The 88,619-nt window shown below is 55.1% G+C and carries 96 protein-coding genes and 3 pseudogenes; 24 read left to right on the forward strand and 75 right to left on the reverse strand.

Translation table 11 applies throughout. From position 1 onward, the window contains the following. The first annotated feature begins 204 nt into the window (after window positions 1–204). The gene (locus PMPD1_RS22135) at window positions 205–918 is read left to right on the forward strand and encodes a replication initiation protein (protein WP_173636317.1); all 714 of its coding nucleotides are present in this window, start codon (window positions 205–207) and stop codon (window positions 916–918) included. Window positions 919–994: 76 nt separating this feature from the next. Here the strand turns inward: PMPD1_RS22135 and PMPD1_RS22140 are convergent, their stop codons facing one another. Together PMPD1_RS22140 and PMPD1_RS22145 are read right to left on the reverse strand one after the other, a co-directional pair. Next, window positions 995–1,777, reverse strand: a complete 783-nt coding sequence (locus tag PMPD1_RS22140) for a site-specific integrase (protein WP_173636318.1) — start codon at window positions 1,775–1,777, stop codon at window positions 995–997. A gap of 22 nt (window positions 1,778–1,799) precedes the next feature. Continuing rightward, window positions 1,800–2,393, reverse strand: coding sequence for a hypothetical protein (locus tag PMPD1_RS22145; protein ID WP_173636319.1), 594 nt, complete (start codon window positions 2,391–2,393; stop codon window positions 1,800–1,802). Between the two features lie 588 nt (window positions 2,394–2,981). Here PMPD1_RS22145 and PMPD1_RS22150 point away from each other — a divergent pair. From PMPD1_RS22150 to PMPD1_RS22175, 6 genes and pseudogenes are all read left to right on the forward strand, one after another. Beyond that, window positions 2,982–3,563 carry a hypothetical protein gene (locus tag PMPD1_RS22150; RefSeq protein WP_173636320.1) on the forward strand — a complete coding sequence of 194 codons (582 nt, stop codon included), beginning with the start codon at window positions 2,982–2,984 and terminating at the stop codon, window positions 3,561–3,563. A gap of 201 nt (window positions 3,564–3,764) precedes the next feature. Continuing rightward, window positions 3,765–4,678: pseudogene (locus PMPD1_RS22155) on the forward strand (IS3 family transposase); the annotation flags it as partial. A 272-nt stretch (window positions 4,679–4,950) separates the two neighbouring features. Next, complete coding sequence (locus PMPD1_RS22160; RefSeq protein WP_173636321.1) at window positions 4,951–6,027, forward strand: IS110 family RNA-guided transposase; 1,077 nt, start codon at window positions 4,951–4,953, stop codon at window positions 6,025–6,027. Window positions 6,028–6,043: 16 nt separating this feature from the next. After that, window positions 6,044–6,352: pseudogene (locus PMPD1_RS22165) on the forward strand (integrase core domain-containing protein); the annotation flags it as partial. A 39-nt stretch (window positions 6,353–6,391) separates the two neighbouring features. Next, complete coding sequence (locus PMPD1_RS22170) at window positions 6,392–7,384, forward strand: Abi family protein (protein WP_354292952.1); 993 nt, start codon at window positions 6,392–6,394, stop codon at window positions 7,382–7,384. A 229-nt stretch (window positions 7,385–7,613) separates the two neighbouring features. Continuing rightward, window positions 7,614–8,945, forward strand: coding sequence for a hypothetical protein (locus PMPD1_RS22175; RefSeq protein ID WP_354292951.1), 1,332 nt, complete (start codon window positions 7,614–7,616; stop codon window positions 8,943–8,945). Window positions 8,946–9,191: 246 nt separating this feature from the next. Here PMPD1_RS22175 and PMPD1_RS22180 read toward each other — a convergent pair whose 3' ends face one another. Beyond that, complete coding sequence (locus PMPD1_RS22180) at window positions 9,192–9,593, reverse strand: VOC family protein (RefSeq protein ID WP_173636322.1); 402 nt, start codon at window positions 9,591–9,593, stop codon at window positions 9,192–9,194. Between the two features lie 604 nt (window positions 9,594–10,197). Between PMPD1_RS22180 and PMPD1_RS22185 the strand changes: the two genes are divergently transcribed. From PMPD1_RS22185 to PMPD1_RS22240, 12 genes are all read left to right on the forward strand, one after another. Then, the gene (locus PMPD1_RS22185; RefSeq protein WP_173636323.1) at window positions 10,198–10,953 is read left to right on the forward strand and encodes a hypothetical protein; all 756 of its coding nucleotides are present in this window, start codon (window positions 10,198–10,200) and stop codon (window positions 10,951–10,953) included. Window positions 10,954–10,962: 9 nt separating this feature from the next. Then, window positions 10,963–11,790 carry a hypothetical protein gene (locus tag PMPD1_RS22190; RefSeq protein ID WP_173636324.1) on the forward strand — a complete coding sequence of 276 codons (828 nt, stop codon included), beginning with the start codon at window positions 10,963–10,965 and terminating at the stop codon, window positions 11,788–11,790. A 21-nt stretch (window positions 11,791–11,811) separates the two neighbouring features. After that, window positions 11,812–12,927 (forward strand): hypothetical protein, encoded by a 1,116-nt coding sequence (locus tag PMPD1_RS22195; protein ID WP_173636325.1) that lies wholly within the window; start codon window positions 11,812–11,814, stop codon window positions 12,925–12,927. Continuing rightward, window positions 12,920–13,567, forward strand: a complete 648-nt coding sequence (locus PMPD1_RS22200) for a hypothetical protein (RefSeq protein WP_173636326.1) — start codon at window positions 12,920–12,922, stop codon at window positions 13,565–13,567. The genes PMPD1_RS22195 and PMPD1_RS22200 overlap by 8 nt, the downstream gene beginning before the upstream one ends. Further along, on the forward strand, window positions 13,564–14,115 hold the full coding sequence (locus PMPD1_RS22205; RefSeq protein ID WP_173636327.1) for a histidine phosphatase family protein: 552 nt from the start codon (window positions 13,564–13,566) through the stop codon (window positions 14,113–14,115). The genes PMPD1_RS22200 and PMPD1_RS22205 overlap by 4 nt, the downstream gene beginning before the upstream one ends. Continuing rightward, entirely contained in the window at window positions 14,082–14,834 is a 753-nt protein-coding gene (locus PMPD1_RS22210; protein ID WP_173636328.1) for a hypothetical protein, read from the forward strand. The genes PMPD1_RS22205 and PMPD1_RS22210 overlap by 34 nt, the downstream gene beginning before the upstream one ends. Window positions 14,835–14,841: 7 nt before the next feature. Further along, complete coding sequence (locus PMPD1_RS22215) at window positions 14,842–15,102, forward strand: hypothetical protein (protein ID WP_173636329.1); 261 nt, start codon at window positions 14,842–14,844, stop codon at window positions 15,100–15,102. A gap of 22 nt (window positions 15,103–15,124) precedes the next feature. Beyond that, window positions 15,125–15,838: a nucleoside/nucleotide kinase family protein gene (locus PMPD1_RS22220; protein ID WP_173636330.1), complete on the forward strand. Its 714-nt coding sequence runs from the start codon at window positions 15,125–15,127 to the stop codon at window positions 15,836–15,838. 397 nt (window positions 15,839–16,235) lie between these two features. Further along, window positions 16,236–17,156, forward strand: coding sequence for a hypothetical protein (locus PMPD1_RS22225; protein WP_173636331.1), 921 nt, complete (start codon window positions 16,236–16,238; stop codon window positions 17,154–17,156). A 467-nt stretch (window positions 17,157–17,623) separates the two neighbouring features. Next, window positions 17,624–17,806 (forward strand): helix-turn-helix domain-containing protein, encoded by a 183-nt coding sequence (locus PMPD1_RS22230; protein ID WP_173636332.1) that lies wholly within the window; start codon window positions 17,624–17,626, stop codon window positions 17,804–17,806. A gap of 76 nt (window positions 17,807–17,882) precedes the next feature. Next, on the forward strand, window positions 17,883–18,137 hold the full coding sequence (locus PMPD1_RS22235) for a hypothetical protein (RefSeq protein WP_173636333.1): 255 nt from the start codon (window positions 17,883–17,885) through the stop codon (window positions 18,135–18,137). Between the two features lie 700 nt (window positions 18,138–18,837). Continuing rightward, window positions 18,838–19,050, forward strand: a complete 213-nt coding sequence (locus PMPD1_RS22240) for a hypothetical protein (protein ID WP_173636334.1) — start codon at window positions 18,838–18,840, stop codon at window positions 19,048–19,050. A 154-nt stretch (window positions 19,051–19,204) separates the two neighbouring features. Here the strand turns inward: PMPD1_RS22240 and PMPD1_RS22245 are convergent, their stop codons facing one another. From PMPD1_RS22245 to PMPD1_RS22420, 36 genes are all read right to left on the reverse strand, one after another. After that, window positions 19,205–19,654 (reverse strand): hypothetical protein, encoded by a 450-nt coding sequence (locus tag PMPD1_RS22245; RefSeq protein WP_173636335.1) that lies wholly within the window; start codon window positions 19,652–19,654, stop codon window positions 19,205–19,207. A gap of 1 nt (window position 19,655) precedes the next feature. Continuing rightward, on the reverse strand, window positions 19,656–20,678 hold the full coding sequence (locus PMPD1_RS22250; protein ID WP_173636336.1) for a lysozyme family protein: 1,023 nt from the start codon (window positions 20,676–20,678) through the stop codon (window positions 19,656–19,658). Window positions 20,679–20,867: 189 nt separating this feature from the next. Next, window positions 20,868–22,187: a DUF1173 family protein gene (locus PMPD1_RS22255; RefSeq protein ID WP_173636337.1), complete on the reverse strand. Its 1,320-nt coding sequence runs from the start codon at window positions 22,185–22,187 to the stop codon at window positions 20,868–20,870. A 1,097-nt stretch (window positions 22,188–23,284) separates the two neighbouring features. After that, window positions 23,285–24,151, reverse strand: a complete 867-nt coding sequence (gene repA / locus PMPD1_RS22260; protein WP_173636338.1) for an incFII family plasmid replication initiator RepA — start codon at window positions 24,149–24,151, stop codon at window positions 23,285–23,287. Continuing rightward, the gene (tap, locus tag PMPD1_RS22265; RefSeq protein WP_072034413.1) at window positions 24,144–24,215 is read right to left on the reverse strand and encodes a RepA leader peptide Tap; all 72 of its coding nucleotides are present in this window, start codon (window positions 24,213–24,215) and stop codon (window positions 24,144–24,146) included. Before tap ends, repA (PMPD1_RS22260) begins: the two co-directional genes overlap by 8 nt. A 228-nt stretch (window positions 24,216–24,443) precedes the next feature. Next, entirely contained in the window at window positions 24,444–24,698 is a 255-nt protein-coding gene (repA, locus tag PMPD1_RS22270; protein WP_173636339.1) for a replication regulatory protein RepA, read from the reverse strand. Window positions 24,699–24,925: 227 nt separating this feature from the next. Next, window positions 24,926–25,297: a hypothetical protein gene (locus tag PMPD1_RS22275; protein ID WP_173636340.1), complete on the reverse strand. Its 372-nt coding sequence runs from the start codon at window positions 25,295–25,297 to the stop codon at window positions 24,926–24,928. Between the two features lie 268 nt (window positions 25,298–25,565). Next, the gene (locus PMPD1_RS22280) at window positions 25,566–26,372 is read right to left on the reverse strand and encodes a DsbA family protein (RefSeq protein WP_173636341.1); all 807 of its coding nucleotides are present in this window, start codon (window positions 26,370–26,372) and stop codon (window positions 25,566–25,568) included. 71 nt (window positions 26,373–26,443) lie between these two features. Beyond that, complete coding sequence (traI, locus tag PMPD1_RS22285) at window positions 26,444–32,110, reverse strand: conjugative transfer relaxase/helicase TraI (protein ID WP_173636342.1); 5,667 nt, start codon at window positions 32,108–32,110, stop codon at window positions 26,444–26,446. Continuing rightward, on the reverse strand, window positions 32,107–34,674 hold the full coding sequence (gene traD, locus PMPD1_RS22290) for a type IV conjugative transfer system coupling protein TraD (RefSeq protein ID WP_173636343.1): 2,568 nt from the start codon (window positions 34,672–34,674) through the stop codon (window positions 32,107–32,109). Before traD ends, traI begins: the two co-directional genes overlap by 4 nt. Window positions 34,675–34,902: 228 nt before the next feature. Beyond that, window positions 34,903–35,634, reverse strand: a complete 732-nt coding sequence (gene traT, locus PMPD1_RS22295) for a complement resistance protein TraT (RefSeq protein WP_173636344.1) — start codon at window positions 35,632–35,634, stop codon at window positions 34,903–34,905. A gap of 130 nt (window positions 35,635–35,764) precedes the next feature. Further along, window positions 35,765–36,340 carry a hypothetical protein gene (locus PMPD1_RS22300; RefSeq protein ID WP_173636345.1) on the reverse strand — a complete coding sequence of 192 codons (576 nt, stop codon included), beginning with the start codon at window positions 36,338–36,340 and terminating at the stop codon, window positions 35,765–35,767. Window positions 36,341–36,364: 24 nt separating this feature from the next. Next, a complete protein-coding gene (gene traG, locus PMPD1_RS22305) occupies window positions 36,365–39,340 on the reverse strand; it encodes a conjugal transfer mating-pair stabilization protein TraG (RefSeq protein ID WP_173636346.1) in 2,976 nt (991 codons plus the stop codon). Then, on the reverse strand, window positions 39,333–40,700 hold the full coding sequence (gene traH / locus PMPD1_RS22310; RefSeq protein ID WP_173636347.1) for a conjugal transfer pilus assembly protein TraH: 1,368 nt from the start codon (window positions 40,698–40,700) through the stop codon (window positions 39,333–39,335). The genes traG and traH overlap by 8 nt, the downstream gene beginning before the upstream one ends. After that, window positions 40,697–41,266, reverse strand: coding sequence for a hypothetical protein (locus tag PMPD1_RS22315; protein ID WP_173636348.1), 570 nt, complete (start codon window positions 41,264–41,266; stop codon window positions 40,697–40,699). The genes traH and PMPD1_RS22315 overlap by 4 nt, the downstream gene beginning before the upstream one ends. Then, window positions 41,263–41,544: a hypothetical protein gene (locus tag PMPD1_RS22320; RefSeq protein ID WP_173636349.1), complete on the reverse strand. Its 282-nt coding sequence runs from the start codon at window positions 41,542–41,544 to the stop codon at window positions 41,263–41,265. The genes PMPD1_RS22315 and PMPD1_RS22320 overlap by 4 nt, the downstream gene beginning before the upstream one ends. A 16-nt stretch (window positions 41,545–41,560) precedes the next feature. Further along, the gene (gene trbB / locus PMPD1_RS22325) at window positions 41,561–42,190 is read right to left on the reverse strand and encodes an F-type conjugal transfer protein TrbB (protein WP_173636350.1); all 630 of its coding nucleotides are present in this window, start codon (window positions 42,188–42,190) and stop codon (window positions 41,561–41,563) included. Continuing rightward, window positions 42,187–42,396 (reverse strand): hypothetical protein, encoded by a 210-nt coding sequence (locus PMPD1_RS22330; protein WP_173636351.1) that lies wholly within the window; start codon window positions 42,394–42,396, stop codon window positions 42,187–42,189. Before PMPD1_RS22330 ends, trbB begins: the two co-directional genes overlap by 4 nt. An 11-nt stretch (window positions 42,397–42,407) precedes the next feature. Next, a complete protein-coding gene (locus PMPD1_RS22335; protein ID WP_173636352.1) occupies window positions 42,408–42,863 on the reverse strand; it encodes a hypothetical protein in 456 nt (151 codons plus the stop codon). A gap of 10 nt (window positions 42,864–42,873) precedes the next feature. Further along, on the reverse strand, window positions 42,874–43,668 hold the full coding sequence (gene traF / locus PMPD1_RS22340; protein WP_173636353.1) for a type-F conjugative transfer system pilin assembly protein TraF: 795 nt from the start codon (window positions 43,666–43,668) through the stop codon (window positions 42,874–42,876). Next, a complete protein-coding gene (traN, locus tag PMPD1_RS22345) occupies window positions 43,668–45,512 on the reverse strand; it encodes a type-F conjugative transfer system mating-pair stabilization protein TraN (RefSeq protein WP_173636354.1) in 1,845 nt (614 codons plus the stop codon). The genes traF and traN overlap by 1 nt, the downstream gene beginning before the upstream one ends. Further along, entirely contained in the window at window positions 45,509–46,138 is a 630-nt protein-coding gene (gene trbC, locus PMPD1_RS22350; RefSeq protein WP_173636355.1) for a type-F conjugative transfer system pilin assembly protein TrbC, read from the reverse strand. The genes traN and trbC overlap by 4 nt, the downstream gene beginning before the upstream one ends. A gap of 9 nt (window positions 46,139–46,147) precedes the next feature. After that, complete coding sequence (gene traU / locus PMPD1_RS22355; RefSeq protein ID WP_173636356.1) at window positions 46,148–47,140, reverse strand: conjugal transfer pilus assembly protein TraU; 993 nt, start codon at window positions 47,138–47,140, stop codon at window positions 46,148–46,150. Beyond that, window positions 47,137–47,481 (reverse strand): hypothetical protein, encoded by a 345-nt coding sequence (locus PMPD1_RS22360; RefSeq protein WP_173636357.1) that lies wholly within the window; start codon window positions 47,479–47,481, stop codon window positions 47,137–47,139. Before PMPD1_RS22360 ends, traU begins: the two co-directional genes overlap by 4 nt. Window positions 47,482–47,665: 184 nt before the next feature. After that, window positions 47,666–47,956, reverse strand: coding sequence for a hypothetical protein (locus PMPD1_RS22365; protein WP_173636358.1), 291 nt, complete (start codon window positions 47,954–47,956; stop codon window positions 47,666–47,668). After that, a complete protein-coding gene (traW, locus tag PMPD1_RS22370; protein ID WP_173636359.1) occupies window positions 47,953–48,573 on the reverse strand; it encodes a type-F conjugative transfer system protein TraW in 621 nt (206 codons plus the stop codon). Before traW ends, PMPD1_RS22365 begins: the two co-directional genes overlap by 4 nt. Then, entirely contained in the window at window positions 48,570–48,995 is a 426-nt protein-coding gene (gene trbI / locus PMPD1_RS22375; RefSeq protein WP_173636360.1) for a type-F conjugative transfer system protein TrbI, read from the reverse strand. Before trbI ends, traW begins: the two co-directional genes overlap by 4 nt. A 15-nt stretch (window positions 48,996–49,010) precedes the next feature. Continuing rightward, a complete protein-coding gene (gene traC / locus PMPD1_RS22380) occupies window positions 49,011–51,656 on the reverse strand; it encodes a type IV secretion system protein TraC (protein ID WP_173636361.1) in 2,646 nt (881 codons plus the stop codon). Between the two features lie 87 nt (window positions 51,657–51,743). Further along, window positions 51,744–52,298, reverse strand: a complete 555-nt coding sequence (gene traV / locus PMPD1_RS22385; protein ID WP_173636362.1) for a type IV conjugative transfer system lipoprotein TraV — start codon at window positions 52,296–52,298, stop codon at window positions 51,744–51,746. 212 nt (window positions 52,299–52,510) lie between these two features. After that, window positions 52,511–52,990, reverse strand: coding sequence for a hypothetical protein (locus PMPD1_RS22390; protein WP_173636363.1), 480 nt, complete (start codon window positions 52,988–52,990; stop codon window positions 52,511–52,513). A gap of 436 nt (window positions 52,991–53,426) precedes the next feature. Beyond that, on the reverse strand, window positions 53,427–53,939 hold the full coding sequence (gene rfaH / locus PMPD1_RS22395; RefSeq protein ID WP_173636364.1) for a transcription/translation regulatory transformer protein RfaH: 513 nt from the start codon (window positions 53,937–53,939) through the stop codon (window positions 53,427–53,429). Window positions 53,940–53,951: 12 nt separating this feature from the next. Then, the gene (gene traB, locus PMPD1_RS22400; protein WP_173636365.1) at window positions 53,952–55,343 is read right to left on the reverse strand and encodes an F-type conjugal transfer pilus assembly protein TraB; all 1,392 of its coding nucleotides are present in this window, start codon (window positions 55,341–55,343) and stop codon (window positions 53,952–53,954) included. Continuing rightward, a complete protein-coding gene (gene traK, locus PMPD1_RS22405; protein ID WP_173636366.1) occupies window positions 55,336–56,079 on the reverse strand; it encodes an F-type conjugal transfer protein TraK in 744 nt (247 codons plus the stop codon). Before traK ends, traB begins: the two co-directional genes overlap by 8 nt. Window positions 56,080–56,082: 3 nt before the next feature. Next, complete coding sequence (locus PMPD1_RS22410; protein WP_173636367.1) at window positions 56,083–56,682, reverse strand: TraE/TraK family type IV conjugative transfer system protein; 600 nt, start codon at window positions 56,680–56,682, stop codon at window positions 56,083–56,085. 52 nt (window positions 56,683–56,734) lie between these two features. Further along, complete coding sequence (gene traL, locus PMPD1_RS22415; protein WP_173636368.1) at window positions 56,735–57,037, reverse strand: type IV conjugative transfer system protein TraL; 303 nt, start codon at window positions 57,035–57,037, stop codon at window positions 56,735–56,737. 7 nt (window positions 57,038–57,044) lie between these two features. After that, the gene (locus PMPD1_RS22420) at window positions 57,045–57,437 is read right to left on the reverse strand and encodes a type IV conjugative transfer system pilin TraA (RefSeq protein ID WP_173636369.1); all 393 of its coding nucleotides are present in this window, start codon (window positions 57,435–57,437) and stop codon (window positions 57,045–57,047) included. Between the two features lie 209 nt (window positions 57,438–57,646). Here PMPD1_RS22420 and PMPD1_RS22425 point away from each other — a divergent pair, with 209 nt between their 5' ends. Next, window positions 57,647–58,252 (forward strand): hypothetical protein, encoded by a 606-nt coding sequence (locus PMPD1_RS22425; RefSeq protein WP_173636370.1) that lies wholly within the window; start codon window positions 57,647–57,649, stop codon window positions 58,250–58,252. Between the two features lie 685 nt (window positions 58,253–58,937). Here the strand turns inward: PMPD1_RS22425 and PMPD1_RS22430 are convergent. Beyond that, a complete protein-coding gene (locus PMPD1_RS22430) occupies window positions 58,938–59,336 on the reverse strand; it encodes a relaxosome protein TraM (RefSeq protein ID WP_173636371.1) in 399 nt (132 codons plus the stop codon). An 805-nt stretch (window positions 59,337–60,141) separates the two neighbouring features. Between PMPD1_RS22430 and PMPD1_RS22435 the strand changes: the two genes are divergently transcribed. Beyond that, entirely contained in the window at window positions 60,142–60,654 is a 513-nt protein-coding gene (locus PMPD1_RS22435; RefSeq protein ID WP_173636372.1) for a lytic transglycosylase domain-containing protein, read from the forward strand. 74 nt (window positions 60,655–60,728) lie between these two features. Here the strand turns inward: PMPD1_RS22435 and PMPD1_RS22440 are convergent, their stop codons facing one another. The 29 genes and pseudogenes from PMPD1_RS22440 to PMPD1_RS22580 all read right to left on the reverse strand — a co-directional run bounded on the left by PMPD1_RS22440 (window position 60,729) and on the right by PMPD1_RS22580 (window position 79,489). Beyond that, window positions 60,729–61,553: a DUF932 domain-containing protein gene (locus PMPD1_RS22440; RefSeq protein ID WP_173636373.1), complete on the reverse strand. Its 825-nt coding sequence runs from the start codon at window positions 61,551–61,553 to the stop codon at window positions 60,729–60,731. A gap of 39 nt (window positions 61,554–61,592) precedes the next feature. Then, a complete protein-coding gene (locus tag PMPD1_RS22445) occupies window positions 61,593–61,931 on the reverse strand; it encodes a hypothetical protein (protein ID WP_173636374.1) in 339 nt (112 codons plus the stop codon). Window positions 61,932–62,614: 683 nt separating this feature from the next. Then, a complete protein-coding gene (locus PMPD1_RS22450) occupies window positions 62,615–62,929 on the reverse strand; it encodes a HigA family addiction module antitoxin (RefSeq protein WP_173636375.1) in 315 nt (104 codons plus the stop codon). Then, a complete protein-coding gene (locus tag PMPD1_RS22455; RefSeq protein WP_173636376.1) occupies window positions 62,929–63,210 on the reverse strand; it encodes a type II toxin-antitoxin system RelE/ParE family toxin in 282 nt (93 codons plus the stop codon). The genes PMPD1_RS22450 and PMPD1_RS22455 overlap by 1 nt, the downstream gene beginning before the upstream one ends. A gap of 148 nt (window positions 63,211–63,358) precedes the next feature. Next, a complete protein-coding gene (locus tag PMPD1_RS22460) occupies window positions 63,359–63,754 on the reverse strand; it encodes a hypothetical protein (protein ID WP_173636377.1) in 396 nt (131 codons plus the stop codon). Window positions 63,755–64,434: 680 nt separating this feature from the next. Further along, window positions 64,435–64,800, reverse strand: coding sequence for a type II toxin-antitoxin system PemK/MazF family toxin (locus PMPD1_RS22465; protein WP_173636378.1), 366 nt, complete (start codon window positions 64,798–64,800; stop codon window positions 64,435–64,437). Continuing rightward, window positions 64,800–65,072 carry an AbrB/MazE/SpoVT family DNA-binding domain-containing protein gene (locus tag PMPD1_RS22470; protein ID WP_173636379.1) on the reverse strand — a complete coding sequence of 91 codons (273 nt, stop codon included), beginning with the start codon at window positions 65,070–65,072 and terminating at the stop codon, window positions 64,800–64,802. The genes PMPD1_RS22465 and PMPD1_RS22470 overlap by 1 nt, the downstream gene beginning before the upstream one ends. A 74-nt stretch (window positions 65,073–65,146) precedes the next feature. Next, entirely contained in the window at window positions 65,147–65,476 is a 330-nt protein-coding gene (locus tag PMPD1_RS22475) for a hypothetical protein (protein ID WP_173636380.1), read from the reverse strand. A gap of 52 nt (window positions 65,477–65,528) precedes the next feature. Beyond that, entirely contained in the window at window positions 65,529–66,083 is a 555-nt protein-coding gene (locus PMPD1_RS22830; RefSeq protein ID WP_354292949.1) for a hypothetical protein, read from the reverse strand. 52 nt (window positions 66,084–66,135) lie between these two features. Then, entirely contained in the window at window positions 66,136–66,396 is a 261-nt protein-coding gene (locus tag PMPD1_RS22485; protein ID WP_173636381.1) for a hypothetical protein, read from the reverse strand. Window positions 66,397–66,483: 87 nt separating this feature from the next. Further along, entirely contained in the window at window positions 66,484–66,819 is a 336-nt protein-coding gene (locus PMPD1_RS22490) for a hypothetical protein (protein ID WP_173636408.1), read from the reverse strand. A gap of 725 nt (window positions 66,820–67,544) precedes the next feature. After that, window positions 67,545–67,931 carry a hypothetical protein gene (locus PMPD1_RS22495; RefSeq protein ID WP_173636382.1) on the reverse strand — a complete coding sequence of 129 codons (387 nt, stop codon included), beginning with the start codon at window positions 67,929–67,931 and terminating at the stop codon, window positions 67,545–67,547. A gap of 60 nt (window positions 67,932–67,991) precedes the next feature. Further along, window positions 67,992–68,093: pseudogene (locus tag PMPD1_RS22835) on the reverse strand (helix-turn-helix domain-containing protein); the annotation flags it as partial. 40 nt (window positions 68,094–68,133) lie between these two features. Further along, entirely contained in the window at window positions 68,134–68,865 is a 732-nt protein-coding gene (locus tag PMPD1_RS22500; protein ID WP_173636383.1) for a plasmid SOS inhibition protein A, read from the reverse strand. Beyond that, window positions 68,862–69,299: a conjugation system SOS inhibitor PsiB gene (gene psiB, locus PMPD1_RS22505; RefSeq protein ID WP_173636384.1), complete on the reverse strand. Its 438-nt coding sequence runs from the start codon at window positions 69,297–69,299 to the stop codon at window positions 68,862–68,864. Before psiB ends, PMPD1_RS22500 begins: the two co-directional genes overlap by 4 nt. Window positions 69,300–69,334: 35 nt before the next feature. Further along, window positions 69,335–69,616: a hypothetical protein gene (locus tag PMPD1_RS22510; protein ID WP_173636385.1), complete on the reverse strand. Its 282-nt coding sequence runs from the start codon at window positions 69,614–69,616 to the stop codon at window positions 69,335–69,337. 65 nt (window positions 69,617–69,681) lie between these two features. Then, window positions 69,682–69,915 (reverse strand): DUF905 family protein, encoded by a 234-nt coding sequence (locus PMPD1_RS22515; RefSeq protein ID WP_173636386.1) that lies wholly within the window; start codon window positions 69,913–69,915, stop codon window positions 69,682–69,684. Between the two features lie 49 nt (window positions 69,916–69,964). Beyond that, the gene (locus tag PMPD1_RS22520; protein WP_173636387.1) at window positions 69,965–70,498 is read right to left on the reverse strand and encodes a single-stranded DNA-binding protein; all 534 of its coding nucleotides are present in this window, start codon (window positions 70,496–70,498) and stop codon (window positions 69,965–69,967) included. Between the two features lie 784 nt (window positions 70,499–71,282). Further along, complete coding sequence (locus PMPD1_RS22525) at window positions 71,283–71,846, reverse strand: methyltransferase (RefSeq protein WP_173636388.1); 564 nt, start codon at window positions 71,844–71,846, stop codon at window positions 71,283–71,285. Window positions 71,847–71,893: 47 nt separating this feature from the next. Continuing rightward, window positions 71,894–73,279, reverse strand: a complete 1,386-nt coding sequence (locus PMPD1_RS22530) for a DUF3560 domain-containing protein (RefSeq protein WP_173636389.1) — start codon at window positions 73,277–73,279, stop codon at window positions 71,894–71,896. 668 nt (window positions 73,280–73,947) lie between these two features. After that, window positions 73,948–74,436: a cytoplasmic protein gene (locus PMPD1_RS22535; RefSeq protein ID WP_173636390.1), complete on the reverse strand. Its 489-nt coding sequence runs from the start codon at window positions 74,434–74,436 to the stop codon at window positions 73,948–73,950. Between the two features lie 244 nt (window positions 74,437–74,680). Continuing rightward, on the reverse strand, window positions 74,681–75,103 hold the full coding sequence (locus PMPD1_RS22540; protein WP_173636391.1) for an antirestriction protein: 423 nt from the start codon (window positions 75,101–75,103) through the stop codon (window positions 74,681–74,683). A gap of 402 nt (window positions 75,104–75,505) precedes the next feature. Next, window positions 75,506–76,333, reverse strand: coding sequence for a YubG family protein (locus PMPD1_RS22550; RefSeq protein ID WP_173636393.1), 828 nt, complete (start codon window positions 76,331–76,333; stop codon window positions 75,506–75,508). 52 nt (window positions 76,334–76,385) lie between these two features. Beyond that, window positions 76,386–76,676 (reverse strand): DUF1380 family protein, encoded by a 291-nt coding sequence (locus tag PMPD1_RS22555; protein ID WP_173636394.1) that lies wholly within the window; start codon window positions 76,674–76,676, stop codon window positions 76,386–76,388. A gap of 53 nt (window positions 76,677–76,729) precedes the next feature. After that, a complete protein-coding gene (locus PMPD1_RS22560) occupies window positions 76,730–76,951 on the reverse strand; it encodes a YubE family protein (protein ID WP_173636395.1) in 222 nt (73 codons plus the stop codon). Next, entirely contained in the window at window positions 76,951–77,631 is a 681-nt protein-coding gene (locus PMPD1_RS22565) for a DNA methylase (protein WP_173636396.1), read from the reverse strand. The genes PMPD1_RS22560 and PMPD1_RS22565 overlap by 1 nt, the downstream gene beginning before the upstream one ends. 308 nt (window positions 77,632–77,939) lie before the next feature. After that, on the reverse strand, window positions 77,940–78,281 hold the full coding sequence (locus tag PMPD1_RS22570) for a hypothetical protein (RefSeq protein ID WP_173636397.1): 342 nt from the start codon (window positions 78,279–78,281) through the stop codon (window positions 77,940–77,942). After that, a complete protein-coding gene (locus PMPD1_RS22575; protein ID WP_173636398.1) occupies window positions 78,278–78,529 on the reverse strand; it encodes a hypothetical protein in 252 nt (83 codons plus the stop codon). Before PMPD1_RS22575 ends, PMPD1_RS22570 begins: the two co-directional genes overlap by 4 nt. A gap of 36 nt (window positions 78,530–78,565) precedes the next feature. Next, window positions 78,566–79,489: a DUF1281 domain-containing protein gene (locus PMPD1_RS22580; RefSeq protein WP_173636399.1), complete on the reverse strand. Its 924-nt coding sequence runs from the start codon at window positions 79,487–79,489 to the stop codon at window positions 78,566–78,568. 401 nt (window positions 79,490–79,890) lie between these two features. On the opposite strand from PMPD1_RS22580, the gene PMPD1_RS22585 reads away from it, so the two are divergent. Next, window positions 79,891–80,562 (forward strand): SOS response-associated peptidase family protein, encoded by a 672-nt coding sequence (locus PMPD1_RS22585; RefSeq protein WP_173636400.1) that lies wholly within the window; start codon window positions 79,891–79,893, stop codon window positions 80,560–80,562. Between the two features lie 19 nt (window positions 80,563–80,581). On the opposite strand, the gene PMPD1_RS22590 is transcribed toward PMPD1_RS22585, so the two are convergent. Both PMPD1_RS22590 and PMPD1_RS22595 read right to left on the reverse strand, forming a co-directional pair. After that, entirely contained in the window at window positions 80,582–81,022 is a 441-nt protein-coding gene (locus PMPD1_RS22590; RefSeq protein ID WP_173636401.1) for a hypothetical protein, read from the reverse strand. 20 nt (window positions 81,023–81,042) lie between these two features. Then, complete coding sequence (locus PMPD1_RS22595; RefSeq protein WP_173636402.1) at window positions 81,043–81,888, reverse strand: hypothetical protein; 846 nt, start codon at window positions 81,886–81,888, stop codon at window positions 81,043–81,045. A gap of 893 nt (window positions 81,889–82,781) precedes the next feature. Here PMPD1_RS22595 and umuD point away from each other — a divergent pair. Together umuD and umuC are read left to right on the forward strand one after the other, a co-directional pair. Beyond that, window positions 82,782–83,201: a translesion error-prone DNA polymerase V autoproteolytic subunit gene (umuD, locus tag PMPD1_RS22600; RefSeq protein WP_173636409.1), complete on the forward strand. Its 420-nt coding sequence runs from the start codon at window positions 82,782–82,784 to the stop codon at window positions 83,199–83,201. Window positions 83,202–83,209: 8 nt separating this feature from the next. Then, a complete protein-coding gene (gene umuC, locus PMPD1_RS22605) occupies window positions 83,210–84,484 on the forward strand; it encodes a translesion error-prone DNA polymerase V subunit UmuC (protein ID WP_173636410.1) in 1,275 nt (424 codons plus the stop codon). Window positions 84,485–84,516: 32 nt separating this feature from the next. Here the strand turns inward: umuC and PMPD1_RS22610 are convergent, their stop codons facing one another. From PMPD1_RS22610 to PMPD1_RS22625, 4 genes are all read right to left on the reverse strand, one after another. Next, the gene (locus tag PMPD1_RS22610) at window positions 84,517–85,245 is read right to left on the reverse strand and encodes a hypothetical protein (protein WP_173636403.1); all 729 of its coding nucleotides are present in this window, start codon (window positions 85,243–85,245) and stop codon (window positions 84,517–84,519) included. Between the two features lie 78 nt (window positions 85,246–85,323). Then, the gene (locus PMPD1_RS22615; protein WP_354292950.1) at window positions 85,324–85,569 is read right to left on the reverse strand and encodes a hypothetical protein; all 246 of its coding nucleotides are present in this window, start codon (window positions 85,567–85,569) and stop codon (window positions 85,324–85,326) included. Window positions 85,570–86,030: 461 nt separating this feature from the next. Further along, entirely contained in the window at window positions 86,031–86,999 is a 969-nt protein-coding gene (locus tag PMPD1_RS22620) for a ParB family protein (RefSeq protein ID WP_435529747.1), read from the reverse strand. Then, entirely contained in the window at window positions 86,996–88,195 is a 1,200-nt protein-coding gene (locus PMPD1_RS22625; protein ID WP_173636405.1) for an AAA family ATPase, read from the reverse strand. Before PMPD1_RS22625 ends, PMPD1_RS22620 begins: the two co-directional genes overlap by 4 nt. Window positions 88,196–88,619: the final 424 nt, after the last annotated feature.

Raw genomic sequence — 88,619 nt, forward strand, 5'->3', positions numbered from 1 at the left:
AAACATGGGAAACGCCCCAAGTTACAATGGGAATTGCGTAAAGTACTCATGGGAAATCGCTAAAGTAGGTATGGGAAATACCTAAAGTTAATCGATCAAATTATTCACACCGTTTTACTTTGCTGAGATGATGCTTGACGAAGAAACTGAGTGTGTCAGTATGGGGTAATTAAAAAACACCCACACATCGAATATAACAATTAAATGACTGAAATAACTGACAAAAAAACACAAAACCAGTTAAAGATATCTCAGTCTAACGAGCTTACTGAGGCTGCCTATTATCTTCCGCTTCAGGCAAAAAGAGTTTTGTGGTTGTGCCTGATGCAAACATACAGACAGACTGAGCACACAGGGTTATTCACAATTAAAGTTGCTGATTACCAGCGTTATTTCAAAGTATCACAGGCAACGGCCAGTACAGATGTTCGTAAAGGAATTGAGGAACTGGGGAGCAGGCAGGTTACCTTTTTCCCATCAGAAGGTGAGTACGAGGAAATACGCAGACCCTGGTTGGCTGAAGCAGGGCTAAAACGTGGCCGTGGTCAGTGGAACCTGGAAATAAACACGAAAGTTATGCCTTATCTCACCGGCTTAACCAGCCAGTTTACGACTTACACGCTGCTCGATTGTGGTCGCATCAATTCAGTACGGGTTATTCGGTTGTATGAAAGTTTGTGCCAGTACCGTTCAACAGGAATTTGGGTAACGACTGCATCCTGGCTTGCGGAACGTTATGAATTACCTGACTCTCAAAAAGTAAATTTTGCGGAAATGAAACGCACATTTCTGCTACCGGCGATTGAAAAAATTAATTCGCAAACTCCGCTTAAAGTCTCCATGAAAGAAGATGGCGGGAAACTGATATTTTCTATCTTGTCTGTTCCTTTATCCCTACCGGCGTTGTCTGAACTTTAGCCTTTTCCCATATTTTCCCTGAAACAGTTTATCTCATAGTTCTGTCGTAAATCTGGATTAGCCAGTTTATTGATCCTTATGAGGTTTTTTTTAACATTGCTACGGCATCTGCCCCCGGCATCGAGAACTGGACGCGGTGACGGGCGGCGACGTCCAGCGCGAACACCTTCGTGTACACCTCCGTTGAACTCACCGATTTATGCCCCATCAGGGACTGGAGCACCTTCAGCGGAATGCCGGCGTACAGCATGTGCATGGCGTAGCTGTGGCGGAAGGTGTGCAGCGTGACCGGCACCGAGAACGTCACGCCGTCAGCGGCGGCGGCGGACACCGCTTCGTTCAGCCAGGTCCGGACGGTGCGGTCGGTAATTTCCCAGATGCGCGCCTTTTCCGTTCTGCCGGTTCGCCTGTTACGGCGCTCCAGCGGGATTTTCAGCGTGGCCACCGTCATCTCCAGCTGCGCCACGTACAGCGGATCGGACAGCGGCACCAGGCGGTGAAACGTGCTGCCCGCCGGGGCCCGGCCCGCGGTTCTGCCGGCCTTTTCCGCCCGCTGTTTCAGGGTGGCCAGCTGCACGAAGGGGTAGGGGGGCGCCAGCGAAAAATCCCCGCGGGTCAGCGCGAGGGCTTCATTAATCCGCGCGCCGGTGTTCCACAGGGTGGCGAACAGCGTCTTGCGCTGCAGGTCGGGCACGTAGTGGAGCAGGGCGCTGATTTCCGGCGCCAGCAGGTATTTCGGCAGGTCGTCATGCATCACAGCCATCTGACGCAGCGCCAGCGCGGCCGGATAATCGATGGCGACCGGTAACGACAGGGCCGGGGCGGACGGTCCTGCATGCGGGAGGGGATAGAGGCTCATTCCGGCTTCCTTAAGTGGTATTTCACGGGGCCGCGCCGGGCAGCATGTCCTGCCCGAGGCTGCAGAGATATTCCGCGTGCAGGATCGTGCGATCCAGTTCTCCGGCGGCTTCGCTGAACTTTTCCCTGAAGCGCCGGAGGTTGATGTGCGTGATCTCCGGAAGGGAGGGCCCGTTCTCACGGGTCAGGTCGTAGCGGAAGGCCGTTGACCTGCTGTCAGCCCTGACGAACTGCTTCACCAGGGCCCCGGTCAGGCTGAAATTTTTAGCCGGAAAGGTTTCGTCAGCGTCCCGCACAATCTTTCTGGCCTGCTCCCAGAGCCGGTTGAGATCATGACCGTCGGTGCCGTACTGCTCCGGTTCAGCGACCAGCTGCCGGCAGAGACGGATAAGGTATTTCATGGCCAGCTCAAGGTGGTGGCGGTACAGAAACAGGACGGGGTACACAAGGGTATCCTGGTCCCTGGATGTATTCTCAATATGCGCGGTCAGGATGTCTGCAGCAAGCCGGTACCCCTCAGCATAGGCCAGGGCAGTACCGGGCTGGTAATTCAGGCAGGCGTTATTGTGCGAGTCGCTGTCCCCGGTGAACAGATCAACGTCGGGCTTCTTTTTCATGGCGTCTTCTCCTGATGATTTCGCCGTCCGGCATCCGGCCGCGAAAAGTAACCGTGCCGGACATTCCCGTCCTGACGCGCCTTTTTAACAGGCAGCCAGTAATCACGCCCCGGAACCATCTTCCCCTCTGCCGGGCTTGCTGAACGTCCCTGTATTTCCGTGATGTAAAAATAACCCTGATGATAATTATCAGGCTTATAAGAACGTAATGAAATTACCGTTTCCCACGCGGACCCGGATCCGGATTCCTTGCTTTTTCACGGTTTCCGGAAGTGTGGCACGGACGGGGGCGAAGCGCAACGGGCGCGGCCGCGGAGCGTTTTCGCGGAAAAGCCCCTTATGTGGTGCCACAGACCCCGCTAAGACACAGGATATGGTGGTGCGGACAAAAAAACGCCGCCGGAGCGGGCCGATCCGCTTCTACCTTTTTCCGGATCTCAGCAGAAATGACAAACCGGCGTGCACAATCAAATATGAAATAATGATGCACATACAACATAATGCATCATAATATCATTGAGTAATGCAAAACCTAGAGTATGATACTGAAACAAAGAAAAGCTTATTAATAACGAAATGGAAGTAAACATGATACATCAAGAACAAGAGCCTGATATTAACAAGACTGCCACACTTACAGTGCGGAACATCCCTCTTGATGTGGATGCAATGATCACGATGCAGGCCAGCGTCGCGGGAAAATCTAAAAGCGATTTTCTGAAGGAATTTCTGACGCAGGAATTTCAGGATCTGATCAAGAATTTCAGTAGGACCAGTCCGCTGGTCTCCCTGATGGACCAGGAACTGGGTAAGCAGGTGGGCGTCAGGGTGGCCGATCACTGGTTTGAGAACGACATGATCACCGGCAATAATCTGAAGTACAAAGCGATACTCAAGCTGACCAACCACGGTGACCTGCAGCAGATTATGATGAAGAACATGCCTTACCTGCAGCTGCGCGCCGGGCAGGTGCTGCACGCGAATTTTTCCTATATCCCGCGTGGTCTGTCGCTGACTTTCTCTTTATTTAACGAGATAGCCAGCCGCGACCCGGCCACCATTAACCAGGTATATAGTGAGATTTTTTACCCGGTGGGAGCAGAGAAATTCTGCCAGGATATCAACGCTATCCGTGCGGAGATGAAGCTTGAACCAGTAGGCGGGCTCTGAAACGAGAAAAGCCATCCCGAAGGATGGCTTTTCCGAACTGCTATTGTCGCGTGAGACCTCCGGAGAGGCGACTCCGCCTTGATGTGGTCATTACGCCACAGACTGACGCTGACGTCAATTATTTTACCCCTTTGTCGGCAAGAGAACGTAAAGTATGAGCCTCGATGTAGTGGCACAGTAAATTTGGCCACCTGATTAAAGGTGATATTCTCACCTCAACATAAAACAGGTGACTTAATGAACAAGAAAACTAAGCGTACGTTCACCCCTGAGTTTCGGCTGGAATGTGCACAGCTGATTGTTGATAAGGGCTACTCATATCGACAGGCCAGTGAAGCGATGAATGTTGGCTCTACCACACTTGAGAGCTGGGTACGCCAGCTCAGGCGGGAGCGTCAGGGCATTACCCCCTCTGCAACTCCCATTACTGCGGAGCAGCAACGTATTCGCGAGCTGGAAAAACAGGTTCGTCGTCTGGAGGAACAGAATACGATATTAAAAAAGGCTACCGCACTCTTGATGTCCGACTCACTGAACGGTTCACGATAGCCGCCAGCCTGAGTGGTAGCCACACGGTTGTGAGCCTTTGCTCCGCGCTGGAAATACACCGTAGCAGTTACCGGTACTGGCGAAAACGACGCGATACTGTCAATCCGGCACGAGTCAGGCTGTACAGCGAAATACGCCGGGCGTGGAACCAGAGCCGGGGCTCAGCAGGCGCACGCACTCTGGCTGAAATGCTGACCCGGAACGGCGTTCCGATGAGTCGTTACCGTGCCGGGCGTCTGATGAAATATCTGAACCTGAGCAGTTGCCAGCCCGGAAAACATCAGTACAAAAATGCCCGTCAGGAGCATATCTGCCTGCCGAATCTGCTTGAGCGTCAGTTCGCTGTACCGGAGCCAGATCGGGTATGGTGCGGGGATATCACCTATATATGGGCAGGAAATCGCTGGTGTTATCTGGCGGTCGTCATGGATCTTTTTGCGCGCAGAATTATTGGCTGGAGTCTGTCAGCGAATGCCGATACAGCATTGGTAAGCAGTGCCCTGCGGATGGCCTGTGAGATGCGTGGCCAACCTCGGGAGGTCATGTTCCATAGCGACAATAATAATGTCGGTGTCAGTTTTTATCATCACTCGGTTTGTCGTTTCACCCGATTGGTGTGATTACTGATGCAGTGAAGACCTTCCCGCATCCTGACTCACACAGCGATCGACCTTTTTGTGTCCTGCCCTGGACTCGTCGGTTGCCGGAAGCGCCTTCATGCGAGGCATCTCCTCACCGGTACGCGTGACTCAAGAAGGGCCTGACGGCTGTCTCGTTACTGTCCTGTCCGGGTTATCTGTCTGGAGATTCAACTTTGTTTCCTTACAGGAGTCGCACCATGGCTGATAACGTTACCGAAACCTCCGTTGTGGGTGGCGTGGATACACATAAAGATCTGCACGTTGCCGCTGTCGTTGATCAAAATAATAAAGTCCTGGGTACCCAGTATTTCTCCGCCACACGGCAAGGGTATCGCCAAATGCTGGTATGGATGGCTTCGTTTGGAGCATTAAAGCGAATTGGCGTTGAGTGCACAGGCACTTATGGTTCCGGGTTGCTTCGCTATTTTCAGAATGCCGGGTTAGAAGTTCTTGAGGTGACAGCGCCAGATCGAATGGAGCGGCGCAAGCGGGGAAAAAGTGACACGATTGATGCTGAATGTGCCGCTCATGCTGCATTCTCAGGAATAAGAACCGTCACGCCCAAAACGCGCGATGGCATGATTGAGTCTCTTCGGGTGTTAAAAACCTGCCGCAAAACAGCGATATCAGCCCGAAGAGTCGCTCTCCAGATCATCCATTCCAACATTATCTCTGCGCCAGATGAGTTACGTGAACAACTAAGAAATATGACACGTATGAAGCTCATCAGGACTCTGGGAGCATGGAGGCCTGATGTCACTGAATGCCGCAATGTTACAAACGTTTATCGAATTGCATTAAAGTCCCTTGCCCGACGCTATCTTGAGCTGCACGACGAAATTGCTGATCTGGACGTCATGATTGCGGCGATTGTCGATAAGCTGGCACCTGAACTGATTAAACGTAATGCTATTGGATACGAAAGCGCTTCGCAGTTGCTGATCACGGCCGGAGACAATCCCCAACGGCTAAGATCAGAATCAGGTTTTGCTGCGCTGTGTGGCGTCAGTCCTGTTCCTGTCTCTTCTGGAAAAACAAACCGTTATCGGCTTAACCGGGGTGGAGATCGTGCTGCAAATAGCGCACTTCACATCATAGCCATCGGACGCTTACGAACTGACGCAAAAACAAAGGAATATGTCGCCAGGCGCGTAGCCGAAGGACATACAAAAATGGAAGCGATACGCTGTCTGAAGCGATATATCTCTCGCGAAGTTTACACGTTACTGCGCAATCAAAACAGGCAGGTCAACAGTATCCCGATAACAACTTGACTCTTAGAAGGGCGTCCAGGGAAGCCAGTATACCGGGCTTAAATATCAACAAGTTCTCTGGCGTTACAGGATAAAGCAAAGCGTCAGTCGGCGGGGAAACTGCTGGGATAACAGCCCCATGGAACGCTTCTTCCGTAGTTTGAAAACAGAATGGGTGCCGACGAATGGTTACGCAGGGAAGGATGAGGCCCGGCGACAAATCGGCAGTTATATCCTGAATTACTACAATAGCGTCAGACCTCATCATTACAACGGGGGGCTGACGCCGGAAGAATCAGAGAACAGATACCGTTCTTACTGTAAAACCGTGGCCAGTATTACTTGACCACTACACGAAACTTACATATCAGCCGAGCGGCTGGACATCTATGAAAAGCATCTCAAGGTAGAACCTGGACAGATCATGGCCGCCTACTACTGGAATAAAGCGCTTGCTGGCGCCATGCTGCCCGCGCTCCAGTGTCTGGAAGTCACCCTTCGTAACGCCATAGATAAGGCTGTCCAGTCCGGGCCCGTTCCGGGGGCGACCGGGTTGTGGCTGACAGATCACAACTGGATTTTCAGTCTGCCGCGCTATATGGGTAAAAAAGCCTATCCCAAACTGCGGAGGCGGTACAAGATGGCAAAAAAGCCCGCCGACCGGCAGGATGCGCAGGGAGTCATGCTGGACCAGTACGGGCACCGGATCATTGCATGTAAGGTTCGTGAAGAAACACTGGTAGACCAGGCCCGCGATCTCATCGTGGCCGAGGGCAAGACCATCACCCCGGCGCGGGTGATTTCTGGACTCAGCTTCGGCTTCTGGACAACGCTGCTCAGCACCAAATATGAGGACGTGAACAGCAAATCTCTGCTGTGGCCGAACCTTGAAGCTATCGTTTTCCCGCATGCCCCGCCTGGCTGTGGAATGCCTGACATCAGGGAAGCTTTTCACCGCGTCCGGGCTTTGCGTAATCGCCTTTCGCATCACGAAGCCCTGTGGAAATTCCATTATGACGATCCGGCAACGGGACTGCCGGATTACGGAAACCCGGTCTATGGCGCTCAGGCCAGCTGCAGTCTTCTGCGAAAGCACTATGATGACATCATTGAGATGATTGGCTGGATGAGTCCCGACCGGAAAGCTAATTTCCTGAGTCATTCGGCGAATCTTCGGTTCTATGCCCTGTGCTCGGTGGACGGACTGAACAGCTACATCGCCCCGGAAAAAATTAAGGCACAGATTAAGGTTTCACGTGGAGGTAAAGGTATCAGCAGGTTAATCAGGGTGCTCGAAAAAAATGAGTTCATCCGGATAGTGAAGGAGGGTCAGACGGTACTCACCATCGGCACTGACAACTCCACCCAGATTCAATAACCCCCCTTTTAATATCTAAAGTATTCTGCCGACCCGGAGTGCTTCCGGGTTTTCCTTTTCCGGAATCAGTACTGGACCGTGCTTGCCCGGCCCTGTGTTTAGCACGCCGATCTGTCCGGCGGCGGCACTATGATAGCGCAGGGTGATATTGAATGAAGGGGAAATCAGTGATATTTAGGAAGTTTTTCGCGATACACTGAAGATCATTACCCGCAGCGGAAAGACCACAATGACAACAACAATACCGGATGAATTTATCGCGGCATTTAACCGCGTATGGCTGTTGCCGGCGGGTATGGATCACAACGCAATATTAAACTCACATGAGTTCCTGCATCTTCGTAATACGTCGGATAAACATTGCCATGCCCAAATTGAGGGGAATTTCTTTGATCCATTTCTGCTTCGGGGACTCCACAAACTAGGAGTTCCCTGCTTTTTCACTGCCGGTTCTCCGTTAGCCGCCGCCGACATGTCAGAGACGGCCGCACAATGCTACGGGGCACTGATGAAGCGTCACGAGCAACACATTTATCTCTGCCCGCTCGATTGCGCTGGCTGTATACCGCAGATTGAGACGGCCAACTGGAGTATCAGGCGCTTCAGTAAAAATGAGCTGGATGAACTGCTGAATTCTCTGCCGCTGCAAAGAGTGCCCGGGAATGTTTCCGCAGACACTGCAAGATTATCGCAGTTTTTGTGGTTAGTGGTCCGGCATGTAGAAGAAATGCGGGCAGATTTTGCTGAACGCTACTGGCCCTGGAATGCCAACAGGGATCATCCGGGAGCGGTGTCCCCCTATAAATTCATACATCCGGAAGCCGTGGAAAGCGCCATTTTTTCATTGATGCTGGCCCCCTGGGAAGAGTGGCAGCACAACGAGGAATATTACTGGCGCCCCTTCAATATCCCCTGGGTGCATACGCTATCAGACGATATTTTTCGGCAGCAACTACCTATCCCATCAGCCGCAACACTCAGCTGGGTTCTTTGTTCATATCATGATGAAAACGTTGGCTGGGACGAGTATGAAGCCCCGCACGAGTATGCTTATAGCGTGACCTGTGACCAGTTGATGCCTTTTTTTGACCCTCAATTCTGCAATCAACTAGAAGCAGCTGTCACCAGCGGCCTCATCAATGTGGCCGCACGGCATCAATTCGTAAAAGCGTTCATGTCAGATGGTGTGGATGAGTTTCTGGCACATGTTGTCGTGATTGACGCCTGTATTGGTGAAACATCCGCTGATAAAGCTATGGAAAAGCATCTCAGAAGGCTCCAGTCTACTGGACGGTTAAAATACCGGCTTGCCGGGCTGCTCAATGATGCATCCGTCAAGGAGAGTATGAATGTCATATACAACGCGCGCAGTGATTATGTACATGGTAACGCGCTGGAGGAAATCCCCGGAGAACATATTCTGCAAGCTCGTAGCCTGGCCCAAAAAACGCTGAATGCCATAGTGACAGAAGCAGGTCGATCACCAGGTTTAGTGCGGGAAGCATTTCTTGACGATATCCTTCGAAGAGGATGGAACCTCATTGAAAGCGGATGTTCGTAGCTGTGCCCGATTATGATATCGGACGAAACAGGCTGGCCAATAGAGAATTGACGACTTTTCCTATGAGTAATCGGGGCAGGTAAAATCAGCCTGCTCAGTGTGCTGATGAGTCACTTCAGAGCATGCATTCCGGCTGGCAGAAATGTGTTACAGATTGGGATTTGGCATCTTCCCAATGCCACCAATCTCAGGTAATTCTTACGTTACCTCCCGGCTACGCTCAGCAGGCGCGTCCGGGAGGTCATGTCAGCTTTGCTTGTTCTGATAAAGGTCCCAGCGGTTACCATAAAGATCTTCAAACACCACTACTATGCCATACTCCTCTTCACGAGGCGCTTCAGAGAATTTAACGCCTTTTGATTTCATAAGGTTATAGTCACGCCAGAAGTCGTCCGTCTGTAGAAAAAGAAAAACTCTGCCGCCACACTGGTTACCGATAAACCCTTCCTGCCTTTCGTTCGAAGCGCGTGCAAGAAGAAGATTACAATCGCTTTCCGGGTTAGGTGTAACCACGACCCAGCGCTTACCGGGCTGTGGCGTATCTTCTACCAGCGTAAAACCCAGCTTCTCCGTATAGTATTCAATCGCGCGATCATAATCGTCGACTACTACAGCTAAGTAACCCAGACATTTTCTTTGCGTGCGCATTTCACTCTCCCGTTTATTGAACTCAACATTACACTACAGTTTTTGATTTTTCCCAACCGCTCAGAGTTTCTCTCCCGAAGTGATAGTATTTTTTTATTTTGATTTTAATCACAGCATTTAAAACATAATCGCACTGACTGAAATCGGTATAAATACATTCATAAAACAGAATAATATTTTGATAAAAGCGGCTTTTTCGGGCTCAAATTACATAGCAGGCTAATTATTTAACACCTAATGAATTTAATTAAAATAATTAATGTCATAAAAAGAATGATTAACTCATAAAAAGCACTAAAACCTTAAAAATTTCTCAATAATGGATTTTATACATAATCACAATAATTTATAAACAAAAAATTAACAATATATATCTATATATATCAATATCTTATATTTTAACTTTAAGCAAATTCTTACAATATACACATTAAGAAACATTTATCTGACTAGAAACACTTTAAACATAGTTATATAAAAAACCTCCGTAGATAGCGTAAAAGTTAAGTGGTACTTATCATAAGGTGACGCCTGCGTATCCGTAACGATGCGCATATGGCAACGCAAAATACAGAGTTAAATTCAGTATGAATAAGGATGAACTATGCAAGTTGCTGCCGAGTTACGCCCCGCTATGCAGGAAGTCAGAAAACGGTTCAATACTCTTAACAGCTACCAGAATGATGAGGACCTTTTTTTTAAAGAGTCATCAGAATTTCTGAAATTTGTACGTGATGAACAACTACTGCCTTTACTGATCCATGAAATACTTGAAGATCCAAATTATCTTTCCGAGGTTGCTTCAAATTCATATAAACATGTCAATCACTTTTCCAAAGTTGTTCTTATCAATGATGTCAATCCGGACCACTGCCGACTGACGTTGCATATCTGGAAACCACCATTTACTGAAGCAGAAATCAGTCAGGAATTGATCCATGATCACCGTTTCAGCTTTTCTTCTTATGTATTGTGTGGCGAGCAGGTGCATGAAATATTCAGCGAGTCTTCACAAAAATCGATAGCTAAAGTCCGCTTTCAAAAGTACAAATACCTTCCCTCTGCCACAGGTAATATTCACGACTGCTTCTTTGAAGAAGACGTATATCTCGACCAGATAGCTGAAAAGAAAGTCAGCCCGGGAAACGTCTATACGATGCATAATGAGGCCATTCACCGTATCGTTTTTCCGGAAGGTGATGAACCTATAATATCGTTCCTTGTGCGCGGCCCCCGAAAAAGGAATTATACCCACACTTACAACACGTTTTATCCACGTGAGGGAACTGTTTCAAACGTTCCAATGTATACTCCGAATGAACTTCATGAATTGCTTTCTTATACCCTGAATAAAATCTGAGGATTTACTATGAGTCTTGTCGTTGACACTGAAGGTTCGGTTCATGAAAAACATGGCGAATATAATATATTCCGCCAACTGGCAGTAAAAGTATTTGCAGACCATATTAATGATGAAAGTTATTACAAATGGCTTGATGAAGTGCCTCTGGAATTAAAAAGCCGCTTTCCTTCCATAGAATTTAAAGAACGTGACTGGGTAAGGGCTAATCCGCCTCTCAATACAGCCGTTTATTACGACACCCCCGGCTATGACATCCTGCCTACCGGTGCCCTGCTTAGAACCTCCTGCAGCCGGCTTACGCACGCCTTCTGCGCTTTCAAGATGCCGGAAGATTCAACCGGTAACCGGCTGGACCGCCGACACGTATTTGAAGGCGAGGAAAAGGCCACCATTCAGAACGATCCCAGCGGCCCGGCGTCAGTAGGTATCGTTAAAAAACTAATCACCCGGCATGATGTTGACCAGCCCGGTACTTTCCTTGAAATGGCTACGGGGATTTCACCTGACCTGCTCAGTCCGGCGTTGGTACTGAAGGGCCACCGTACGACATTCTATGTACTTATCGACGGCTATGACGTACTGCGGTGCTCGATTGACCGCTCATCGGTGCTCGATTTCCGCGCCAGCCAGGACGTCGAAGATCCGACTAACTGGAAGAGTTTTCGCGAAGTGGAACTGTCGCTTTACCCCCGTATTTCCGATGAAATCAAAGACGATCCACGCGTTGTTCAGGTTATTGAAGCTCTTCGTGATTCCCTGATAAACCGCTTCGATACGCACGTTATTTATGACATCAAGTATCAGCGTGGCATGAAGCTGTTAGGTAAATACTGAAAATCATTCGTGGGGTATTCTGTGCTTCCAGCAATATTTATTACCGCCATTTTGGCTGTCATGAACGGGGCAAAATATCAGTCCCTGAGTAACTATTTACACCTTGTGTACGGTTACCCCACGCATGAAGTCGCTTTTCTTTTTTCACTGTCTAATTTATGCGGCCTGGCTTTTGGCCTTGTTATGCTCTCTATACCATCGGTGCGAGAAATTCTTTCCAAACTGCACGTAACGGTTTTAATTTTTCAGGCAGCGGCCTTTGCGCTGAACTATTTCTATCGCGACATTTATCCCGCAATGCTCTTTCAGCGAGTTCTTGAAGGGTGCGTCTTTGCCTATATTATGAATTTTTATCCTGTAGCGCTTACGCGATATACCCGCCCTGACAGAACTGAACTGGTAATGTGCATGTGGGGACTTGTTTATGCCCTGGGATTTGCATTCTCAAACGGGATCGCTGCGTTTAATATTCCAGATTCCCTCGCATTTAATATACCTTCACTCATGCTTTTTGCATGCCTGCTTATTTTGAACAAAAAAATAATGTTGCCGGTCAATATTAACGACGCGGGGGGTAGGGATGTGAAAAGACCTCAGGTAATTGTTCTGGGGAAAATTGGGTTGGTTGCCGTACCGTTTTTTCTCTTTACTTTTGTGTATAACAACTTTCTTTTTACGTATTCTCTGGCGAATCCTAACAGCAATCCCCTTTACTGGATGATGCTGGTTAACGGCGCGGGAATTATTCTGTCCAACACATTGGTTTCTTCCGGCAGGATAAGCGCCACCCTTTATCTGGCATTCCTCATCGCTGTACTCTGGCTGCAGACGCAGTTTTCATCTACCGTAAGCCTGCCTGTGGCTGCAGGAATTATCCTCGTGCTGGGCCTCATCGAAGGGGTGGTGTTTGGTTTCTTTATCCGGCACTTTGCTGCCGGCGACTTTGATCTTGTCAAGGCGGGTTACCTGGTCTCAGGGAGCTTGGGCGCAACCCTTGGACCGCTTCTGCCGCTGCATTTCGGTACCACATCTTTTCCGGTTTCCGCTCTGTTCCTGACGTCAGTCGTCTGCCTTCTGACTCTTAACGGGTATAAAAAACGCAGCTCGTCCCTGAATACGGAAGAAGAACATGTCTGACAGGGCCCTCATGTTCTTCAAACCGGAGTTCACACCAGAAGATCGCGCCCGCTATTTCAGGGTGATCCGGCGCTACCTCGATGCGTACGGCCTGTCCATTGAGGCCGACAGTGAGGTACACGCTCGCGATAAAAAAGAAGCTATTTTTGACCGCGTTTATGCCCGGCTGCTGAATAATGCGCGACAGCCTCAGTCAGGAAAGGTGATCGGTGGATTTTCTTATCTGAAAACGGTCGCTGACGCAGACGAAGAGCAGCTCTTTCGGGAGTGGATCTCCCCCCTCAATCCTGCGTTGCGAACCGGTGAAGATAATTATTACCTGCACATGGGAGATCTCAGGGTGATTAATCCCTTCTGCCCCTATCAGCGGCGTCTTTTTATTGAAACCCAGGGCTCTGTGCATCTGTTCATCATCCGCAGAAGCGGAGCGATGTCATGGGCGGAAATTAAGCCCCTTTTACAGGGCGCACCCGTTCAGACGGGCGGACAGGGCAGAGGGATTCGCTCACACCTCAGTCAGTGCAGCTGGTATACCCCCACCACAAATGGACTACATCTCTCAGCATCCGATCAGGATGCTCTCAGGGAAACCGAGGCGGTGAAGGAATTTTTCATACACAGCAGGCAGAACAGACCATGAAGAAAGAGCTCATTCTTATCCGGCACGGGCACTCTGAGTGGCAGGCCGGTACCACCCGAGACAGAAACAGTCACCTGACCGGAAAAGGGATAATAGAGGCGGGAAGACTCTATAATACGCTGGCGGCTTACGCGAACGTGGCTGATTTTCATCTCATCAGCAGCCCCCTTCACAGGGCTGTCGAAACCAGTCGTCTTGCCCTGTCCCGGGCCCAGTTCTCGTCGGTTTACTTTGACAAAAACTTCAGGGAAGCATCTTTCCACGTTCGCGGCGGCCTGAGCCTTCCTGAGGATTTTTACCCTGAGGCGGACGGGAAGGTCAGCAGTGAATATCAGGATTTTAAGGCCGGGATCAAATCAGCGCTGGCTGACGTGCTTGCTGCGCACGACCGCGTCATGATATTCACCCACGGCGGCGTCATTAAAACCATCCTGCGGCTTCACTGCGGTTCAGACGCTTTCTGCACGCAGATTGATAACTGTTCGGTGACACACTTTGTCAAAAAGGACAACGCATGGCTCCTGCAGAGGGTAAATCACCGATGCTGAGTAACGAAACGTTTTACCTGACCACGGTGGTAGTCCTCTGTGCGCTGTGTCAGTCCGTCGTGGGCGTTGGCCTCATTATGATAGGCCTCCCGACCCTGATCCTGAGCGGATATCCTTTTGATCATGCACTTTCTATCTGCCTGCCTGGCTCGCTTATCATCAACGTCTTCCAGGTTCTGGCCGAGCGCAGCAACTACCGGCGCGCCGATATTGTTTCGTATGCCAGCATTTCTGTCATCTATACGGCTTTTCTTTTCTATCTGAACCTGGTCATCGGCCTCAGCTTCAGCAAGCTGACCGCCGGGATCATACTGCTTTTCACCGGCATCGTGGGTTTTATGCCGGCTGTAAGAGAACGGTTTCTGAAAACGCTGAACATCAAACCTGCCGTTACGAATACCGCTATAGGCGTTATCCATTCCATATCCAGCCTTGGGGGCTCGCTGCTGTCACTGACCGGCACCGCCAGGTATGCCGAAAGCGCTGAAGCCAGGCGTTTTATCGCCGGCGGGTATTTATCTCTGGGGATAATTCAGCTTGCCTTCTATTCCACCCACGGCGTCAGCATCACTCCCGTTATGTATTCACTGGTCGCGGTGCCAGCCTATTTTATTTCACGTACGCTGGTCACGCCTTACGTTAACCATCAGAAGTTAAAAGCATTCATTTTCATCCTGATTCTTATTTACGGCGCACTGCTAATTAAACAGTCAATGTGAGGCAAATATGGAAAATATCCTTTCAAAATATATAGATACTGAGATAGGGGTTTCTTTCAGCAACGGTAAAGTGGATGTCGCGACTCTTAAATCCTTCAGCTCCGGATTTATCGTCATTCAGTCAAAGGAAACCGTTCAGCATATCCCCTTCCATTCGGTGATCCGCTTTATTGAAGCAGGCGACGAAGCTTACTTTCTGCTGCGGAAGCGTTCCCATCCGCTGACGATTGTTGTCACGCCTGTGATAAGTGTCATCACTACCTATTGACGTCAGAAAAGGGCAGCCGGATATGACCAGAATAACCACCACAGAAAACCTCCATTACCTGACAACCAGCCCGTGGAACATACCATCTGTCCGACACGTCAGGGACCGCGATCCCCTGCTCATCACGGTGTCCGGCAATTATAATCTGGGCAAGTCAGCATTTATGCGGCGCTTGGGAGCCCGCCTCTTTCTGCAGGACAACTACACGATACTTATCGATGAGAGTTCTTTCCGGCATCTTCACCATCCGTATGGGCTAAGAGAGGCAGAGGCCAACTTTTTTTCATTTATTATTCACATGATGGCCCAGAGGGATATCCTGATAAAGTCATGGCTGAACTGCGGCTTTAACGTCATCATTGAGCGATCATTTACTGAGGATATGATGCTCAGCAAACTGCTGAACGGAGAATCTTTACTCAGCGATAGCGAAACGGCCCTGCATACAAGTCTGCATGATTCTTACGTTTCAACCAATCGTAAATCCGATTGCGTCTTCTACTTTAATTATCCTGCGGAACGTTCAAAAACAAACCACGAAGTTGCGGTCAGCTCCGGCCAGATACCGACGTTTTTCTGCGGTGGAATAAACCGGGAAGAGTGGTTCTCAGCCCGCCATCGTCTGTATCAGGATTTTCATCAAAATTTACTCTCAGAGGGCGTGACGGTCATAGAGCATAACTATGATTGCTACGAAGACGCTCTGCTGTCCAATTTTATGCACCGGTTTTTCTGACAAACAGTTCTCAGCCCTATATCTGACTTCGGGGCTGAGAATGTCACCCTAAAGTAAAGTTATGCGAATTCACTCCGTTCACCTTAGTCGCAAAGTCATTTGAATTTAATCCAGCCTAAATTAAAAAGGGAATTTTAAGTTTGTAGTTCCCTATAAATCTTAAAACCGCATGTCATATGACCCAGTTCAAAAATCACTGGTCGGCAGATCCGCTTCTCGGGGTTTCCGGATCTAAACTTTGAAACGATAAAAACTGAAAATAATGATTGTAAAATTGCCTGCTGAAAACAATAATTATGGAAGGTAGCAAAATAGCTAACACGAGACAAAATAGCACTTTCAATCTGAATGAGGTAGCAGGTAACTGTTTCACTTTCAGGCAGGCAAAGGACCCACTATGGCACAAATCAGTTTTCGCTGCCCCGATGAACAACGCAACGCCGCCGATCTGACCGCAAGAAAAGCTGGCTACAGTAGTCTGCAGGATTATCTGGGCACCATTGTTACTTACATGGCTCAGGAGGGCACCCTCCCTGTGGTTATCAGTTTCAAGCCAATAGCGCTGACGCCAGACGACGCTTTCCAACAGGCCATCATTCGCTTCCGTGAAGTCTATCTGAAACTGGATAACCTGCTGACCAACGGCCTGACCATCGGCGAAATGACCCCTCTAAAGGAGTTGCGGGGACCGATTGACGATATCCAGGCAGCAATGAACTTCCAGGAACAACATCATCATTTGATCGAGATGGCCCCCGGGCAACTGGAAGAACTCCCCGGCGGGCATCAGTTTTCGCGCTGTCGCGAGCACTTTCAGCTACTTGCAGGCCACCTCAGAACGGCCATCCGGATGGTAAACATGAATAAACGCCCGGTCAGCTCCAGGGACAGGGAAGAAATGCGGGAAGCCCTTGACGACGCAGCCCGTCAGATAAATGAATTACAGTCGATGACCAGCGGAGATGTCAGCCAGGAAAGTGGAAGGGCCTTATTCCTTCTTGATGCGTGTGACGTATACCGGTTTGCCCGTTTAGCCACCAATCTCGGTGAAGAATGGGGCATACGCCGCGCCTGGCTTAATCGTATGGGAATTGCACGCCGCCAGGCGGAGGAGCAATTCAGCCGCCTGGGGGTACAGTCCGATGTGGGGCAGATGGCAGCATTGACTACCTTGATGGCACAGGTCTGCGACCGGGTGACGCAAGCCCTTGAAAAGGAAAACAGTAGCCTGTCGGCTGTGAGTGAAACGCTGATGGAAGAGCTTAATACTTCACTGATGTCACTGGGCAGCGAAATTGCACCCGTGCAGAAAATCTGATCTTTCTTTGGAAAGAACTTAAAAAGCAAAAACCCCGACTTAAGCCGGGCACCGGTAACCTCGAAAAGGCGGCGGCGTTCTTCGGCAAAGTCTGCGGTAATAATCGAGGTATGCTCAGCGTGAAAAAAAAGGACAACGGAGTATTCATGCGCTGCGATGACAGCATTTCCCTGAGTTCCTGGATAAAAGGGGTCTACCGGCTGAAACTACAGACGATATCAGATGACCCGTTTCTCAGGGCGGGAAATATAAACATTAAGTAAGAAAAGGGGATTGTGGGCCAATGGTGATCCAAATTCAGGCCCGGAAGCGGAACGCGAACGTATCCTGGAAAGAACTAATGACGGACGAGCGGCTGCAATGGCTTCAGCTCTGGCTCTGATAAAAGGAGGAACGTCATTCAGATAAGTTTCAAAAAACAGCAATATCTCGCGCCACCTATTTCCGTCTTAACAGGCCTATCAGAAATGTATAAACCATCAAGAGAACAGTTTAAAGCCGAAATGAAGCGCAAGGGCTGGTCACGGAATGCACTGGCAGAACGCTGGGGTAAGTCAGAAACGTGGATTAGCAAAATCGTCAATGACGATGCCAGGGCACAGCAGTGGAACGATGCGCTGTCCGGGCTGCCAGATAAAAATGAACTATAAGACACTTTCTATTGCTTTTATGTGAATTATAGTTCATAATTAATTTTATTTATACGGACTCAAACGGAGTTAAATAATGAATGTTAAAGACGAAATTCAGGCAATGTATGATTTCTTTGTCGCTTACGCAGGTGATATTGACGGGTCAATGGCCAACATGAATCGTCAACAATTGCTTGAACATCTCGGAAGTTACATCAGTGGAGATGTCAATCTGGCTGACAGCTATGAAGCAGATGACATATTTATTGGGGTTACTGCTGCGGCCACAGGTATCCCTGAACATGATTTTCTGAGGTACGCGTTAAAATTCTTTGGGCATGAGAAATAAATTTTCAAGACTATGGTCTCTTAATCCCTTAAAAGTCATTGATATGGGAATTAACAAGAATGAATTTTGCTATCTACATCACAATGAAATCAGGGCATTGGATATTCCGGATATTGTAAAAGGTTTGCTGCTTTCACCGTTCCACATTAACAAGCGTAATGGCCACATTCAGGTGCCAACTGAGGTGTTCAGGGAGATGATTGATCTGATAACAATGTATGTTCAGGATCATGATCAAGAGGTAACGCTTAAACAAGGGACTGGCAATGAACAGACGATACCTTTAAATTTAATATAAACAATGAATTATCTTCTTAGCGTAGTTTTTCATCATTGGACCCTAAACCCCGATAGTTCATCGGAAACCGCAACAGAAACCCGGCAAGCGCTTGAATACGAGTTGAAAAAACATTAACAACGATGAGATAATATTATTTATTAAATTCGTAAGCACATAGATAACATGGGAATTACACTAATCAGCATTTCAAGTGGATTAATATTTGTCGTTTACTATTTCTTTATCGAGAGAGTCGCGCCAGCACTACGTGTGCTCGTCTTTATGTTCCTTATAGCTATCTTTAAATATTCCTTAGAATCAGGGATTCTTGTGAAATAGGTGCGTGCGCGGATTCTCAAAGAAGCTGAGGATCTGCAAAACAGGTATCAGGCCAGGGGCTCCTGACTGGCATCAGATTTAATGAGTGAGTCTGTAATGATTAAAATCCAAATTGATTTAAGTGAATGCTCCGACGAGGAAATGTTGAGCTTTAACAACTCACCATTATATAAAATGCTTTTCTCTGGTAGACCATTTATAGAATTTAAAAATGATGGCAACATCCATCTTGAAGTGAGAACTATCCCCCCTGAAATAGATGGAAAAACTGGGAAGCATATATTTAAAAATTAAGCAATGAGTCGGGTAAAAGGTTGAGTCCATCTCAACCCCATTCCAAGGTAGATCATTATTAGACCGTTGGTGGTGGCGGTAAGTGGATCACTTTTTCCCGTTGTTGACAGCGACATTTACGTAACAGAAATACCCGGCCTCCATGCCGGGCAGGCTAGTTGTTAATTTGCATTATTTTGATGTCGAATTTGCTGCAGTCATTAACAGTGCATATTCCGCTAAACCACAGTTCGCCATGAGGACCGACCATAATGCCAGTGTCCTTGAAAAATAAATCTGAGTACTTCTGATTCAGTATGATTTTTACCAGACTTTCGGTGAAAATTTTATCGTAATTCTTAATGAAAATCCGGCTGTCAGTAATATCAATTTCTTTGCGTCCGACTGTAACGGTGAGTGGGTAATCGACCATTGAAGCAACCGTTTCTTTATCTCTTTCTTCCACTGACTTCTGTAGTTTATTCAGAAAATCATGATATCGCTGATGTGAGTTAGCCCCCATAAGGGCATCCAGACGGGCATCGGTTTCCTGATGATTGGTGGCAAACACAGGGCCGGTTGCAAACAGGGTTAAAAGAAAAACCAGTGGTAAATTTTTGAGCATTCTATTCCTGCCTGAATGGAGCGGCTTCATCAAGCCTTCTTTTGTACAAAGGAGGTAATATCCGGGGTTTACCCGTTTTTCTGCCTTTTGCATCATGCTTAAAAACATAAATGTACTGCAGCATTTTGTTATATACAGCGTTCATATCGCCACGATCGGCGGCCTCCATAACTGCAGAAGGATTGGATACGTTGTAACTGAAGGAGACCAGTCCATCAAACCATTGCGCGTCAGCGCAAAGCCGGTCAGCAAGCCCGGTCGCCTGTGGCGGGCCGGTACCGGCGGGTTGTCTGAGCAGAATGATTTTTTTCGTCTGATGGCGGTGCCGGTCAGTGCAGGGGACATACACAGCCCCCGGAGTCAGCCGGGCTGACGCGAAGGGTTTGTCCGCCTTGTCGGGCCCCTCATCCCCGGCGTGAGAGGCATTTATCATCTGAGGACACGCCCCGGTGCGGCTTTTGATAAAGAGGGCCGGCAAATCAACGCGCCGGCTGTGCGGCTGAACGGAAACATGGCGGGGGTGGAGAAACGGTTTAACCGCTGTGGCTGGCGTGCGCCCGTCCGTGGGGCTTTCCTGACGCATCTGTACACGCTGACTGCCGTTCAGGAGACGGCTGACGGCGGCACATGAGAGGCCTTCCTGAGCGGTTATTTCCGGTCCGCTCCGGTTTACTGCCTTCGACGGGACCGGAGGGGCCACGGCCATTGTATGTCCGCCTGCCCGGTCGGCTTCCCGGGCCCTTTCCGTTACGGGACGGGGCGCTGAAACGGCTCTGGCCGTACTGACCGGCGCCTGCAGTCCCTTTCGCTGAAAACGGTAGCCGCAGCTGCGCGCCCGGGCGGCCCGTGTCAGCGCGTTCTGTACGTACAGCCAGAATTCCCGGCCGGTTATTTCAGGAACCGGATAGCCGGCCTTCTGCATGATTTTTTTGGCAATGCCCTCGCTTTTACTGCTGATAAGCGAAAACGCCCTGTTAATATCACCCTGCAGGGTCAGCATATTCAGTTCGTGAAATTCATTCATCCGTTTTCTCCGTTTTATAACGGTTATTATTATCGGAAATATAACGGGATACTTTAGTGGAAAGTTCTTAATTTTACTGGATTTTATAGTATTAAACGGCCTCTGATTTTATTAATTTCATGCGGCCTTTACTATTGCCGGTAATAGTAAAGGCATGAACAGAAGTCAGTCCGGATACAGAAAATTACCTCACAGCTGACGGGGAGGAAAAGCGGGCATATCAGCCCCTTCCGGATCGTCTGCAGCATCCCACTGCCACCACCGGCCGGCACCGTACTCACTGTCGTAAAAAGCCGTCTTGACCTGCTTACGCTGCAGGTATTCCGGTGTGTTCATCCCGAACACCTCCAGGGGCAGCGCCTCCGTTCCCGGCACGTCGGTCAGCACGAAGTCCGGGAAGACATCCTCCTCACCGTCGTAGCGCAGTGGTTTAATGAACGCGCGCTTTTCCTCCCACAGGCGCGCCTCAACCATGCCCTCATAGCGCGAGTCCAGCGGGATATAGCGCGGGCTGACGGTCATCAGCGCCGCATCGATGACCCTGCAGCTGCTGCGCGGTATGTTCCGGCCATCTTTCCGGATAAAAACGGTTTCCGGCGGCTCGGTTTCGCAGATAACCATCACTCTGGCCCCGCGGCGCCAGTCTGCCATTTCACGTGAAAAGCTCCGGGCAAGGCGCGCCCGGACGTCGTCAGGCAGCGCCAGCGCCGGAAAACCGGCAAACAGCCCCAGCGGAAGCGTGAACTGCAGCCGCTCAGCGGCCGCGTCATTCCAGGTGGCCAGTTGCGAAATCATAATGAGACGGCGGGACGCGCCGCCGGCACCTTTAACGGTCTGACGGTTTTGCGCGACCTGCGGCGAATCCTTCATGGCCATCAGCATCAGGGAGTGCTGCAGTGGTACCCGGCCGATACGGATACGCGCGGCCGTTTCGTTTAGCCGCCAGCTTACCCAGCCGGGATAGCGTTTCCTGCGGTCGAAGGCGGGATGCCAGACGTTGATGCCGGACTGTTCCCAGAGCAGGTGCAACAGCCCGAGCAGGCGCATCGAGGGCTGCCGGTGCCGCCTGCCCGTCACGCCCCGGGCCGGAGTTATCTCTTGCCTGGTTTCCGGGGCCTCTTTCTTCTGCAGGCCGGTCGGCAGGCGCACGACCAGATGCCCCCCGGGTGCCGCCTTTACCACGTCGTGCGTGTAAATAGCGGCCTGCCTTTCATCCGGCCAGACGGAGTAAAAGCGGCATTCCGGTGCGTGTTCGTGGCCGGAATAGGCCCACGACGCGAGCCAGCACTGGTCCGTTTTCTGTGAAAGGTGCACCTTCAGGCGCCGGCGGTGCGTATCTTCCTCCGGAGGCTGGCACAGGCAGGTCACCACCGTGGTGGTTTTGTTGTCGCGCGCGTGCTTCAGCCAGCGCTGCCACTGTTCCGGATTATCCGTCCGGAAGTCAGCACCGCACTCACGCGTGCCGCGCTGACCGGCAAACCGGACCGGATACGTTTTCTTTGTCGCCATGACCATTTCCTCCGGGTTCCACGTCAGGGAAAACAGTGCTGTTTAGTGAAGTAACTGATTGTTATATTTAAACATAATAGAAATGCTAACGCACTCAGAACGGTATATTTTTTAATCTGAACCGGCACTTAATGCACATGACTGCCCACCGGCCAGATTTTTCAGGCGGTCTCCTGCTCACAGGATTAAAATTCACGTTCATCGCCAGTCTTTTGATGCCGCGAAGCGGCATGAAGGCGCCAGCCGTTGCTGAAGAGAACGCTGATGCCTGCCGGCGCCGTGACCCGGCAAAGCCGGTTCCGGTCTGAAAGGTTTCACCGATGCCAGCCCCTTCCCTGCTAGGCCAGACCCGCTTAACGCGACTCAGGAGCTTCTGTGCGCCGTCGGAGTGGTCACGGCGAAGCCGTGGCGTATCTCCGCGTTAGCGGGCCATCAGGGCCGCTTACGGGCGTGTTTACTTAATATGCCGCGACATAACCCAAATCCACACAGAATTTTAGTTACAACACTCATTTAAAAGCGGCTCTGTTCCCGGCCTCTGGCCGGGGGCGGCGCGGCTTTTCAGTGGGTGAGGCGGGAGCGCACGGGTGAGGTGTTTACCGGTAAGTTTTTGCGTGGTTTCTTGCGTGTTGTAACTAAAGTTTTATGGGCCCGCCATGAGGCGGGAGCAACCTCAGCCACGTAGTGGCCGTCCGAACCGGCGCGGACGTGAGTCCGCTGCGGGGGCGGTCATTCTTCTGCGCCTGTCCACAGGTCAGGCGGCGAACAGGTTATTTATTTATAAGAATGTAATGACAGATATTTAAAAGAGGTACTGAGCAGGTATTTAAAAGGAATCACGCACCTTGAAAAAACAGCGCCTGGCGGCCTGTAAACAGTACGGGTGTAACCTTATGGAAAGGTCCCTTGCAGTTAATTGTGGAAAACTGAATTCACCCCGGAAAAACAGGCGAACCGGTATGATTTCCGTCCGGTCTGACGGAAGAGAAAAGCGGATGAGTATGGGGAGAGAGACTGCGGCGCTCAGATAATAAGCAGAGGTAAATGACGGGCGTGAGTAATCCTCCGGCGCCAGCCGGATTGTTGAAAAAGGAGGGTCAGGTGGTCGCGGGAGCCAGCCGCGTATAGTTGTTGCCGCGCGACATCAGCATGCGCTCTTTCACGCGACGGTCCAGCTCACGCTTCATGGCATCAAGGCCGCCGGTAAAGCGTCCGCTGGCGTATTCCCGCGTCAGCTGCTGCTTAACCAGCGTCACAATATCCCTGCGGGTTCTCTCCGCGTCCCGCCGCGCACGCGCGCGTTTCAGCCCGTGCGACTTGCGCTCCGTCTGGTAGCTGCGGAACCGCTCGCGCACAAACCGCCAGGCTTTTGCTATCAGCTCGTCCATTTCCAGCGGCATCAGGCCCTGCTTTTTGCGCTGCTGGTTTTCCCATTCCACCCGGCTGCGGCGGGCGGCCACCACGGCCACGTCAGAGACGTCGAGCGCGGAGAACAGGGCTGGCGTGAAGGTGATATCTGTCGGGATGTTGCAGCCGATCTGCGGATCATACTCGGTCTGGTAGGTAATCAGCCCCAGCTCAGCCAAAAACTTCAGCGCCCGCGTGGCGCGGGTGATGGAGAGGTTGCCTTTTTTCGACTCGGTGGCCAGACCGCATTCGATGGCCAGATTGGTGATGGAGCGCTGAATACGGTTAGCCAGCGGGTCATAGTGGAAACACAGTCCCTGCAGCAGCGCATCAATGGCGCGGCGGCGCAGTAACGGTGGCATACGGTGACGCTTACCCAGCGAACGAACGAACGCGACGTGGACGGAAAAGTCAAAACGGGACGTGAAGCCTTCGGCTTTCGCCATCAGCTTACGGCAGAACGGCAGGGTCCTCTTCCCTTCACGTGGCGTGAATTGCGGATTAGGATTTTTTACCTGCCGGTAAAATGATGTGTTTTCAGTAAGTTGTTCAGTCACGCCTTCCTGCGCTTATGTTGCACAGAAGGAGTACGCACAGAAGGTATTGCAGTTTTCCGGGCATGAATCTATACTCCCCGCATAGAGCAACAGCTTCTATGCAGATTCAGTGAGCCCCGTTAGTCTTTCCTCGTCGCCAAACTCTGGAAGATTATCGGGGTTTTCTTTTTTCTGGTCTTCGCTAATCAGCCAACCAGACTCTCTGCCACCTTATGGCGTGGCCCGCCAGAATGTTTTACGGTTTGCAATCTATCACTTCAAACGACAGACGACAAGAAAGTAATACCGTTACTTATTTATCGCTCTCATCAAAGGCTTGCTGCAACACGCGTTCAATATACTCAGCCTGAGTTAAACCTTCTTTCTCGCACTCAATCAGAAGCCTGTCTTTAATCGGATTCCGTACGAAAATCTTGAGTTCTTTATGTGTAAGCTTTTTTCTGGCCACAGCCGCCTGCTGCTTTTCAGATGCGCTTAAAGGATTGCCTTTACGATACGGGCGTTTAGATCCTGATGAGGTAGTGACTGCTGTAACTGATTGCGACATCTCTGCCTCCTCCACTAAATTCAGACTGAATTTCGCAGAGAATACTACAGATTCATGAAATCAGCGACTTAACTTTACGCGAAAGTGTGAGCCATGTTGGCGCATGGCTCATCGTGCCGGGTGTAAGTTGTCGATCAAATGGCGGCGGAATTAGTATGAAAAATGCCAGCCAAAAAGAGGGATTTTCGGGAGAGTCACTATGTCAGGAAACTCGATTATCAGTGGCTTCACAGTACCTGCAGATAGTTGCAAGCCTCGCCTGCAATACCATTAATTCTGTCGCGATATGCACTGGTGCTTGTATAAGCCTTATCTGTCATAAGCTCTTTAAGAAGCGCTACGTACTCATTATTGTCACTTACTATATTTTTTATTTGCCGCTCAGAGAGTGAAGACCCGCAGTTGGCTTTCGATGAATTATTGATATCTTCAGCCAGCTTTCCCATTTCGGGGGAAACCGTTGTGAGATGTTTAATAAAATTTTGCGCGCCTGAATCACCAGGAATTCGCTCCGTTTTAACTGATGAGGCAAATGTCAGCCCGCTGAACAACAGACAGCTGGCGGTAATTACAGGAAGAAGGATTTTGTTATTTTTCATACGATCTCTTAACTGGATTGATTAAAAACCCCGGGAAGGACGTGCCACTGAAGCAAGGTGCGGTGTCAGCGTATTAATGCGGCTCAGGTTTGCTTTTAACAGGCAACGGTCGGGGCGTTCAGGCTGAGGCGTACCGCAGCGGAGCGAGGAACGAACAGCCTGAGCGAACCGGCCGTTTAAGGGGTTAAGGTTTTATCGCTGCGCACCCTCAGCCAGACGGTAGCACTGAGGTTGAGGAACAGATTTCACCCGGCGAACCGGGCTTTTTTTACTTGCCTGCCGCCCGGTCAATCGCCTGCTGCATCACGTCAGCGCTGACCACGCCCGGAATGACGGTCGTGTTTTTCGCCGTTGGCCCCTCTGCCGGCATCACGATAATACCGGGCGTTCCTTCCAGACCCAGCATCTGCGCCAGCGCGTCATTACCGGCGATCAGCTGGTCTGACTGGTCACGCTTACCCGCATCTTCTGCCGCCGCGCCCGCAGACTTCGCCACTTTTTCGATGTCCGCGCCGGTCAGCTTTCCTTCGTTCTGTGCAACCGGATAGACGTGGTAGATGCCGTTATGGTAGGCCATGTACGCATCCGCGCCCTTCTGTCGCCAGATATCCAGGCCCCGCCGGGAAGCCTGCGTGGATTCGGGAAAACGAGAGGCGAAAATGGTCCAGTCGCGAAACGCAAAGCGCACGTCCGGGTTTCTGGCCATAACCTGCTCCATGTTTGGCGCCATCATGCTGCAGGCGCTGCACTCATAGTCGAAGAACTCGGTCACGATGACTTTCGCGTTCGCCGGTCCTTTCACCGGCACGCCATCCAGTTGCATCAGCAGCCGGTGTCCGTGCAGTGCAGCGTTAGTCAGTGCGCCTGCTTTCCGCTCCGCCTGCTGCGCCTGTAGCTTCTGGCTTACTTCAATCAGCACCTCCGGATGCGCCACCAGGTAATCGGCAGCAATCTTTCCAATCCGGGCCTGCTGGGCGGGGGTAAAGTCTTCGTCGCCGGCCGCAAACGCATTCATTGCGGCAAAGCCGGTGCTGAAGGCCAGTACGAAGGCGCCCACATTGCGAATTTTTTTCATAATAGTTTCCGTTTGCCGGCGAAGGCCGGCGTATCTGAGAATGCCTGACGCTGTTAGCGCAGGCGATAATATTAACGTTCTTTCTGAATGTCTCTGACCCTGTCCGGCAGCGGCATATCCCGCTCCGGCTCACGTCCGCGGGACGCTTCCGGCAACCGGGGTACGCCCTGCCGCTCAAGCGCCCGCGCGGCGCTGGCCAGCCCCTGCTCTGAGAGATCCTGCTGCTGTGCTTTTGATGAAAGCCTTTCAGCACGCTGTTCTTCCTGAATCTGCCTCAGCACGGATACCGGAACATCAGAACCGGCCGGTATCTCAGCAGGCAGACGTACGCCAGCCGGTAGCGGGTTCGCCGACAGCGCACTGACCACCGAATGCAGAACGGCATCGTCAGGCAGGCCGGCATTTTTCGCCAGGGCATGGGAGGCGAGACGCACCAGGGCAGTATAGTCCGGGACGTTCTCTCCGGGGAGCGAAGGCACCTTCTCCTTCATGGCCTCAGCAATGCGCGCCGCCATCCGGTCAGAAAGCACCGACCGTTCCTTGTCCGACGAGTCCGGCAGTGTTACAGGCGACTCTGTACCGAGTTTGTTCGCCACCTCCCGTGCGGCAATGAGCGCGGATTTATTCTCCTGTTCCGGCACATCCGGGGGCAGGATACGTAAAAACGCCTGCAGCTCGGTCTGAACCAGATGAAGCAGCGTGGCATCCGGTCGCCGGCTCTTGTCCGGCAGACCGCCCGCGACCTTAAGCAACTGCGCTGAAGGCGTTCGGGCCCCCGTCAGCAGCAGGACGCCGGCGTCCGGGTTCGCGCGCGCGGCGTCAAGGGCCTGAGCCATATCGCTGACAATCACCGTTTCGCCGCTGCGGCTTTTCTGCAAAACAGCCGCCTGCCCGCCCGGCGTCATCATATGCCTGACCTCACCGGCTCTTATCCTGCCGGTTTCCGGCTGCAGCGGCAGCATGGCCAGCCCCGCCGTTTTACCGTTTCCGTCATACACCGGCAGCGCCAGGTGAGCGTCAGGAAACTTTCTCGTCGGAGGGATAACCCGGGCAGGTACAGCACTGTTCCCGAGTCCCTGTTCACGCAAAAACGTCCGGCCAATCGCCGTTCTGGCCAGCGGCTGTCCCATTGCCCATATTTGCCGGGCCTGCGCTCTCTCGGGTTCAGGGTGAATGGCATCGTGGGCAGTGACGGGCCCCTTATCCCGCTCTTTCAGCGTATCCATCCAGTCATTCACGCCATCGGTGACGACCTGAACATGGTCCCGGGCGCGCGAGGCGTTGATATAAAAGGCCCGCATACCACTCATGCGTTTACGCGCGCCTTCCGTGCCTTCCAGGACGATGTCGTAGTTTGCGCTGGCGCCCTGACCGCCGTATCCGGTCACCGCCCAGGCATAATCGACGTGGCGGTCGGCGGTCACGGTGAGCGGATCGATCGTTTTGCTTCCGTCCCGGTTTTTCAGCACGATTTCGCCGTTGTCGCGCAGTTGCTCGACACGGTACTGCTCGTGGGCTGCGTGTCCGGCCAGCTTCTGCGTTTTGGTCATCCGCACCTGGTCGCCTTCGCGGAGCTCTATCTCCCGGCGGTCAAACACCTCGATTTCGGTGGCATTCAGCTCCTGCGGCGAGTAGTAATGTATCCGTCCCGCCTCATCCCGCAGCAGTACCCTGTCTCCCCCCTTATCGATGCCGGTAACGCTGAGATAGCGATCGTTCGCCTGGACAACCTGACCGGGTTTCCAGTCCTGAATGCGGTTAAAGTCGTGGCGCCCGCCGGTGATGCGCTCAAGTACGGGAATGATTACCGCCTTTTGGCCCAGTTCCCGGCTTTCCACCATCGCCCGATGGATGCCACTGTTGACAGCCCGGCGGTCCGCGTTAAGTTGGACCAGTATCATGGTCTGTTCCCGGGCCGCATCCGTCCGGCTCATATAATCCGCCACAATAAAGCTGACCGGATCTTTCGTTTCAGCCACCGATTTCGCCGGCGCAACCGTCCCCGGCCTGCGGGGAACGGTCAGCGGTGAAACGCTGCTGATTTTTTCCAGCGCGGCGCCCGCCTTGTTCTCAATCACGCTGTAGACCGCTGATTTCAGGTTTGCATCGCGCTGACGAACAATTTCCTTCATCACGGCCACATCGATCGGGCTGCGCTCCTGCATCAGCTGGAAGGGCGCGCCGCTTTCAGGTGACTCCAGCTGCGCGACGTCGCCAACCGGCACGGCTCGCCCGTCGCCTGCCGTGATGGCCCGGTAGGCCGCGGCGGTATCCTGGTTACCGATCATGGAGGATTCATCGATTAGAAACAGGGTCCTGTCATAGCGCACCGTTTCGCCGGCTGCGGTGCGCTGCTGCCAGTCCGTCACGAAAGATTTCAGCGTTTGCGCCTCGATGCCGTTATCGCGCATCTCCTTTACCGCCCGGTGCGTGGGGGCAAGACCGATAATGACCGGCCTGTCTCCCTCCGGTAACGTGTCGATAGCCGCCTGAACGGCGCGGAACTGCGTGGTTTTACCGGTTCCCGCATACCCCTGAACCGCCGTAAAACGGTCGGTGCTTTGCAGGATCAGTGAGGTGGCCACCTTCTGTCCCTGCGTCAGGCCGTCCAGCAGAGCCGGCGCGATATTCGCCATCAGCGGCGTCTGCGTGTTTTTTCCGTCCGTGATGGCCGCAACAATTTCTTTCTCCATCTCCCAGGTGGCGCGGGCGACAAATCGTGGCTCGCCCTTCACCCTGACCGGGATCAGGTCGCCCTCTTTCACCTGACGGGCCACCTCCAGGCGCAGGGCGCCGACATTACTGATGAAGCCACCTGCAATATCCAGCAGCTTCGCCTCTGAGAAAGATACGTCCCGCATCTGCGCAATGCTTCGTGTGACGGCTTTCTGTGTGTCCGTCAGCAGTGCTGCGTTAAGCGTGTTCAGTGCTTCTCCGGCGTCGTCTTTACCGCTGGCCTGCTGTACCAGGGCAAGCGGTGAACGCCCCGTTCGCATCCGGGCGAGTTTATCTTCGGCCCGGTGCAGGGCTTCACCGGTAAAGATCTCAGCCTGGCTGCCTGACTGTGCCAGCGCGTTCATCATGTTAGAGGACAGGTCACGGCCATTCAGGCTGGCCAGTACGGTCCCCTGCTCATTATCACGGGCGCCTGGGGCGCTGACGTACCCGTGTGTCACGTACAGCGGGCGATCGGCGCGGACCGTCAGGGGGTGCTTCTGTCCTTCACGTGTCAGGGTCAGCTCACCGTTTTCGACCGCCGTCACCGTCAGGCGATCGCGGGCCCGGAGGCCTGCCTGCTTATCCCCCGCCACCGCAAACAGCCGCTCACCCGGCGCCACGCTAAGCTTTTCCTGCGTAAACGCGCGCCAGTCCCCGTTTAGTGCGCTCAGCTTTACGCGGGAAAGCACACCGTCGCTGTCTATGAGCGACAGCATGCGTGTGTCGTCATGGACACGGTCAACAATATAATGGCGGGTTTCATTTTTCTCCGAACGGTCTTCCAGCACCATCCCCGGGCGGTAAGAGGACGCAAGTTTGCGTTCCTTTGCCGTAATGAATACCGGCGTGCGCGCCTCGATGACAACCCCCTCCCTGTCAAGCTTTCCGGCGTTCTGCAGCGCGTCGCGAATGATGCCGGTCAGCTGTTGCTGCTCGCGGGCCCCCACAACAGCGGCAGTGACCGGGTTATCAGGGCTGCTCAGTTCGGCAAACCGTTCCGCCAGGGCATGATAGCGATCGCGTTTGTCCGTAATACTGATAACTCTGGCCTCAAGCCCTGCTGAGGGTTCCGTCAGACCATGACGCGGCACGCCTGACGTCGACAGAACGGAAAGGGCGTTCGCATTAGACTGCCGCCCGGCGCTGTCCAGGAACAAGAGCTGCGCATTCTTTTCCCGTGCCTCACCGGTCAGGACGAGCATCTCTTTCAACCCCAGCTTTTCCGCGCCTTCAATGATGAGCGTACTCTGGGGAGACAGGCTGAACGTGCTGTCCAGCACGCGGCTGCGCTGAAGAATATTGCCCTTCAGTATTTTCGATTTCTCAAGGCTCATCGCGCGCTCTACTGAACTGGCCAGCACCCTGACTTCCCGCCCCGCCTTGCGTGACATTGTCACCAGTTCCTCCGTCGTTTCACGCAGGCGCTGGACGGATGCCGGCGCGTTCAGGATGGCAATCGGTTCGTGCTCTGCCGATTTAAGATGTGCCGGCGCCGCGTCTGCGGGCGAACGGAACCGGATAACCCGGTTTTCCTTAACGATATCTGCGGCCAGCGCCTGAACCGAAAGCTCGTCAAGTAAATGAATGCCCGACGTGAATACGCCTTTATCACCGTCGAGAGGCACAAGCAGGTTCTCACTGATGGCCTGGTCAATCGCGCGCCGCAACGCCGGAATGGTATGCTGCTCACTGCCGGCATGGTGTGCCGTCATCAGTAAATCACCGTACGTAAAACGCGTGCGGCTGTCGCTCAGAACGGAAATCGCTTCACGGACCGTGTCAATGATGTCCGCCGGCGAGGGAGACTCGTCCCCGGAGATAATGCGCGTGGCTTCGCGTGCCCGCGCCGCCTGCATCACCCCGTCAATATCAAAACCGGTTCCTTCCATCTGCCGTTGCCAGCGCGCCTGAAGGCGCGAGCGACCGTCCGTCGTTTCAGGTTTAACAATCGGCTGCTCCTGCTCCGGCACCGCCGGGGAGCCGGGTAATTGTTCCTGTAACGCCCCGCCCGGCTCACCGTTTTCAGGCGTCTTTTCATTATGACTGGCATCGGTCTGCCGGTGCTCCGTTTCCGGCAGTGCCGGAGACGCGGGGACAGGCTCACGCGGCTCCCGGCTTTCCGGAAGTCGTGGTGAACCGGAAGGCGCTGACACCGTCTTCTCAGGTGAAGAAACCACCGGTTCATCGGAGTCTCTGAGACGGCTGATATCCTGTTTACGCTGGCGCGTATCGAGGGCGGCCACGTCACGGCTTTTCAGCGAGGCCTCTTCGCCGACCTGTCCGATAATTTCCCGGTGGCGCGATGAAAACTCATCAAGCACTTCTTCTGTGAAACCTTTGATCTCCCACAGCTCATGCCTGCCGCCGGTGAGTTCGGTCTCGTAACCCAGCGCCTCGGTTTTACTCTTAAGCGAGTTACGATAGATTTTTCCGAACGAAACCTGGTGGCGATACATGGTTTCGATAAACCCGGCCCCGTGGATATAGTCGGTAGCCAGTGCCTTCCACTTCCCCTCCAGTTCAGTTACGTTCGCCAGCACGGCGTGGGTATGGATCATGGGATCGAGATTACGTGACGTATCGTGAGTGAAAAGCGCCGCCACCATTTTTCCTGTCGGCACAATACTGGTGACGCCATCTTTCGTATCCCGTGCGGTGACCATTTGTTCGATAACTGACAGTGTTTCTTTTACCGCTTCATGGTGCGCCTCCAGCAGACGTTTATCGCCGCCGGCCAGGATAAGCAGTGAAATGCTTTTAGGTGCGGAGAAGGTAAAGTCGTGCCCCGGACGGTGTACGTGACTACCCTGAACGTCTTTACCCAGCTCAGTGCCGTCAGGCAGCCTGCCGTGAAGAACGTTAGTGAACGTATCCAGGTCAACCGGACCTTCCAGACCCAGTTCACGCGCGCCCTCGCCGAGCCACTGGCTTTCCAGATCGTCGAGAAAATAATAGTTGTCCTTACTGCTGTAATAACCGGCAGCGTCTGAGGCGGACGCCACGGGAGCAACAGTCATCATCGTTCGTATCCTCCGGGTTCATGATGGTCGCCTGGCGCCTCATACGCCTCATGGTCATGGCGATGGCGCAGGATGTTCTGTTCTTCGTCAGCCATACGCTGCGAGGCCATGCCGTACTGCTCCGCATAAGCCTCTTCGCGGCTTTCCGGCGCGGTTTTCTGCGCCCCTGCCGTGCGCAGCGTGAGCTCGCCGTCCTCACCGGCAGTCACTTCCATCTGCAGCTGCGGGGGTTCACCCGGCGCATCAGCCACGCCCTCACCGGAGCCGGCGTTCGCCGCCGCGGTCTGACGTTTAAAGCGGTTAAGCATCTCAAGCGCATTCATGCCGCTGCCGGCTGATTTCACCGGCGGCGTGACGGCGTTTGCCAGCGGTTGCTCCTGTGTCACGGGCGCGTTCGCTCTCTCTGCAGACGGGGAAGTTTCCGGCGCAGCCACCGGTTTCCCGGCCGGCGACGCACGCTCAGTCTGATCCGGGCGTTTGAACGCCCGGACGTTCGCGGGAAGCGGCTGTGGTCCGGTTTCTGACGCGCCGGTTTTCCCGACCGGGGCTGGCGGGGTATCGGGCACGGAAGGTTGTGCCTTTTTTACTGCCTGTGCGGCATCCGGTTTCATCGCGGCGTCACCGGAGGTGCCTGCCCGGGAATTAAACGTCGTCGGCGGCACGGCGGGCTGGCTGGCGCTGACGTTTGCTGGGGAGGCATCCGCGCTTTTCTCCAGAATTTCCTCCCCGGTAGGAAAACGGATACCGGCATTTGTGGCGCTGCGTTCGTTGCCGGCGATGATGCGCTCCAGCTCCGGACTCAGGTTGTCGCGAAAATCGCGCTCGACGAGGGCCGGGTGATATTTTTTCTGCTTCCGGTACTTCAGGCTCAGCTTCACCACTGGATATTCGCCCGGGAGACGCACGTAAAAACGCAGGTTCGGCATCTTCATTACTTGGTCATAATCGACGATCGGCTCATTGACCTTGTCCCGGCTGAGCGAGATACCGTCACGGATCTGGTCGAGGCCAAAGCTGTTCTGCTCGCGCGCCTCACGCCGGCGCTGATGGCCCAGTTCGTCTTCCACTATTTTGGCTACCTCGGCGCTTGGGGAACGGCCATAGGCGCGGGTGTTGAGAAGGTCAAAAATGGCTTTGGCCATCTCGCGACCGTAGATGTGCACCAGTTGCGGGATGTTCTGGATGCCCAGCACGAAGCAGCCGCCGAACTTACGCGCTTCGGCCAGCGTTTCGTTCAGCTCCGGGATTTTCTGCAGGCTGGCTATCTCATCGCCGACGAACCATACACGCCGGTCGCTGTTCTCACCCATGCTCTGCAGGAGCAGCGTGGCCAGTGACAGCCACATGGAAATAAGCGGACGCACGGCTTTGCGGTGCCGGGCCGTCGTGGAAATGAACAGCCAGCTGCTGTCGTACCGTGCGTCGGTCATCCACTCCCGGATGCTGAACGCCGGTTTGCCTTCCTTATCCAGCCCCTGCAGGTAGCGAAGCGACTTGGCGTAGTTGGTCAGCACCGAACGGATGGAGATGGCCGTCTTTTCGATTTTCTCCTCAACCAGGTTGGCCGAAGGGGTGTTCTTCAGAAACTCGCGCAGGCTTTTCAGGTCGATGGAGAGCAGGGTCTTCAGGAACGTTTCAATGCTCCTGTCCGGGCGGGCCGCAAACTGCATGGCACCGTCGCTGAAGATGGTACGTGAGGACGACACCCAGAACGGGTCAGAGTCCCCTTCCACCGGCATCAGCGCCGCCGTCATGTTTTCGTAATCGACCACATCCAGGCATTCACGCCAGAGCTCCCAGTTCTCACAACGACTGTCGTGAGGATTAAGGATCCTGTCGGTACGCGGGTTGTAGTGCGTTTCGATAAAGGTACCGCCCGAGTCGTAGATAATGGCGCGGTCACCACGATGGCGGATGTAGTCCAGCAGCCAGCGGATAAGCGTGGATTTACCGACGCCGATGGTGCCGTGGATGAGAAAATTCATGACCTCGGCATTCCTGACCATGTGCAGGCCGCCAATCTGCAGATCGGACTTCTCGCCAGCCTTTTTCAGCAGGCGATTCACTTCGCGCAGATCATCGGTCAGCTTCATCCCGGAGATGAACTCGTCTTCGCTTTCTTTTTTGCCGATGCGCCCCACGTACCAGGTCACACCTAAAAACAACAGGCCACATGTCAGCCCGCAAGCGATGGCAATAAAACGCAGCCTGAGCAGGAACTGGCGTCCCATGTCCTGCATCCACACATTGGTCAGTAACTGAGCCGGTGTCAGCCTGATGCTGCAGAGCGGCCCTGACGCATTGCAGTGCCAGAAGATATCCCATGTGGCACTTTCCGTTCCCGGCGCAATGCCCAGCAGTGAGGACGTGGGCCAGGCGCACCAGTACCAGAACCCGTTTCGCAGCACATCATCCGGCGTGGTGATCCAGAAAAGCACACACGTGGCGCCCAGAAACAGCAGTAAAAGCCAGTGAAATATCCAGTTGTTAACTTGGGCAAACATGCGCAGACGGTAGGCCGTTATCTGGCCCCCCTGCGTCAGAAATTTGGGTATAAAGCTCATGTGTTGCTCCGGAAGACGTGCAGGCGCAGCCCGCCCCGTAGGGGGCAGGCTGTACATCGCGGGAAAAGGAACAGGGCTGCGGCGCAGCCCGCTTGGGTTACTTAACGGGGAGGGCTGGAGACGAACGACACAGTTACCGACCCGAACTGAGGGACATCATTGTGGATGCGGTAGATTCTCTCGTGACAGGGAGCTGACCTGCCGACACGTCCATTTCGTCCCGGTGGGTTACATCATTCCGGCGACTGATTTCGCCAGCTGTGCTTCCAGTACCGGCTTCGCCTCTTCAAATTTCAGGTTAACCTTGTTGGCATTTGATACCACGCGTGTCTGGTATTTCATGCGGTCGCCCTGCTCGCTGCTGGTCTGCAGTTTGACGCCGGAACTTCCCTGCTGCAGCGCCGCGACATTGTCGGTGGTTACTGCTGCTTTGGTACGTTCGGAGATTTGCAGATCGGTCACCATTGTATAATTCACATCTTCGACCATTGAATCTGCTGCCAGCCCAATAAGCCCCGCCGCCAGACCAACGCCCAGTGTCGCGCCGGCAGAATTGCTGTTGTAAGCGGTAATTCCCGCACCCAGCGCAGCACCTGTCGCTGCGCCCTCATAACCCGTTGAGAGAAACCCCTGAGACTGGCGCAGGTCCATTTTATCCGCCCTGAGAACGTTAGCCTGTATCCAGTACCAGGCGGCATCCGGAGAGGCCGTGATGGTATACCCTTTAGCCGTGAGATCCTGTGCGAGCATGGTTTGCAGGTCGCTCATATCCTTATCGGATGTATTCCGCACCTGTAGAAAAACGGTTTTTTCACTGGAAGGTTCAAGCCAGACGGTCTGGCTCATCTGGGTTTTTACATCAAGGTTGCGTTTTTTGATTGCGGTACCCACTGCGCTACATCCGGAAAGCACCAGACATGAAGCAGCCACAGCCGCCACAAAAGTTTTGCGGTTTTTCAATTGCTGTATCCTTGTCAAATAAAAAGCGGGGCAGGCGCGCCCCGAAGCACATGCGTTTAACTTAATGAATCAGGAGGGAAAACCCTTCCGGCAGTGTGCCAGGAAGGGTATCGGCAGAAAGTGGTAATACTTAAATTTTTTTAATCAGAGAACTGATTTTTTCGAGAGCTAAACCTGAACCAATTCGATTAACTTCCATTCCAACAACAATATTAACGATGAAAAATAAAGCTAGCTCAGAAGCTGGCACTCCAAAAGCCATCCACGAAATGAATCCTGACGATATAGTCGAAAGAAGCATAAAAACCAAAAAGAAAGTAATCGTGCGCTTAACGACTCTCTTCAAATGGCTCAAAATTAATGAGCTCTGCCGAACATTTTCAGGGATGGTTAGATACGCTATGAGGTTGTTGTAAGTCATTAGAGAGAAAAACAAACCAATAATGGCAGTAGGTACAACTACTACCCAACCATCCGACGTCAGAAATTTGAGGAAGCCTTCAGAATAAACATCTGGATACCTCTGTGAGTCAACTAAATAGAAAATCATTGTACTAACAAAGCTCAAGACAACAGATATAACGGGTATGAAAAAACACTTTTTGAGCAAATCAGAACTGGAGGGAATAACTCGGTCTCCCGATGAAAGTTTATCAGTAAGTATTGCCATATCTGCATCAATTTCTGCTTTAGTGAAATTAGCCATATTCCCTCTCCCATTAGATTCTACTTATGAGGCTTTTTTCTGCTGTTCTCTTAACGCTTTAAGTTTTTCTTGAAAATTGCCCCTTACTTCTGAACTATCCCAAAGAGGCTGCGTTTGTTTTAAATCCTCTTCAGTGCGGCCAATTTGCTGACTTTTCACCGCACCCTGATGCTCATTCCTGAGTATATCACTGGATGTCTGAACAGTGGTTTTGTTTTCACCTATTTTCCCGTCATTATTGCTAATGGTTTCGGAATTGGCAGATCTTTGTTCTGATACTTTTCCCGCGACATTATCAGGAATACCCTTTTCGCCTGCCTGCTGGTTGATACGATTAACGCTGTTCCGGAAATCCTCAGTCATCGCAGCAGAAGGTTTTTTTGCAGGCGCAATCAGATTACGCTCCTGATTATCAATTGCCACGCCGTGACGCTGAGACTCACCTGACCGCCCATCGCCAGCCGGTTGTGAAATACCGGCCCCGCCATCCGACATCGATACTGACGGAGAGAGAGACTGTGAGTTTGCCTGCTCTGTCCGGGCACCGTAGTTCTGCATGATTTCCGGCTCCAGCCGATCCTGCATAAATTCGGTTGCTGCCGCACGGGCACTACTCACGTTGGTCAGGATATTCTGTGCATCGTTACCGTATTTTGCTGTGGTCCAGTCAACAAAAGCCTGATTATAGTTAGCATCCAGACTGGCGCTCTGATTCTGTGCCAGTGTGGCCATCCGGCTGAATTCCTGACTGCGTGTACTGCTTTCGGTGAACTGGTGGTACTGGCTTTTCGCATCGTTAAGTGTGGCCGCGAACTGATCTGCCTGCGAATTAGACTGGTTGTCAGTATGACTGCCGGATTCACTCAGGCGCGAAGTGGTCACCATATCCATACCCTGCCGGAAATCCCGCACGACCTGGCTGTTTTCATCATGCCGGAAGTCTTTGCCTTCTGCATGGCTGTCCTGAGTACCATGAGAGCTTCCTGACGAATGACGCCAGTCTGTATTCAGGTTCGCCTCACCGCCGGCACTCAGGCCGGTTGCCCACTTACCGAGCTTACCGGCCAGCTGGTCGCCGGAATCAAACTTAACATAGCCTCTCGCGCCAGCCCCCACACTGCCCTGATTAGAAATATCCATCAGCTGATTATAAGCCTGTTGCTCAGACACATTATGCGACTTCGCGTAACTTTCGACGGCCGACTGCATCATGCTTGCGCCGCGTGTGGCGTTAGTGGCCACGCTGCTGTCGCTGCCCTGCGTCAGGGTATCGCTGTTACCCTGCTGGCTCGTTAGCTGATGCATTTGCTGGAAGCCGCTGGTGACGCTGTGGTTATAACCATCCATTGCTGACTGCGCCTGCTGCATGGCCTGTCGGGACTGCTCGGTGAAACCACTGCTGGCCAGTGAACTCAGCCGCATGTTAACCGGCAGGTTGGATATGGCCTGACTGGTGTCATAAACATTATGCCCGTCCGCCGTTTGCGTGTGCATCGCGCCGTTCCCTAACTGATACCCCTGCGCTCCGGAGCGTTGCAGCAGGTTCGTATCAAACTTGTTGGCATTAACGTTATCCATCGACATGTTATTAAACGACCAGTTGCCGTCCGCCGTGGTTGACGCCTGTCCTCCGACTGTAAACGCCGTTGAACTCAGCATACCGCCAACGGCCTGTGACGCTACAGAGGCCGCGCCTTTGGTCAGGAAGAACGCCAGAACCGGGATCGACATGCTGAGATAGCCCGCGATATTTGCTGCGTCAGAGTGTTGCAGCCCGACCAGGTCCGCATTGGAAAGGACCAGGTCCGTCGCCCCGGTTTTCGTCTGCAGGTAAAAGTTGGCCAGAGAATTCAGGATGGCAAACATGACTGGCCACATCTGAAGGTACAGAAAGCCGCCGGCATAGAGTTTCAGTGTGTTGAGTCCGAAAATGCTGTGATTGACCAGCGCCAGCGCAATAACCAGCGGGAAAAGGCCTATCAGCACAAGCATCATCATCGACTGGAACATCGGCAGCGTCCGGGCCGCAATCACACCACCGGCACCCCAGCTGATACGCTGCTTCGTCAGGCTGGATTCCGTTGCGAGATTCAGCAGGTTGGCCGTATCAGACGACCGGGCAGAAAACCCTTTCCAGCCGTCACGGATGGCGCTATTAGTGACGTTATTACGCATAATCTGAGACGCACTCAGGCCGCCCTTGTAGAAAAAGTTATAGCTGTCATCCATCGCACCGCTGAGCAGTTCTTCTGCGTTCACTTTATTCCCGAATATCCGGGTTGAAAGCGCATGCCAGGTCGTTCCGCCGATGCGGATATCTGCGCCTATCAGGTTCTTAATCACCGCCGCCGCCTGCTGACAGGTAATGAACTGGCGTCCGCTTCCGGCATCCTGGTACAACCCGCGCAGCGGACTCGGGTTACTGGTGATGAGCGTCAGCGGGTCAGTGCTGTGAAGCAGATCCGCCACCGTGTACTTTCCGTTCAGCAGAATATCGCCCACCACGCAGTTTTCCACGTAGTCCGTCAGCATCTGTGAGAGCTGAGGATTCTGCGTGCGGAAATCAGATGACTGCGCCACTATCTGCGAGCCGAACAGCATGCCGGTTTTGGTGTAGGTCAGCGAGTCCGGGCGGGCCAGCGCGAAGTCATACAGCCTTGCAACACCAAATCCCGATCCGGTAGTGAGCCCCGCGATGGCCGCCAGGCCGGCCGGCACGTTATCAACCTCATAGACCGCTGCCGGGTCCGTCACATCTATAATCTGGACACTACGTTTCGGTACCAGCAGCACTGAGGTAATGACGAAAAAAATGGCAAACCAGTGCAGGAACACCATTGGATTACGTGATTTGATAAAGCTGAACATCACGCCCAGTACGCCGAACAGGCCGACTATACGTTTTAATGTACTGTAGGTGTCGGTCCCGACAATGGTCACCACACCGTTCAGCACCTGGCGATACATGTCCCCGCCGTAAATGGTATAGACCTCAGTCATTGCCTGTTCCCCACTGATAATTGCCCTGATAGGACGTTGAGATAATGGTCGACACCTGTTGCTGCAGGTACTGCATGTTGCGGTCGATACCGTCAAGCGCGTTCTGATCCGAGGTGGACTGCAGCTTCATCTGCGCCAGCAGCGAGGTTGCAGCCAGCACGTTGTTACGCAGCTCGCCGGCCGCCTGTTCCGGAAAGTTTTTACCTGCCAGCGACTGGCTTGCCTGCTTCACCAGCTCCTGCAGGTACTGGATCATCATGTCCTGGGCAATGAAGTCAGCGACCTGTATCAGATAGGTCGGGCTCATTCCCATGCTGTGTGAATTGGTCAGGTATTTGAGCACCGGCACGGACGTGGTGTTTATAAATCCCTTTTCCTGATCTGACAGACCGGTGTCCGCACCCAGTTTGCCGTCGATGGAAATCATCAGGTTCTGCACCTGCTTCACCAGCGCCACGTCGCTGCTGATCGTGACATTCGTGACTGTCGGCCCCAGACAGAGATCCGGTTCGTCACAGCCGTACATTTTGGCGGTACCGCCGCGCATCAGAACGGTAATAATGTCCCGGTTATCAACCAGCGGGGTGAGAATCGTGACCTGTCCGGCGCTGTTAAAGATGATGGAGCCCACCACGCTCATGACCAGCTCTTTCAGCTGACGGTTGCCATCGAAGAGGTGGTTACGGCCCAGCGCGTCCCAGATGAGGTTTTTGCTCTTCAGTACCTGATCTTTTTCATTTGCCGAAGCCCGGCTGGTGACGCTGTCTCCCTGCCCGCCCACCGTGCAGCCCTGACGCGATGCCGCCCAGTCAGAAAAAAGGTTGTCCGAGCCGGCAATATCCTGACAGATTTTCTGGTTAGACAATTGCGTGACCGGCCACAGCCCGCCGATGATCCCCTGCGCGGCCTGACAGGAACTCATGTTGGACGAGTTCACGTCGGAAGCCAGCTTTTGCAGGAAGTCTTTGGCCTGCTTGAGCTCAGGTACCATCGTCTGCAATGCGAGATCGAAGGCATAGCCCGCCGCATTGCTCATGATTTGCTTTACGAAGCGCTGCAGCTCGGCGCCATTGATGAAGGAAAAGGCCCCGAGATAGGCGTCAATGCCGCCGCACCCTGCGTTGAGCGAAGGCACCTGCATTGAAATAAGCTGTACCTGTTTGACCGGATTACGCAGATAAACAGAGCCGCCGGTGACGTAACCCGCCGCCTGCCCCTGCCAGGCCTGCGCCTTTGAGACGTTACCGTCAAAGCCCAGGCTGCCGAAGTAGCCGTTAAGGTCGCCCTGCACATCTGCCAGCACGGGAGTACTGATGACGAACGCCGCCGCTGCGGAAATCAGAAGTTGCCGGATTTTCATAGCGAGGCCCCGGCTTTAATACGCTGCGTGAGCATTCGGGTGACAACAGGGTATTCCGGCCAGTCGTACTCTATAACCACACAAACCAGCCCGGGTTTACCCTGCTCCTGACGAAATCCCGTAACTTTTTCAGACAGGGCTCGAAGCGCGCGCTGCTCTTCCCGCGTCATGCCGTTTCTGATATCGGAAATTTTCAGCACCAGATACCGGTCATCGCTCTCCGGCCATGGTTCAGACAGGCCGGCGCCAGGCGGTTCACGTGTTACGGTCGCCACAAACGCACAGGGCGGAGTTTCATCCCTGTGGGACAGGCGTCTGCCCCGAATGCGCATAATGACCTCACTCACCCCCCAGACGCTTAAGCAGCTAACTGAAAGAGCCACCATTAACCTGGCTGGCAGATGAAGAAACGATGGTAACGCCAGATTGTAAGGCCCTTCCGTCCATTGATAGACTGCGTTGCCAAGCGCGATACCACCCAGCACGACACCTGTGGAGAGAAAGAGGCAGGAAATGAGCGTCAGAATTTCATTTACCTTGCCAGATACTTTTTCAGTCATGTTCATTCATCACTCCGGTAAGCCATAAATCCCTGCCGGCGCAGCGTAATACTGACCAGCGCCCCTGCGGCAAAGCCGCCGGCAAGAGAAAGCAAAAACAGCAGCGGGAAGTCCCGCAGGCCGCCCATTAACAAACCGTCCGGACCCGATATCGCCTGCAGCATTCTCCGGCCCATTACGTCCTGAACCAGCCAGACATAGAGACCAGCCGCCAGCAGCAGCGAGACGCAGACGAGCAGAAACGCCCTCTCCGTTGATGAGAGCGTCAGGGGTTTCTCAACCATGGTGTATTCCGTATTGTTACTGAGAGGTCAGCGACGAACTGGACGGTACCGGACCCAGCGTATCCGGCGGCAGATGGTCAATATCGGCTTCTATCATTTGCGCCAGCCGCTGGCTGACGGTGGCCATATCCGTATCACCCTGATAGAGCGGGTACGCCATGTTGGTGTTCACGTTGACCATAAAGGTGGTTGGCGTGGCAATCGGCAGGCCATTGCCAAAAAACGTCAGTATTTCCCCGGCAATCGGCTCGCCTGGCCCGGCTTTGCGGGGAATTAACGCGACCGGGAATGACGTATCTCCGTAACCATCAAGCGTGTAGGGATACACCCTGATACCCGCCTCATCAGCCCATGCCTTCAGCTTCGGGTCGAACTTCGCGCTGTAGGGGCAGGCTCGCTGCATAAAAACGACGATAGCGTAGTCGTTCAGGTTTACCTCGCGTCCGTCCGTCAGCGTCAGCGGATTCGCGGGTTTTACGGCGCGGGTTTTGCCCGGAGCCGTACCGGGAAGGCCTAAATCCGGCAGTGATACGCCGCTTCCCTGTGTCTTGTTTTTTTCCAGCGCCGCTATCTGATCGGCCACGGATGCCTGTGCGGCCAGCGGCAGAAACAGGACAAGCAGAGAGAAAAGAGCCTTCACGTTCATAGCCTGAGCCCCTTCTCTTTCCGCGTGCGCCGGTGTTCGCGTATCTCTGAAACGATAAAGACCAGCGCGGCCAGCCCGAAACTAGTTACGGCCCCCGTCACCAGCACCTGGTGGGTCAGCGCCGGTGAGTAGTTCAGCAGTTCCCGCAGGCAGTTGAAGATGATGCCCGCCATGAACAGCGTGGCAATGAAAGGAAGTTTATTCATGCGTTACCTCGTTATGCCCTGCGGCGTATCGACCACACGATCCCGTGTGCTAACAATGAAAGCGTGACGCCGACCTTATAGAGCAACAGCAGCGTGCTGTTGAATTCGTTTACCCAGTCCGCGCGATTTTGCGGTGCCTTCACGCATAGATTGGATGGAGGAGCCGTTCGCAAATCAGATGAAACCGGAGCGTCGTCACGAAGTGACTTAAGTGGCACGGTAGGAAAAGTTGTTCCGCGAGTGGCCTGCTGCACGCAGGCCCACACGCTGCCAGGCGGTGCGTCACGCACCAGCTTATCGGCTTCGTTCAGGATCATCTGTCCTGCGCCGCCGGTGTTGTGCGCACCCAACAAAAACAGCATGAAAAACAACAACGCCGGGTGGATAACAAACGTCTGCAGCAACAGATTCGTCAGGCTGTGGGCGGAGCGTAGCCGTCCGTGCCAGAGGGGCGAAAGTGTCAGCATCAGGGAGTCCTCAGAAGTTAGGTTTAAAGCCGGTGGCCACGTTAAGAAAGCGTTTTGCCAGATCGTCCTGCGTCATGAAGCCGTAGGCGAGCGGTCGGTAGTTCTTCGACTTCGGGTCGACCAGAAACAGCGCCGGGAAATGACTGATGCCCATGCGCGCGCTCTGTCCCGCATCCGGGCGGCTGTCCGGCACCAGCGGCGACACCGTACCGTCCACGCTTACCGGGATAAGAGAGATGTGCCGGAGCCGCGCGAAGTCGGCCACGACGCCCGCCATCTGCGCATCAATCGGGTCGTTGCCCCGGTAGAAGTAGAACAACCCGTACTGACCAGCGAGCCGGCTGATGGCCTGCGTCTCATCCTGCTGGTCACGGGCCTGCTGTAACGGTGCCGTACTGTTGTAATGCGGATGCTCAAGGTTGTAATCCAGGTCCGGATGATCAAGCTGCGCCACCGCAAAAGACTGGCTGAACATCGAGGCATGGTCTGTCCAGAACTTCTGCCAGCGCAGAAACGTTGCCGTGTTCTCCGCTGTCGGGTAGAGAATGGCGCGGGCCAGCGCCTGCTTCGTGTAGCCCTTAAGCACCTCCGACTGTTCCGCGGGGGACAGTTTGCTGAAATCCGGGACCGCCTGCGGCACGGGTTTCGGTGCGGGCGGGGCCGGTTTTATCTTCGGTTCGTTGTACCAGTGCCAGCCCGTGAAGGGATCAGCCGGGGTCACCACCGCACTGGCAGCGGATGCATCGTCCGCCGCGGCCTGACAGGTACCGGCTATCAGCAGGCATGCAAGCAGCAGTCGCTTCATTATTTACCTCCTGACTGCGCGTTCACCTGAGCGGCGATGCGGTCCTTTATCTGCTTCACCATCGTGGCTGAATCCGGGACTTTCTGATTTGCCATCAGGTCACTGTAAAAATCAGAGAAATTGATGAGGTCGAAGTTGATTTTCTGCAGCTCGGGCACCGTAATCCCCCGGCAGTCGGGAGAGCTCCCGCTGCCGAAGCTGACGTGAAGCTGATCGCGACGCCCCTGCTCCTGAATAATGCGCGCCAGCATGCCGGTGAATACGCAGTAAACCTGCTTTTTCTGTATGCAGGTACTGAGTACCGTTTTGGCGCAGGCCTCACCCACCTTCACCACCACCTTTTTCGCTTTCCCCTTGCCGATGGCCATCTCATCGCTGTTACAGTTGGCCAGACCAGCGCTGTTACCCCAGCCTGAGTCCACGCAACAGTTGGAAAAACTGGCGGAGGCCATCCTGCAACTCATGACCTGCCCGGTGAAGGCCCGGATATTGGCCTGCGTGGTGCTCTGCTGTTTTTCCACGTCTTCACCGGCGGAGGCCAGCCCGGCAAGTTTCGCGACTGCCACGTCAAAGCCACCATCGCTTTGCCCGGTTTCATCACAATTACCCGACTGACAGAGAAAGTCTCCGCCACACAGCACACCCGATGACTGGTAGGTCGTCTGGCATTGCCAGGTTTCCGTCTGATGCGTGCACTGCCCGTCCTCCGTCTGCGTGCAGGTATGCGATGCCAGGGTGCAGTTTTTATTTCCGGACAAGTTGCCGCAGTTTCCGGGCGAATTAACGCCCGTCACGTACTCATCTGAGTACTGCCAGCAGTCGCTGTGTGCCGTAAACGTCTGGCCGTTCTGTGTTACCGTGCGGTCTCCGCCCGGATCGGTACAGACGCTGCTGACCGGCTTACTGTTTGCCGGCTTGCTGAAGCCACAAAACTCATCAAACGTCACCACGGGTTTTGCCGTGCTGGTTTTTACCTGCCCGACCAGCGTAATTTCCAGGACCCAGTCCGCTACCGAGGTAAAATGCAGCAGATAGACCTGAGCAATGATATTGCTTGAGTTAGGGTTGAAGACGACCGGGAGGCTTTGTCCTTTCGTGATATGTTTACTCACCGCCACCTGCTTTGTCTGGCTCATGGTGAGCGTTTGTGAAATACCGGCAACACTGACCCCCACCGCAAGCCCCCCACCGTTATCCGACGGGTTTGGTTTGTAGTAGAAGCGAATTTTTATCGCTGTCACATCCAGGTCGCTGTCCGCTTTCGCATCAAAATCAATCACCGAGCCGGAAACGCGTGCGTTGGTCAGCTTCAGTACGCTTTCTTTCGTTGTCGTTGTCGTGCCACCGACGATGGTAATTTTCCCTGTGCGGGCGCAGGTTTGTGTCGCCGCAACGTCACGGTCGCAGGAATAATTCTGGAAAGTCGTTTTCGAAACGACTTTTTCCTGACACTGCGAGGCCGAGCCATCCACCACGCCGCTGGCGTTCTGCTCGGCGGTTTTACCGTTAGTGATATAGGGGGCATCGGGATCAAGCGTGACGGGAGGATTTTTGGTTGCAGAGTCGTTCACTGCCTGCCCGGCCTCGTTGCCAGTCAGTGCCGTCTGTCCCTTATCCGCTATTCCGCCATCATCGCCCTGAACGCCACCGTAATAACCACTTTGTGGTGGGTTTGCGTTGTAGCCCGGGATGACCGTCGCAGGGTCTGTTCCCTTTGCTGCGGAGGTTCCCTGTGATTTATTCCCTTTGGCGAACGCCGCCCCGTCGTTATAACCCGCATCATCCGCCGTGGCGCAGAACGCCACACCACACAGTAAGAGCACAGTGAGGATGCATTTTTTCACCGGCCACCTCCGCTTTCCTGCAGCAACTGTTTCGCTGTCAGAGCGCATTCGCCCCGCCGCGCGATGTTTTCCAGCGCCTCTTTTATCGTCAGGCTGCCGTAAAGAACGTCGTATTTTCCCGGGCAGGTTACGACCAGTGCAGGGACGGCCCTGATGCCGTACTGCACAAACAGCGTCGGGTCAATCTGTACACCGGCCTCCTTATCCTGTTTCGAGAGTTCAAACACAGCGGAGGCCGTTTTTCGGAAATCATTATCCAGTAATCCCCGGATGGTGGCCGGTATGCCGAACCGGCGGGCATCCTGAAGCATAGGCAGCAGGCCTTCTTGCGGAATGCCGAGGCTGACAAAGTAGACCGCCCTCTGAACCGGCCGGGTGGCGCTGTTTTCCGTCGCCTGCGCCGCCGCAATGTCGTTCTGTATTTTATCAACCTTCGCCTGCTGACTGTCCGGAAGCGCAAAATTCATCCCGCTAATCTGTTTTTTAAACGTTTCCAGATCACGCTGTTGCTCTTTCATCCACTGCACGTCATGGTCAGATACAACGGGCATTGCTGAGGCAAATGTCAGTCCGGCATACGTCATCAGAACGCTGGTGATAAGCGTACGAATGTGATTATTTTTCATGGGGTGCCCTTACAAAAATGCGCAGTTACGCTTGCGCCACAGCAGATAGCCGAAGTTTTTCTTTGTTGCGGGAGAGTTATGCACCGAGCCCCAGAGCTGCGTGGTGGTACCAAACGGATGGCAGTCCTCCGTTTCCGGGTACATGTTTACCATCTGGTAACGCCAGCGCGACTTGGGGATGATCGGAGAGGGATATTCGTGGCAGACGGCGACATCAGCGCCGACACTCTCCATGACCAGCCCTTCCCGGTGCAGCTTGAAAGCCATTCGCTCACTGACCAGCACCGACGCTTCCAGCGGCGAAAACTCATTGCTGATATAGCCAGTAAACGGATACATACTGCCCTGCGCGCCGGCACACCAGAACAACGGGTCCAGCGGAAGCCCGGATGTGGATGCCACCGCATCTGCGGCGCAGGCACCCTGTGCCAGCAGGTTGTTGAATAGCGCGACTTCAGGATTAATTAGCATGGAAAGGGTACTGTCATTCCACAGCGGATCGACTTCGGACAGGTAGGCGATATCCATATCGCCGGTCTGCATACATCCGATACTGGTGATAATGTTGAGCCAAGAGATCAGCGGATACTTGTACCAGTGCACATGATAAAACGCGCCGGCGGCTGGCCGGTCACTTTGCCCGCCGGTGCCGGTCCCGGTTCTGCCCAGGTCAATTTTAAAACCACCCATATTCACCATCACGCCCGGTTCCCGCGTGACGTCAGTCATGGCCATCGGTTCCCAAAAGCCAATGGCCAGCCCCAGCCGGAACAATATGCCGACCGGACATAACTGAATGGGAGAGGCAGGATTAGGCGTATCCGGATGGTCGCCTGATGCCAGTTTGATGCTCCCGAGCGTCATCGGGAACAGGCACTTCCAGCACACGTCGCTGATGGGATTCACCCAGCGACCGTCGCCGGCGTTACCGGAGTCGGCCACTGCATTTTTAGCCAGCATGAAGGGGCATAAGAGGCACAGAATCAGTATGAGGCGTTTCATGGTGTCCACGCCCCGGGATTTTTCCGGAGCCAGATACATAACGGTCCGTCTTCGGTGTAGTGAAAGCAGCCGATAAACCAGCCCTCGCCTGCAGGCCGCGAAGGGGTCCAGCTGCTGCAGTTGCCGCTGGTCCAGAACTGCGCCATGTGTTCGTCCGTTATGTCGTTTTCCATCCAGGTCGTTGCGGCCATAAGATTGTTGGTCGTAAGCCAGTTCCTGAAGTCGCTTTTGAGATAAAAGTCGTTATCCGTGGTGGCCGGATTAAAAAAATCAGGATGAACCCAGCCGCCCCAGCAGTCGCGCACGACCGGCTGAGCCGTTATTTCAGCGGGATGAGTCATAGAGGGGATTCCGTAATGGCGGCAGCAGTTCTGCCGGGATCAGATGTTAATCAGGCCTGCCTGCGGGGTGCAGGCTGAGGCGTACCGCAGCGCAGGCGAGGAACGAACATCCTGCGCAACGCGGGCAGGGGTAAGGTGTTAAACACGTACGTCAGTCAGGGCTGAAAACCGCGCGTTATGCTGATTATTCTGCATGCGCGCCTTCGTCTTTACCTTCCGTACGCATGCCGTGGCGCCGCATAATTTCGCCCACGTCTTTATCGGTCAGCGATGCCAGCACGATTTCAGAGCGGACCTCCCCGCTGCAGGCCAGCAGGGTCTGGAGCGCAGCGCGCAGGACCACCGACTCTGAATAAAGCGGAAACTCTGCGGTCATGCGACGAAGCCCGGACTTGTCATCATCATCCAGCCGTACCTGCGTGGTGTGACGTTTTACTTTTTGCGGGGCCGTCTGCCCCCGTGCGTTGTGAGTCATTTCAGTGCCACCTCCTCCACTCTGAGCGTCCGGTCGTCCCGCGTGATGCGCACCGGCGTGTGCTCAAAGCCGAATTTTGTTGTTAACGTGCCGTACTGGTCGAAGTACACCGGCTCATCAAGCGCAATGCTGCTGTCATGGATGTTGCCGTTCACCAGAATGACCTTAAAGTTCTGCCGCCCGCTGAGCTGCTGTTTCACCCATTTCATTTGCGCCGGATTGTCACCGTCAATAAAGAAGAGCGTTTCGCTGTACGGCACCTTATCCAGCGGATTAACCTTATCGCCCGCCCGCGCGATAACGTTGCCCCGCATGTCCCGGACGGTTTCCTGCACGGTAAACGTCGGGTCATAGCTGAATGTCCTTTCCGTTCTGGCCGGCGTCAGCCCGGCTACCGGCGCGGGACGGACGGCGTGCGCTTTCACCCGGGCTTCCGCTTCACGCTGCAGGCGGTCCAGTTCACCGCTGTCCTTCATGCCCTGCAGCCGCTGCCCGATAAAGGTGAGCAGGTCCGGCTCCGCGATGGGAAACAGATGTCCGATCGTGCCCAGGTCCTTCGCCCCGGCTGACAGGCTGACCGAGGCGGTCAGCAGCCATACTGCCAGCCCCGCCCTCATCGCGCCCCCTGCATCTGGCGAGCAATATCTGCCTGTATTTCAGGCGTGATATCCGGCATACCGGAGACCACCGCACCTTTCACCAGGATGACACCGCCGTGCTGACGCTGCCAGTCCGTCAGGCTGTTATTCAGCGAATGACTGAAGACCTCCGTCAGGTTTTTAGCCGCCGCCTCCGGCAGCGCCGTCTGCGCCGTCTGCTGCTTAAACGCATCAATGGTGCCTTTCATGTCAAACACCACGGCATCAGGCTGGCTGTACTGCGTGAACAGTAAACTGACGCCGGCGCTCCAGATCATTAACAACAGTGCGGCGGCACCTGTCCGGAGCGCGCGATTTTTCAGAAAATGGTGTCCCCGGCTTACCGGGGCGCCCGCTTCCGCAGCCTCCTCCGGCGTGGGCTGCGCGTTTTCATTCTGCATCAGATAATCCTCTGTTTAAGTCACCGTTAATCCGGCCCACCGCTCCAGTTCCCGCATCTCTTCCTGGTACATGTATGGCTCACAGGCCAGCATGTAGGCGGCCTCTTCGCTGGTTGCGCCGGCTTTCTGCGCGTCACTCATGTACTGGTAGTCCTCGCCGCGGGTACTGAACATGGCCCGCGTCACCGGATCAACAAAGACGCGGTGGAACGAACTGTATTCACCGCTGGAGATCATAACGGAGCTGAAACCCGTATCACGCGCCGGCTGGAAGCCGCGGATGACCTGCGTTTCCACTTCGCTGAACTGGTCAGGGTTAGCATTAAGATAGGTTTTGAACGCCTTCGCATCCTGCAGCAGTGTGACCTTCGTACCGGAACAGTCCCATGCCGCTGCAGCAGCAGGGGGCGCGGCCTGGTCTTTCGTACCGGTAAAATCCTTGATGCCCTGCGTAATGGTAATGAACGCGCCGCGATGGCGGCGTACCGTACGGTAGCCGGTTTCAATGAAGCGGGCGGCGTGCGGGTTGGAGCCGCTGAACAGGCGCCAGGCCTCGTCGATGATCGCCACTTTCTTGAGGCTGCGCGGCGAGTGGTACATTTTTTCCTGTATCGCCAGGATGAGCGAGTACAGAATCGCCGACAGCAGGTGTGGGCGGCTTTCCAGACTGAGTAGCTCCAGTACCGTAAAGCGCGTTTCGCCGTTGAGTGTCGGGTTGTCGGAGTTGAAGAACTCTCCGTCCGCTCCCCAGGTACACCACCGGTCCAGCAGCATAACCAGGTCATTGATGCGGTCGCGTATGGTCGGCTGGGAGTCATACGTCGTTTTAACCTCCTGCGAAACCATGTATCCCACGACGTCATCGATACGGGCTTTGTTTCCTTTGGCCTCCCAGGCCGCGATAACGCCCTTAAGCAGGATACTTTCACTGACTTTATCCAGCGGCTCATTCGGGCTGGCCAGTACTGTCAGCAGCCCCTGAATGCCTTCTGCTGAAACCTTAATGTCGGTCACGTTAGCAAAAGGATTAAAACGCAGCGACTCCCCTTCCAGATACTCCCCACCGGCCTGCCGGCAGAAGTTCCGGTAGCTGCCGCCCATATCGATAACCCAGCCAAATCCGCCGGCGTTAAGCACCTGGCGCAAAATCTCCTGAATGAAAAAGCTCTTTCCCGCGCCAGTCGTGCCGGTCACCGCGATATTAAAGTTAGTGGCGCCGTTGCTCTCGCTGAACATATCGAAGAACGCCAGCGCATTACGGTAGGTCGGCAGCGGGCTCCCTGACGGCGCCATCTGCCGCTCGGCCACAACCGGCATGAGATTCACGGCGTTAAAGCTCTTGCAGCGCAGCGTGGCATTCATGTGCTTCATATCGTCCCATAACCCTTCCTGCATCAGAAAAGGAAACGTGCACAGCCAGTTACGCAGCTGCTGATAGCGCGGCGTGGATATTTCAAGGTCATTCTTACGGAACACGTTGATTGCCGACAGCTCACACGCCTGCTGGGCGCTGTCATCATCCGGACAAAACAGCGTCAGATTGAGATTAAAGCTGCACATGGCGATTTCGTTACTCGCCAGCCCCTGCCGCAGATCCCGCCACTCCTCGTAAGTTCTCTGCGTATTGGGAAAAAGCTTGCCGTAGGACGAGTTCGCCTTTTTGCCCATATCCTGCTCCTTGCGGAACGCTTCGTTCTGGCTGCCCACCTGCTCTTCGACGCAGATGGTCCAGCTCAGCATAAAGGGACACGGGATACCGAGGTCAGGGAAACGCATATTCTGCAGATTATCGGCCGCCTGCCAGAGCGCAAACTGCTTAGGGACCTTGTTCAGCTGCATGTTTACCACGCGTGAACTGGCCACTTTACTGTGGCCTTCATCCCCCATCAGCCGGTCACCCTGCTGGCGCGCCGTGGTTATCCGGAGATAATCAGGGTGTACTTCCATCTCGGTGCTGTGATCGACGCACTGGCGATGCAGCTCCTGTTCCGGATTCCAGTATTCTTTGCCCGCCGTCACCTGCCCCGGACGATAATTCAGCTGCTCGCGTAGCACGGTCAGGAACTCTGCAGGCCCCACCCGACGGGTTTCCATATGCGCGGCCATCATCGAGACGCGCAATGTTTCACGCATCTGCGCGACCTCATCCATCTTTTTAATACCGCCGGACCCCGGATGGGCATAAATGAGAAACACCCGGTAATTACGCAGATAAAGCGGATACTCCCTGTTGTTGACCAGGCCCTTCAGCGCAGAGCGCTCCCAGTAGGCTTTGGTGACAGCGTTCAGTCGCGGCGCCATGTTTCCTTTCCACATGTCCCGGCTGAGCCCGGTTTCCAGCATGTCACCCACGCATTTGCTCGCCGTCATCAGCACGGTCACAGGCATCTTACGGGGTAACTTTTTACGTAGCAGGTCGTCAAGCGCCTGCACCACCTGCTGGTTGGCGCCGACGAGGGGGGCCACTTCAAGGATAAAACCGACCGAACGGGTATTAATAAAAAGCTCGGTTTTTTCATCAAACTCCCGGTAAGGCAGGAGGCTGCTGATGGAGGGATAGTTCAGGTTCTGCTGCAGCAGTTGCCGGGCGGCTTTCGCGCCGCCTTCGCTACGGCTACTGTTCAGAATGCCTGTCAGGTGTTCAATAACGTCACCGATCATACCTGTCCCCCCGACGAGCAGTCCTCGTCTCTGAGCCCGCTTTTCGCTTTATTCCGGCAAGGCTGTTCATAAGGCAGATTCGTTTCATTACTCCTCCTCACTGATGACACGGTAGTCTTCATCCCAGCGTGACTTCTGTTTCACAAACTCGACCACGGCAGGCTGATGGAAGCTGTCCTGCTCGTCGACCCAGGGCGCAATCCACAGACGTTGTGTGGCATCCGGGATACGACGGGCATCTACCTGCCCCGGCCCGCTGTAATCCGCCGGAGTAATGCTGCCTGGCTGCTGCGCGGCAGGCATAATCCGCACTGACGCTATGGACGACGGCTGTGCGGTGGTGCTGATACCTGTTCCGGCAACCGGACGTGGCGTCAGGGTCGCTGCACTGATTTTGCGCCAGGGACTGATGGCAGGCTTCACGTTGCCAGGCGTCGCCAGCGCCTCAGCCGCAGCCTTTGGGGGCGCCGCCTTATCCGTGCGCAGGTCATCAAGGCTTTTATGCTTCGACGCAAGACTGCTGGCGTCCGTCATCGAGAGACACTGGTCGGTGGCAGTCTTGTTACAGTCAAAGTCGGAGTTCATGCCGGCACAGCCGGTCAGCACGGCGCACAGCAGTGCGCACGCAAGCAGTTTTTGCATGGTAATAACCTCTGGTGCGGACGGGCCGCAGATAATGGAGCGGATTAATTAAAACGGTGGGTTAATGCGAAAAGAAACCCCTGGTGATCGAAAACAGCCCTGGTGTTGGCCGTGAAGATGATGTTTATATGCAACCGGTCCCGTCAGAGAACGTCGGAAGTTGCAACTAATGGAGGTGTAATGAAGGTAAAGTTAAGAACGTGAAGATAAGTTTATTCGTTATCCACCTCGTGAGTCCTGTTTCCTCCTTCATCATGGCCCCGACGGGTAAATCTGAATTCCCGTCGGACAGGCTTCAACACAGCTTTTTTTTCCTCATTAAGCCAGTCCACAATAAAAGATCTATCAATATATCCCGCCATATACACCGCATTTTGAAGGTCACGCCATGCAGTCACATCCTCGTAAGGATAAACCTCAAGCCTGCGGGCAATCAGGTCCTGCCAGTTGAGTGGTTCGCGCATGCGCACGATAACAGCGATAACTGCAACAATAACCGGAATAAACAGGGTGCCCGCCCACACACGCCCAAACGATTGTTCGCGCCAGAGAAAAGCAAACACAAGTGCCGCAAACATGCAAATCCACAGCGTCCCCATATAAGGGGGATAACGCTGGCCCCACTGTTCCACCAGGTATCTTATCTGCGCCAGCTCACGACGGCGGCGGCGGTTTTCAGTTCCGGAAATCATTCTTCAGGCTCCAGCTCATTTGTACGCTCCTCTGCCCCGGTTCAAAAACTGGTCCATAAAGGGTATCTTGCCATTCCCCATATACAGCCTATGTAGAATCCCCGTGTTACAGCGAGTGACATAAAATTCAGAAAATCGGGTATTTGCTGGCTACAGTAAGTATCAAATACGTAGCACAACAGCGTACCCACCCATATCCCCATGATTAAAATCGGGATGTCCCACCTAAAGCAGGGTCTAACGTTCTGAGAACATACCGAAAAGAATGTCGCGATCGAATACAGCAGTCCGGCCCACCAGTCAAACCAGTGCCAGTGCGGGAGCATCTCACGGTGTATCAGCCAGGCGATGACCGCCAGACTGACACCCAGTTGCAGTGTCATAATCAGGACCGGCAGAGTTGCCAGCAGGGTTTCATGTCTCAGAATCGTTCTGCTCATGCCGCTCTGCCCCGCGCCGAAATGTGAAACCTCAGGTGGCTCTCAACCGGTACCCGGACCTGACGATTCATAAGGGTCAGCAGCAGTACTGCGCGCTTCATGCCGTCAGGTTCACACCACACCGCCTCCAGCCCTTCGAAAGCGCCGTCCCGGATAACCACCCGGTCACCGTCCACAGGCATCTCTGTTGTCAGCGGTGCCCCCTGCCATCCCTGCATGAGCTGTGCTATCACGCTGTCCGGTACCACACTGGGCAGGCCGCCGAAGCTGATGAGAGATGAAATCCCGCGCGTGGCCTTAATCGCCGTGGTATGCACAACTTCCGGATCGAAACGCACAAAGATGTAGTTTGGAAACAGCGGCTGCGCGGTAACGGCCCTGACGGTCCCGTCGCGCAGCCTGACCTCTGAAAATACGGGCAGCAGGCAGGTCACACCCTGACTCTGTAACTGTTGCTCCGCCCGCTTTTCCTGTGCGAATTTTGTCTGCGCTACGTACCAGTTTTCCATCAGATGCTCCTGTCAGTTAATGGTGTCGCCGAGGCGCAGCTGGCTGGCCTGCCGGAGAACTTCGTCGGGATTAAGTATTGCGGCGGCACCGTCGTTCCCGCTGGCCGACCGGGTCACGGCGGCGGTCTGATGTGCATTTTCCTGCGGGGCTTCCTTTTGCAGCTTTTCGGTGTCTGCGTCTTCGATGGTTTCAAGCCGGAATCCCTGCTGGAATACCACCGTCACGGCATTACCCGCCCCGATATCAATAACCGGGTGATACTGCTCGGCACGCTTGATGTAGTACTGGCTCAGTGTATCGGCGGCTTTATCAGCACCGCCGCCGAAACCCTGTTTGAAGATATCGCCCGTGCCGACCGATGCGGTTGCACCGAGGCCCACGCTGGGTGTCGCGGCAGACTTAATGCCTTCACCGAAGCCGGTAAGCAGGCCGGCAACCCCGGCGTTGGCCAGCACCGCGCCGTTGCGCATCACCGGTTTTCCGCGAATGCCTTCCTTGCCCTGGAAGGAAACGTGGCCGTCAAACGGCATATCAATGTGCTTGCCGTTTTTCAGGATGCAGCTGATATTTTTTGTACGAACCTCGCCGCGTTCGCTGGAGATATCACCAAACATTTCACCGGTGACACGGCACTGGTCCATGTTGAAGGTTTTGCCGTTCGGCATCGAAACGTCACCGAGCAGGGTTATCACCACGGGTGAGGTATTTTGCTGACCGGTCACACTGGCGTTGGCGTCAGCCCCCTCTATCATCACCGCCTCGGAGAATGACCCCGACGGTATCCACGGGAGCTTCGTCTTTTTATCTGTGAGCGCGGCATAAGTGAACGTGTCGCGCCGGAGCCCGCCTACCCGGGCGGTGCCTGCACCAGGGTAGAACGCCTGTCCCTGTGCCGGATAGAACCCGTTGCCCTGGTTTGCTGATGGCCCGCGTGCCGGGTCGCTGATGCTCCACTGTGCCGGTCCGGGCGTACCAACCGGAACCGGACCGCCGGCAGGGCCGGTCGTCGGTGATGAACCACCCTGCGCCGGGCCGTCCGGCGTTTTACGACCCTGCGACTGCTGTGCCTGCATCTGGCTGAGCTGGTCGGTCAGCGTGCCAAGTTGCTTCTTCATATCCGCATTCTGCTGCTGAAGCGTGCTGGTCAGTGATGCCAGGTCTTTTTCCAGCCCGGCCGTTTTGTTCTGTTGCTGCTGCAGGGCAGACGTGGCGACGCCTTCGGTAAACGAGGTGTTCACGAGCATACCGGTCATATCCGGTGAAGTTCTGGCGACGGGTTTATTCGCCTCGTCCTGATGGTGCTTGTACGCCCAGATGCCCCCGCCGGTGGCCAGCATGACGGCGGCGGAAACGCCCGCAATCATCCACTGCCGGCGTCGGGTGACGGAGTTGATATCAGTCATGGCCAGCCTCTTTGTCCGCTGAGAATATTACCCACACATACCCTTCCCCGTTCGCGTACAGCGTGCGCGTTGAGAGCATGACGGCCCGTACCCCCTTCTGCCAGAACTGCTTCTCGCTCAGTGAACGCGTAATGTACCCGGCGTTCCTCATGCGGTAGCGCATCACGCGCAGATGCGAACCGGCGAGCTGACGTTCCGGCGTGAGCAGCAGACCCGCGGGCGGGTTATAGGCCGGTCCGCGGGTGGCTTTCAGATCGACATAGCTGTCGGGGACATCACCGTTGACAACGGTTCTGGCCACGCTGACCAGCGTTTTCTGGAACGGCTGACTTTCCTCCCAGAGCTTCGCATCCGGGTTAGGTTTCAGCGGTACATCAGCCGGAACAAGGTGCAGCGTGCGGCCGTTGCCGGGCTTTGGCGAAACATCAATTGAGACGCTGACCCCGCCGTCCGTTTCCAGAAAAATGGTGAAATCCTGCCCGGTCAGCGGCGTAATGAGCAACGCGCCATCGGCAGTATTATCTTTTGTATAGGCGCCATCCGGACCGGTGACGCCCGTGATGAGCTCTCCGTCAATAATGACCTTATTGGGGCTGGTATTGCTCATCTGCGCCTTCAGGTGCGCATTGTTTTCAAACGTTGTTCCGGCCGGGCCGGGAACGGTGGCAAATGCGCCCCCGGCAGGCAGCAGCACAATCGCGGCGGCGACGGACAACGCGGAAAGGGTTTTCTTCATGGTTCAGTCCTGTTGCGGGCGGCTTTCAGGTTTCGTCCAGGGCACCTCGGGGAAGGCCGTAAGGCGGATGAGGCCATCCACGTAGTGCACGCTGAGCCGGTAGGCTTTATTCGCATCCGGAAGGTATATCTTCAGGTTGCCGTTGGTCGTGCTGGCGCTGAGCGTGCCCTCCGCGATGATGTCCCCGGTGGTGGTATCGGTCATTTCATCGTTAATGCGGAACACGGACGTGACGCCGTTTTTCTTGATGTAGTCAGCTTCGGCGGCAAGCTGTTTTTTCAGCGCGTCGCGACTTTCCGGCGGTACGAAACGCAGCAGGGTGGCATGCTGGCTGTCCACGGTTTCAGGCGTGACCGAAAGCCGGAGATTCAGAAAAGAGCGGACAAGCAGGCCGTTCAGGGCTGCATCGCCCGAGGCGGCATCGGAAACAAACGGCCGGTCAAAAAGCATCGGAACCGTAATGGTTTTCTGCGTGTGGTAAAAGTGCCACGCCAGTCCACCGGTAATGCCAACGCCGGCGGAAAGGATGAAGACAAGCAAAACTAATCCTGACAGGGCCAGAATGATTACCCGGTTGCGCCCCTCCCGAATGTCATACCTCATATGTGTATTCCTTAAAGTCGTTAACAGGCGCCACCCTGGGGTGGCGCATGGGTTACTGCATCCAGTGGCGGTTACCCGAGTCGGGTACGCGCCTGAACTGGAGCCGGAACAACGCTGTCGGCAGGTACCAGTAAAGAAGGTTCAGTAACCACCAGGTCCCCTGCCCCTTTTTCAGATGGCGAATCAGAAGCCACAGCGCCCCTCCCACAACCAGCATCACGACGAGCATGTCGCACAGCATCCCGATGCCGGCGCAGGCGGTGATGACGAAGGCCTCCTCGGGCGGAAGTCCGATGACGCGTTTCTGGTTATTAAGGGTTTCCGGGAACTGGTACTGGAGAGATTCCCTGTCCATGACAGGATTAACCGGCAAGCGCGAAGAAGGTGCGGGTGATAACAATCAGGAAAGCGAGACCACCGATGAAAAGCATCGGGTTACGGGTTTTCATGTAAGCACCGACAGACAGAATGATTTCAGCCATATACAGCCCCCATTCAACCGTACTGCCGTGCCCGAACGTATCTTTCGCATCCTGTTTCTGGTTAGCCAGCAGGTCTTCTGCATGCACCAGGTGCGGAAGCGCAAAGCAAAGAATCGTCAGGGTAATCAGCAGGAGGTTTGTGCGGTGACGTGAAATAAAGCTCAAGATGCGACGGCTGGCGCCGATAAAACTGGTCTGCGCACCTTCGCCGGCTTCCGGGCAGGCTTCCGCAGCCCCCCCGGACCGGAGGGGCATTGCTGTGACAACTTTCATGTAAAAAACCCTCGATTTGAGTTAAGGAAATGTCATTGCGCGTAAACGGATGTAACGCGTCGTAAGTGTACATTTACTCAAAAAAAAAAAATCTGTGACGCATGTCACATTATTAATAGCCCTCACGTAATTTTTTAGGATAAATCCGACATGGGTGTGGCGTAGGCTTTCAGGCTACCAGGGGATGCCTTTTCAGAAGGTACTAATGCATGAAAGTAAAAGAAAAAATGGGTGACGGTCGCGGACGTCCGCGAAAGTACGCCCGGGGTGAAACTCAGTACCGGAAACTGTGGCTGCCGGAAAACCTCCTCACGGAACTGCGGGTTGCGGCGCGGGTTCGCAACTACGCCACGAACGATGAAATCATCAGCCGGCTCATTGCTTCGCTGCATCATTCGCCGCGCCGGCACGTAATTAAAACGGATGAGGGGCAGCGGCTGGTAGCGCTGGCGCGTTTATTCGACGAGTTTATTCAGTCGAGGCTCGACGTAATACGGGAACAGCATCAGGAAGATGAAAGCGTCCTTGCCGGGAAAAAAACCTTTGTGCCGGGAAATAACCGCGCCTTCAGCAGCAGCTTTCCTGAAAATCTGCGGCGGGATATGGAAATCAGCGCTCGTTTCAACCGGCGAAGCATGAATATGGAAATACAGGAGCGCCTGCTGGACTCACTGAATTATTTAACTGAACAGCAGTTGCCCGAAAATGACGAGGTGAAACGGCTGCGTGATCTGGCCATTCTGTTTGATGAATTCATACAGGAAAAGGTGGTGGTCGCCGAGAATCCCGTCGCGGGTCAGGAAAAAGAGCCTTAAGCAACGCGCGCCCGGCCGGTATATCCGTTGTCTTTTGTGGTTCCTGATTAACACCGGGAGCTAACCGTAATTATTTCAGTACGACTGTCATTCCAGGTGACGCCGGAACCGGCTTTATTGCACGGGCATTTAACCGCTTCCGGCGTACATTTCCGTCTTATTTCCCGGCAATGCCGGACTCTTCATGATGCTGAATATCCAGCCACTTCTGTCTTCCGGTCATACAAATTATCACCTGCAGTAAATTATTCCTCCGGTATGACTGCAGTGCGTCATTTAACTCTTTTTTCCTGTCAACGTCCGGCACATCAGCGTTTACCTTCTCCGGAAAAAGAAATCATCATGTGCCTGCGAAATAACGCGTTAACGCATATAACGCAGCCCGGTTTGAGCAGCGCTATCCGCCCTGCCCGTTTTTACTAATAACAACCGTTCCGGCGCATAACGCGTTTACGCCGGTTGTGGAAAAAAGAGAACAATCAGGTACTGAATTCGGGTAAGTCAGAAAGGATAAAAGTTCAGGTATGACATATTTCAGAAAAGGACTCGCTAACTTAGATTACCTGAAATGTATGATGCTGACGCTTCTGATTTTTTCTGTCGACGGGAAAGGATAAAACGTCTTTTTTATACAGGAATGACCCTGAGCATTTACAGGGCCATCCCGGAACCGGGAGAAGCGGTATTACTCGTCCGCTTCATCCTGAAGGAAGAATTTATTTTCCGCGCTGTCTTCTGCGTCATTCATGGCCGTCAGGTTTGTATTAATGAGTTCTGCCAGCCTTTCCTCTCCGCCCTCGCCGCGCATGCCAAGATACATTTCCGCCAGCATAACCATCATGATGCTGCTGGCTTCCCTGCTGCCCGCCACTTTACGGATTAACTCTTTTTTGTACCCGGTTTCGTCGAAAGCGGGTGAATCCTTTTGCAGTTTTTTTATTCTGAGCGCAAATTCAACGAGTTCATTAACAACCGAGGAGAAGTTAATATCTCCGTGTGTTGCCCCGTTCTGAATCTCCATCTGTACGTGTTCCAGCACTTCACGTTCAATCTTTTCTTTGAAGTACACGTTTCTTCTTGTCATGGGGGTTATCCTTGCCCGGGAAATGATAAAATCATCACCGGTCATTATGTAATTAAACTGTTTTTTTTCGGCAACGCTTATTGCTGTGTGGAATTAGTGTTAAAACCGATGGCGATGATTATTCTTCTGAAAGTAAGTGTGTGTCAATCCGGCACCGCAGATAAATTTTTAAACGGGCGCCTTAAGTGTGTTAATCCGGCACCGGACAGGCTGCCGGAACGCGATACGATGTCTTTTGACCGTCATTCATGCATAATAATCCGGCGTCTCGATGATTTTAATGTGTGTCAATCCGGCACCATCCGGCGTTTTGAGGTGTGTTAATCCGGCACCACACCGACACAATAAACATTTAACCACATGTATTTATTACGTAACCACAATTAGCACACTCAATAGTGCCGTTTGCAGTGCCTGATTAACACACAATCAGGCACTGTAATGCCACACAATCAGGCACTTTTAAAACACACCTTCCGGCACCTTAAAGTGTGTCAATCAACACACCTTTAACGGCACATGGCTAAAATTACAAACAATAGTCACATTAACCATCTGTTTTAAATAATAAAAACTGCAAGATTACATCTTGCGTGGGGTGTGAGTAAAATTATCATTGCAGAAGCGGCTTGTAAAATAACCCCATTCCTTTGATTTAAATACATCCCTGATAACCTTTGCAGGATGAACAGGAGCGCTCCGTGCGCGTCTGTAACGAATTATCTTGCATACGACGATCTGAGCGGGTATTTTTCCGTAAAATCAGGCTGCGTTATTCTGGCGCGGTTTCGGAGATAAATGACAAATGAAATATGTCGCTGCCCTGACGCTGTGCGCGGTTTTTTCCGCGCAGGCAGGATCGGAGATGTGCTTTACCCGCGCCGGGCATGACTACGGAATTGATCCGCTGCTTCTTACGGCGATCTCAATTAAAGAGTCACGCCTGAAAATGAATGCTGTTAATGGCGCTAACAGCAATAAAACGGAGGATGTGTGTGGAATGCAGGTGAACAGCTCACATTATGCTGCGCTGCAGAAATTTAATATTACACGTGACCGGCTTCTTCACGATCCCTGTATATGCGTTTACTCCGGTGCCTGGGTGCTGGCACATAACTTCCGCTCATACGGAAAAAACTGGGACAGCGTCGGCATGTATAATACCGGGCCATCACCAAAACTGATAAAACAACGTCGTGCTTACGCAGGAGATATCAAGAATATTTATCGTATTCTGCTTGCCCGTGAAATGGTGTCGGCGAAACATTCAGCCGTACCCGCCCCGCTATTCTCATCCGGGAAAGGATCGCCCCGCTGAATCTCGCATATTTCGGTAACTGACATCATTTATCTCTATGCAGTAAAAAGCCGCCAGGTCATGGCGGCTTTTTATTATACCTTTTTAAGCTTCGCGAATTCTTCCGCCATTTTCCAGAGTGCCTGATTAAGTTTGATGTCGCCATCGATACCCGTTACCGGTCGCGTTGTGGTTCTTTTTCCTTTTGCTGTTCTTCCCGCAACACCGCCTTTAATCAGATTCTCCTGGACGATATTAAACGCCGTCCACAAATCGGTGCCTTTATCGTACCAGGCGCGCGGCTGAATAATTCGCTCGGCGGTGACAGGTGGTTCCTTATCGCCATATTTATACTCAAGCGCCAGTTGCCCCAGCAAACGCCGTTCTTCATTATTAACCTGTATGCTCTTCATCATTTCAATATTATTTTCGACCTTATCGAAAACACCTAACACTTCGAAAGCGCCTTCGATTACCTGCTTCACAATATCCCCTTTGTGCGGCACGCTGATTTCACCGAATGATTTCCAGCAGACCAGCCCGTTTTTGCAGACTTCGCGAAAAATGCCGGGGATCATCTTATAACTGCTTGAGCCATCGTGACTGTTTACCAGAACAATCTCGGGAACTTCTTTACCGCTGGCGTTATTTCCGCGACGCAAGCGGATCATGTGTTTGGTAAAGTCACGACGTTCTTGATCACGCACCAGAGACTGTTTTGCGTAAAATGGCTGGAACCCTTCATCACGTAACTTATCGAGCAGGGTGATTGTCGGAATATAGGTATAACGTTCGGAGCGTGAATCATGTTTTTCGGCCGAAAACGCGCTGGGGACAATTTTCATCATCTCATCATTTGTGAGCGGGCGATTTTCGCGAATATAAGTGGGCTGAGCATAACGGGTTGCAAAACGTACCATAGTGATTACCTCTCACATAAGTTGATATTAATTTCAGGTTTATTTCCGACTCAATGCCCAGGCGATCAGCTCTCTGGTCCGGGCATAACTGATGGCTGTATAACCCAGGTCGAATTCGTAAAGTGCATAGGGCCAGCCCTGCCAGACATAGATTCTCCGGGGTTCACCATTCACTGACGGATCGTCGATTTCTTCAAAAAGAGCCAGTTCCTGCCACGTCACACCGCCAGGCCCGCAAAAGGTACCGTTATCGATGATGTATTTGCTGAGATCCTCAAACTGCTCCTCAGTCAGTCCGGTGTTGACTTCTGGCCCTTCTGAGCATGTTTTGGGAGATTCTGGCGTGGCGGTGTTGACGTTGACGTTCTGTGGGTTCATGGCACTTCTCCTGTTGCGGGTTACATTCATGTTTCGGTCGATCCAGTCGCGGCGAAGGGCAAAGTAGCACCGGCAGTGAACGGAGAAAGGGAGCCCCCGCAAGCCGCAGCGCAAGCGAGCGCAGCGAGTGCGAACGGGTGAGGAGGCAGCGAAGCGGTGCCCTTTCGGGAGTGAATCTGACTGTGCTACGACCAGCCCTCCGCGAACGGGCGACCGGAATATGCTCTCCGGACGGGCAGGCGGGCAGGAACGCACCCGACACGGCGGAACGCCGGGGCGCCTTTAAAGGGCGCGAACGCGCCCGGTGAACGCACCGGCGACAGCCGGTTGCAGCCGTTGACCTCAGACATCAGACCCTAGCCGGAGGCCCGGAACCCGCAGGGTTACGGCGGAGACTGGCGGCGGTTTACCGCCGCCCTGGCGGAGTGGGGCTCGACGACCCGGCCGGCACGGACGGGGAGCCGAAGGGGGCCATGGTGGGGTTGACGTTGCCCTGAAAGCAGTACAGACAGCAGCATCACAGCAGGAAGGACCGGCGCCATAAACAAAAAGGAGAGAGAGAACGAAACGGTGAGACGGGGCGGAGGGAGATGGCCGGTGCGTCAGCACCGGCACTTCCCGGCCCGAAGGGCCTGCCGTGGGGGACCGATTTTCCGGGCACACGGCAAGCCCGGTGAAGCGAATTATGCACCCTTTTCCGGGTGTGATGGCATCGGAATACCCGGATGTAAATGCACCCCGGACACGTCCGTTGTCGCCCGTGCTTTATTGAGGTCAAAAGCGGCCTGCATGGACAGCCACAGGCGCGCCGCAATGCCGAGTCCGGCTTCAAGGCGCAGGGCCATTTCCGGGCTGATTGCCGCTTTGCCGTTCGCCACCTTGCTCAGCGCCGCCGCAGACACGCCCAGGTCCTTTGCCACCCGGCGCAGGCTGACGTTGTTATCTTCCAGATACTCGGTAATGAAGCCGCCCGGATGCGGGGGATTATGCATAGCCATTAGTGATAGTCCTCCAGGTTGAGGATGTATGCGTCACCCTCTGTAAATTCGAATGTTATGCGCCAGTTGGCGCGGACCGTTATGGAATACAGGTTCTTACGGTCACCTTTCAGCGGATGGAAGCGGAATCCCGGATAATTTCTGAATTCCTCCACAGAAACCGCCTCATCAATGACCAGCAAACGAAGCCGGATGCGCTCTGCGTCCTTAGCCTGAACGCCGCTGACATCCCCTTTTTCATAAAGCTTCTGCAATCCTTTATGTTTCCAGCTCTTTATCACGCCCTGCCCCCTGTTTCCTGTTAAGAAACATTATAGCAGGATGTTTCCCAACAAGAAACACCCTGCTATGCATCCGATCGCACTGACGGTTTTCCGGCTCAGCCTCAGTCTGTGACCTTAACTGACCTGAGTCTGTTACAGGCGGCTGTCAGTAAATATCCTCGCGCCACATGGAGTAGCCGGCGTGGATCTCTCTTTGCAGGTAGTTTCTGGCGTGGTTCCACGCGGCCTGCCCGGTTTCGCCGAACTGCGCCAGGACAAAATTACGCGCAGCCAGCCACGCCTGTACCAGTGACAGCGGCAGTAACGGGCGCGGTACTGACCAGTCCCGGACGGCATCACGCAGGGTATCTGCGAGACTGAGCAGCGTGCCGAGCAGCAGTTCCGCACTTTCGTTCTCTTCCATGCTGCCTGCCGACAGATAGCCCAGATAATCAATTCTCTCCGAGACTGCCGGATCAAGGCCGTTGATTTTCAGCCTTTCAACCCATGTTTTGGGAGATTCTGGCGTGGCGGTGTTGACGTTGACGTTCTGTGGGTTCATGGCACTTCTCCTGTTGCGGGTTACATTCATGTTTCGGTCGATCCAGTCGCGGCGAAGGGCAAAGTAGCACCGGCAGTGAACGGAGAAAGGGAGCCCCCGCAAGCCGCAGCGCAAGCGAGCGTAGCGAGTGCGAACGGGTGAGGAGGCAGCGAAGCGGTGCCCTTTCGGGAGTGAATCTGACTGTGCTACGACCAGCCCTCCGCGAACGGGCGACCGGAATATGCTCTCCGGACGGGCAGGCGGGCAGGAACGCACCCGACACGGCGGAACGCCGGGGCGCCTTTAAAGGGCGCGAACGCGCCCGGTGAACGCACCGGCGACAGCCGGTTGCAGCCGTTGACCTCAGACATCAGACCCTAGCCGGAGGCCCGGAACCCGCAGGGTTACGGCGGAGACTGGCGGCGGTTTACCGCCGCCCTGGCGGAGTGGGGCTCGACGACCCGGCCGGCACGGACGGGGAGCCGAAGGGGGCCATGGTGGGGTTGACGTTGCCCTGAAAGCAGTACAGACAACAGCATCACAGCAGGACGACCCGGAACCCTGAACAGAAAGGAGAAAGAGAACGAAACGGTGAGACGGGGCGGAGGGAGAGAGCCGGTGCGTCAGCACCGCCTTTTTCCTGTCACAGAATTTTTAGCGGGACTGCACCCGACAGGGAGCGGAAAGGAAAACCCCGCTGTTCAGCGCGGGTCTATCAGGTCCACGACCATCGACAGGATCTCGTCCATGATATGGGGGGCCACCTTTGTGCTGTAGGTGGCCCTGCGGGCGGTAAGGTCAAGTGAGCGCAACTGATAGCACAGCGCCACGCCCGTCACCGTACCGGACTCGGTGCTGTCACCGTCCAGCCAGACGGTGACAGCCTGTGAACGCGCTGCGCGCCCGCCGCTCGTGACCGGTATACATACCGCCGTTCCGAGCGCTGCGACCAGTTCACGGGGCGAAATGACCAGATAATAATGCGGCCCTTTAAACTCCCTGCCCTCAACCGGATCGCCGTTAACATGCCATATTTCACCCTTCTGCGGGACTCTGCGCGATACCATCAGATAAACTCCCTTCCCTGCGGCGCGTCATTCGTGCCGTCGCTGATTTCGTCGTTGAGCTGGCGAATCTCATCCGGGTCAATCCCTGCCAGCAACTGCGCCACCGTTTTACGCCCACGCGCCACGCGCCCGGATGGACGGATACTGACCGCATCACCGTCTGCGGTGACGTCCAGTAAAGTGCCAACGCTCCAGCCCGCCCGGGCGGCGACGTCACTTGGAATGGTCAGAACGACTGCCCCGCCCTGTTGCCTCAGTTTTGTAACTGCCATACGCCCTCCTGTGTGTAACTTTGTCACACTAATAATAGCATAGCGTGAGACAAAGTCACACCGCTAATGCACGATTACCGCCGTGATTCGTCCTGCTCAGCCTGGTAATGATGACTCGCCGACAGCAGAAGGTCACAGAACGGCATGCCGGTTTCACTGCATAAATCCATCAGGTCAGCCAGAAAGTCGACAATAACGGTTTCGGCAGGCTCACAGTCTGTATCGAGGCCGGTATAGCGGGCAAAATAAGTCAGTGCGGCTGCAGCGGCACCCGCGCGGCTGGCGATGTCAGCATCAAACGGCTGGCGGGCAGTCACCTGCTCCGCCAGACAGGCTAAATCGGCAAAGTTCATAGTTTCAGCCGCGGGCAGGCTCAGACGTTCTGATGATGAAATGTTATGCATGGGACGTACCTCACTCGTGTGGCACGAGCCGGACGCATCCGGCCCCGTGTTGTCAGATAATGACTTTGCGGTTATACGTTGCTTTCCAGTCGGTGTACTCCGCGCATTCCCGCAGCGGTGTCAGGGCGGTGAGATTTTCGGCCAGCCCGTTCATAATCAGAACCCGCTCCACGGCGGCAAACCACTCTTCCTCTTTCCCGACCGGCAACCACAGGTTGCTGTTAACGCCGCTCAGCAGGGGATGTGAGCAGAAATGAATCCCCCTGCCGCCCTGCTTTGTCACACAGCCCGTCACGATGACAGATGCCCGCACGGTTTCCGTCATGACGCTCCGCGCCAGCTTTTCTTCAACATCATTCCAGCACCACTCATCATCATCCGGTACCGGCAGTTCAAAGCAGCGCAGCGGATAGCCAGCCGCGCGGGCGACGTTACGCGCCAGATCGATGACGGACGGGTCGCGACTGGCGCCATCGGCACAGGTGATAAAATCACCGTTGATGTAAAACGCCTCGTCGCCGTTATCGAGCGTGATGTGGCAGTACGCGCCGAGCGCGCGGATGATGTCGGCCCGGGTAAGGGCGGCGGCGGGTTTATCGTTATTCATGGTTTTTTGTCCTCAGTCCGGTTAATGCCGCCCGCCGGGGCGGCAGGCAGCATCAGGCGCAGGCCCGTTTCAGTTCCAGCGTGCGCAGCAGGTGATCCCATTCACTCCCCCGCATCGCGGGCACCCGAACGCGCTGATTTCGCTTGCAGCAGCGGGCGATATTACGGCCCCGCGCGCGCTGCGCCGGGTCAATATCGCGGGCGGAAATGACACCACGCTGAACGCGAACCTGGTGTTTAACCGGCGCGTTTTCTTCCGTCAGGCGCTTTACATAGCTGTCCGTGTTTGTGATGATTGAAACTTCAGTAGTCATGGCGTGAACTCCATCTGATTATTGAAAGCCGGTTTATTCGTCGAAGAGCTAAACCGGCGGGAAGAAGCAGGGGCAACCCTGCTTTTTTCATCTCTGGTAAAGCCCGAATGCCTCCTTAACGCACGTCATAATCTGCGCGTGTGTTCTGTGTGTGTAATCCCGCAGCCGGAAGTAACGCACACCGATACGGGCGTAAATTTCCGTCACGCTGCCGCAGTACATTTCTGCCATCATGAAGGTTTCACACTCCCCGTTTTCGCTGGATGACCAGTTAAGCGGGTACATTTCCCCTAATGCCTCATGAAAGCGGTAAACATCGATTTCCGAAGGGGCTTTTACTGCTGCCGCTTCGCGGCCCTGCCAGTATGCCTGCTCCCCTTCTGCGTCTGACTGTTGATGCAGCGGGATAAAAGAGAGATACACCGTTTCTCCCGGCGCGGAGCTCAGACCGTGTTTTTCCCATGTTTTGGGAGATTCTGGCGTGGCGGTGTTGACGTTGACGTTCTGTGGGTTCATGGCACTTCTCCTGTTGCGGGTTACATTCATGTTTCGGTCGATCCAGTCGCGGCGAAGGGCAAAGTAGCACCGGCAGTGAACGGAGAAAGGGAGCCCCCGCAAGCCGCAGCGCAAGCGAGCGTAGCGAGTGCGAACGGGTGAGGAGGCAGCGAAGCGGTGCCCTTTCGGGAGTGAATCTGACTGTGCTACGACCAGCCCTCCGCGAACGGGCGACCGGAATATGCTCTCCGGACGGGCAGGCGGGCAGGAACGCACCCGACACGGCGGAACGCCGGGGCGCCTTTAAAGGGCGCGAACGCGCCCGGTGAACGCACCGGCGACAGCCGGTTGCAGCCGTTGACCTCAGACATCAGACCCTAGCCGGAGGCCCGGAACCCGCAGGGTTACGGCGGAGACTGGCGGCGGTTTACCGCCGCCCTGGCGGAGTGGGGCTCGACGACCCGGCCGGCACGGACGGGGAGCCGAAGGGGGCCCACGCTGTTGCTGTTAAAACGTATTTTTAAGCGGTGGACAGTCAGAACCGACAGGAAAAAAGCGGGAGCTGCATCAGATGTGAAGAGGGTCGCCATACGCATCCGGGCGCAGAGGACCGGTGCGTCAGCACCGGTTTTTTAACGGCAGGGCGGCGAAGTTTATGCCTGCACGCGCGCCCGGATGCGATATAGCGTAACAGCCACGATGCCCGTACCCGTTATCATGGACAAAAGAGGTATTAGCCAGCCGTGGGAGGCAGAGTAAAGCATGACAGCGCTTTCCGGTGCGCCCGCAGCCGGGTCAGCGAGCAGGTTCATTACGCCCCACGCGCACAGCAATACGCCGGCGGCCAGCACAAGAAGTTTAATCACTATCCAGTCACCTGCCGGCTCCGGATGCTCTGAGGCCAGCAGGCGCGCCAGCACGAAACACATCGCATAGCCACACCAGTATGTCAGGCTGCTTATCTCGCCCGACACAACAAACCGGAAGGCCAGCGCATAACCCAGGCTCAACAGTGAACCCAGCATTAAAAAACTCATCATCGTCTCCTCACGGGCCGCGCGGTCAGTCAGCGCGGTAAGGGGATAGCATATGGATCTTCCTTACAGCTGCGCAAGCGTCCGCAGCGTGTCCGGGTTTTGCTGAACCATGCGTATCAGCAGGACGGCCTGAGCGTTAGGCTTAGCTCTGCCCAACTCCCAGTCTGTCCGGCAGCTGTGTAGATGGCGTTTCAGGGGGTTATTTTCATGCGGCCCGCTCCGTTAATTTGTTGGGAATAAGCCATACATTCATGGCCTGTTCAGCCGGGCCCGATGCCCGGGCCATTTCACGAATCTCCGCTTCGAGATGCCAGGACGGCGCATCCGTCCGGAACTGCCAGCGCTCAAGCTGGCGGAGTGACGGAAACCGCGTCGTCCAGCTCCACATCATGCGATCCAGGTCATGGTCATGAATGTCCAGCTGCGACCAGTGCGCGTACCACGCGCGCAGCGTCGACGGCGTCTGAAAAGCCAGATCAATTTCCGCCCGCGCCACGAGGTTCTGATAGCGGGCCGTCGCCTGGCTGTCCTCCCGCCGGCTCTGGCGGGCGAACTGCTCCGCAGAGAGTCCGCTGCGCCGCCGGTCGCGTTCGCGACGGGAAAACAGCACGTCAGGGAAAATGTCGCCGGTCAGCGTGTCCGGCAGCGGCAGCGGGCAGACGCGCCCGCGCGAGCTCAGGAAGACATCGATGCTGCGTTCCCATTCATCCAGCGTGCCGTGGCGATCAGGCCGCGCGTACCGGTAACCGGTCATCCGTTCGATGTTTTTCCAGCAAACCTTGCCCTTTCCGGTCAGGAACCGGAAGAAGGCGCGGGCATAGGGGGCCGTTCCCCAGCCGGGTTGCGTGGCCCGCTTCTGTTCGACGAAGACGATGGCGCGGACCGCCGCCAGGCGTTCGGGCCGCAGCGGCACGAGCGCACGCTCATTCGGGATCATAAAGAGCCCTCCATCGCCAGCGTGCCGGTGATGGCGCTGAAGCCGTAGCCGTCCGCGTCCAGGCGGGCGGCGAGGCTGAGCGTGTGGCTGATGCGCGCCGGGCTGAACGCGTCTGACGTCATCATGAGCGAGACGGTCGTGGCGTTCTGCACGATAAAGACCAGCATCCAGACCGGGCTGAGTTCGCCCGGACTGCACAGCGAAATGCAGAAATTGCCGTGCGGTGGCGTAAAACGGCACTGGACGGGGAACAGGCCGCCAAATTCGCTGCGGTACTCGCCGTTGACGTCCCAGCCGGCGGGGATGTCGATTTCACGCATGACGGCGTGTGTCAGCAGGCGGCGAAACTCCTCGCCGCACGCGCGGTAATCTTCATATTCGCCGGTGCTCATGGTGTTCAGCATGCCGGCAGTAATCACGGGTTGTTTATGCATGTTCTGTTACCGCCCCTCACGGGGCGGCCTCCGTATCAGGCGGCGACAGCCGGGCCGGTGGGTTCGTTATCGTCTTCTGCCGCCGGCTGCGCGGCTGCGGTCATCCAGCCGGGCACCCAGCGGGTGCCGGCAATCAGCTCTGCGGCGCGCACCGAGGCCGCGCCCTTTTTCATCGCGCTGACGGCGGGAACCGCGTCGGCGTGACCGGCTTCAGTCAGCGCGGCGGCGACGGCCTTAGTGGCGGCACGCGCTTTCGGCGCGCCGGCAGTATTCTTTGGTTTTTTTGCCGCGTTTGCGGCAGACTCTGTTACTGACATCGTTAATACCTCGCTGTGTTGATGGTTGTCATGCCTGACGGAGTGGCTTCTCCGTCAGGCGCCTGTTACGGCTTTCTGATGCCGTACGTTTTCAGGTTGCGGTTCATCCAGTAACCGCCTTCGTGGTCAAAGTTGTAACAGCCCCATATAAAACGCCCCTGGCGGTCACGAATGACCAGGCGGAAATGGGTGATCATTTCGTTCTCAATCGTCACGTTGGCGTACGCCTTCGCGACGGCTTCCGCTTCCTGGTACGTAAACGTACCGTCAGGTAATACCGGTGCCGGAGATTCATTCATGGTGCAGATTCCTGTGGTGGTGCCCTGCCGTGGCAGGGCGAAGTAAGGGCTAAAACGGGATCCCGTCATCGTCAAAATTCATCGGCGGATAGTCCGCCGGCGGCGGCTCCTGCGACGTCTGCGCGCCGGCCTTAGCGGCGCGGCCCCTGCCTTTTCCGCCCTTCGGCGCCTGCGCGTCAGGCTGCGCTGCAGGTGCCTGACCGCCGTGCTGCGGCTCCTGCGGTGCGCCCTCGCGGCGACCGCCCAGCATCTGCATGGCCCCGCCCGGACCGACCACAATTTCGGTGGTGTAGCGGTCCTGACCGCTCTGGTCCTGCCACTTCCGCGTCTGAAGCGCGCCCTCGACGTAGATCTGCGTCCCCTTGCGCAGGTACTCCCCCGCCACTTCCGCCAGTTTTCCGAACAGCACCACCCGGTGCCACTCGGTTTTCTCGCGGGTTTCGCCGGTCTGCTTATCGCGCCAGCTCTCGGACGTCGCCAGCGTGATGTTCGCCACCGCGCCGCCGTTCGGCATGTAGCGGATCTCCGGGTCCTGGCCCAGGTTGCCCACAAGAATGACTTTATTAACGCCTCTGCTCGCCATGATGAATCTCCTTAAATCGCCTGTTTTTGCCTTTAAAAAACCGTCACCCGTTGAGTTGTCGGGGCCGCGGTTTTGACGTGTTGCGGGGACCTGCTGCACGCTCCCGCTGGTTGAAACCTTCACCCGTTTGAGAGCCGTACGCCGCAGGAGGCGTAAACGGGCACGGCCCGGTGCGGCTGTCCGGGGGTGAGCGGGAAAATTTTTCCGGTCTAATGAAATGGCCGGAAAAAATTTATTGCGAAAGGCCCTGGCCGTCCCCTGGACTGCAAGACGGGTTGTGGCTGTATCAGCCCCGGCGAACGGACTCAGACGGGTGAAAAACCGGCTAACGGGAGAGCAGGGATCCGGCGCAACGCCGGGACGCGCGGGCGCGAAACGGCGTTGCCCCTCAGAGCGGCGGCGGCTTTATGGCCGGCGCGGTGAAAGCGCCAGCCCACGGCTGGCTGCGCGGGGTTGCGTCAGTGATGGAAACCCGGCCCGGAACGGGCCAGGGCAGAGACGGCCTGCCGGCTCGGTGCGCAGCATGACAGCGCGCCCGGACGCCCGGTCCCCCCTGCCCGTCTTGCTGCATTCCGCCTGCATTACCGGGAAAGCCCTGAAACCGGCAATCCGCCGGTACAGCATCACTACGCAGGATGGCAGGACGAACAGACACCGGGCAGGCACACGAACGCGGCGGGAGGCGGGCCGCGCGTCAGCGTGGCCCTTCCCTGCGCCGCAGGCGCGCGGGGTTTACGCCAGGTCCAGGCAGGGGCGCGGCGGCTCACCCCTGCCCGGACGCATATCAGCCCGCGATGGCCAGAACCGCTGTCGCCACGTCCGTATAGGCAAACGTGCCGCGCGGTAACGGCTCCCACACCTCCGCCAGGGGCTGAAGCGTGGCCCGCTGGCGTGGCCCGTCCGGGCAAACGGCAACCAGCATGCCGCCCGGCGCCAGCAGCGTCAGCGCATGGCGAATGTGCTTCATGTCCAGCCCGTGTCGAAACGGGGGATTCATAAGAATTTTGCTGTAGCGCCGCGCCGGGGTGAACGCAGCAAAGTCACCGCAGGTGACCCGCACCCCGTCAAAGGTTTGCGTCAGGTGCTGCGCCAGCCGGTAATCCAGCTCAACCGCCTCGCATTCCGCGCCCGGCGCCACGTCCCGGACGGCGCGCAGGATAGCGCCGGTACCGGCGCTGGGCTCCAGGACGGTGTCGCCGTCACGCATCCCGGCAAGCATCACCAGCCGGGCACAGACGGGATCGGGCGTGACAAAAAGCTGTGAGGCCACAGACACCTCCGCCACCGGGGTGCGCGCCGCCATTCTGGCGCGCATGTTTTCAATGCGCTGTTTCAGTTCACCGTGCATTATTTCGTCCTTTCAGGGTTCCCCCGGATACCTCCGGGGGAAGCGGGTTATTTAGCGGGGATGGCGACCGTTTTCATGTCGCTGATATAGACGTTAACGAGGCTGTAGCCGCTATCCATCACGCGGCGGAAGCGGTAAGCGCCGTGCGCTTCCGTGGCCGCCACGCCGCGCACCGCCTTATAATCCGCGTGCGTTTTTGCCCATTCGGCTTTTGTCATGCTCAGAAAATCCTCGCCCGGATAGTTGACGATCGGCGGACGCTTTGCCGCCGCGAGGGCAGCCTGTGCCTCACCGGCCTCCGGAGCCGAATAATCCGTGATGCGGTCAACGGTAAGATTCATCGTGCCGGCGAGACGCATAAAGCTGTAGTGCGGCGTCACAACGGAACTGACCTCGCCCCGGCTTTTGTTAATGCGGATGATTTTCAGCCATTCGCCCCGGCTCTGAACCAGCCCGCCCGGCTGAAATTCCTGCGTACGGGTTACCACGCCGCCGGATTCGTCCAGCATGGCGCGCTCATAGCGCAGGCGGTTGCGGTAGTGCGTCGCCCAGCGCTGATAATGGCGGATGGTGCGCTCATGGGCCGGTACGGCAATATCGCGCGCCTGTTCCGCCGTGATGATTTCATCAGCCAGCGCGGAGTAAAGGCTCATGCTGCCCTCATACTGGCTTTTTTCCGGCGCGCGCGGGTACTTCTCCAGGGGGAACCGGCAGGAAAGATGATCATAATTGCTGATGGCGAGCGCCATCGCGCCATTGAGCTTTTCGGAGCGCCAGAGTTTGATAAACTTCTCAGCCTCAGCCATTTCCTTCTCGGCCTTGCGTAAATCCGCCTCAATTTTTTTGATCCGGCGGTAGCGCACGTCGGCGCGCTCCTTGTATTTTGCGTGTCGCAGCGAGGCGGCGGCGCGCTCTTCCCAGTATTCCGCCCGCTCAAACAGCATCACGGCGCGCTCCATCCCGCGCTCAATTTTTGCCGCATCGCGGCGCGCGCGGCGCTCGCTGTGGTGGCCAACCAGAATGGGCTGCCCGGCCGGGATCGCCGACGCCATCGCGTCAACGGCGGCCAGCGTCTGCTCTGATTCGGCGGCGCGTTTTTCGCTGTAGCCGCTGAAACGGTCCGCGCGGACTTCCTGGCGCTCAAAGAGGGTGCCGTCGTCATCTCCAATCTCGCCGGCGAGCGAAATCAGCACATCCTCCCGGTACGGCGCCCAGGCCGGGGCCACAAAACATTCCTGTTTCGGCGCCCACTTAAACCCGGCAGCGCTAACGCGGCTGTAGGTTTCCTCGTCCAGGCGGAACTGCGCATACAGGCGCAGCTTGTTGTCATCCGGGGAATAGGTCGCCCGGTATGCCTGCCCTTCCTGGACGTGGTTTTCAGATGATGCATTTGTAGGCTTCGTTGTCGCGCCCTGGACGTTGTGTAGTGACATGTTTCAGTTCTCCTTATGGGGTTGAAGATGCATTTGTGAGTATTCGTCGTCGCACAAAGCACGGACCACGCCACGGAGCGCTGGCAAGGCCGCCGAAGGCGTGCATTTCAGCCTTGCCAGAAGGAGCGAGGGGGTGTGGTCTGCTGCACAGCGACGGTCAGAATTACGCACAAACGTTCCCCCCGGCGGGGATGAAACCTGTCACAGGGCGGAACGGCGGTGGCGCAGCGAAAGCCGTTCCGCTCCACAGAGCGCCGGCGGCTTTATGGCCGGCGTGGTGAAAGCGCCAGCGTAAGCTGGCTGCGGGGAGTTGCGTCAGTGATGGAAACCCGGCCCGGAACGGGCCAGGGCAGAGACGGCCTGCCGGCTCGGTGCGCAGCATGACAGAGCGCCCGGACGCCCGGTCCCCCCTGCCCGTCTTGCTGCATTCCGCCGGCATTACCGGGAAAACCCTGAAACCGGCAATTCACCGGTACTGCATCACTACGCAGGATGGCAGGACGAACAGGCACCGGGCCCTGTACTGCGTTTTGCTGATCGTTCATGCTTAAAAAACAGGCCAGCTCCCGGAAACGGATCAGAAAACCGCGCTACCCTGCCGGAAGCAGCCGGTAAATTAATATTAATGCTAACGTATGCATACATTAGCTTTATTACGGAGATGCCGGCTACGCGTTCTCCGGCTTTTTCGACGCGCTGATCGCCGTCTGGTAATCCCGCTTCACTTTTTCAATATCCTTCATCGTCCTCTGCCAGTGCGCGTCCGCCGCCTGCTGGTATTTTCCGGCCGTGCTTTCGGTCACCGACGGCGCGCTGTCCGGGCTGCGGTTCTCCCGCCCTTTCCGGCCAAAAATATCCACGATCAGCTTCTGGCTACCCTGGCGGCCAAACAGGTGCGCGCACACTCTTTTTACGACCAGCGGCGTAAAATCCAGGCCGGACTCTTCCGCGATGTCGAAAATAAAACAGAGCATCTGATACGTTTTATATCGCTTCACGGCGGCGCTGAGCCGGGCCGCGCGTTGCGGCGCTTCCCAGGCGTCATTGCTGTATCTGAGCAGCTCCGTCCGGTAATCCTGCTCCAGATCGCCCAGGGTGTAGCTGTGATTCCGGTAGAAATTATCCCGTGCCTGATCCAGCGGTGATCCCCCGTCCATCCTGCCCCCTTCGCCTGTATTAATGCTAGTGTATGCATACATTAGCATTAATCTGTCAGGATAACCAGCGCCGTGTCTCCCGTCATGCACCGGTGGCGCGGGGGACGGGTGCCGCAGGCAGCCGGACCACCACGCCACCGCCGCCGGAGGCGGCCGGGTTTTTCGCGCGCGCACCGGCGGCTCACCGGGCAGGCCCGGCAGCGGAAACGGGAAAGTCAGGGGGCGGACCTGCCGCCCCGCCGGGTCAGTTGAGCGCGGCGTATATCGCGGCGCGTTCCGGGTGCGCTTCTGCGAAATGCCAGAGCTGGGCATCACGCAGCAGGTAAAGGCGGGTCAGCGCGGCGTTGTCGCAGTCGTGATGGGTGCGGCAGCGGCGGTTGATGGTCAGCAGGGTGATAATAATTCCCGCCGCCTCGGCGCCGACCGTGTCGTCAAAGCCGGTTTCAGGGTTGACCAGGCGAACCGGGCCGCAGTCGGGCATCATGTAGCCGCCGCCCTCCGGCAGGCGAATGAAGTGCCATCTGCCGCCTTCATACGCCGGCAGATGGTTTCTGGCCATCTGATAAACGAACAGTTCGGCCAGCAGGTAATCGTTATCGAACAGGTACGGCAGAAAGGACAGACGATCGGACTCTTCCACGTTCAGGACAGTGCTTGCATGGTGCATGGTAAACCTCCGCAGTTTCAGGGAACGCAACACCGGGTGGTGCCGTGACGATACGCCAGCCCGGCGAAAAGCGGAGAGTGCAGGGGCGCCACCGGAAGCCGCAGCGCAGAAAAAGGCGGCGCGGTCTGGACGGTTTTGCGGCGAAACCTGAGCCGGAAAACAACGGGAAGAACGCAGAGCAGCATTAAAAAACTGCGACCGGGTGAGGATGGCGGCGCAGCGAACCCTTGCAATCGCAGCGGCCGGGCTACAGTAGCGGCACGGCAACGCCCGTCACCGGCACGGTGCCGGCAGAGTACGTATTCCGGTCCGGTCGCGTCCGGTACGGGCGGGGCCGGCATCAGCGCGGAGCGGCGCGACATCCTTATCGTCCGTTATGAGGGGCCGGGGCCCCTCTTCCATTCATCGCGCCCGGATGAAGGTGCGGTGCGCGTTAAGCGTGCTCCGGATTTCCGTTCTGGCGAGGGTCATAACGTCGTCCACCACGTCCCGGTCAAGCCAGCGCCGCGCCGGCTCGTCCGGACGCCGTAAAACGGGGAGCGTGTCGCCGTGGGCAAGCTGCATCCGCCACACCTCGCTCACCAGCGTTAGCCGGACGGCGCAATAGCGCGCGTTGTCATCCAGAATGGCGGCGAGCACGCGCCGGATCTCTTCCGGCTGCGAATCGCCGTCAAGCCAGTACACGCCCGCCGTCTCCTGCGCATACAGCGTAAAATTACGTGTCCGGCGCAGGGGGACCGGCGTTGCGGGCGCCGGCGTCATGGCGGCGCGCAGACGCCGCGCCTCCGCCTCTGCCTGAAGGCAGACCATCCGGACGGACCGGTGTATCACGTCCGTTACCACTTCCCGTTCCGTGCCGGTCAGCCATTCGAACCAGAACGGCATCACAATTACCGTGCTGTCTCCGGGTGCGGGCGGCACCAGGGCATAAGCATGGGCGCGGGGATCGCAGTACAGGACCATTTCGGCCCCCGTTCCCGCCAGCGCGTTAACCGCGCCGTCAAGCGTCCGGCGCTGCGCCGGGGAAAGGTCCGCGCCCGGTGCGAGGCGGGCCAGCAACGCGATCAGTTCGCCGGCATCCAGGCGCACGCAGACGGTGACCTGGTCGCGGCCCGGCGTGCGCACCGGCTCCGTATGGATAACGCCGGTCTGTGAGGGCCAGCCGCACGCGGTCAGCAGGTCAAGCGTGCGGCGGCAAATCAGGGCGGTAAGGGCGGTACTGTTACTCATCGGTTTTACTCTCATAAAAAGGGGACTCACGCCGCCGTGGCGGCGCGGTTAATCAGGCTTTTAACAGGCCGGGACGGCGCCCGGGGCATCCCGCGCCCCCTGCCTCCCGGATACCTGCCAGCAGGTCCCGCACCGTGGCGACCGACACGCCTTCCGCCTGGTGGTCGTCCATCGTGATGGCGCCAATCTCAGCCAGCACGCGCTCCGCTTCGTCCTCCGTGATGGCGGACGCTTCCGCCAGCGCGCTTACGCTGTCCGCGGTCCAGACCAGAATGGCCAGCGGCTCGGCGGCGGCAAACATGCGTTTCAGTTCGCGGGTCAGTTCTTTTCGGGTTCCGTACATGGTTTTTGCTCCGTATCAGGTGTTGACGGCCGGGGTTCACCCGGCCGGTGCGGTCAGTCTTTAAAGCAGTCGTCCAGCGCCAGCACCTGCCGATACGCCTCCACAAACAGGGCGTTAATGCGGCAAAAGGTTTGCCGTGCCAGCCGTTCTGTGAGCGATTCCGCGTCATAGCGGTACTGCGATTCAAGGCGGTTCAGTTCGGTACGCAGGTCGCACATGCCGTTTGCCAGCGCCGCCACGTCGGCGCGCAGCGTTTCGTGTCCGGAATAGTTCATTACGCGGCCTCCGGCAGAAAGTCGTCGTTCGCGGCCGGGCGCTGCATGGCGCGGCGAAGCATCGCCAGGCGCTGCGTGCCGGCGGCGTGATACTGCGGCAGCATCTCGATGCCGATATACCGGCGTCCTGCCCGGGCGGCGGCGACGCACGTCGACGCGGAGCCGGCGAACGGGTCGAGCACGATGGCGCCGGGCGCCGTGAAGGACTCAATCAGCGGTTGCAGGCTGCCGACCGGCTTTTCGGTCGGGTGATGCCGGTTGCCGGTGTATTTCCAGGGCAGCACGTCCGGCAGCGGCTTAAGCGGCGTCTGCGGGCGCCCTTTTGCCAGCAGATACGCGCACTCATGCGTGTAGCCGACAAAGGTGGCTTTTGATGCGTAGGTTTTGGCGAAAACGAGGTGGCCGACAATCCGGAAACCGGCGGCCTTCCACGCCTCCGCAAAGCGGTCAACGCGGTTCCAGCCGTAAAAACTCACCATCAGCGCATCCTTTTTCAGCACGCGGTACATCTGATTGCAGGCGGGCTGGAGCCACTCGTCGGTGGTGTCGCCGGCGATGGTGCGCCCGGAACGGTCGCGAAAGCCGACGAGGTACGGCGGATCGGTCAGGATGAAATCAATGGCCTGAGACGGGAAACCGGCCATCACCTGCACGGAATCGCCCAGAATAAAACGTGACATAACGCTACTCCTTTCTGTAAGAGGGCACCGGATATGGCGCCGTGGCCTCCACACAGACGGGCGAACAGCCGGGCAGGCAGGGGCGAACGCGCAAGCCGCACGCGCCGCCGGGGCGGACTGAATGTTCCGCGCACGGCGGGGAACGGGTGAGCAGGACGGCGACAGCTTCCCTTGCCTGAACGGCCGCCCGGCTACCGTGAGGACACGGCGCCCCCACTACCCCGCCGGATGGCGGCATGAATGAGGAGCGCAGCGACTGCCTTTTTAACGTCCGGCTGACCGGAGGCCGTCACCGGCCTCCGCGTTATTCAGGCGCGGTATGCGTCCTCCCAGGCGGTGCCGCCCGCATCCCGGATAACCGGCGCGTGGCGGGTACCCTCTACCGTCCATGCCTCCAGAAAATTCAGCCCGTTCAGGTCAGCCGCTTCCCGCTCGCTCAGCAGCGTGATGCGGTTAAGCCAGACGGTTCCCTGTGGCCATCGCCAGTAGCAGCCCTGCGTATCCGGCGGGCCGCCGTCCGGCCACCAGGTTGCCCCCATGCGGTCGCACGCCGCTTCAGCCAGCGTAAACGCCTCTCCGGGCAGCAGCAGGTGCACGTCCGCATCGCGCCCGGCGCGATCTGTCTGAAAGGAAATCAGCCAGCTGTTCATGCGTCAGTCTCCCTCTGTGCCAGTATTGTCTCCGCGCAGTCGCACAGAAAAGACCAGCTGAGGCTGCTTTCCGCATCCAGCGTCCGGTCGGCCAGCGCAATCGTGGCGATCACTTCATCAGGCGTCAGATCCGGGTTAATGTCCTCAAAATCATCGGCCACCCAGATATGACCCACGCAGGGCGTAGCCGGGTCAAAACGCGCCAGGCTGCGGATCAGCCCGGCGATGGTCAGTTGCGTGTTGTTCATGGTTTGTCCGGCGGGATACCCCGCCGCCTCCGTTGTTCAGCCGCCAAAATGCGCCACGTTGTTCATGATCCAGTCCGGCCCTGCCACCTCACAGCCCCCGTCTTCATCCTCCTCACCCCACTCCAGCTCCGCGCTTTGCACCAGCGTCCGGTCGCCGCCTTCATACGTCGCGCGACCGCAGAAGCTGCCGCCCGCTTCGGCGTACCAGTGTTCGATGCTGACACCGTAGCGGCTGCTCATCGCGCTCAGCACGGCTTCGGCGGGCGGCGACCAGGGCGTGTCAAAATCCACTGTCACCGACACCGCGTCCTGAAACGCGATATCCACAAACGCCTGTGGCCATTTGACGCCGTAATGGCTGACGTACCAGCTGTACCCTGACGGCACGCCGTCCAGCAGGCCGCCGTTGAAGCCGTTAATTTCGACATCGAGGCGCGTCGGGAGCAGCAGTTGCATGTCCAGCAGGGGTGCCCGCCGGGTGTATCCTTCGCCCCGGCAGAGCCGGTTCCAGCTCTCCTCCGTCCCGTTGATGCAGAATGCGCCAGACCAGTCGTGGCGCTTTTGCTCCCACAGCGCGCGGATGTATTCCTGCTGCACGCCCGTCAGGGTGTCCCACGTGCGTCCGCTGATACCGCTGGCCAGCCACAGCTCATGCAGCGTGGCGCACGCCGCTTCCGTGAGTGCCGTCTGGTCGTTAAGCAGCTGCAGCCACTGCGTAAACGCGCGGTTTTGCGGCGTGTCATCCCCCGGCCCCTCTCCGGTCAGTGCCGGGTACGGGGCATAGCCTGTTGCGCTGACGGGGCGCAGCAGCCCCGCGCAGCCGGCCATCAACAACTGGATCCCCTCCGCCTCCGCCCGCGCATACGCCGGATACCCTTCATCGTTCAGCAGCTGCTTCACGCGCGCTATTTCGTTTTCCTGACCGCGTATCAGCAGCCGGTTCGCACACCAGTTCGGCATGTTCGTCTCCTCAGTTGATGGTTGCACGGCGTCCTGCGCCGTGCCGACACAACAGACGGGCGTAAAGCAAAGCAGGCCAGGGATTCAGCGCAGGCCGCACGCGCCGCCGGAGCGGACTGAATGTCCCGCGCACGGTGGGGAACGGGCGAGCATGAACCCTTGACGGCGAAGCGGCCCGGCTACCGTGAAGGCACGGCGCAGCAAAACGGGCGGAGGCTTCTTCCACCGGGTGGAAACGGGAGATGGCGGGTTTTATGGCGCCGGGCGGAGCAATGGCGCCGGTCAGATGAGGAGCAACGCGACATCGCTTTAGCGTGAACGCGCGGGCTTATTCCGGCCGGACTTTCACCCGGACGAAAACAGGCGACTATCCTTACAGTAATCACCGGAGGAGACAGACCATGTGCGGACGGTTTACCCAGTACGGCACGCGTGAAGATTATCTGTCATACATTCATGCAGACCCGGCTCAGCGGGACATCCCTTACGATCCGGAACCGGTCAGCCGGTACAATGTGGCGCCCGGGACAAAGGTGCTGATACTGAGCGAACGTAACCGGCGTCTGCACCTCGATGCCGTTCACTGGGGATACGCCCCGCCGTGGTGGCATAAACCCCCGCTCATCAATGCAAGAGTTGAAACGGCCGCGTCAGGGAAGATGTTCCGGGCACTGTGGCAACACGGTCGCGCGATAGTCTTTGCGGATGGCTGGTATGAATGGAAACGTGAGGGGAATGGCAAACAGCCCTTTTTTATACACCGCCAGGATGGCCAGCCGCTTTGTATGGCGGCAATCGGCAGCACGCCATTTGAGCGGGACGACGAAAACGGGGGCTTTGTTGTGGTGACGGCACCTGCCGGTCAGGGGCTGATCGATATCCACGACCGTCGCCCGCTGGTGCTGCCCCCGGCGGCCGCGCTTACCTGGCTGCGGCAGGATACCCCGGCGGATCAGGCTGAAGAGATTGCGAAACGGGAAAGCGTTCCCGCGGAATGCTTTCGCTGGCATCCGGTCAGCCGGGCGGTGGGCAACGTTAAAAACCAGGGTGAAGATCTTATCCGGCCGCTCTGATTCTGGCCGCCGCCCGCACTCAGAAGCTGTCGAAATATTTTTCGACGTCTTCCGGGTCGTGTTCCGGACTGATTAAGGCGGCTTCGACAGAAGAAAGCAGGTTGCCGGAGGCGCTGTCAGTTTTATCCCGGAAACTAAGCCGGCCGTCACTGTCCATGACCAGGTTTAACAGGACGTGGTTAACATAGAAACGAAATGCCGCGGAGGAGTGACTGGCGACCAGGCGGCCGTCTTCCGAATAAGAGTCATGCCACACTGCCAGCCGGTACTGCGTCTCAAGCTTTTCCGACACATCAACACACTCTCCTCCCTGATATTCTTCCTCTTCATAGTTAACGGCGGGATGATTTGCTGCATCCCACGCCAGCAGGCGGGCGCCACGTTCGGTGGCGTCCAGGCAACCCAGGATACGGATTGTTTCGCTATCGCCGTGTTGATATCTGATGATAATGGCTTTCATGACATGCTCCCTTCATACGTTTAGTCATCCTTTCCGGCGCCGCCGGCCGCCTGTATTTTCCGGCCTGTCGCAGGTATGTTTATAGCGCGCTCACTGTCTGTCGCGGGCAGCGAGCGCTTTGAGCTCCAGAGGTGGTTACCGTAGACAATCCAGCCCTCTTTACACCAGAGACTGACTTTACTGTCCGCGACCCCCATGGCCTGCGCGAACTCGCGCTGGCTTGCGTAATGTTTATCGATATACGTTTTTAAATCTGTGGTTTCTGTTTCAAACTGCTTAACGAAATGGTCTTTCTGCCCCAGCTTTTTGAGTTCACGCATCGTAACCACGATCAGCTCTCCGGCAATCTCTGCGGTGACAAGCCCGCCCGGTCCGTTATGATCGGCGTTCTCATCTTCCAGCATGGCGACCGCTTTCTCACTGGCACGGTACGTCACCCCCTCTTCTTCGTGAGAAGGTTTAGCAATCCATTCCGCTATCAGCCCGAACGCGATGCGCCGCCCGGAGATTTTAATGCCGGATTTCGCTGCTTCAGCACGGACAGGATCGCCGGCCAGCTCAGCCGCCTCCTGTTCAGCAAATAACGCCGCCATTTTTTCACCGTAGACGGCAATGAGGATATCTTTTGCGGTGCGACCGCTGAGCATGGATACGGCCAGCGCCGCCTTCTGCTTTGCGGTTGGCTTGCTGTATCCCGTCATGCCACTGATGGTACGACAAATATCCGCCGCCTTGCTGTCACCGTTACTGGCGGCAAAGGCAAGCATTTCAGGCTCCGTTGCCCAGTTTTTAATAAATTCGAAGTCACCGTTCCCGGAGCGTTTGCGGAATTCGTTCAGCGAATCCAGGGCGAATTCATAATGCATGGTTTATATCCCGTGTGGTACCTGACTTACCTTTAGTTTAACGAAAAACGGTAAACAAGCAATTTTTACATCAAAATAATTATCGAAAAACGGTAAATTCCGGAATAAGCCGTGATATACCGGTGAACACTGGCAGGCTGAGGCAAACGAAGGAATGCGGTGGAAGAGGAGTGAACGACGCGAAAACGGGATGAAGTGCGTACCGCACCTGACGGAAAATGAGCATCATCACTGACGTGACTGAACAACGGCAGCAGAGTCGCCGCCGTTGTGTACTGTTTCAGTCTGCCTGTACGGCAGTCAATGACCAGAGCATGAGTGCTTAATATTTTTCTAAGCTGCCTGTCCGGCAGTGTACGAGTGGTTCTTAGACCGGAGTTTCTTAGCTGCCTGTACGGCAGAGTGGCCACTATAAAATCCCGCCGGTCGCGTGTCAATTTCCCCCGCTCAGCCTGCGGCACGCCTCACCGTTACCGCGGTGATTGTCATCCGGCTGGCATAACGAGCCCCCGGATACGGAGTCGCCAGGTCATTATTGCCTGAAAAGAGAAAAGGTAACGCTCGCCGCAGCGCCTGGCTGAGGCGTACCGCAGCGCAGCGAGGAACGAACATCCAGGCCGAGGAAGCGTCATTTCACCGCTGCCGGCAAAGTCCGCTTACACCCTCCCCTCACAGAAATTATTTTAAAAAAAATTATTAGCTGGCTCAGCAGGATAAGTTTTACCGGTCACTGACCAGTCCTTCCTCCCCTTGTCATGCCGGTTTTACTCAATAATACTGTATATCGATACAGTATTAAGCGAGAGCGTATTAGCATGGCAGAGTCACAGAAATTAACGCCGGTGTCAGGCAGGGAGAACGGCACAATGAAACAGCCTGTTTCCACTTCCCGGATGATTATGCTCAGCCCCGCTGAACGCCCTTCAGCCCTGCGTATTCCGCTTTTCGCAGACCGCTGCGCGGCCGGCTTCCCTTCACCGGCTCAGGATTACGTCGAGGCCGAACTGGACCTGAACGAACTGTGCATTACCCGGCGCGCGGCCACTTTTTTTGTCCGGGCCAGCGGCAGCAGCATGGAAGAGCTGGGTCTGTACGATGGCGATGTCATGATCGTCGATCGCGCAGAACAGGCCGCCCAGGGTGACATCGTGATCGCTGAGGTCAGCGGGGAGTTCACCGTGAAACGCCTTCAGCTGCATCCGCAGGTTGCGCTGCTGCCGATGAACCCGGCGTATCCCGTCATTTATCCGGAGGAACTGCAGCTGCTTGGCGTGGTCACCTGGTTTTTTCACAGCACCCGGGCGCGGAGGTAGTCATGCCGATGTTTGGTCTGGCCGATGTCAACACCTTTTATGCGTCCTGTGAGGCTCTTTTCAGGCCCGATCTGCGCGGGAAGCCTGTCGTGGTCCTCTCAAACAATGACGGCTGCGTGATCGCCCGCAGCCAGGCCGCAAAGGCCCTGGGCATAAAAATGGGGGTGCCCTGGTTTCAGATAAAAACACAGGATTTTCCGGCAAAGGTGCATGTCTTCAGTTCCAACTATGCGCTGTACCATTCGTTATCACAGAGAGTGATGTCGGCGCTTGAAGAAATGACGCCGAAGGTTGAGCAATACTCCATTGACGAGATGTTCCTGAACCTGACCGGCATTGATGGCTGCGAGGATTTTGAGCATTTTGGCCGGCGCCTGCGCGCCCACGTGCTGGCCACCACGGGCCTGACCATCGGCGTAGGCAGTGGCCCCAGCAAAACGCTGGCGAAATCAGCACAATGGGCCTCAAAAGAATGGCCCCAGTTTAAAGGCGTGCTGGCGCTGACATCTGACAATCCGAAGCGGACAGAGGCGCTGTTGATGCGACAGCCGGTAGAGGAAATATGGGGCGTCGGGCGCCGTATCGGAAAAAAACTCAACCTGCTCGGGATCACGAACGCACTGGAGCTGGCGCGCACGCATCCGGCATTCATCCGGAAGAATTTTTCGGTGGTGCTTGAACGAACGGTCCGCGAGCTTAACGGTGAGTCGTGCATTCCTCTGGAGGAGATGCCGCCGACAAAACAACAGATAGTCTGCAGCCGCAGTTTCGGCTCCCGCATCACAACGAAACTGGCCATGCAGCAGGCACTCTGCCAGTACGCCACGCGCGCAGCTGAGAAGCTGCGTGGCGAACGCCAGTACTGCAGGCACATCAGCGTGTTTGTCCGGACCTCGCCGCATACGGCCGGCGAGACCTTTTACAGCAACACGGCAGGGGAAAAACTCACTCTCCCCACTCAGGATACCCGGGACATTATCGGCGTGGCCATGCGCGCGCTTGACCGCATCTGGCTGGATGGCCACCGGTATATGAAAGCGGGCATCATGCTCGGTGACTTTACGCCGTACGGCGTCAGTCAGCTGAACCTGTTCGATGAAGATCGTCCCCGGAAAAACAGCGCTAAGCTGATGAAAGTTCTGGACGGGATAAACCAGTCGGGGCTGGGTTCGGTCTGGTTTGCGGGTCAGGGAATTGATACGGAGTGGAAAATGAAGCGGGACATGCTGTCACCGGCATGGACAACACGCTGGAGCGATATACCGGTTGCCCGTGTAATATGATCCAGCGCGCTTAGCGGATGACCTGACGAACGTCATTCAGATTTCATGTCACCCGGGCTGAACCGGTGAGAGCCGGTTTTCATATGTAACTCATCGATAACCACAATCCTGTCGCCTGCAGGAGAGACAACATTGAGGCTTAGGTCAGTCGCACCGCGTAAATCTTCCACGTTCTGTACTACAGAGGCCACAGTCATCACTGACGGGCAGTAAAAGAACGGGTGATTAATCCCGTCCACTACAGGTACGGCCGGAAAGAAAATGGATGCCGTCGGCTCGCCGATAATATCCCGGATACGCGCCAGTTTTTCATCCGTCAGCGAGGCCGCAAATGCCTGTTGCCTTTCCCCGCTCAGCTCCTTCACGCTGATCGTGACTTCCACCTTGTTGGCCGGTTTGGCCGGACGTAATTTAGACAGGTCCCGCAGGTCTTCCTGCAGCGTTTTGTCCATCAACTCAACAGACATGAGTTTACCTGCTTCAATCCCGAGCCGGTATTCTACCCAGTAAATCAGCTTTCCATCGCACTCTTTGACTGACGTGTAAATATCTACTGTGCCCGTATACGGCACAGGTACGGCAGCCTCCGAACCGGCCCCGGCTTTACTCAAATTCTGATAGAGCTGCCCGTTAAAGATACAGTATTCTTCCATACCGTATTCCATATCCAGGTCTTTGGTCTGGAAATACCGGCCATTGTGGCTGCGGTCAAATCCCGGGTGCGTGATGTTAATTGGCAGAATATTGCTGAAGCTGCTCATGGTGTCTACCTTGATTATAAAGTCTCAGACTGTCGTGACGTGATGCGTTCAAGTTCATTAGAAATTTAAAATTTAGCCTCAGCGCTGTTGCTTATCTTTTTTCCAAGTTTCCTGTGCAAGGAAACCAGACCGGGTAACAAAACATGCCCAGATAAACTGAAGCAGGATTTTCACTGGTTCACTGTCGGTTAACCCCAACAGCAGAGGAACAATGAAGATCATGCTGAAAAGGAAGCCCCACTCAGCCGTGCTTTTTCTGTCTTTACCTGATAACTTTTTTAGCCCCAAGAAACCTGATACATATAAAGTCAATTTATTCATCATCAACCCTTCTTGTGTGTACACATGCCTCCCATAGGGGCCTTAACACTGAATTAGTAGATAGAGAACGGCAGGAGAAGAACGAATTTATCCGGTCTTCAGCGCTGCCGTGTGGCATCGAAACAACGTGCCGGTCTCAGTCGTTGTTTTTCTTTTATCCCCTGGAAGGAACGTTTTCACCCAATCAGTCCAACTGTAACCTTACCGGAATATAGTCACTAGGCATTACTGGCGATTTCACGATGAAATTCATCATAAAAAACATTTAAATTCAATCATATAAGTCAAAAAACTGACTGGCGAAAATTTTGTTTTTTTACTATATATCACTGAAAGTATCCCTATAATTTAAAGGATCGAACTTGGCGATTTCATCGTGAAATTCCACATACAGTAACTTTAAAATCAGACAGTTAGCTTTGAAATTTTAATGGCGAACCAGAGCCGAACACATTTCTATAAAATCAGTTCAAGTGCTTTTTCAATACACCTGCTATTGCTGTATCCAGCTCTGACTGGAGTTCGCGAGACAGGCGATTAAACTCATACGTGAACATCCGCCCCTTTTCACGCTTCCTGGCAAATTGATCTTTATTCTGAAACGACCACAGCGATGAAACGAGAGCTCTGTCTTTAGATTCTTGCGTAAGCAGTCTTAATTCACGGCTGATAATTTGCATAAACCGATGTTTAATTTCATCGTCAGCCAGTGAAGAGTCTGCCTGTACAGTTTGTAGCTCGGGTTGAATATTTTTAAGAAGATCATCAAGGCTCTGGTTTTTGTTTGTTAAAGTTTCCTCGATGCCATTTAAGGTTTTGTAATCAGAGAATGATAGTTCTGCCTGGATCGGGAAGACCGACACAAGTTCATTTGATACGCTAGCAGCCTGAAGTGCTCTCGTAACCTTAGCTTGTGATAACCCCTCTAACTGGGCAATCTCTTTCTGGTTATAACCTGCGGCTTTTAAAGACTGTAATCTCAGCCCTATTTCTCGTAAGTTGTGTTCAAGTGCTGTCTGGATATCACGCGCCAGTTGCCGGGCTTCTTCTGTAGTCAAGGCGCTTTTAGTTACGAGAACTTTTAATGGGGCATTAACCAGAATGGCGGACGCACGCCGTCTTGAGCCATCTATGATCTCAATTTTATTTTCAGGTCGTTCAATGCCAATACAGGGAAAAAACTGCTGAAATTTAATAGTCTTAGTTATGTTCTTTAACGATTCAGGTGTCAGGGCCAGCTGATCACGGCCATTTGTTTCCTGTACGACGAATGTTTTTTCTTCAACTTCTTCGGCCGGAATAATAACTTGCTTAAAATAGACCTTTCTCCCGGAAGATAATAAGAAAAGCTGAGCCTCACTTTCATCACCTTCAGTTCTATTTTTGGGTGCTTCAAACGTTCTGCCTATTGTTTTCCTCATTTCATACCTCAATTCGCACGAATAAATTCAATTCTATCAAAAACAGCTTTAGCAAAATCCTCTGCTGCCGTTTTGGCATTTTTTAATGCCTCGCTGCTTCCGACATAGGTTGAAGGGTCAGCAGATATGACCGTATCAAATGATTCTCCGCTCCGCTCAAAACCATCAGCGCGAGGTAAAACCGCATCAAGCATGTCACCTCCGAAAATTTCTTTCGCAAGACTGTGGGTTATTTTGTGATCAGCTTTATTGGCCAGTTTGGTCATAAAACCAATGTTGCCAAGCAGTGACAGCTTTTGATTTCCGGAAGATTCAATCAATTCGATGAGTTCAGGAAGCCGGGTTAGATATTTGAGCGTCGAATGAAACTCTACTTGTGCGGGAGGAACTGGAGTCATCAAAAGGTCTGCAGCAGCGATAGCATTTTTAAGAAATGCATCAAGATGTGGTCCGCTGTCCACAAGAATGAAGTCGTAATCGTGTTTCAGTTTTTCAATGACGTTTTCTTTTAAAATAAAATTAACGTTTTGGCCGGGCAGGTACTCTTCGCATAATGCATCCCAATTTGATGCAATAAATGCATCATCTATTGATGCTGGCATTACATCAACCCCGGGAACGACTGAGGGAACAATGAAATCAGTCAACAGCTCTTCTCTGCTGACGTTTTGTAGAAGTGCCTGTGCTGAGGTTTCTTCTACGATGCCAATGGCCTTCTGATAGTTGAGAAACATCGTGGCTGATGCCTGTGGGTCAAAATCAATCACCAGTATTCTCAGATCCTCAAACAGTAAATGAGGATGTGCCCTGAGAGCATGAGCAAGTGAGACAGTTGAAACCGTTTTTGAAGCTCCACCTTTGAGATTGCCGATATAAACAGTAAACGCAGACGCGTATCTGTCTCTGTATTTCGGTACTCCACGATGTGCGTAAATATCAACGATGTTTTGGATTGACATCGCGTACTTTAATGTTGAACCAGCAGGGCGCTTGTCGAAAATGTAACCGCCCGCTTCCATTTCTGAGACAGCATAATCAACATTTGCACGCGTCAGTTTAGGAAGTTTGGAGAGCGCTGCTTTAGCATATACCTGGTAAAAATCATTTTTTTGTAATTCATCTTTTTGTGTCTGAATCTGATCGGTCAGTGAAGCAAGCATTTTCTCTGAACGCTGTGCTACTTTATTGAGCTGCGTGGTATTAGTCATGACAGTTTCCAATTATGTAGAAATTCAACTCAAAAACGATAATCCTACATAAAATCGTAAATGTAAACATGTTTATATATTTTTAACCTGCAACGCTCGCCGCAGTTCGGACAAGCTTTGCTTGTCTGAACGAGGAAGCGTAATTTCTTCGATGCCTGGGTATTCGACGGTCACTCGAATGCAAAACTTGTGCTGTTTCCCATACAAGCAGTGAAGACCGAAGCTGATGTGTAGCTATTTCCCATACTCCTGATGCTGAATACTTTAGCTGTTTCCCATGCTGTCGTTTGCCTGACTGCGTTTATTAACAGGCTTTTTTTTTAAATCTTTTTTTAAATTTTAATCTTTTTTCTTTTTTTTAAAACGCTCTGAAGTCAGAGCCAGAGCGGCCTCAGAGGGCATTCATATGGGAGATAGCTAAAGT

The sequence above is a fragment of the Paramixta manurensis genome (assembly GCF_013285385.1).
GTDB classification, from domain to species: domain Bacteria; phylum Pseudomonadota; class Gammaproteobacteria; order Enterobacterales; family Enterobacteriaceae; genus Paramixta; species Paramixta manurensis.

What these genes read in the sequence shown, in the direction of transcription:
- PMPD1_RS22135 (WP_173636317.1), top strand. Translation starts at nt 205, where the DNA reads ATGACTGAAATAACTGACAAAAAAACACAAAACCAGTTAAAGATATCT.
- PMPD1_RS22140 (WP_173636318.1), bottom strand. Translation starts at nt 1,777, where the DNA reads ATGAGCCTCTATCCCCTCCCGCATGCAGGACCGTCCGCCCCGGCCCTG.
- PMPD1_RS22145 (WP_173636319.1), bottom strand. Translation starts at nt 2,393, where the DNA reads ATGAAAAAGAAGCCCGACGTTGATCTGTTCACCGGGGACAGCGACTCG.
- PMPD1_RS22150 (WP_173636320.1), top strand. Translation starts at nt 2,982, where the DNA reads ATGATACATCAAGAACAAGAGCCTGATATTAACAAGACTGCCACACTT.
- PMPD1_RS22160 (WP_173636321.1), top strand. Translation starts at nt 4,951, where the DNA reads ATGGCTGATAACGTTACCGAAACCTCCGTTGTGGGTGGCGTGGATACA.
- PMPD1_RS22175 (WP_354292951.1), top strand. Translation starts at nt 7,614, where the DNA reads ATGACAACAACAATACCGGATGAATTTATCGCGGCATTTAACCGCGTA.
- PMPD1_RS22180 (WP_173636322.1), bottom strand. Translation starts at nt 9,593, where the DNA reads ATGCGCACGCAAAGAAAATGTCTGGGTTACTTAGCTGTAGTAGTCGAC.
- PMPD1_RS22185 (WP_173636323.1), top strand. Translation starts at nt 10,198, where the DNA reads ATGCAAGTTGCTGCCGAGTTACGCCCCGCTATGCAGGAAGTCAGAAAA.
- PMPD1_RS22190 (WP_173636324.1), top strand. Translation starts at nt 10,963, where the DNA reads ATGAGTCTTGTCGTTGACACTGAAGGTTCGGTTCATGAAAAACATGGC.
- PMPD1_RS22200 (WP_173636326.1), top strand. Translation starts at nt 12,920, where the DNA reads ATGTCTGACAGGGCCCTCATGTTCTTCAAACCGGAGTTCACACCAGAA.
- PMPD1_RS22205 (WP_173636327.1), top strand. Translation starts at nt 13,564, where the DNA reads ATGAAGAAAGAGCTCATTCTTATCCGGCACGGGCACTCTGAGTGGCAG.
- PMPD1_RS22210 (WP_173636328.1), top strand. Translation starts at nt 14,082, where the DNA reads ATGGCTCCTGCAGAGGGTAAATCACCGATGCTGAGTAACGAAACGTTT.
- PMPD1_RS22215 (WP_173636329.1), top strand. Translation starts at nt 14,842, where the DNA reads ATGGAAAATATCCTTTCAAAATATATAGATACTGAGATAGGGGTTTCT.
- PMPD1_RS22220 (WP_173636330.1), top strand. Translation starts at nt 15,125, where the DNA reads ATGACCAGAATAACCACCACAGAAAACCTCCATTACCTGACAACCAGC.
- PMPD1_RS22225 (WP_173636331.1), top strand. Translation starts at nt 16,236, where the DNA reads ATGGCACAAATCAGTTTTCGCTGCCCCGATGAACAACGCAACGCCGCC.
- PMPD1_RS22230 (WP_173636332.1), top strand. Translation starts at nt 17,624, where the DNA reads ATGTATAAACCATCAAGAGAACAGTTTAAAGCCGAAATGAAGCGCAAG.
- PMPD1_RS22235 (WP_173636333.1), top strand. Translation starts at nt 17,883, where the DNA reads ATGAATGTTAAAGACGAAATTCAGGCAATGTATGATTTCTTTGTCGCT.
- PMPD1_RS22240 (WP_173636334.1), top strand. Translation starts at nt 18,838, where the DNA reads ATGAGTGAGTCTGTAATGATTAAAATCCAAATTGATTTAAGTGAATGC.
- PMPD1_RS22245 (WP_173636335.1), bottom strand. Translation starts at nt 19,654, where the DNA reads ATGCTCAAAAATTTACCACTGGTTTTTCTTTTAACCCTGTTTGCAACC.
- PMPD1_RS22250 (WP_173636336.1), bottom strand. Translation starts at nt 20,678, where the DNA reads ATGAATGAATTTCACGAACTGAATATGCTGACCCTGCAGGGTGATATT.
- PMPD1_RS22255 (WP_173636337.1), bottom strand. Translation starts at nt 22,187, where the DNA reads ATGGCGACAAAGAAAACGTATCCGGTCCGGTTTGCCGGTCAGCGCGGC.
- repA (WP_173636339.1), bottom strand. Translation starts at nt 24,698, where the DNA reads ATGTCGCAATCAGTTACAGCAGTCACTACCTCATCAGGATCTAAACGC.
- PMPD1_RS22275 (WP_173636340.1), bottom strand. Translation starts at nt 25,297, where the DNA reads ATGAAAAATAACAAAATCCTTCTTCCTGTAATTACCGCCAGCTGTCTG.
- PMPD1_RS22280 (WP_173636341.1), bottom strand. Translation starts at nt 26,372, where the DNA reads ATGAAAAAAATTCGCAATGTGGGCGCCTTCGTACTGGCCTTCAGCACC.
- traI (WP_173636342.1), bottom strand. Translation starts at nt 32,110, where the DNA reads ATGATGACTGTTGCTCCCGTGGCGTCCGCCTCAGACGCTGCCGGTTAT.
- traD (WP_173636343.1), bottom strand. Translation starts at nt 34,674, where the DNA reads ATGAGCTTTATACCCAAATTTCTGACGCAGGGGGGCCAGATAACGGCC.
- PMPD1_RS22300 (WP_173636345.1), bottom strand. Translation starts at nt 36,340, where the DNA reads ATGGCTAATTTCACTAAAGCAGAAATTGATGCAGATATGGCAATACTT.
- traG (WP_173636346.1), bottom strand. Translation starts at nt 39,340, where the DNA reads ATGACTGAGGTCTATACCATTTACGGCGGGGACATGTATCGCCAGGTG.
- traH (WP_173636347.1), bottom strand. Translation starts at nt 40,700, where the DNA reads ATGAAAATCCGGCAACTTCTGATTTCCGCAGCGGCGGCGTTCGTCATC.
- PMPD1_RS22315 (WP_173636348.1), bottom strand. Translation starts at nt 41,266, where the DNA reads ATGAACATGACTGAAAAAGTATCTGGCAAGGTAAATGAAATTCTGACG.
- PMPD1_RS22320 (WP_173636349.1), bottom strand. Translation starts at nt 41,544, where the DNA reads ATGGTTGAGAAACCCCTGACGCTCTCATCAACGGAGAGGGCGTTTCTG.
- trbB (WP_173636350.1), bottom strand. Translation starts at nt 42,190, where the DNA reads ATGAACGTGAAGGCTCTTTTCTCTCTGCTTGTCCTGTTTCTGCCGCTG.
- PMPD1_RS22330 (WP_173636351.1), bottom strand. Translation starts at nt 42,396, where the DNA reads ATGAATAAACTTCCTTTCATTGCCACGCTGTTCATGGCGGGCATCATC.
- PMPD1_RS22335 (WP_173636352.1), bottom strand. Translation starts at nt 42,863, where the DNA reads ATGCTGACACTTTCGCCCCTCTGGCACGGACGGCTACGCTCCGCCCAC.
- traF (WP_173636353.1), bottom strand. Translation starts at nt 43,668, where the DNA reads ATGAAGCGACTGCTGCTTGCATGCCTGCTGATAGCCGGTACCTGTCAG.
- trbC (WP_173636355.1), bottom strand. Translation starts at nt 46,138, where the DNA reads ATGAAAAATAATCACATTCGTACGCTTATCACCAGCGTTCTGATGACG.
- traU (WP_173636356.1), bottom strand. Translation starts at nt 47,140, where the DNA reads ATGAAACGCCTCATACTGATTCTGTGCCTCTTATGCCCCTTCATGCTG.
- PMPD1_RS22360 (WP_173636357.1), bottom strand. Translation starts at nt 47,481, where the DNA reads ATGACTCATCCCGCTGAAATAACGGCTCAGCCGGTCGTGCGCGACTGC.
- PMPD1_RS22365 (WP_173636358.1), bottom strand. Translation starts at nt 47,956, where the DNA reads ATGACTCACAACGCACGGGGGCAGACGGCCCCGCAAAAAGTAAAACGT.
- traW (WP_173636359.1), bottom strand. Translation starts at nt 48,573, where the DNA reads ATGAGGGCGGGGCTGGCAGTATGGCTGCTGACCGCCTCGGTCAGCCTG.
- trbI (WP_173636360.1), bottom strand. Translation starts at nt 48,995, where the DNA reads ATGCAGAATGAAAACGCGCAGCCCACGCCGGAGGAGGCTGCGGAAGCG.
- traC (WP_173636361.1), bottom strand. Translation starts at nt 51,656, where the DNA reads ATGATCGGTGACGTTATTGAACACCTGACAGGCATTCTGAACAGTAGC.
- traV (WP_173636362.1), bottom strand. Translation starts at nt 52,298, where the DNA reads ATGCAAAAACTGCTTGCGTGCGCACTGCTGTGCGCCGTGCTGACCGGC.
- PMPD1_RS22390 (WP_173636363.1), bottom strand. Translation starts at nt 52,990, where the DNA reads ATGATTTCCGGAACTGAAAACCGCCGCCGCCGTCGTGAGCTGGCGCAG.
- rfaH (WP_173636364.1), bottom strand. Translation starts at nt 53,939, where the DNA reads ATGGAAAACTGGTACGTAGCGCAGACAAAATTCGCACAGGAAAAGCGG.
- traB (WP_173636365.1), bottom strand. Translation starts at nt 55,343, where the DNA reads ATGACTGATATCAACTCCGTCACCCGACGCCGGCAGTGGATGATTGCG.
- traK (WP_173636366.1), bottom strand. Translation starts at nt 56,079, where the DNA reads ATGAAGAAAACCCTTTCCGCGTTGTCCGTCGCCGCCGCGATTGTGCTG.
- PMPD1_RS22410 (WP_173636367.1), bottom strand. Translation starts at nt 56,682, where the DNA reads ATGAGGTATGACATTCGGGAGGGGCGCAACCGGGTAATCATTCTGGCC.
- traL (WP_173636368.1), bottom strand. Translation starts at nt 57,037, where the DNA reads ATGGACAGGGAATCTCTCCAGTACCAGTTCCCGGAAACCCTTAATAAC.
- PMPD1_RS22420 (WP_173636369.1), bottom strand. Translation starts at nt 57,437, where the DNA reads ATGAAAGTTGTCACAGCAATGCCCCTCCGGTCCGGGGGGGCTGCGGAA.
- PMPD1_RS22425 (WP_173636370.1), top strand. Translation starts at nt 57,647, where the DNA reads ATGAAAGTAAAAGAAAAAATGGGTGACGGTCGCGGACGTCCGCGAAAG.
- PMPD1_RS22430 (WP_173636371.1), bottom strand. Translation starts at nt 59,336, where the DNA reads ATGACAAGAAGAAACGTGTACTTCAAAGAAAAGATTGAACGTGAAGTG.
- PMPD1_RS22435 (WP_173636372.1), top strand. Translation starts at nt 60,142, where the DNA reads ATGAAATATGTCGCTGCCCTGACGCTGTGCGCGGTTTTTTCCGCGCAG.
- PMPD1_RS22440 (WP_173636373.1), bottom strand. Translation starts at nt 61,553, where the DNA reads ATGGTACGTTTTGCAACCCGTTATGCTCAGCCCACTTATATTCGCGAA.
- PMPD1_RS22445 (WP_173636374.1), bottom strand. Translation starts at nt 61,931, where the DNA reads ATGAACCCACAGAACGTCAACGTCAACACCGCCACGCCAGAATCTCCC.
- PMPD1_RS22450 (WP_173636375.1), bottom strand. Translation starts at nt 62,929, where the DNA reads ATGGCTATGCATAATCCCCCGCATCCGGGCGGCTTCATTACCGAGTAT.
- PMPD1_RS22460 (WP_173636377.1), bottom strand. Translation starts at nt 63,754, where the DNA reads ATGAACCCACAGAACGTCAACGTCAACACCGCCACGCCAGAATCTCCC.
- PMPD1_RS22465 (WP_173636378.1), bottom strand. Translation starts at nt 64,800, where the DNA reads ATGGTATCGCGCAGAGTCCCGCAGAAGGGTGAAATATGGCATGTTAAC.
- PMPD1_RS22470 (WP_173636379.1), bottom strand. Translation starts at nt 65,072, where the DNA reads ATGGCAGTTACAAAACTGAGGCAACAGGGCGGGGCAGTCGTTCTGACC.
- PMPD1_RS22475 (WP_173636380.1), bottom strand. Translation starts at nt 65,476, where the DNA reads ATGCATAACATTTCATCATCAGAACGTCTGAGCCTGCCCGCGGCTGAA.
- PMPD1_RS22830 (WP_354292949.1), bottom strand. Translation starts at nt 66,083, where the DNA reads ATGAATAACGATAAACCCGCCGCCGCCCTTACCCGGGCCGACATCATC.
- PMPD1_RS22485 (WP_173636381.1), bottom strand. Translation starts at nt 66,396, where the DNA reads ATGACTACTGAAGTTTCAATCATCACAAACACGGACAGCTATGTAAAG.
- PMPD1_RS22495 (WP_173636382.1), bottom strand. Translation starts at nt 67,931, where the DNA reads ATGATGAGTTTTTTAATGCTGGGTTCACTGTTGAGCCTGGGTTATGCG.
- PMPD1_RS22500 (WP_173636383.1), bottom strand. Translation starts at nt 68,865, where the DNA reads ATGATCCCGAATGAGCGTGCGCTCGTGCCGCTGCGGCCCGAACGCCTG.
- psiB (WP_173636384.1), bottom strand. Translation starts at nt 69,299, where the DNA reads ATGCATAAACAACCCGTGATTACTGCCGGCATGCTGAACACCATGAGC.
- PMPD1_RS22510 (WP_173636385.1), bottom strand. Translation starts at nt 69,616, where the DNA reads ATGTCAGTAACAGAGTCTGCCGCAAACGCGGCAAAAAAACCAAAGAAT.
- PMPD1_RS22515 (WP_173636386.1), bottom strand. Translation starts at nt 69,915, where the DNA reads ATGAATGAATCTCCGGCACCGGTATTACCTGACGGTACGTTTACGTAC.
- PMPD1_RS22520 (WP_173636387.1), bottom strand. Translation starts at nt 70,498, where the DNA reads ATGGCGAGCAGAGGCGTTAATAAAGTCATTCTTGTGGGCAACCTGGGC.
- PMPD1_RS22525 (WP_173636388.1), bottom strand. Translation starts at nt 71,846, where the DNA reads ATGCACGGTGAACTGAAACAGCGCATTGAAAACATGCGCGCCAGAATG.
- PMPD1_RS22530 (WP_173636389.1), bottom strand. Translation starts at nt 73,279, where the DNA reads ATGTCACTACACAACGTCCAGGGCGCGACAACGAAGCCTACAAATGCA.
- PMPD1_RS22535 (WP_173636390.1), bottom strand. Translation starts at nt 74,436, where the DNA reads ATGGACGGGGGATCACCGCTGGATCAGGCACGGGATAATTTCTACCGG.
- PMPD1_RS22540 (WP_173636391.1), bottom strand. Translation starts at nt 75,103, where the DNA reads ATGCACCATGCAAGCACTGTCCTGAACGTGGAAGAGTCCGATCGTCTG.
- PMPD1_RS22550 (WP_173636393.1), bottom strand. Translation starts at nt 76,333, where the DNA reads ATGAGTAACAGTACCGCCCTTACCGCCCTGATTTGCCGCCGCACGCTT.
- PMPD1_RS22555 (WP_173636394.1), bottom strand. Translation starts at nt 76,676, where the DNA reads ATGTACGGAACCCGAAAAGAACTGACCCGCGAACTGAAACGCATGTTT.
- PMPD1_RS22560 (WP_173636395.1), bottom strand. Translation starts at nt 76,951, where the DNA reads ATGAACTATTCCGGACACGAAACGCTGCGCGCCGACGTGGCGGCGCTG.
- PMPD1_RS22565 (WP_173636396.1), bottom strand. Translation starts at nt 77,631, where the DNA reads ATGTCACGTTTTATTCTGGGCGATTCCGTGCAGGTGATGGCCGGTTTC.
- PMPD1_RS22570 (WP_173636397.1), bottom strand. Translation starts at nt 78,281, where the DNA reads ATGAACAGCTGGCTGATTTCCTTTCAGACAGATCGCGCCGGGCGCGAT.
- PMPD1_RS22575 (WP_173636398.1), bottom strand. Translation starts at nt 78,529, where the DNA reads ATGAACAACACGCAACTGACCATCGCCGGGCTGATCCGCAGCCTGGCG.
- PMPD1_RS22580 (WP_173636399.1), bottom strand. Translation starts at nt 79,489, where the DNA reads ATGCCGAACTGGTGTGCGAACCGGCTGCTGATACGCGGTCAGGAAAAC.
- PMPD1_RS22585 (WP_173636400.1), top strand. Translation starts at nt 79,891, where the DNA reads ATGTGCGGACGGTTTACCCAGTACGGCACGCGTGAAGATTATCTGTCA.
- PMPD1_RS22590 (WP_173636401.1), bottom strand. Translation starts at nt 81,022, where the DNA reads ATGAAAGCCATTATCATCAGATATCAACACGGCGATAGCGAAACAATC.
- PMPD1_RS22595 (WP_173636402.1), bottom strand. Translation starts at nt 81,888, where the DNA reads ATGCATTATGAATTCGCCCTGGATTCGCTGAACGAATTCCGCAAACGC.
- umuD (WP_173636409.1), top strand. Translation starts at nt 82,782, where the DNA reads ATGATTATGCTCAGCCCCGCTGAACGCCCTTCAGCCCTGCGTATTCCG.
- umuC (WP_173636410.1), top strand. Translation starts at nt 83,210, where the DNA reads ATGTTTGGTCTGGCCGATGTCAACACCTTTTATGCGTCCTGTGAGGCT.
- PMPD1_RS22610 (WP_173636403.1), bottom strand. Translation starts at nt 85,245, where the DNA reads ATGAGCAGCTTCAGCAATATTCTGCCAATTAACATCACGCACCCGGGA.
- PMPD1_RS22615 (WP_354292950.1), bottom strand. Translation starts at nt 85,569, where the DNA reads ATGATGAATAAATTGACTTTATATGTATCAGGTTTCTTGGGGCTAAAA.
- PMPD1_RS22625 (WP_173636405.1), bottom strand. Translation starts at nt 88,195, where the DNA reads ATGACTAATACCACGCAGCTCAATAAAGTAGCACAGCGTTCAGAGAAA.